The sequence below is a fragment of the Pedobacter sp. GW821-FHT01D05 genome (assembly GCF_059422505.1).
Genome location: NZ_JBWKXA010000009.1, coordinates 17,926 through 133,268 on the forward strand (window position 1 = coordinate 17,926; position 115,343 = coordinate 133,268).

The window sequence follows — 115,343 nt, forward strand, 5'->3', positions numbered from 1 at the left end:
GGATTGAGTTATGGAAAAGAATCTTTGACTCATTTCTGGTTCATAACTAAAAGTTGAATCTGGAAACTCAACATGATCTGATAGTCCGTAGTGACGCTGCGCTCAACACTACGGATAGGAGGGGATAGATCTAGCCGGTTTGCAGTTACCAATGAACGAATGGCAAATGAACCATTGAACTCATAAATAAAAAAAGCTTGCCCCACCCTGTGGAACAAGCTTTTTGGCTCATGTAAAGATTTTCTACTTTGCGCTGCTGTAAGCTAAAATCTTGTTGATGGTTTCATCTTGAGGATTTTTAGCCAGTCTATCTAACTTACCTTTTATTTGATCATAAAATAAGTCGATTTCTGCGTCAGATTCAATATCAGTTCTAGGCTGAAACATGTTGGGTGTAGGTAAATTTACATTTGTTTTTGATGTAGAGGTTTTTGTCATAAGCAAAAAATGTGATAAGTTTTATAAACTTAACGATAGTTCAGATGCTTTATTTCAACCCCTAAAAAAATTTATGTAACATTTTTACTACCCTTTGTAGGTCATCTCCTTTGTTTTAAGCATTTTACGCAAATTACTCAATGCATAACGCATACGGCCTAGCGCTGTATTGATGCTTACATCGGTTAAATCTGCGATCTCTTTAAAACTTAAATCAGCGTAATGGCGCATGAGGAGTACTTCTTTCTGCTCATCAGGCAATAAATGGATCATTGCTTTCAAATCTTTATGGGTCTGGTCGCGAAGCATTTTATCTTCTGCACTTTCGTCATAAAAGTGTAGCATATTGAATACATCCATTCCATCAGCACTGGTGATGATTGGTGTTCTCTTTTCTTTTCTGAAATAATCGATAACCAAGTTATGGGCAATACGCATTACCCAAGGCAAAAACTTGCCTTCTTCGTTATATCTTCCCGATCGCAGGGTGTTAATTACTTTTATAAAAGCATCCTGAAAAATATCCTCCGCCAGATACTGGTCTTTCACCAATAAGTAGATAGAGGTATAAATTTTACTTTTATGTCTTCTTAAAAGTTCCTGCAATCCATTCTCGTTCCCGGCAATATATACCTTTACCAGGTCCTGATCATTATATGATTGTAAATTCATAGGTTTACCTACACTAAATCCCGTACTATTTGCTAAAAATTAATTTGTAGATGTTTAATTTCTATAGCTGCTCTCCTATGTTTTTTGAATGTGTTAGTTTGGTTTTGAGGTTGTTAATATTCAAAGAAAGTTATTTTTTTATCAAAAAACAAAAAATAAAATGTTAAAAAATAAATTAACCGTCTCAGTACCCTATTTTTGTATGTTCTTAAAACCCTAACAACATTCTGGGGTTATACATTATATTCGTTACTATACATGAGCAAAAAAGAGGCCGAAAAAGATCCGCATAAAAATATTATCATAAAAGGTGCCCGTGTGCACAACCTTAAAAACATCGATGTTGCTATTCCAAAAAACAAACTTGTGGTGGTAACCGGTATGTCTGGTTCGGGGAAATCTTCGCTTGCATTTGATACTTTATATGCAGAGGGGCAACGCCGATATGTAGAAAGTTTATCTTCTTATGCCCGCCAGTTTATGGGCCGGATGAATAAACCCGATGTTGATTATATTAAAGGGATTGCTCCGGCAATTGCCATCGAGCAAAAGGTTATTACTTCCAACCCACGTTCTACCGTTGGTACCTCGACCGAAATTTACGACTACCTGAAACTGCTGTTCTCGCGTATCGGGAAAACCATTTCACCTGTTTCGGGCAAAGAAGTGAAAAAGGATTCGGTAAGTACGGTGGTAGATTATGTAAATGCCATGCCCGAGGATACGACGGTTACTATTTTTTGTCCTTTGTACCCGCACAATAACCGTACGATTAAGGAAGAACTGGCTATTTTATTACAGAAAGGATTTTTACGTGTTCTGATTAACGATAAAATAGAAAAAATAGAAACGGTTTTAGACGATGCTGATTTTAAAGATGCAGAACTTACAGACGATAAAACCGTTCAGATCCTGATCGACCGTATTGTAACCAACCAGGAAGAAGAAACATTAAGCAGATTGGCTGATTCGGCACAGACTGCTTTTTTTGAAGGTAAAGGCGATTGTTATGTGGAAGCCCAGGGTACAACTAAACATTTTAGCGACCGGTTTGAACTGGATGGAATAAAATTTGAAGAACCTACGCCGAACTTTTTCTCTTTCAATAACCCTTATGGTGCGTGTAAACGTTGCGAAGGTTATGGAAACGTAATCGGCATTGATGAAGATCTGGTTATTCCTGATAAGAGCAAAAGTATTTACGATAACGCCATTGCCCCTTGGCGTGGCGAGAAAATGAATGTATGGTTACAGAATTTTATTAAAGCTGCACCAAAATTCGAATTCCCGATTCACCGGCCTTATAGTGCCTTAACAGAAACGGAACAACGCTTGCTTTGGACAGGAAATAAATATTTTGCTGGCCTGGATGCTTTTTTCAAAGAACTGGAAGAGCAGACCTACAAAATCCAGTACCGCGTAATGTTATCCCGTTACCGGGGCAAAACCACTTGTCCTGATTGCAAAGGCTCGCGTTTGCGTAAGGATGCATCTTATGTAAAGATTGCTGAAAAATCGATCATCGATGTGGTGCTGATGCCATTGGCAAAAGCGCTGGTTTTCTTTAACGAGCTGAAGTTAAATGCCAACGATACCAAAATTGCCAAACGTTTATTGGCAGAGATTGATAACCGTTTCCTTTATTTAAACAATGTAGGTTTAGGCTACCTTACCCTAAACCGTTTATCGAATACACTTTCGGGTGGAGAATCGCAAAGGATTAACCTGGCCACTTCATTGGGAAGTAGTTTGGTGGGTTCTATTTATGTTTTGGACGAACCGAGCATCGGTCTGCACCCACGTGATACCAATAAGCTGATTGAAGTGTTGATTTCGCTCCGTAATGTGGGCAATACCGTTTTGGTGGTAGAGCATGAAGAAGAAATGATGCGTGCTGCCGATTACATTATCGATATCGGCCCTGAGGCTGGTACCCATGGCGGTAATTTGGTTTTCAGTGGTAATTACGAGGAGATTTTAAAAGATAAAAATAGCTTAACAGGCCGTTACCTATCGGGAATAGAAAAAATTGCCATTCCGGATAAACGCCGTAAGTGGAAAGATCACATCCTGATTAAAGGCGCAAGGGAAAACAATCTGCAGAATATTGATGTGAAGTTTCCGCTAGGCGTTTTTACTGCAGTAAGTGGTGTTTCCGGATCGGGTAAAACCAGTTTGGTTAAAAAAATCTTATACCCTGCACTGCAAAAGGCAATTGGAAACTACGCTGGTGAGCAAACAGGCGCTTATGATGGCATTTTTGGCAATTACGATCTGGTAAGCGCTGTAGAAATGGTCGATCAGAACCCGATTGGCCGTTCGAGCCGCTCTAATCCGGTTACTTATGTAAAAGCATGGGATGATATCCGTGCCCTGTTTTCGGGACTGGCATCGGCAAAGGCTGCGGGTTTAAAACCAGCTGCTTTCTCTTTCAACGTAGAAGGTGGCCGCTGCGATGTTTGCCAGGGTGAGGGAGAGGTGAAGATCGAAATGCAGTTTATGGCCGATATTTACCTGCCTTGCGAAGCCTGTAACGGTAAACGTTTTAAACAGCAGGTTTTAGATGTAACCTATAAAGAGAAAAATGTATCCGAAATTTTGGATATGACTATAGAAGAGGCGGTAGAATTTTTTAAGGATGAACAAAAGATCCTCAATAAATTAAATCCATTGGTTGATGTAGGCCTTGGCTACGTACATTTAGGTCAGTCTTCTAATACCTTATCAGGTGGTGAGGCGCAACGTATCAAACTCGCTTCATTTCTGATTAAAGGTAACAATGCCAATAAAACGCTGTTTATCTTTGATGAGCCGACAACCGGTCTGCATTTCCATGATATTAAAAAACTACTAAAGGCGCTGAATACCCTGATTGAACAAGGGAACACAATTTTGGTGATCGAACATAATATGGACATGATCAAATGTGCCGATTGGGTAATCGATATCGGCCCTGAAGGGGGTGATGGCGGTGGTCAGGTGGTATTTGAAGGTATACCCGAAGATTTAGCTAAGGTAGAAAAATCGTACACAGGAAAATATTTAGCATCGCATTTAAATTTAAATCCATAATTTCGGCAATGCTTTTTCTAACGTTTTTCATCGGCATCATTCTCAATGCCATGGGCTATATTCCTCCTGGCAACATTAATCTCACCGTTGCACAGCTCGCTATTAACAAGGGCATGCGGCAGGTATGGTACTTTATTCTTTCCTTCTCTTGTGTAGAAGTGTTTTTTACCTTTGGGATGATGCGTTTTGCCCGCTGGGCCATGAGCGATATCAATCCGAACGAAGCGGTAAGCGAAGTGCGCTTAAGTACTTTGGTCGATTGTTTTATGATCGTGATGTTTTTGGTGATGGGGACCATTACCTGGAAAAATCGGAAAAAAGTGCCTAAAACCAGCAACAAAAAAGAAGATAAGCGCAGTGGAAGTGTTTTGTATGGATTAATTTTAGGCGTATTAAACCCTGTTCAGATTCCATTCTGGCTATTTTTTGGTAACTATGTGATCTTGCACCAGTGGATCGAAACCGATTATCTTTCACTGGTAATCTTTAGTTTGGGCTCCGGTGTGGGTTCTACACTCGCACTTTACCTATATGCACATTTTGCAACTTATATTCAGGAAAAGTTTGCGCTGAGCAGTTTAATTATTAATAAATCGATTGCGATATTTTTGTTCGCATTGGCAGCTTACCTGGTGGTAAAACAGGCGATTGTTATCTTTTAATAAATATTCTAATCCACGGTCTGTGTTTCCCACAGATCTTTTGTTTTTTTGAAGTTTCCTGAATTGGTAGTTTGTTTTTTTGCCACGGAAACACAGAAAGCACAGAACATGTGTACTTAGTTTATTATTCTGGATAATGTTGTCAGTCTGAGCTCGTCGAAGATCTAACAACACGTTTTCTTTCCAAGGTCTGTGTCGTCACAGAGCTTCAAGTTGGTTTTTATCAAGCACTCATTATAAAGAAATTATTTGCTTTTCGTTCTGTGAGGACACAGACCGAGGAATGGGAACTTGTTAAATGATCTATTAAAGGTCCTTCGACAGGCTCAGGATGACATATGCTTTTGTATTTTACAAAAAATAAATCCTTTTTCAACTATCAGTCTGAGCTTGTCGAAGTCTCATGATACTGTAGTTAAATGATCTTAACATAGCAATCGTTGAATCTTTCTGTTATAAAATTGATACACAGATACGCTTCGGTTAACCTAATCATAACATTAAATTTATGTTTAAGAAGCCTAACCAAGCTAATATTGGGCTTTGATACAAAACATATCTTATCCTTATGTCTAACAGACGATTTTTTCTGAAAAATAGTTTGGCTGCTGCTGTAGTGGCCAGTATTTCGCCGGTTCTTTCTTCATTTGCTGAAGAACATAACGCTCCCGCCAGACCGGGCAAAGCACCTAAATTACGTTTCGCCATTGCATCCGATGGACATTATGGTCAGCCTGGAACGGAGTACAAACTGCACCATGAGAATATTGTAAAGTGGTTAAATGAATCGCATGATAAAAATCCACTCAATTTTGTGATCATTAACGGAGATCTTGTACACGATCGCCCAGAACTATTGTCAGAAGTAAAAAAAGAATATTACGATAAACTTAAAGTTCCTTTTTATGCCATTCCGGGTAATCACGATCATGCCGATGCAAAGATCTGGAAATCGGTTTTTGGTTATGAGGATAACTTTTCTTTCGAAAAAAATGGAGTAGGTTTTGTTTTGGCCAATACTTCGGATACCAAAGGTGCTTATTTATGCCCTAACAACGATTTTTTAAAGCAGGAGCTCGATAAGTTTAAAAACCTGAAAACTGTTTTCGTAGTGTTGCATATCCCCCCTCATTTCTGGGTGCCCGAAAGTCCTTTTATAGAATGTCCGGATACGATTAAACTGTTGCACAGTTATGCCAATGTAAAGGCTGTATTTCATGGCCACGACCATAGTCTCGATGCCGTGTTTTATACCGATAAACTGCCGCACTTTTTCGATGCACATATCGGTGGAAACTGGGGCACAGCCTATAAAGGCTACCGGATTGTAGAGGTTGATGAAAATGATAAGATTCAGACTTATCAGGTAAATGCAAGTCAATCGCCATTATTAAATGAAACCAAATTTTAATTGATAGATCATCGCAATGAAAAAGACATTTTTGATGCTCATTTTTGCTGGTGCTGTTTTAAACTGTGCCGCACAGAAAATAGGCGAAACCACGCCTGAAATCAAAACAGGGACTGATGCCGCGCAACCTTTTCTGTTTTCGCTGAATACCTTAACCGCAGAAAATCCCCGTTGGAATATCCACTACTCTGGAAGTTATGGCGAAAAAACCAACGGACAGTTTGGTTATGATGGCTTAGGGCAACAGTTCGGTGTTAAAGGATATTTAGGTAGCAGGTTTACCTTGTATGCCACTGCAGCAATCGGTTTTGCCAATGCGGGAGGTGTAACCTCTGCGCAACAGGCTGAAGTAATTAGAGATTTAGTGGGGGGTAAAGGCATAGCTGGTTTTAGGTTAGGTGCTGGTTTAGGTTTAAGCAGAGATTGGTCGAGCATTGGTTCGGCGATTAGCCGCATTACCGCTTCGTTCGATCAGACAAACTGGCGAATGGCGGGTAACCTTCGTTTCGAAAAAGCTTTTGATAAAACCAGGGATAAGCTCGATTTTATAAGCAGTTTTGGGTATCAGCATCGTGTTTCTAACGTTTTATATCTTGGATTTGAAGCCTTAGGTCAAGATTTAGAAGGCTTTTGGGAAAAGGATGAAGCAGAAGGTGGCGCAAAGGTAATGATCGGGCCCTCAATCAATCTGGAACCAAACCATTCGAAACTTTCGTTCTCTCTTTCTGGCGGACCTGTTTTTTACGCCACCCGTAGTCAGGTAATCCCATCAGAAGCCATCCGCGAAATCGGTTCCGTAGCCTCAGGAAATGGCTATACCATCAGAGCGCTGGTTAATTTCAATCTTCATCGCTAAGGTGTTGCTAAATCAATTTAAGAAAATGAAAAAATCATACCTATTTATATTATTGGGTTTCCTGTTCATCCAAAAAGGATTTGCACAATGGCCTGGCAAAAACGAAAGTACCCGGCAGATTTTATTACCGAATGGGTGGAAACTGAGTCCGGCAGGACATTCGCTGCAATTGGGCGATCTGCCTTTAAATATGCAGTTGAGCGCTTCGGGTAAATACCTCGCCGTTACCAATAACGGGCAAAGCACCCAGTCGCTGCAATTGCTTGATGCGAAAACAGAAAAGATTATTGATGAAAAAGTGCTCAGTAAATCCTGGTACGGCATTGCTTTTAGTAAAGACGAAAAGCATCTGTATGCCTCGGGCGGTAACGACAACTGGATTTTAGATTTTAATATTCAGAACAATAAATTGGGCAAAAGCGATACCATCAAATTAGGCCCCATTTGGCCAAAAGGAAAAATCAGTCCGGCGGGGATTGTGGTTAACAAAAACAACAGTAAGTTATACACCGTAACCAAAGAAGACAGCAGTTTATATATTATCAACCCGGCTGAAAAGCAGATCCTGAAAAAAATACAGCTACCTGCAATTGCCTACAGTTGTGTTTTATCTGCAGATGAAAGTAAGCTATACGTTTCACTCTGGGGTGGAAAATCTGTTGCGGTTATCGATTTAGTTTCAGAAAGTATCTCACAGCGCATTCCTGTTGGCGATCATCCAAACGAACTATTGCTTAATAAAAAAGGAAATATTTTATTCGTAGCCAATGCGAACGATAATACCGTTTCGGTAATTAATACTTTAAATAATAAGGTAATCGAAACCATTGCTACTACCCTTTATGCCACACAGTTAACAGGTTCTACCACTAATGGTTTGGCTTTGAGTGCCAACGAAAAAACTTTGTATATCGCCAATGCAGATAACAACTGTTTGGCCGTTTTTGACGTGAGCAAACCCGGACTAAGCTTAAGCCAGGGCTTTATTCCGGTAGGCTGGTACCCAACAAGTGTTAAGGTTTTGGGCTCGAAAATTTTGGTTACAAACGGTAAAGGAAATACACCTATGGCCAACCCTCAGGGGCCACAACCGATTTCTAAAGTCGACAATAGTGGTTACCATATGGGCAGTACGGCCAATAGCCGGTTGCAATATATAGCGGGTTTATTTAAAGGAACCTTATCTTTTATTGATGCACCAAAACCTGAGCAGTTAAAAGCCTATACCAAACAGGTATATGCCAATACGCCCTTTACCGATAAGCGGACGATTACTGCCGATGGTGAAGCCGGAAATCCTATTCCACGTAAACAGGGTGAAAAATCGCCCATTAAACATGTATTTTATATTATTAAAGAAAACAGAACCTACGATCAGGTGCTTGGCGATATGCCAAAAGGAAATGGCGATTCTACTTTAACACTTTTCGGTAGAAAAATTACACCTAACCAGCATGCTTTTGCCGAGAACTATGTACTGCTTGATAATTTCTATGTTGACGCTGAGGTAAGTGCCGATGGACACAACTGGAGCATGGCCGCTTACGCCACAGATGTAGTTGAGAAAACATGGCCAACAAGTTATGGCGCACGCGGCGGAAGTACCACCTTCGAAGGTGGCAGACCAGTTACTTACCCTAAAGGTGGTTTTATTTGGGACTACTGTCAAAGGGCAGGGGTAAGCTACCGCAGTTATGGTGAGTTTGGCGATTATGGCAAAGCGAATATTAAATCGCTGCAAGGCCATATGTGCACCGCTTCGCCGGGTTTTGATATGGATATTAAAGACCAGGTTCGGGTTGATGCCTGGCAGCATGATTTCGATTCGTTACTGGTTGCAGGCGTTGTACCACAGTTTAATACTTTAAGAATATCTAACGACCACACCAGCGGGCAAAAGAAAGGTAAATACTCGCCACAGGCCGCAGTTGCCGACAACGATTTAGCCGTAGGCCGTATTTTGGAGCATTTATCACATAGCTCGATCTGGAAAGAATCGGTTGTTTTTATATTGGAAGACGACGCGCAGAACGGACCCGACCATGTTGATGCACACCGTTCGCCAGCTTATGTGGTTGGACCATACGTAAAAAGGAATACGCCTGTTCATACCATGTATTCTACTTCCGGATTTTTAAGGACAATGGAGCTTATTTTAGGTTTACCCCCAATGAGCCAGTATGATGCTGCTGCCATGCCGCTGTACGAATGTTTTACCGCTACGCCTGATTTTACACCTTATAATGTGATTCAGCCACTTATTGATTTAGATACACGGAATGTAGCGGTGAATGAGAGCAGCAGGCGTTCTGAACTGTTCAATTTCGCCAAAGAAGATTCGGCACCAGATTTAGATCTGAATGAGGTGGTGTGGAAATCGGTTAAAGGGGAACAATCAGTAATGCCAGCACCAAAACGGAGTGCTTTTGTGATTTTGGAGAAGAAGAAGAAAGATGATGATGATTAGTGATCTGTTATGATTTTGTTTTAAACAAAAAGGCAATTTTCGATTAAGAAAATTGCCTTTTATATAATTTGTTTCCATGGTCTGTGTCCTCACAGACCATTTTGTTTTTATACGTTACATCAAGGATTTCTCCACAATGGAAATGGATCTATATCGTCATTTCCTGAAGTGCAACGAAATGGATAAATCTTTTCTATGGACCTAGGTGGTCTGTGGGGACACAGACCACGGGGATTAGTCGAAATGACGATCTTATCTATAATTTCCAGTCTGGCCTTTCGAAATGGCAGGTATAACCGTAAGGGTTTTTCTGTAAATAATCCTGGTGTTCTTCTTCAGCATTCCAGAAATCTGTTTCCGGTACTACCTCGGTTACAATTTTGCCGGGCCATTTGCCAGACGCATCTAACTCGGTAATTAATGCATTTGCAGTGTTTTTCTGTGCTTCACTATTATAGAAAATAGCTGAGCGGTACGAGGTGCCCACATCATTGCCCTGTCTGTTGCGCGTGCTTGGATCGTGGATCTGAAAGAAATATTCCAATAATTTACGGTAGGTTAAAACAGCTGGATCAAAGGTAACTTCAATGGCTTCGGCATGTGTGCCATGGTTCCGGTAGGTGGCATTTGGAACATCACCACCGGTATAACCTACCACGGTAGAGGTAACACCCGGGTAATGACGGAGCAGTTCTTCTACTCCCCAAAAGCAGCCGCCTGCAAGAATGGCTTTTTCAGTATTCATATATCTTCCTTTTTTTGATTAATAAAGATACAACGAAGATGTGTAAAGGGAAAGTAAAGAAGGGTAGTTGTATGGTTTAGTTGGTGAGATGACAAATGATAGGATAAGCCGCTTTTGTCATCCTGAGCGTAGTCGAAGGATCATTCTACTTCATTCGTTCAGACTGACAAATTGGGGCGGCTGCAAGCTTATGTTTTGGAGCGCAAGGCTTCTGTAAGACACTAAATTTCTTCCCGTTTTACGCTTATACGCTTCGCTTCCTCGTACCTCGTCGCTGCAGGGTAACGCTTCAACCGGGGCTAATGAGATACAACAGTTTTTCATTTGTGAGGTTGCAGGGGCACCAACCTTTGTTTATAAACCCGACAGCAGCGGCAGCCTCCGATCCTTCTATCGGAGCTACAGCGAATGGCGGGACGGGGCACCGCCAAGAACCACAGGTCATTCCTTTCCTAATTTTGAATGTACAATTTCGGTCGGTGAGACACCAACCGATAGGATAAGCCGCTTTTGTCATCCTGAGCGTAGTCGAAGGATCATTCTACTTCATTCGTTCAGACTGACAAATTGGGGCGGCTGCAAGCTTATGCTTTGGAGCGCAAGGCTTCTGCAATACACTTAATTTCTTCCCGTCTTCCGCTTTTACGCTTCGCTTCCTCGTACCTCGTCGCTGCAGGGTAACGCTTCAACCGGGGCTAATGAGGTACTGCAGCTTTTCATTTGTGGGTTTGCAGGAGCACCAACCTTTGTTTATAAACCCGATTGTAATGGAAAGCACGTAGCGAGGAACGAGCACGGACTTGTAATGAAAAGCGGGGCTACCAGCGGCCAAGAACCACAAGCCCTCCATTTCCTAATTCTGAATATACAATTTCGGTCGGTGAGAAATCGTCATTCTCGCGCAGGCGGGAACCACGCAGTGCTCAGCGGAGCTAATCTTGAAGCCTAATGCATTAAGATTCCCAATCAAGTTGGGAATGACGACGCGATTAATGAATATCTTATGGAGAACTATTGCTTGCTCCAGCTAAAATCCATAAAATTTACATTGTTTTTGCGCGAAGAACTTACGGCAATCCCTTTATCGGCCTGACCTGTAAAGGTAAAACCTTCCAGTTCATCCGGTTTATCGGTGTCTATTACTTTGATGACAGCTTCCTGACCGTTAGCGAGCGATTTTTCCAGATCAAGAAAGGTCAGTCTCCATTTACGTCCTTCAATCTGGTTCTGGATTAAAACTAAAATACCTTTATCTGCAATCCAGTGTAGATTTTGTACCCATGGTGAGCAGGCAAATTTTTTAAAGAGAATTCCCTTTTCACTTGTTTTATCGGCTTTCGCTAAGGCTTCGGGATTGTATAAACGTACTTCATTGGCTTTATTGCCATAATCGGCCGTTGCAACGAACCATTGGCCTTTGTAATTTACATACTCAGGCCGTGTACCCTGGATACAGGCATCATCTTCAATGCTTTTAATCAGGTTTCCATCTAATTTTCTGGTTTTTAAAAAACCTTCCCAGTTGATGCAGTTAATTACCGCTTTCCAAATGGTGCCTTCTGCATTTTGCTTTACCGAATTACCCACAAAAGTTGGTAAGCCTTTGTGGTAAGCAATGCCTGTAGGGTGTTTAATGATATTTTCCCCTTTAACGGTAAACTTGTATTCCTTATGCTGATAAATCAATGAGTCTTTCTGGAGCTGATATTCGCGCATGATGCCCACTTCTCTATCGCCGTAAAGGAAATACCTTCCGTTTTGGTAAGAAATACCCTGACAGGCACCCAATGAATCAATTGTGGTTGTTTTTGTAATCTCTCCATCGGTTTTATTGTATCTGGCCACAAAAAACATCACGATCAGTACTAAAATTGGGTTTAATGTTTTCATCAACTAAGGATCTAAAGGTTCATCGAAATCAATCTGTAAAGAAGCTGTATTTAAGTAAAATTCTGATTCGGTATCACTTAAACGTTTTCCGTTTTTATAAGGATAATAGCCGAGTTCTTTTTTGCAACGCTCAGGGAGCAGATTGGTGATATTATAGCTCTGCGATTTTACGGTACAGGCTAATCCTGGTTTATCTGCGGGCATTCCGTACCTAAACATCAGCCTTGCGCAGTTACGCAGGTTGGTGGTGGTATGGCGGGCATGCGGCTCCATGATAATGGCACTTTCGGGTATCTGAAGGGTTTCCATTAAAAACTTCTTCATTTCGTAGGCTTCGCTGAATTTGGTTTTGTAGGGGTGTACACGTCCACCAGAAACCACGATAAATGGTGCCATGCCCTTCTGATATTGCAAAGCCGCTAACCTGCAACGGATCATTCCGCCCGCACTTAGGGCTACTTCTTTTTCCTCGGGGCCAGCACCTGGAACCAGGATTACGCTGTAAGGATATTTTTTCCAATCTGTTTTTTTGATCTGGTTAATCGCGGCAAGGTTTACGCCCTTGGCCATCGGCTCGTAATCGGCGGCCTCATTGCGTTCGTTAAGTTCTAAAGCCTCCAGGGCAAATAACATAGCAGGTTCGAAAAAGAGCTTATTATTGCCCTGCAAGGCTAATAAGGCACTTGCCGAGGTAAGTTCTGCAAACGTTTTATCCTTTAAGTTAAAACTGATCGAATCTATTTTGGGGTAGTTGGGCTTGTTTCCTTCTACGTATACACCAATTGCATAATTTATGGCACTGGCATCTTGTTCCCATGCTTTTACTAAAAGGGTTTTGCGTTGTTCTTTGGCAAACATGGCATAACAACCTGATGGGATAAGATGATTTTTTACCAAATTTCCCAATGGATTATTTTCTGCATAAAGCAATGCTAAACGGTTTCCAATACTGGCTATTTCCTCATTGTTGAATTTTAAAGCTTTTGCGTAACAGCTAATATCTGTTTTACGGGTTTTAACGGCTTCATTTACCTGTGTGGTTTTTGATTTATAGATGTTGCTGAATGCCGTATCTGTACTCAGCATTTTGCGCAGTTCGGGCAATTGCTCAAAAAGTGTAAGCAGGTAATAATTTTTGTATTGTACTTCGTTCCTGGTCTTAATTAACTGATAAGACTGGCTTGTTAAATCTTGTGCAGATAAGCCCTGCCAAAAAAGGCAGAACACAAAGAAGGTATAAAGGGATTTCATCAAAGTTTTGGAAGCAAATTTAAAGATTGGCCATTAAAGAAACATTAACAAGATGTTATGCTTTGATGGTTATTAAAACGATTTATTATATATCTAATGTTGCTTAATATTAATTTAAAGTGCCAGTTCTAATTGGTGTATAGAGTTAACATAATAGATACATCGTGTTAAAAGTACACCGTTACTTTTGCCGCTGTAGAACGCTCAAAAATTACTTGTTAACCTTAAAGGATAAGCCTATGTAAATGTGAAATCTACACTTCTACTAAAAAAACAAATCCCAATTATATTTCAAAACCATTACTAAGAACAAAAAGATGACATCATTTTTTTTAACCGCAAGTATAAAAAGTGCTTGCCGGAAATTGCTTTTGCCGTTAGGCTTACTGGCCATCTGTAATTCCAGTGCAACAGCGATTAATCATGAAGTAACTGCTTCGGGCTTTAATTATAGCGCATTTGCCACGGTAAGCGGAACAGTTACCGATCAAAATAACCAACCCTTACCAGGAGTAAGTGTTTTCGAAAAGAAAACAAAAAAAACAACTGTTACCGATTCCAATGGTAAATATTCAATTAATGTAGAAGAAGGTGCAATTTTAGTATTTTCTTATATCGGTTATGATAATCAAGAAGTTACGGTTAGTGGCCGCCAGAATATTAATGTTACTTTAAAAGAAAGCAGCAATACCCTAAATGAGGTTGTGGCTATTGGTTACCAGAAAATCAGAAAATCGGATGTAACTGGTGCCATCAGCAGTGTTAAAGCCAGCGAAATGAATTTAACTTCTCCTACTGTTGGCCACGCATTGGTTGGTAAGGTTGCCGGTGTGCAGGTATCGCAAACCAGTGGTGCGCCATATTCGGGCACCAAAATCAGGGTGAGGGGCATCGGGTCCATTAACGCCAGTTCAGATCCCTTATATGTAATTGATGGTTATCCGGCAGGAAACAACGTATCCATCAATCCGGAGGATATCGAAACCATCGACATTTTAAAAGATGCGGCTTCTGCCGCCATTTATGGCTCAAGGGCATCGGGTGGGGTTGTGTTGATTACCACCAAAAGAGGTACCGATGGAAAAGGAAAGTTTGAATATGATGTTCAGGGCGGCATTTCTCAGTTGGCTAAAAAAGTAAAATTATTGGATGCCAACCAGTTTATACAGCTTTTAATCGACGGACGTAACAATGCCTATAAAGATTTATGGGTAAACTCAGGGAAAACCTGGAACGATGCCATGTTCGGTGATAACAATACTACCCGTATCGCCAACGTGGGTAATGGCAGTAGTGTAAGTATTCCGGCCGATCTCTATAATTTCAGCACACAACAGGCTATCCCTGCAGCTTATAATACTGATTGGCAGGATGAACTCTATCGCAATGCAGCTTTTCAACGCCATAATCTTTCATTTTCTGGCGGTACCAAAGATGTAAAATACTTTTTAAGCGGTGGTTACCAGAACAACGATGGTATTGTAACCAACACCAACCAAAAAGTAACCAACTTTAGGGGGAATATTGATGGCAAGGTGAGCGAGCGGTTACGTGTAGGCGCAAACATTGCTTACACAAAAAACGATAACAGAGAGGTACAGGAGGGCCGGTATAACTTGAGTCCGATGATGTCGGCTCTGATTTATCTACCTTATCTGCCAGCAAGAGATGTAAACGGGAACCCTATCCAATTTGGAATGGGTGCACTGTCTTCTCAATACGGTATCCAGAACCCCGAAAATCCTTTGGCTACGGTTGAGCAGTTAAAGATTACCAGAAAGAGCAATAGAAGTAGTTATAATGCCAATGCTACTTACAAAATTTTAGAGGGGCTTAATTTTAAGGCTAACTTAGGAACACAAACCTACAACGAGAAATACGATTATTATTTGCCTACGAGCTTAAGTAGTGGCAATACCCCACCTTACTCTCCCGAATCGATCAGGGCTGCAAATGCCATAGCACAAACCCTGAGCCAGGTAGATCAGCTGGCAGAGTTTACATTAAACTACAATAAAACCTTTGGCAAACATAGTTTAGATGTTTTAGGCGGTTATTCTGCACAGAAAACATCAAGCGATCAGATCAGGGTAGCGGCAAGCGGATTTCAAAATGATTACATTGGTGAAATTACAGATAAAGGAGCTGATGCCGGTTTTTTTACACTAGACCGTAACAGAACAGGTAAAACAGTTACTACTTTACTTTCTTACTTTGGCCGTTTTAGTTATAATTATGCGGGCAAATACTTTTTAACCGGTTCCTTCCGTCGCGATGGTTCTTCGAGGTTTGGTCCGTTAAACAAGTATGGTATCTTCCCTTCAATAGCTGCAGGCTGGAATTTATCTGACGAAAGTTTTTACAATAACTTTTTGGGCGAACAATCGAGGGTTAAACTAAGGGCCAGCTGGGGTTTGAGCGGAAACAACAATATCCCGGATTACCGTACACAGCAAGAGTTAAACGCACCAGGTGGCGCAGTTTTCGGAAGTGCGATTTCTACCGCCATTTGGCCAAGCAGTATTCAGGATGGAAGATTAGGATGGGAATCTACTTCTCAGTTCAACTTTGGTACCGATATCAGTCTGTTCAAAAACCGTGTATCGATCATGGCGAATTATTATTTAAGTTACTCTTTCAACTTATTGTTTAACAAACCGCTTTCGGCAATTGCCAGCAGTTCAACAATTTTAACCAATCTTACCGATAGTAAGGTGCGTAATAAGGGTTTCGATCTGCAGATTGATGGCAAAATTATCCAAAATGAAGACTTTACTTTGGGTTTAAGCGGAAACATCGCAGCAAACCGGAACAAGGTTTTAGACCTGGGTGGTAACAGTACAATATTTACTGCCGGTGCAGAGCGTTCGTACATTACACATGTTACACAAGAGGGGCAGCCAATTGGTATGTTTTATGGATTTAAGGTTTTGGGTAGAATTACGGCCGATAATTTAGGCAAGGTAGCGCCATCAGCTGCTTCTACCAACCCGGCAAAAATCGGCGATTTATATTTTCAGGATACCGATGGTAACGGTATTGTAAACGATGCAGATAAAACCGTAATTGGCACACCATATGCAAAATTCACCTATGGTTTCGCCTTAAACACTTCTTACAAAACGTTCGATTTAAGGGCATCATTTAATGGATCGTACGGAAACCAGGTTTTGGATGGACAGGATTATTACCTGTATAACTTTGAAGGTTCTGGAAACCAGTATGTTGATGTTGCCGATCGTTACAGAAATGAGGCCAATCCAGGCAGTGGTTTAAATTACCGCGCATCGCGTGCGGGCACGCAAAGTAACAGCACCCGTTTATCGTCTTTCTATATTCAGGATGGATCTTACTTCAGGTGTACCAATATTACTTTAGGTTACAGTTTTCCAAAACAACTGGCCAATACGCTTAAGGTGAGCAATATCCGTGTTTACGCCAGTGTAGATAATGCTTTTACCATTACCGATTATAAAGGTTATAACCCTGAGGTAGATTATAGTGCGGGCAATAATCTTGCTCCTGGTGTAGATTATGGAAACTATCCATTGGCAAGAACCTATAACCTTGGTATCAAATTGACTTTTTAGAACTAAAGAAATGAAAAAACATATTTATAAAGTATTGGCCCTAAGTTCAATTTTAAGTTTGGGTGCCTGTAAAAAAGATTTTCTAAATCAAAGTAATCCCAATGCCATTGCTGTAGAAAACTATTTTAAAACAGAAAATGATGTATTGCTGGCTGTTAATGGTGTTTATCAATCGCTTAGAAGCAGCAATACCCTGGGCGAGAACAGCGGTCTGTTTACCGATGAGCGCTCGGACGATGCGGGTAGGAATGATAACCAGAGTAATGCCGGCGAGCCTTTCCAGTTCAATGATTTTTCGCTCCTGCCAAGCAATTCTTATTTAAGGAGCCATTGGCTGGCACTTTATGAGGCCATTGGCAGAACCAATGTTGTGCTGACAAACATTGATAAAGTATCTTTTGCTAATGCGGCCACCAAAGAAAATTATAAGGCAGAAGCCAAGTTTATCAGAGCGATTATGTATTTCGAACTGGTGAGAAAATGGGGACCGGTACCAGTAGTAACCAAACAGCTTAGCACAGCCGATGAAGTAAAAGAGAACACTTTTCGTGTGCCGGAAGCGGATGTATACAACCAGATTGTAACCGATTTAAAAGATGCCCTTAACAGCACATTGCCGAATTTCCAAACAGGAGCAAACATCGGTAGAACTTCGAAAGCTGCAATTAATGCTTATTTGGGCAAGGTTTACTTAACTATGGCAGCAACGTTACCGGCAAATAAAGCCGAAAACCTAACTAATGCCAATACTTACCTATTGGCAGCTTACAACATGAAAACTTTCGGAAATCTTTCAGAGATTCCATATACAGATGTTTTTGACGTGGCGAAAAAAGCAACCTGTAAAGAACTGATCTTCCAGATTTCAAATAAGCAGGGCGATATTAGTTTTAGTTCGAGCATTGCGGCAAACAACCAGGCCAAAGGCGAAACCATCAACTCGCTTAAACCTTCTACCGGTATTGGCGGCAATGTAAAACTTGATCTGATTAATGAATACGAAACAAGCGATTTAAGAAAAGATTTCTCCGTTAAATTTGCCAATGATCCGATTGTAAAAGACTGGTTTATCACTAAATTCCGCGATGCGAGCCAATTGGCAACCAATGCGGGTTATGGAGGCAATGACTGGATTTTGATGCGTTACGCTGATGTAATATTAATGCTTGCAGAAGTAAATATGCTGCAGGGCAACGATGCGGTGGCTATTCAATATTTAGATATGGTTAGGGCAAGGGCTGGAATGCCATTATACGCTGTAGCTAAAACGGACGCCAATTATGCGGCTAAATTTCCGACTTTAAAGCTTGCCATTTTACATGAGCGTAGGGTAGAGTTTGCTTTCGAACACCAAAGATGGTTCGATTTAATCAGGAATTTTACTGCTGCGGAGTTAGTTACTTATTTAAAGGCTAAACCACAGTCATCGTATGGGATTGCTAAGCTGGCTAACGTAACCTTAAAAGACAGGTATTATCCTATTCCTTTTGATGAGGTGAAACTAGATCCGGTTAAAATGTACCAGAATCCGGGTTACTAAACGGTTGGAAATATATAAGCAAAGCGGGCTGATCATCGATCGGCCCGCTTTTTTAGTTTGGAGTTTTAGGCGTGCGGATGATAGTTTTATGCGTGTGGGTGATGATTTTGATCATGCGGTCGTCATGAGTCGTCATTGCGAGGAGGAACGACGAAGCAATCTTTCATATTAGTGATCCTTGCTAGAAAGATTGCTTCGTCGGCTGAAAAAGCCTTCTCGCAATGACGGTTCATCGCAATAAATTAACCTTCAAAGTGGTACTTTTTAACACAAACTCCAATATAGCTTTTTTAAAATCTGCGAAAATCTGCTGATCTGCGGGCTCCCGTTTTTTAACTCCCGCTGATTAAAGATGATGACGCAGATTCAGTTGGCAATTTGCAATTTTCAGTTAGCTATAAACTGTTAACCGCCAACTGCGAACTGAAAACTGTTCAGCTAAATAATATTTCTTGTAATTTTTCCTTTGATAATATAAAGTGCCTGGATGTTTTTCTTGCGGATTACGGTATCGCCTTTAAAATTTGGGTTTGAAGAACGGAGGATTAGTTTGGTATTATCGGCGTGCTGAAAAATTAGTTTTATGGTACGTAAACTGTTACTATCTTCATCCGTCATCACCACATAAGCTTCGCCCCACTGTAGAACTTCGTAATTGGTAATTTCTTTTATGGCAATAATTTCGCCTGCGGCATATTTGGGGTACATGCTATCGCCATAAACGGGTAAATAGGCCGTACAATCGTTAAAAGGGAGGTAATTTACCAGGTATTCTGCCCGTTGTTCTTCTACCAGGAGATCTTTAGCATCCGATAGGCTCATATCGAAATAGGGAACGCCCTCTTTGCTTTCGTTAACGCCTGGCTTCTTTTTAAAAAAGGGTTCGCCCGTTCCGTTTTCAAGCCATGTTAAATTTACGTCGAATTTAAGTTCGAGTTTATCTTTAATCGCATTTGATACTTTGATCCTTTCTCTTAAAATATCCGAAAGAGAGCCTTGTTGGATATTCAACGCCATAGCAAAATCTTTTTGGGTCTTAAATTTCAACAAATCCATTAGGTTTCTTAAGCGTTGGTTTTCATTCATAGCGTAAATATGTTGGTAAGTTTTATGTATTATTTATAGTTTAACTTATTTCATTTTGCTAAATTCGTTAGCTAATATAATCATTTAAAACTATACGCTATGGAAGGGAACGCAAATTTTAAAAAAGAAACTATGGCATTTATTGATGCAATTGAAAGCTTTTTTTTATCAGATGGTGTAGGTCATCATTTAAATTTTTTAAAAAACTGGTTAAACCCACCTCAAAACGAATTCGATTATTCGCCGCAAAAGCACCCGGCAGAATTGTTGGGTTTTTATGAAAAGCTGGTGCCGCTGTTCGATTATTCAGATTTAATTTTTAACCGGATCGAAGCTGATACGGCCTTTGTAAAAGCGATTGAGCTTGATGAATGTAATCTGGAACGCGAATCGGTTGTGCTTGATTATTGTCCGAGGTTGTTGAGCAAAGGCGAAATGAAAAATCCGAAATTTACTTTTTTAGATATTTTTATCTTCTTTGAATCGGATAGCTATAAGATAGTTTACAGGGAATGGTTACTGGCCGGATTGGAAAATAAACTCGATCTGGATTGGGATCAGTATGTTGCTGCGTTTTACGAGAATACCATGAAAATGCTGGAGGCCTGTTGGCTCATCCACGAAAGGCTCATCACTAAAAATAGTTTTAAAAGCATCGATCGCTATTACCATATGGCCATGTTTGAAAGCACATCGCCTCTGGCTTTCGATCAGGAATTATTTGATGATCCATTTAAGGCAATTGAATTTTTCTTTAGTTTGGATAACCTTGCAGGGCATAAAACATACCTGAAAAATTGGTATAAAATCGCCTTATCAGAAACGCACCGTTTAAGTGATGTTGCCGATTATTTTTTCCTTTATAACCAGTTTACGAAATTGCTTAATGCCGGTTATTTAATTGCAACCAAAAAACTGATTTATCAGGAAGCCTTGCCTGAAGGCTTAATTACAACAGATCGCTTTATTACAAATGATGTGTATAACAAAGGCCTTTGTGAAGTAAATACGCTGGTGCCCGAACACATAGAAAATCCTTATCGCTTTGTAACGTCTTTTTTCATTCCTGAAAAAATTAAACAGTTGCGCCTGGGCCTTTTGGAGTGGCTGTATGCCGCATTTAGTACTGGGAGCAGCATTAAACTGATGGATAAAGAATTTTTATTTGAGCAGTACGAAGCCATGCTGATGATTATGGAAGCCTTCTTTCTGATGATCGGTAATCCTTCATTAAGTGATGATATGAAAGATGAAAGGCGGCATTATGCGGAATAAATGCTTAAACCTTAGCCATAGGGCTATAAAAGAAGAAACCGTAATACGCTTATTGAAGCGCATTACAGCTGCGGTACCCATTCAATATATTTATCTCCATAATAATTTTTTTGCCGGTAAAGCGGTGCAAGAAATGCTGATTATGGTTTCGTTTAAACATGTGCGTATTTTAAACGAATTAACGCCGGTATTAAATATCGTATTTAATGGGCAAACGGAATTCAGTTATCGGGTTTTCCATGTGCACGAAGTTGAGCGGGCCTTGCTAGCCGGCAGTTTGTTTTTTTACTATGCCACGGCAGCTCAAAATTGCTTATTTAGTAAATCTGGAAGTTTTCTTGCATGCGGGGCACCTGAGTTCGTTGCAGATCGGATTAGCAGCACGTATCGACGTGAAACTACTAAGGCCAAAAAATTTTTATCGGGCGCAAAGTTCTATTTTAAACAGCGGAATTTAGAGCATTGTACTTTTATGCTGCACCAGGTTTTCGATTTAATGTACCGGGCCATTGAAATTTTGGTAATGGGAAAGGATAAAAAAACGCACCGGATCAATGCCCATCAATTGTATATTAAGCCTTATGTAAAACAGCTTTCTGAGCTGTTTAATGATAATGAAGAAGAACTTTGCCTGTTGCATTTGCTAGATGAGGCCTACCTGGCCGTTCGCTATGAAAACGATTATACGATCAGTAAGCCGGATGTGATATGCTTGTTTGAAAAAATAGGTTTATTGTACCATTTTGCAGAACAGGTTTATCAGGATGTGATGAATAATCATTTCGACCAGCAGGTTACCGAAATGTTTTTAAACCCGAAGCCGGTCTCTCCATAACCAGCCATCTGTAGTTCAAAGCGCTTTCCTCCGAAGGAGTTCCTTTGGAACACTCTGCGGTACTTCGGTTGAGATGACGATACTTTTTATTGGAGCCTATCAATTGTAGAGATCATTTTTTAGCCAAAAACAAAGGAGTTGGATGACAGGTTTTGGCGGTTCGTCATTGGGAATCGTAATGCAAGCGCTTTAAGATTAGCTTCGTGGTTCCCGCCTGCGCCTATCGTGTGGACACAATTAATTATAATATTTTTTGCCGCTCTATGCCGTGGGGGCATGGTAGTTTTTCGCAGATCATGTTATTCTTATTTGTGCTCAAGAATGCTGGTGCATTTTGGAGCGCCAATTACCCAAAGCGCTTCGTCAATCCAGCAATGAGCCTTTTGCACCATCCCTTGCGCATCAAAAAACAGTGGCACTTCGTTTAATCAGTTTTGTTTGTGTTTTCTTTGGTCTGATTGAGCCCTTCGGGGTTTGTGTTCAATAATTTTTTCAAATTAAATCATCTTTTGAACACAAAACCACTGCGTTTCAGGTTTGTTAGTACCAATTTACCTGAGCTGCAACTGTTTTTTGATTTCCCTGGCTCTTGGGGTTGACGGCGTCCTTGGTTAAAATCCGTGCTTTATTAAAGTTGGTTAGCAAAATGCCTAAACTATTCTCAAAAAAGATTTGTCCACATGATAGGCCTGCACGGGAAAGACGACTACTCTATTGGAGTCTGTCATTGATAGAGATTAATTTCTGATGAATCAATATAATAACGTTTTTTAATGTTTTGCAAAGCGTTTACAGGTTAATCATTACTGATGAACTCACTTGGGGTTTTGCCGAAATGTTTTTTAAACTCTGAACTAAAATATTTCCGATCATTAAAACCAACTGAATAAGCAATTTCGGCAATATTACCTGAACCTTGCTTGAGTAATTGGGCTGCTCTTTTTATCCGCAACGATTTAATAAAATCGTTCACCGAAAGGTCGGTCAGTGCCCTTATTTTTTTGTAGAGTACAGGTTGGCTCATGCCAATTTCTGAAGATAGGCTAGGTACATCAAAATCGGGATCGGCAATCCGGTCTTCGATAATCTGGATAATTTTATTCAAGAAGTTTTGCTCGGTAGTGTTAATTACCATGTTTTTAGGCTCGAGTACAATTACCTGTGCAAACTTTTGTTTAATGGTTTCCCTGGCATTTAACAGGTTCTGAATGTTCAGCTCCAATATTTTTAGGTTAAATGGCTTCATGATGTAGGCATCGGCACCGTTTTCGAAACCATTTACCTGGTGCACGTAAGCCGATCTTGCCGTTAATAAAACGACAGGGATATGGCTGGTTCGTTCATCGGTTTTAAGTTTTCGGCATAACTCCAGGCCATCCATTACAGGCATCATTACGTCACTGATAATTAAATCAGGAATCAGCTCTAAAGCACAATCTAACCCGGTAGCTCCATTTTCGCGTTCATAAATCTGGTATGAAGGGTTTAAAGCCTGTTTTATAAAGGTTCTTACATCTTCATTATCTTCTACGAGTAAAATGCTATTTTTTCTCTTTTTCTCTAGCCCATCCGGCATTAGCTCCTCTCCCTTAAACGCTTCGGTTACCTGCGTTGTACTAAGGTTATAATTTAAAGCGTCGTCGTAATAAACATAATCAGGGATAAAATCGGATGGATTAAAATGTGCTATCCCTGTTTTTAAACTTACGGTGAAAGCCGTATTGCCAAAAGCATTGTCGTTTTTAGGTGTGCTTTCGAAACTGATCTGGCCATGATGCAGTTCTACAATGCTTTTAGAGAACGATAAGCCCAAACCTGTACCAATGGTTGTATTGGCATTGGCCTGATAGAAATTAGTGAATAAACTGGCCTGATTCTCTAAAGGGATGCCCTTGCCGTTATCACAGATCTTTATGTTAACCAATTGTTTTTCTGTTTCTATTTTCAGGCTAATTTTTCCGTTTACAGGTGTAAATTTAAAGGCATTAGAAAGCAGGTTGAACAGTACTTTTTCCATTTGAACTTTATCAAAATAAAGCTCAATTTCTGCCTGTGCGGTTTCAAACTGATAATCGATGTTTTTAGAAATGGCCATGTTCTGAAAAGCAAGAAATATTTCCCTGCAGAATTTTACCACATCGCCAGGACTTACATGTAATGCCATTTTTCCGCTTTCTGCCTTTCTAAAGTCGAGCAGTTCGGTAACCAGGTTCATTAAACGATCGGCATTATTTTTTATAGGTTGCAGATCCCGGTTAAGGGCAGGGTCGTCCTTGGCGTTTTCAATCAATTTATCTAAGGGGCCCAGAATGAGGGTTAATGGTGTACGTATTTCGTGAGAAATATTGGTAAAGAACTCGAGCTTATGCTCGTTAATCTCTTTTTCTTTTTTTAGTACAGCTTTTATTAATAAATAGCGGATAAATACAATGGAAATGGCTGCAAAAGCGCAAAAGTAAAACAGGTAGGCCCACCAGGTTCTATAAAATGGCGGATTTACAGTAATATCAATTTTACGGATATTTGCACTCGGAATGCCATCATTATTAACCCCTCTAACCATAAAAGTGTAATCGCCCGGAGGAAGATTGGTATAAGCAGCTGTTGGAACATCTACATCGTTCCAGTTTTTCTCGAAACCGTCTAATTTATAGGAATAGCGGTTTTTTTCAGGTTTAATAAAGTTCAGTAAGGCAAAACTTAAACTAAATGTATTTTGATGGTTAGAAAAAACGAGCTTATCCTTTAAGCCGATATTTTGATCCAGCAGGCCGTCATCAGCATTAATTTTTACTGATTTGTTATCAACTTTTAAACCGGTTATTACCATGACTGCAGCCTTATTATTGGTTTGTATGCGGTTAGGGAAAAAGCTGATAAAGCCGTTATAACCACCAAAAAACATTTCGCCATTGCTGCTTTTAAAAAAGGCATTGGTATTAAATTCGTTTCCCGGCAAGCCATCGGCAACGGTATAGTTTTTAAAGGTTTTGTGCGCTCTGTTAAACATGCATAAGCCGTTGGCAGTACTTATCCATAGATTTCCATTGTCATCTTCTAAAAGGCCCAGCACATTATCGTTCGGTAAACCATTTTTTACCGTGTAGTAAATTACTTTGTTCTTTTTTTGATCGTACTGCACTAATCCTCTGTTGTTGGTGCAGATATAAATCTCTTTATTTTTTGTTTCTGCAATGCCGTTTACATAATAATCTAAAGGTTTTTTGGTTTTTACATCGCATAAGGTGTAAAACTCTTTTTTATCAATGTTGTAAATGCTAAATCCGCTTGTGGTGCCGAAGTAAACGCGATCGGTTACCGTTAAAGCTTTAACGATCGGTAAATTCGAAAAAACTGAAGGTAGCTGAAAGTTGTAAAATCTGGTTTTTTCAGGATTGGAAATTTTGACGCCGTTACGCTGAGTGGCTACATATAGGTGTGCATTTTTATCTTCGGCCACTGCAGTAATTTCATCGGGTACATCTTCCTGTTTCGCACTAAAGTCGAAACGCTTAAAAGTATGGTTCTTGCTGTCGTAAAGATTAAGTCCGCCGGAGTGCGTACCTATCCAGAGTCTACCTGTTTTATCGAGTATTATTTTTTTGATGAGGTTGGATTTAATCGAATTGCTGCGGCCATCATTTTTAAAAGCGGTGAATGTTTTTGTTAGCCTGTTGAAATAATTTAATCCGCCGCCTTCGGTTCCGATCCAGAGATTTTTATGTTCATCTTCTGCAAAGGCACTTACCACATTATTGTTAATGCTTGAGGTATTTTTATTTGTGCTGTAAATGTTAAATGCTGTGGTATACGGATAGTTGATGTTAACGCCGCCAAAATAAGTGCCCACCCAGATAGAGCCGTTCTGATCTTTATACAACCGATGTACCGAATTCTGCGACAAGCTTTTTTTGTTGTCGGGATCGTACTGTAAGTTAGTGCAGTTGAAATTTTGAGTGTCCATTACGCTAATCCCATCCAATGTACCTATCCACAATTTGCCTGCATCGTCTAAAACCATGGTGCGGATGGTATTGTTTACAAGCGAATGCTGTTGACTATCTGAATGTTTAAAATTTTTAAAGGTATTGGTGGAAGGGTTATACAGGTTTAAACCATTATCCTGCGTGCTGAGCCATAGTTTGTGCTGGCTATCTTCAATTATACCGGTGATATAATTTTCACTGATATCGCCTGCTCTACCCTCATTTTTAAAAACAACCGTTTCGTAAGCGCCATTTTTGACAGTCATTTTTAATAAGCCACTGGATGTTCCAACCCAGATATTTCCTTCATGATCCTGCTTTACGGTTCTGATGTTATGGTATATTTTATCCTTAAAAAAAACCTTAATCTTTTTAAGGTTCCCGTTTACAATTAAGTTTAATCCGTTAAGTGTACCAAGCCATACATTTCCATTTTTATCTTCGGTAATGCAGTTAACCATATTGTTGCTGATGCCTTTGGGACTGGCGGTAATGCGCTCAAAATTATCCGTTTTTTCATTATACTTATTTAAACCTGCATCGGTACCTACCCATAAATTTTGATGCGAATCTGATAAAAGACTTACGACATAATTATGCGATATGGAAAGGGAGTCGGCTGCTGAAAACTGGTACACTTTAATATTATACCCATCGTAACGGTTTAGGCCATTTCGGGTACCGAACCACATAAATCCTTTTTTATCCTGGCAGATGGCCAGTACCGAAGTTTGTGATAAGCCCTTCTCTATACCAAGGTGGTCGAACAGAATTGGTTGTTGACATTTTCCCGATGTTACAAATCCTAAAAACAGGGCTGCACAGCACAAAAATTTCAGGAAAGCTTTAGGCATGAGATAATTGGTTATAGTTGTTATTGGCAATCTAAATTATGGTTTAAAAGCATTTTTGCCAAATATTTAGAATATTACCCCTAAATGTTTAGAAAATTATACCCCTTCGAAATGGGCTATGCTATAAGTTTGTTCTGCGGGGAATGCTTTTTAAAGCTAAACCTAACAAACAGACCTAATAACCAATTTAACCAACAATTATGAGTAAACTCTACATTCCGGGGAGAACAGGCATGCCATTGCATGCATATCTTTTCCCTAAGCTTTTATTATTACTCACTTTCTTACTACTTAGCAATGTTATTGTTTTTGCCCAAAGTAAAACCATTATTGGTGTAGTTACGGATGAAAGTAAAGAAACAGTGCCCGGCGTATCGGTTAGCGTAAAGGGGAGTAAAACCACTACACAAACAGATGCTGATGGCCGGTTTAAAATTCAGGCGTTGGCAACAGATCAACTGGTGTTTAACTATGTGGGTTATGCTTCGCAAACCGTAACTGTAGGTACGCGTAGCACGGTTAACGTGGTGTTAAAATCTTCTATTACGGGTTTGAGCGATGTGGTGGTTGTGGGCTATGGCACTACCAAAAGGGCCGACCTTACGGGTGCTGTAGGTTCGGTGAATATGAAAGATCTGGAACAGGCTCCTGTCAAATCATTCGATCAGGCGCTGGCCGGCCGTGTGGCAGGGGTACAGGTCTCAACCAGTGATGGCCAGCCAGGTGCAACAGCAAACATTGTGATCCGCGGGGCTGGATCCATCTCACAAGACAACTCGCCATTGTACGTTATCGATGGCTTCCCTTCTGAAGATGCCAATGCAAACTCCATCAACCCATCTGATATTGAAAGCATAGATGTATTAAAAGATGCTTCGGCAACTGCCATTTATGGTGCGCGTGGATCTAACGGGGTAGTGCTCATTACCACCAAAAGGGGCAAGGCGGGCAAACCACAACTTAGTTATAATGCTTATTACGGTACGCAAAAATCGCCAGAAAAAATTCCGGTGATGAATGCCTTTGAGTTTGTGAAATATGTAAAAGAACTGAATCCTGTTTTTGCTGATTCTGTGTATTTAAAGAATGGCGTTACCGTAAATGATTACCAGAATGTATCGAGCCTGGATATGCAGGATTATATTTTTCAGAACGGGCAGAACCAAAACCATGATATTGCCTTAAGGGGCGGAAACGATAAAACAACCTACTCTATTTCCGGTAACTACAATAACCAGAAAGGAATTGTGAAATACAGTGGTTTTAAGCGTTACCAGGGGCGTTTTGTACTCGACCAAACCGTTACCGATAAATTAAAAGCAGGTGTAAACGTAAATTATGCCTATAGTGAAACTTTCGGGACACCAATTTCTGCCACCAATTTTTATGCCTCTTCGGTACTGTTGTATTCTGTTTGGGGCTATCGTCCTGCTGCGGCAATTTCTGGCAGAGACCAGAATACCGACCTGCTTGATTCGTTTTACGACCCTACAAATGAGCTGGCCAATAACCAGGATTATCGTGTAAACCCGTTAATCAGTTTAGAAAACCAGAAAACCATGTATAAAGCCACTACCATGGTGGCCAATGGTTATGCTGAATATGCTTTTACACCAAAACTAAGATTAAGGGTGGCTGCAGGGATTACCAAAGCCAATACGGAAACTAATATTTTTAATAACTCCCTAACACAATCGGGCAGTAAATGGAACTCATCAGGTCCGAACGGAACTTATGCCACCAGTCCGGCTTTTAACTGGTTAAATGATAATACCCTAACTTATAAAAACACTTTCAATAAAGACCATAACTTAACTGTTTTGGCGGGTTATTCTGCACAGCGGAGCAAAAGTTCTTACCGCTCGATTTATGCCTCGCAAATTACCAATGAAAGTTTAGGTATTGATGCATTAGATTTGGTGCCGGCAGCCAATACGGTTGTAAACTCAAGAAGCTCGGTTTGGACACTACAATCTTTCCTGGGTAGGTTAAACTATGATTTTAAAGGCAAATATTTATTAACGGCCAGTTTCAGGGCAGATGGGTCGTCGAAATTTGCTCCGGGCAAGCGTTGGGGTTATTTTCCTTCGGCATCGGCCGGATGGCGCTTTAGTCAGGAATCTTTCTTAAAGGGTGCCACCTGGTTATCTGATGGTAAACTGCGTATCGGTTATGGCGAATCGGGAAACAACCGTGTTGGCGATTTTGCTTACCTGCCACAACTAAACTTAGGCAATACACAATACTGGTATTCATTTAATGGTAAACCCGTAGCCATTGGCTCGGTAATCACCGCATCAGGCAATTATGATCTGCAGTGGGAAACGAATACCCAAACCAATATCGGTTTGGACTTGAGCTTTTTTAAAAACCGCCTTGGGTTAACTGCCGATGTGTATAAAAGGGTGACCAACGATTTATTGCTGAATGCCCAATTGCCCTATGCAAGTGGCGTACAAAGCGGAACAGGCTTTAAAAATATAGGAAGTTTAGAAAACCGCGGTTTAGAGATTACCTTGAACAGCACCAATATCCAGACTAAAAATTTCCGTTGGACAAGTAATTTCAACATCAGCTTTAATAAGAATAAAATTCTGGAATTAACTGAAGGACAAAACTCTTTACTTGCCGGTTCCGGAACTTTTTTTAATACCACATACACCAGTTTATCGCCATACATATCTGTTAAAGGCCGTTCGGTCGGTGAAATGTACGGATTGATTTTCGATGGTGTTTACCAATACAGTGATTTTGATAAAATGCCAAATGGTTCATTTTTGCTTAAGCCAAATGTAACCACCAACGGTTCTACCAGAACATCTATACAGCCGGGTGATATTAAATACAAAGATTTAAATGGCGATTTGGTGGTAAACAATAACGATTATACCATCATCGGCAGGGGGTTGCCTATTCACACGGGCGGTTTTAGCAATAACTTTAGTTACAAAAACTGGGATTTAGGGGTTTTCTTACAATGGTCGTACGGTAATAATATCATCAATGCCAACCGTTATGTTTTTGAAGGGGGTATCGTAACCAACCCGAACCTTAACCAGTATGCTTCGTTCCAAAACCGCTGGACACCAACCAACCAGAACAATGATCTGTTTAGGGCGGGCGGAATGGCAGCAGCAAATTATTCTTCCAGAGTGGTAGAAGATGGATCATACCTGCGTTTGAAAACCGTTCAGCTGGGTTATAATTTCTCTGGTAAAATTCTTAAAAGCATCGGCATGTCGAAACTGCGCTTAAATGCGTCGGCTCAAAACCTGTTAACCCTTACCGGTTATTCGGGACTGGATCCTGAAGCTTCATCAAGGCCAAGCAATCTTACCCCCGGGTTTGATTACGGAACCTACCCGCAATCTTTCACGGTAACCTTTGGTTTAAACGCAACATTTTAATCACCATTAAAAGATAAGACAATGAAAAATAAATATATTCTGGCTTTTTTATTTGTGATGGGATTATCATCATCATGCAAAAAATTCTTAGATACTGAGCCAACAGATTTCTATAGCCCATCTAATTATTACCAAACGGCAGATCAATTGCAGGTAGCGCTTAACGGCATATACAGCAATATGATGTACGAGCGGATGTACGGACAGGTATTGAACTTTAATTTTGTGAGCGCAACAGACGAAATGTTGCCAAACAGACCTGTAAACGGCGAGGCACGTGGTCTTTATTATTCTTATGATGCCGGGCATGCTTATGTGGCCGATGTTTGGCGCTGGCCGTATTTGGGTATTAATAATGCCAATGTGCTGATTGATAACATTAATAAACCAACAATGGATGAAAAACAACGTGGTTATATTAAAGGCCAGGCCTTGTTTTTAAGGGCTTACAATTATTTTATCCTCACCACTAATTTTGGTGCGGTGCCGATTATTCTGCATAGTCCTGGTATTGCCGAAACCAATATTCCGGCATCACCTCAGGGAGCGGTTTATGCGCAGATTGTGGCCGATTTAAAAGAAGCTGAAACTTTATTGCAAGGTAGAACAGCCACAAGCCTTGGTTATAACGATCAGGTAACCATAACGGCTGTACAAGCCATGTTGGCGCGTGTTTACCTGTATTGGGCAGGTTATCCAACCAATGATGCCACTAAATATGCCGATGCAGTTGCGTATGCTGATAAAGTAATCAATTCTGGCTTACATGGCTTAAATCCGGATTATAAGCAGGTTTTTATCAATTTATGTCAGGATAAGTATGATGTAAAGGAAGATATTTTAGAATGGGGATCGGCAGGTGCAGCCGCTGGCGTAACCAATAAAACCGGTAACGATATCGGAAACTTTGTGGGTATCCAATCGGCTATCCTTACTGTGAATGGTTCTTTCGACCCTGCCTCTTATTCTGCAGTTGGCTGGGTACAAACCACTAAAAAGTTATTTGATAGTTATGAAGTGGAGCCCACAAGCACGTTGGTAAACAAAGCATCGTTAGATACCAGAAGAGATTGGAATTGTGCTGATTTTATCTGGACGGTAAATACAACCAGTGGCATAAGGAGTAAAACAGAAAAGCCAAATCCATGGCAAATGATGTGTGGGAAATTCCGCCGTGAATATTGCCCGGAAGCCTCGAGGAATTTGGGTACTTATAACATCAACTGGCCTGTAATCCGTTATTCGGATGTGTTATTGATGAAAGCAGAAGCCGAAAATCAGCTTAATGGTCCAACGGCAGCGGCCTACGATGCCATTAACCAGGTAAGAAAAAGAGCTTACGGAACGATGTACGGCAATATTGTGAAAAATATTACAGTGGTTAACGGAGGTTCGGGTTATAGTGCTGCTAACCCACCGGCGGTAACCATTAGCGGTGGTGGTGGCTCGGGTGCAACGGCTGTTGCTGTGGTATCTACCAGTGGCGCAGTAACCGGGATTAAGTTAACCAGCAGAGGAAACCTAACAGCTGCAGGGCCCTATTTTACTACTGCACCAACGGTAAGCATTGCTGCGCCAACCAGTGGTGTAACCGCAACCGCAACCGCAAGCATTACCAGTGGAAGTGAATACCTGTTAACACCAGGGCTAAACAAAGCTGATTTTCAACTCGCTATCAGGGATGAGCGCATGCGCGAATTGTGCTTCGAAGCTTACCGTAAAGCCGATCTTATCCGTTGGGGTAACTTTGTGGGTGATATGCAAACCTTTGCCAACTATGCAGTAGCTAACGGAGTTTCGGCAACAACTGGAAACGCCGTTGGTTATAGCGGAATTACCGGAATTACCCAAAGACATGTATTGCTTCCAAAACCAACTTACGAGTTAAACTTAAACAAGGCTTTAACTCAAAATCCAGGATATTAATTAACCTCAAAATGGAAAAGAAGATGAAATATCTATTCAATATAGGTGCGCTTGTAGTTTTGTTTTTTACAGCATGCAAGAAAGACCTCACAACTGATGCCCCAACTGCAGGCATTAATCTGATCAATGCGCGTGCTACAATTGGCGATACCCTGGTTTTTAAACTGGGCGATACCTGTAAGTTTGCGCTCGATGGTTACGCCGATAACATTGTTTTTTGGGGCGGTACTACAGGCAATAAATACGAATATCGCGATAGGGCAATGGCACAGGGCATACCTACATTATCTTTTACAAGCACTGCCCAGTTTGGCACACAAACCAATACTTTACAGGTTTTGGCTACCAATAAGCTGCCTTCCAGAGATTCGGCAACGGTTGTAAATGCAGCCTGGACAAACATTACTGCCCGGACACCTCTGGCTACCAGCGCTACCGCAGTAAATACAGGTAATGTTGATTTGGCTGATCTGGTAAATGGTGTAAACGATTCGCTTTTTATTGCTTTTAAATATTCGGGCGTAACAGGCTCAACGCAACGCACCTGGACCATTACCAACTATACTGTAAACAATGTATTGGGCGATTACAGCTATAATTTGGGTTCATTAGCAAATGATAATGCTTACTGGACACGTTATGGTAACGTTTGGACACCGGCAAGTGCGCGATGGGTAGCCACTACCACTGCACTTACCATTGTTGGTGGTGCGGCAACGCTTCCAACAAATACCAGTTGGATAGTGAGTAAGGCTCTGTATGTTGGGCGGGTATCGCCTGATATTGCAACGGCTACAGTAAAAAATATTACAGCATCTGCCACCACATCATATGCTTATAAATATGTTGCCGTGGGTAAATACAGGGCAACTTTTGTGGCTTATAATGTTAACCCCAACGAGCGTAAAGCGACTACAAAGGAATTTAATATTAAGGTTATCCTTTAACAACAAACACAGCTGCCTAACTCATTTTAACGCAGGTCGTGTTTACATTATATCTTTTTATGAATAAACAACTATTAATCTCGCTGTTTTGTATGGTTGCCCTTAACTGTTTTGCGCAAAGCGATGGCATAAAACGAAAATTGATCTGGAGTGATGAATTTGATTATACAGGTTTGCCTGATACTAAAAAATGGAATTACGAACAAGGGTTTGTACGGAATGAAGAACCACAGTTTTATACGAAGAACAGATTGGAAAATGCCAGGGTAGAAAATGGAAACCTGGTGATAGAAGCAAAAAAGGAAGAATTTGAAGGTGCACATTTTACCTCGGCTAGTGTAATAACCTTAGGGAAGCAGCATTTTAAATACGGCCGGATAGAGGTCAGGGCGAAAGTATGTAAGGGTGTTGGTGCGTGGCCGGCAATTTGGATGCTGGGTACCAACCGTGGGCCGGTAAAATGGCCCAATTGCGGCGAAATTGATATTCTGGAATTTGTGGGCAAAGATTCTACACAGGTTTACGGAACGGTACATTATACAGATTCTACCAATAATTATAAATACCAGGGTGAAAAACCAGTGGTTGGCAAGCCTTGGCAAGACTTCCATGTATATGCCATTAACTGGGATCAGGATAAAATTGAGTTCTATTATGATGATTTAAAATATATGGTATTTGATATTAAGAAAGCAGACAACGCAGTGAGTAATCCTTTTAGGAAAGAATTTTATCTGCTGCTTAACCTGGCACTTGGCAGGCAGGGAACTTTGGGCGGGCCTTTAAAGGAAGAGATTTTACCATTGAAATATGAGGTTGATTATGTTAGGATTTATAAATCTCCTTTAAAAAGTAAAAAATGAAGGCTAGCATGAAAAGTAGCGGATCGAAAATATGGTTATCAGTAGTTTTTGTTTGTTTAAGCTGCCTTTTTGCAAGGGCACAACAAAAAACCTATGCCATTATTATGGAGCGCATCAATCAGGATTTGCAAGTAGGGATAAATGATGGTGTGTTAACAAAAAGGATAACTAAAAACTTACCTGCACTTAAGTCAGATGGAAGCTGGACCGATATTAACTATGCAGATGCACAATACGATCCGCTAAACAGGATAAAAGATATGGCAAGTGCTTATATCCGTCCATCAAATAAGCTGTATCAAAATGTTGAGTTATATGGCGCGATTGTTAAATCTTTGCAGCATTGGCTGGATAAAAATCCGAAGAACAAAAACTGGTGGTATAATGATATTTTTTATCCCCAGGCCATTGGCCAAACGTTGATTTTGATGCGGAATGCGAAAACGCAACTTCCTGTGGAGTTGGAAAAGGCATTGATCAATAGAATGATCAGAAAGTTAAAAACCGGCGATGGTGCCAATACCTCTGATGAGGCTTTGCACTATCTGTACCGTGCCTGTTTAACACAAAACAAGGCAACTTTAGATTCTGCCGCTAAATATTTATTCGAACCTATTGCTATTGCAGATGGAAAAGAAGGCATTCAGGTGGATGGTAGTTATTACCAGCATGGAAAACAACAGGCGATTGCCAGTTATGGGCGGGTGTTTGCCGGTAATTCGGTTAATGCAGCATTCTATTTAAGAGAAACGGAATATGCCTTGCCAAAAGCTCAGTTGACCATTTTAGTCAATTACCTTAAAAACACATTTCTGAGGACGGTAAGAGGATCGTTTTACGATTTTAATGTACGTGGACGAGGAATTAGCCGTAAAGATTCTTTAAGTAGCGGGATGGGCGGAATGGTAGGAAAGATTAAACTGTTTGATCCCGAAAATGCCGCCTATTGGGATGCATCAGCATTAAGAACAGCAAGGAAAAAACCTGTTGATTATGGGATAACAGCGTCACATAGCCAATATTGGAAAAGTGGTTACACGCTGCATCTTCGTAAGGCGTATACTTTCAGCATACAAATGGCTTCAACCCGAACTTTACGGACAGAACGCGGCAACAACGAAAACATATTGGGGAAATTTCTCCCCGATGGGGCGACCAATATCCAGCGCAGTGGATCGGAATATGCCAACCTGATGCCCGTTTGGGAGTGGGATAAAATCCCGGGAACCACCAGCAGAGATTATCCTGATGATAATGGGGCAACAGTATTAAAGGAATGGGGAATTCCGGGTACAACCAAATTTGTTGGAGGAGTTAGCGATGGCATTTATGGCGTTTCATGTTATGATTTAAATTACGACAGCGTTCAGGCAAAAAAAGCATGGTTCTTTTTTGATCGGGAAGTGGTGTGCCTGGGTGCTGGAATTAAGAGTAGTACAAAAGAAAATATTACCACAACAATTAATCAGGCCTGGTTAAGGGGCGATGTGGCTTCTTCAAATGGGGCACAGGCCAATGGTAAAGGTGAGATTTGGACAATTCATGATAGCATTGGGTATATTTTTCCCCAAGGTGGGAATTTAGAAATCAGCAGCAAAGCACAAACCGGAAACTGGTACCGCATCAATCATTTTCAAAGCAAGAACGAACTGAAACATAACGTATTTAAAATCTGGTTAAATCATGGGAAAAATCCTCAGAATGCCAGCTATCAATACCTAGTTGTGCCAGGGGTTGATGCTGCAGCTTTAAAAAAATATAACCGATCGATGATCCGGATATTGAAAAACACTGACGAACTGCAGGCTGTAAAACATACCGGACTGGACATGTTGCAGGCCGTTTTTTATAAAGCGGGAACACTGGCTGCCAATGGCCTTTCGCTTCAGGTAGATCAGCCGTGTACGGTTTACATTAAAGATTTAAACGGTAAAAACCCTATGCTATATATCGCAGATCCCGCACAGGAAAATGCAAGCATCAAGGTGTTGCTAAAGCTGCCAGGATTATCGAAATCAAAAAGTATAGATTGTAATTTGCCAACCGGTGCCTTTGCGGGTGCAACGGCGAATTTTAAAATTAAAGAATAATACACAGACTATTAAATTATGAAAAAAATCAATTTCGCTGTCGCATTGCTGATGCTTGGCAGTTCAGTTTCATTTGCCCAGACCGAGAAAAAGCCGATGGCCCAGTTAATTAACGATGAGTTTAAATTCGCAGCTGACCAATATAAAGTGCTGGGTAAAAATATTCCTGAAGGGAAAACGCCTCAGACTTTCGAAAATGGAAAACCCGTAAATTACGATATTAAATGGTGGTGCAGTGGCTTTTATTCTGGCAGTTTGTGGTATATATACGAACAGACCAAAAATGCAGATATTAAACAAGAGGCTGAGAAAGCCTTAAAAGTAATAGAACCAAACCAGACCTATACGGGAAACCACGATTTGGGTTTTATGATGTTCTGTAGCTTTGGTAATGCTTACCGTTTAACGGGTAAACCAGAATACAAGGCTGTGATTCAGCGTTCTGCAGAATCTTTGGCAACGCGGTACCGCCCGGTGGTAAAATCGATCCAATCATGGAATAAAAGCAAACTGTGGGAGTGTCCGGTAATTATTGATAATATGATGAACCTGGAAATGATGAACTGGGTAAGCGATAATGGTGGCGATAAAAAGTATAAAGAAATATCGGTTATCCACGCCAACACGGCTTTAAAAAACCATTTCCGTCCCGATTTCAGTTCTTTTCACGTAGTTGATTATAATCCGGAAACCGGAGCAGTAATCAGGAAAGCCACATGGCAGGGTGCCGCAAACTGTTCTGCATGGTCGCGTGGGCAGGGCTGGGCTTTGTATGGCTATACTATGATGTACCGTTTTACCAAAAATCCTATCTATTTAAAACAGGCAAAAGGTATTGCACACTTTATATTAAATCATCCCAATTTACCTGCCGATAAAATACCCTTCTGGGATTTCGATGCGCAGGGTATTCCTTTTGCCAAACGCGATGCTTCTGCAGGTGCGCTTATGGCTTCGGCATTGTTAGAGCTTGGTCAGTACACGTCAGGAAGCGAGAAAACTGAATTTAAATCTGCGGCCGAAACCATGATCTATTCGCTTTCGAGCAGTGCTTATCATGCTAAATTAGGTGAAAACGGAGGCTTTTTGTTAATGCACAGCACCGGAGCTTATCCATTAAACAGCGAAATAGATGTGCCTTTGGTTTATGCCGATTACTACTACTTAGAGGCTTTGGCGAGATATAAAAAATGGTATTTGTAAAGATTGATAAATGAGAGGATTTCAATAAAAAAGAGTCGTCATTGCGAGGCACGAAGCAATCTTAAAGCGCACGCTAATAGCGATCGTTGTAAGATTGCTTCGTCGGCTGAAAAAGCCTTCTCGCAATGACGACTCCCCCTCAGCTTGTCATCGTCACTTCATTGTATATCAATGGAATTTAAGCTATTTACAAAATTGATTAAAACAATTATAATGAAATACAAACTGATTTTTTCTGCCCTGCTGATTTTTTCTCAGTTGGCAAATGCACAAAAGAAACCTACAACAGGTGCTGAAGACCGTGCTTTTTGGGTTAAAACCTTAAACCGCATCGCTTACCCGGTAATCCATAACCTGGCTAATGAAACTTTAAAAAAGAATATGCCATTAGAAAAAGCCCCGGGCTATGGCTTAAATGCGGCTAAAGTGACATATCTTGAGGCACTGGGACGTACCATTGCAGGAGTTGCACCATGGCTGGCTTTGCCTGATGATGACACAGCAGAAGGTAAACTTAGAAAAACCATGCGTACCGAACTTTTGAAAGCTTTGGCCAATTCGGTAAATCCCGAGAGTCCTGATTATATCAGTTATCGCTCAGAAAGTCAGCCCATTGTTGATGCGGCTTATGTTGCACACGCTTTCTTGCGCGCACCAAAGGCACTTTGGGAACCACTTGATGAGCTGACCAAAAAAAGATTTATAGAAGAGTTTAAATCGCTACGTACCCGCAGCGGTGCTTATAATAACTGGCTTTTGTTTTCGGGCTTAACCGAAGGTTTTCTATTGAGCATCGGCGAGCAGTATGATCCTGCCCGCGTTCAGTTTTCGATCAATAAAATGAAAGAATGGTACGTTGGTGATAGCTGGTACAGTGACGGCGAAAAATTTAGCATGGATTATTATAACTCTTACGTGATTCACCCCATGCTGGTTGATCTTTTAAAGGTATTGGTGGATAAAAAAAGGGCATCTCAAGCCGATTATGATATAGCCTTGAAAAGAATGGTGCGTTATTCTGAATATTTGGAAAGGATTATCTCACCAGAAGGTACTTATCCAGCCTATGGCCGCTCGATCACTTATCGTACAGCTGCCTTTCAGGCATTGGCCCAAACGGCCTTAATGGAAAAACTGCCCGAATATGTAAAACCATCACAAGTTCGTGGCGGCTTAACCGCTGTAATGCATAAATTATACGATGGAAAGCAAAATTTTGATGCTAACGGATGGTTGGTGCTTGGTTTTAACGGTCATCAACCAGAAGTGGCTGATACCTATACTTCTACCGGAAGTTTATACATGGCCACCTTAGGCTTTTTAACCTTGGGTTTACCTGCCGATAATAAATTTTGGACAGATGCACCCGCACCCTGGACCAGTTTAAAAGCCTGGAGTGGAGAAACGATAAAAAAGGATTATAAAGTTGAGTATTAATACAAATAATAAGTATCGTATAAATATATTTGCGGATAGGATCTGATATCGGTTCAGGTCCCATCGCAAAACTCAATTTTTAACCAATGAACAAATTCGAAAGCCGTTACGCGCAAAGCCCTAAAGAAGTTAAACAAATGGATACCGCAGCTTTGCGGGATAATTTCTTGATCGAAAACGTATTTGAGGCCAACCAGGTAAACCTAACTTTATCTCATTTTGACAGATATATTGTTGGTGGTGCAATGCCTGTTGATCAGAAAATAGCACTTCCAAATCCTGATGATTTAAAAGCGACCTACTTTTTAGAGCGTAGGGAACTGGGTATTATCAATGTAGGTGGAAAAGCAATCGTTACCGCTGACGGCGAAAAATACGAACTGGATTATAAAGAGGCTTTGTACATTGGTAAGGGTACAAAAGAAGTGTTTTTTGAATCTGCCATACCAGGTGAGGCGGCTAAGTTATACATTAATTCTGCCCCTGCACACCACACTTATCCTAACAAAAAAGTAAGCAAAGCGGAAGCAGAGATTGTAGAATTGGGCACGCCTGAAACTGCAAACCATAGGATAATAAATAAATTGTTAGTGAACAGTGTTTTGCCAACCTGCCAATTGCAAATGGGTATGACCGAGTTAAAGTCGGGCAGTGTTTGGAATACCATGCCTGCACATACACATGATAGGAGGATGGAAGCTTATTTCTATTTCGAAGTTCCGAAAGGACAGAGTGTTTGCCATTTTATGGGCCAGCCACAAGAAACCCGCCACATCTGGATGCAAAGTGATCAGGCGGTTATTTCGCCAAATTGGTCAATCCACTCAGGCGCAGGCACAAGCAACTATACCTTTATTTGGGGTATGGCCGGCGAAAATTTAGATTATGGCGATATGGATCACTGTGCCATCACCGAACTGAAATAAATTTACACTCACCATCTCGACTGGAGCACAGTCCCGAACTTTCGGGAGAGAGAGCTTTTTAAATGCATCATAGAATAAAGAACATGTCTAACATATTTAATTTAGCAGGTAAAACTGCATTAGTTACCGGTTGTAAAAGAGGAATAGGAAAAGCAATGGCTTTAGCTTTGGCCGAAGCAGGTGCCGATATTATCGGTGTTTCTGCCAGTCTTGAATTAGAAGGTAGCGCTATAGAAAAAGAAGTTTTAGCACTGGGTAGAAAGTTTTATGCTTACCAGTGCGATTTTGGTAAACGCGAAAATACACTGGCTTTCGCCGCTCAGGTAAAGGCCAATCATCCGGTTATCGATATTTTGGTCAATAATGCCGGAACGATTTTACGTCAGCCAATTGCTGAGCATTCGGATGAGTATTGGGATGAAGTAATTGCGGTAAACCAAACTGCACCATTTATTTTAACCCGCGAAATCGGAAGGGAAATGATTGCAAGAGGAAGCGGAAAAGTAATTTTCACGGCATCCTTACTGTCGTTCCAGGGTGGAATTACTGTTCCCGGTTATGCAGCAAGTAAAGGTGCAATCGCATCTTTAACCAAAGCTTTTGCAAACGAATGGGCATCAAAAGGCGTAAATGTAAATGCAATTGCACCCGGTTATATTGCAACAGATAATACTTCTGCTTTACGCGAAGATCAGGATAGAAGCACTTCTATCTTATCGCGTATTCCTGCCGGAAGATGGGGAACACCAGAAGATTTTAAAGGACCAACATTATTCCTGGCCTCATCTGCCAGCGATTATGTTCACGGAACAATTTTAACCGTTGATGGCGGTTGGATGGGACGTTAGTCAGTCTTGAGTCGGAAGTCCTCAGTCTTGAGTCAGAAGTTCAGCGTAGTAATCCGAAGATAATAAAACCCCGTAAGTTTTAAACTTGCGGGGATTTTTATGTCGTTAGGACTTAAGACTTCGGACTTATGACTATGGACTAATAGAGGTTATAAATCTCCTTAATATCTTTCAGAATCTTTTCGAAATCGATCTTCAGGTCAATTAAACGACCAGTGTGGATATCAAATACCCAACCGTGAACGGTTAATCCCCGTTCGGCAATGGCCTCCTGTACTGCTGCGGTTTTTAACAGGTTAACGCATTGCTCCTGAACGTTGAGTTCTACCAATCTGTTATAACGAAGACTTTCGTCTTCAATGGCATTCAGTTCGTCTTTATGGATGCGATATACATCACGGATATTTCTTAACCAAGGGTTTAATATGCCTAAATCTGCAGGCTGCATGGCTGCTTTAACGCCTCCACAATTGTAATGGCCGCAAACCACAATATGGTTAACTTTTAAATGGCGTACCGCGTAATTTAAAACCGTCATCACGTTTAAATCTACGTTGTTTACCAGGTTGGCTACATTTCGGTGTACAAAAGCCTGGCCTGGTTGTATACCCATTAAATCTTCTGCTGTAACCCGACTATCTGAACAGCCGATGTACAAAAACTCAGGGCTCTGACCTTTAGATAATTCAGTAAAATAATCAGGATTAATGGTCAGTTTCTCGGCAATCCATTTTTCGTTGTTCTTAAAAACTTCTTCTACATTCATGCTTTTGCTTTAAATAGAATTTTGGGATATATAAATTATGATAAGTGTTAAATAAAAGGTACCTAAACTGATATAAAACTAAAAAAAGATTTCCTGATTTCGGCAAGTTCTTCATTGGTAATTGTTAGGTCCGAATTGAAATAAACATGACCCTTAAAATCCATCGCCAAATAATTAGCTGTCATAATAAAAGGTGTTGTAAATCCATTCCTGGGTGAGTTTGTTTATAAACTGTTGTGTATTTCCGTTTAACCTGGCACTTCCATTTATAGTTAAAATATCAGACATATTTTCTTCTTATTAGTTTACACTAACAAGTTTTACGCTTAAATGTTTCATGGTTTAACGGGAGTGGAGAAGAAATCTAATATGGAGATTAAAAAAAGGGAGTGATGTAGATATCGTCACTTATCCTGTAGCTTTAAGGATAAGGGCTTATCTCCTTTAGGGAAGAATATTGATTCAGAAATTGAACTAAGGCCATTAAGAATAATCACCATAAAAAAAGCCAATATCAACAATCCTAATTGCTTAACAGGTATTGATATTGGCTTAATTGGTTTTTAGCTCGCAACTGCTACTGCATTCTTGTTGATGTGGTTTGGCAGTTCTTCAAGTGTGTATAAGTTAACCAACGATTCTCTTAATACGTTTTTAGCATCATACCAGATGTTTTCTTGGGTAAAATGACAAACGCCATTAGTTAGCTCGGTAATAATTGCACCGATTAAGGTTGCAAAGTGATTTTCGAAAACATCGCCCGAATGATATTTTAAAGAAAATACTTTATTATAATTTTGAAGCTGAGCTTCAACCTCTGCGCTCAGTTTTACAGGTTTTGCAGCCTTTCTTTTTTTCTTTTTAAATAACCCCAGTATCTTTTGTACAAAACTCTGTTTGATGATTTTGTCTTTAAAAAGCTTTTTCTTGTACTCCTTAAGGTCGAATGATTTAAGGGATACGCTAAAATTTAGTTTTAGGTTATTTTCGTTAAATATTTCCAAACTGGGTTTGTCCCATTTAAAAACGATTGGCAAGTTTCCATTCGGGTTTCTAAATGAAAAAGAGGAGTTAATATCCAGAACATTTTCATGTTCATTTAAACGTTTTAAAATTGTTGGGATAAGATCGTCTGTTAATGAATTGGTGTAAATGTTTATATAAGCACTCATGTTTTGTTAAGATTAGCTGAAATCAATTATCGCGAATGGGCAATTGCCATAGGCTTTATTAAATGATAATTAAGGATATCATTACATTGCAGAGCGATCCATTCTAAATAGATACCACTCCTCAATATCGATTAACTTGGAAATCTTAAGGTGAATTGGTAGTTGCAGTTTTTCATTTGTATATATGGTTATTTGTGTGTCGTCATATGCGCAAAAACAGCGCTTAATTTTTTACTATATAAACGGGTCGGATTACCGAAACGTTACAGCTAGTTTTAAAATTATCTTCTGAGCAATAATTATACCATAAATACGTTGATTATTTTAATCTTTCGAGCAGCTTTTTCATGTTGCTTAGCTGTAGGATGTTTTTAAATTCGGGCGTATCAAAACCACCTTTATCTATCACCTGCTTTAAGCTTCTGTTAAAGCTTCTTACGGAGATGCCCAGGTAGGCAGCCATGTCTTCTTTAGAGATGGAGATATGCTCATCCGCCTGTAGTTTAAGCAATTTTAAAAGTGCATATTCTAAGGTATATAGCTGTTGGAAGGATGCCCGTGTACTGGTTTGTATAATTCTGGTAGACAATTCCTGGAGTAAGATTGTAGTAAATTCGCTACTTTTATTAATCAGGGAAAGGAATAGGTGATTAGGGATAACGTAGGCTGTAACATCACTTATTGCTGCTACGTTACACAAACAATCCATCTTTTTTAAAGCTTCTAATTCGCCAACCACCTCGCCCTTACCTAAAAATTCGATAATAAAATCCTTGCCGTTTTCCTCAGAAATAAAACATTTGCTAATCCCATCCTTAATGATGTAAATGTTGTTTATTTTTTCTCCCTGTTCAATAAATCTATAACCCGCTTTAAAGTTTTTAAGTGTAATGGTTCTCTCTTCACTTTCGGTACAAAAACGTTCGATAAAGGATAAGAAAGTAAGATTGGTTCGTAGCATATTTTTCAGTCAAGACAAATGTCCTTTTTTAGCAGTCTTAGTTGCGTTACTTTTGTCGCATTAAAAGTAAGCATAACAATGAAAAATCAAATTACAGTAATTGCTTTTGATGCTGATGATACCCTTTGGGTAAACGAACCTTATTTCCGCGAAACGGAAGAACAGTTTGCAGGTCTTTTAGAAGATTTTATGCCCCATCATAGCGTCCTTACCGAACTTTACAAAACGGAGATTGCCAATTTACCACTTTACGGCTACGGGATCAAGGGTTTTGTTTTGAGCATGATCGAAACAGTTTTGAGGATAACTGATGGAAAAATAGATCCTATAGTGATTAGTAAAGCGATAGCACTTGGACAGGAAATGCTCAATAAACCAGTCGAACTGCTTGATGGGGTAGAAGATGTACTTAAAGCCCTGCACGGAAAATACAGATTAGTGGTTGCCACGAAAGGCGACCTGCTCGATCAACAGCGTAAGCTCACCAAATCAGGACTTGATCACTATTTTCACCATATCGAAATCATGAGCGATAAACAGGAAAAAGATTATCAAAAACTGATCAAACACCTGGATTGTAAACCTGAAGCATTTTTAATGCTGGGCAACTCCTTAAAATCGGATGTTTTACCGGTGCTAAATATTGGCGGACATGCAGTTCACATCCCATTCCATACCACATGGGTGCATGAGCATATCGATCACACCATTGAACATGAAAATTTTTATCAGATGGAAAGCCTATCTGAGATTTTACCAAAATTAATTGAATGAAAGAAAAAATAGATATAAACACCTGGATCAGAAAAGATCATTTTAAATTTTTTAGCGCCTTTGATGAACCTTTCTTTGGCGTAACCGTAGAGGTAGACTGTACTGCTACCTACGAAGAAGCAAAAGAAAATAACGTTTCTTTTTTTCTGCTTTATCTGCACAAATCGCTGGTTGCTGCAAATCGGATAGAACCTTTTTGTTACCGCATTATTGATGGCGAAGTTTGGAAATACAATAGTGTAAATGCCGCGGCTACCATCAACAGACCAAATGGTACATTTGGATTTGGCTACATGGATTTCTACAAGGATTTTGAAGATTTTAGAACAGCAGCCAACAAAGAGATCGAAAAGGTACAGACCGGCACAGGTTTAATCCCTTCCTCATCAGGCGAAAATGTAATTCACTATTCGGCTTTGCCCTGGTTAAATTTTACTTCCTTATCGCATGCCCGCAATTTTGCTTATCAGGATAGCTGTCCTAAAATATCCTTTGGTAAGGTTAGGGATGAAAACGGAAGAAAAATAATGTCGGTTTCTATACATGTAAACCATGCCTTGATGGATGGTTATAACGTTGCACAGTTTGTAGATGCCTATCAGGAATTATTAAACAAAAAAGAGGTTAACGAATATATTTAATTCAAAACTTTAAGGAATTAAACCTAAAGGATAATTAATGTTCGGTTAATATTAGGAATTTATTTTCGGTGATGTTTATAGCTGCCGTTATTATTCCTTTTTATCTTTTGGCTATTATAGCCATGTGTTATATGGATACTGTTTTTAAGGCGATTATGTTTTTTGTGCTGTTACTTATTGCCACATTTGTACTTTTTCTGTTCATCAATTATCCTATGCAATCGGTTTTTGCTGTAATCTGTTTAATGGCCATGTTGGCTTTTAAACCTAAAGATTACTAAAAAAATGAATTATGATTTGCATTCGAGAAAGTATTTGCTATTTTTGCTGCTCAGGCAGGAAGCTTGTTTCAATTACCGAATGATTATTTAATTTTTGGTTATTGAATATTTAAAATTGGGGGATTAGCTCATTTGGCTAGAGCGCTTCGCTGGCAGTGAAGAGGTGATCGGTTCGAATCCGATATTCTCCACCACATTAAAGGCTACCTGTAAGGTGGCCTTTTTGTCGTTTAAAGGGGTTTTGTTTTCTAGCATAATGATATAAATATACAGAAAAGTCCGTGAAAAGTCCGTAAGTTAATGCATTAAAAAAGCACCTGATTAGCTGTCAGGTGCTTTTTTTTGTTAAAGTTGATCCGAATAACTACTTATGCTTAGTACGTCTAGCGGAAGATAGAATAATCTCAGCTTTCTTGCTTTCGATTGCTGTTATGTTTCCGTTTATTGAAGAAGTGGCCCTATTGTTAAACAAAACCCTATGAATCTCCATTACATTCCGATTTGTATTAGCTAGCAAAGTTAACATCTCATCGTATTTTAAACTATCCATAATATCTGTAAGGTTGAACTAGCTTTAATATTATCTTTGACAGTTTAAATAAAAAGTTGGTGTATAGCCAATTGGGAATGGTTTTTTTGTCTTTACATCATCCCAATCAGATAATGTTACTTCTGCCATAAATAACATAAGAAAATCCCTAGCACAACTTTTATCGATGTTAGTTAGATAGGGTGGAAAGTTTAAAGATTTACGGAGGTCTCCAATAAAGCGGTTTATCGACGCCGTTTTGTAGAGCGTATCGATTTGAACGAAGTTAATTATAGATGAGTAATATTCATTATCATGACCATTACTTGCAATAAAGCTTATTTTGCTCTTGACAGAATTAAAAGTGTTTATTCCGTAACTTGTGATCTTACCAAGGGCATGAAAACAATCGTCATCTGAGTAAAACTGTGAAAGAATATTAAACCTATCCCTACCAGTTGCATCAAGGCATCTATAATCTTCCCTTTCGTCATATGGAACTGAAAGATTACCTACAGGTTGACCTAATTTGGGAACTAAATTGTTAGCTACAACCGTTTCTTCGACACCATTTGTGCCATTCTCAAAATTTTGCATAGTTATGCCTTCTAAATGCGTTCGAAAACGCAGGTTTAAATTAGCGAAACCTGAAATGGATAGAACAGGGATTACACGTTAATAACTTACCGTAGCGAAGGTCCATTTTGAAATTTGAATCTACGAGTAAGGATCTAATATTGTTTTGGGAGCCAGCAATATTATTATTTAACCGATGCGTTAAAAGCTTTTAATATTAATAACCACATCAGTTTCGCACCTGTCTTTCATGGAGAAACAATTGATGATAATTTCACATTAGGCCATATATTTACTTTAGCTGATGATTTACTAGCCACAGCTATTTTAGATCAGTGGCTCATATTCTTTTTCGAGGAGAGTAACTGGACTGCTGGAAAAGCAGGTACTAATGAGAGTTTTACCGATGGAATGGGAAGAATGTTAGTCCAACGACAATATTTTACTGAAACCGATGCAGCTACTACTTACTATGTATATGATAGTGTTGACCCAGATAAGTTGCTTTATGTACTTGCACCAGGTTTTTCGGCTAGCCAGATTGCAGTTGGTGATACCACTTTTAATCGGTACGTATATGCATATAAGTATGATGAAAGGAATAGACAAGTTGCAAAGAAAATCCCTGGTACCGGATGGATCCATACTGTTTATAATATTTTAGATCAACCAGTGCTTTCACAAGACTCGATGCAGCGTAACGGTCATGAATGGAATTATACAAAATATGATGTAAATGGGCGCATTGTGCTAAGTGGGAAATATATAAGCAATGCTTCCGCAAATGAATTGCAAACACAGCTTAACAATAGCACTATCAATTGGGAAACCAAGAACTTAAATGGTGCTTATGGTTATACCAATGCCGCTTTTCCAGTGGGTAATGGAAGCGAAGTGTATGGCGTAAACTATTATGATGATTATGATCTACCATCTTCTTGTCCTTTTTTAACTCTGCCAGCGGGTAGCACTGCTATAGTTACAGGATTACCCACAGGTTTTATGATCCGACTATTGGGCGCTGGAGTGCGACAGATCCCATGGCAGAGAAGTTTTATGATTTATCGCCCTATAATTACGTGTTTAATAACCCTTTGACCTTTACCGATCCAACAGGGATGGATCCTGAAGATGATAAATATCGTGGTGGGGAATGGTATAGAGTAGTTCGGTCTGGCGATTCGTACCTTCGGATACGCATCCATTATAACGATGAACGCATGTGGCAAGCCATGTCAGATGCAAATACGGCGCAACGTGCAGCCGATAGGAATGGAAGACATCAACAGACGCTTGATGCAATGTCTTTAACATTTGGATGGAGTACGGTAAGACCTGAAACTCCAGCCGAACGTGAGGCAAGATTTAAAAAAGAACTAGCTATTGTAAATGCTACCATAGCGAGAGAAAAGGGTACAGCAGCAATTCAGGGAAAAGGGTATGGGAAGAGCTGGTGGGATTCGTCTGCTTCTGGATATTGGCAAGGTGTGGGGGCTTCGGCTAAATTCGGTACAAGAGGGGATTCAGGAGATTTTAAAAATTTACCGAAAACAAAAGGAGAAGTGTTGCTTGCCTATTTAAATTATGTGGTAACAGTCATGGTTTCTTCCAGATCAGGTATGCCTGGAATGCCATCATCAAGTGGATGGGCTGCCAAGAGAGGAATACAAGTTACAGAAGCCAGTATTGTTAAGGCTTTGCAAGGTTCAACGATGAAAACACTACAAGGTGAAGTTTCATTACCAATAGTTCAAAGATATGTCAAAATGTTAGAGGCTGGTTCAATCTCTCCTGCTATTAAAGTAGCCAGTGGAGTAATAGTAGAAGGAAATCACAGATATGTTGCAGGCAGGCTGTTTGGAGTAGAACGAGCGATAGTCCCTGGAGCAATATCACCAAGTCAAGCATCTAGAGTTGTTCCGATTCAACAAACAAAAGTCAGCCCAGGGGATTGGGATAGGCATTAAATTATAGAGATGAAAATATTTTGTGAAACAGATCAGCACATTGAAGTACCCTATAGTAGTTTAAAAGGCGTTTTACTTGAAAACTTGAACTTACACCGTGCTCAACTAGAAAATTTTGATTTGTCAGATACAGTTTTTAAAAATTGTAATCTTCGAGGTGCTTTTTTATTTAAAGCAAAGATGAGAGGATGTACTTTTGAATCTACGAATCTAATTGTTGCGGATTTAAGAGAGGTAGACTTATCAAACACGAATTTTGTCAAATGCTCAGTTATTTCAACGTTATTTGAAAACGCGAATCTTCTCAACACAAATCTTGAAGGCTCAGACATTGAAGGTGCAAATTTTAAGAATGCAAACCTTCGTGGTGCAAATCTAAATTGTATTGGGATTGAAAAAGCAATATTTGAAAAAGCAACATTTGATAATCGTACAATTTGGCCAAAAAACTTTAATGCGGAAGAGTATGGTGCTGAAATGAAGTAGTCAGGGCTAAGCGAGAGTCTTATACAGTAAATCAGTTTGAAGCTCAAATAAACTACTGTTGAACTTTGGCTCCAATGATATACAAGATTTTGATTGCCAACTGGTAAGCTTATTAACATTTTTCATCATGTGTGGTGCGTGTGAGGAAAGGATATAAAAGAATATTTTGATTTAAATGGGTTCTATATTAATTATTACTATAATGAGGTAACTAGTATTACACCTTATTACAAACAACCAGATTACATGCGAGGAAAGGCGGTTAGATAATTTTAATGAGCTACACTCATCTTTTAAGACAATCAATTTACATACTGTTATATATTTTACAAAGTCGAGCGGAAATGCTCGGCTTTTTTTGTGGGGGGCATGGCAATCTACTATAGGGTGCAAAAAAACTTTCTTGCCATAACCACGCAATAGTGCAGATGCTTTTAGTTTAAATCAGCCCTATGCCGAACTATTGTTTAAAACAGTTCTTTAGAAAGAGCATTCATTGAGAATTTAGGTATGCAATGCACGGATTATCGTTGATATGGTGTGAAAACATTTTTGTTTTGCTATACGATGCCTTCAAGACAAGGTGGCAAAAAGTCTAGTGTACAGTTTGGAGTAAAATTCTTTCAGCCGATCTTCATAAACCACGAAAACCCTTTTGAAAAAAGGCTTTAGGAAATGCGCACGCTTCCAAGAAATTGGATTGCCAATATCCAATGTGTCTTTTGCAAAGTCAAAACGAGCGCGTAGTTTGGAATAATTGGTGCTCATAGATTCTTAATATGCTTTTTCCTGTGAATTTTATGCTGTAATTTCAGTTCAAAACGATTCTCTGCAAAATTTCGTCACTCTAAAACGCGCGCTCATGTTAAAAAAAGTACTGTTCGTCAAAAAGATTTCATAAAAAAAAACTCGGTTTGTACCTATGTATAAAAGGTAAATCAGTTATCGGGATAAAGATGCTAGAAAACGTTTACTTTCCATGCTGATTGGGGTCGGGGTTAGTCCAGGCCTTTCAATGTTTTTTATGCCGTTTATTGGAGGTGGTACTGCAGGTCGGTTCGATTTCTGCCGGGCAGGTCACGAACATGTAAGTATGCCGATTACGTTCGGTTAGTTTTTATTTCGAAATAACTGAGTTTTACCTTATATATAATTTCCATTATGAAAAAAACACTGTTTACACTTGTAGTTACATTACTAAGCTGCTATTCTTATGCAGCTAATTTCAAAACAAAAACTTATAATAGATTTGCTGATGTATCAGTAAACTTTACACCAACAGGCATAGGTTGGTACAGGATAACCACGTTTGGTGGCCTGCAGGGGGGAACTATACAAATAGCGGGAAGTTATGATAATAGGGTTACTGATGTAGAATTTCAATATAGTATTGGAGGATGGGGAGTTAGCGGTTCGATACAGCAAACACGCTATTCTAGCTATAATAATGGATGCGTGGACCAGGTAAGAATCAGTAGTGACGGCCTTGCAAACTCTTATCTTGATATTCATGTTAGTTCAGCGACCGTGCCTGGGGCAATATATATATTTGGACAAGGAATGAATATGCCAAATTTTGTTGCAAGTCCGACCATAAATGCGGAGGCAGGTTCAACAGATGTAAATGTTTTAACTTTAACTCATGGATTCAATTCCACCAAAGGGGCTATATTCGCGGTAACTAGTGGTAATGTTGGTATTGGCACAAGTCTGCCAGATGCTAAATTAACTGTCAAGGGCTTAATCCATACACAGGAAGTGAAGGTAGATTTACAAGTACCTGGTCCGGATTATGTGTTCAATGACGATTATAAGTTGATTACCTTAGCAGAAATTAAAGATTATATTGCCAAAAACCACCACCTGCCAGAAATCCCGTCTGCTGTACAGATGGAAAAAGAAGGGCTTAACCTTGGTGATTTGAATATTAAGCTACTAAAGAAAGTGGAGGAACTGACTTTATATTTAATAGAAAAAGATAGCCAATTGATGGAACAGAAAAAAGTAAACCGATCTTTACAGCAACAGATTGACAAACTTGCGGAGAAGATAAACAATTAGCGCCTAACCCAAAAATAATTATTATGGGTTAAAATGAGATTTCTTTCAGCGGTTATTTTTTTTCTTTTTCGTTAGTTCGTCGAAATATACATCAAATCCTTTTTGATAGGAGTTACCGACCGTGGCATGTAGGTCTTTTTCCATAAGGATTTTATAACGGTTGATGTTCTTGATAAATCGGGTGTTGATAATAAAGGATCTGCTTATGCGCCTGAAATCTGCAAAGGATTTTAGCTCCTCTTCCATCGCATTCAAAGTTCCATATGGAATATATGTTTTTTCCAGGGTGTGGACCTTGAGGTAATTGGAAGCACTCTCTATGGCAATGATTTCTTTGAGATAAAGCTTCAGCGCGTTGTTCTTTCCGCCTAATCTGATCATGATAAAATCATCCTGGACCTTGAGTCTTTTCATCAGGTTCCCCATGATTTTTTCGAATTTTTTGTAGTCAAAAGGTTTACTTAGGAACTGTTGGGCATTCACATTGTAACCTTCCAGTGCATATTGAAGATGGCTGCTGACCAGAACGAGGCAATTTACTTTCTGATTGATTGTTTCTGCAAGTTCAAGGCCTGAGAGGCCTGGCATTTCTACATCTGTGAAAAGGATATCGATGGGTTTCCCAAACTGTGCAATCTCACGCTGAGCAATAATTGGATCGGTATAAGACTTGATCAAGGTTAAATGAGGGGATAATTGGATACATTCCGCAAGAAGTTCTACTGCTTGGGGGTCATCATCAATTATTATACAGGAAAAGACTTTCAAATATCAAAATAGTGGTTATTAGGGGGAGGGTTAAAAACACAGGAATTATATCCAGCCAAAGATAGCGATTCGGATCTATGATAATTTGGAGTGTTTGGCCATTCGCATAAAAATTAGGGAGGTTCGTATAAAAATCAAAAATATGGTTTTAGAATTTTTAATCTTTGTTCTGCCTACAGATAGGTGATAAACCAAACACTTTATAACTACTTATTTACGCTCTCATGTTAAAAACAAGCAATCGCCGCCAATGTCTTTTTGAATATTTGAAAAGAGATATTTCCCTTTTTTCTTTTTAGTCGTCTAATATCTTTTTTTCAATTAAATCCATTATGATTAACTGTTACATAATAGGTGAACTGGCTACTGTTGAGTCGCTTTGTAACCATATTAGTAGTCATCCCCTGACTGAGCTTAAGGGGTATTCCCTGCAAATACCGGAGAACTTTGATTTTACCTATCCGATCAGCCCGGATATCATATTTATCGATGCTTCGATGATTGCAGCGGCTGGGAGATTGATGGATAGGGCAAAGCAGTTTTCTTCGGTCATTCTGGTCTCTGGCGATACGCTTCAGGCGTTCGAAGCATTTGAGCATCTTGCTTTTGATTACCTGATCACCCCAGTCTCCTTTAATCGGTTTGTAAAGAGTATAAATAAATTTGATCACCTTACGCAGCTGGCCTATTCTATCCATGCTCCAAAAAAACAGCATGTGCTTGATTCTTTTTATATCAAGACTGATTCGAAGGGTTTCAAGGAAGTGTTGATCAGGTGTGACCAATTGATCTATATACAGGCGCTGCAGAACTATGTTGTATTACATATGGAAAATGACAAGCGTTTTGCATGTCATAATTCGATGAAGGAAATGGAAGACAGTCTTTCCGGTTCCAGTTTCAGCAGAATCCATAAATCTTTTATTATCAACGATACCAAGATTACCTCGATTGAGGGTAACATGGTCATACTCAATCATTCTGAAAGCCATAAGCTATTGATCGGAAATACGTACCGCAAAGCATTTTTCGACAAAAAGAATCAGAAAATGATCAGAAAGCAGAAACAGATGCCGCAGCTGCCTACCTATTCTTTATTGGGGTCGGTGGTGTTTTACCTTGCATTATGGGTTGAAGAGTCCATAGAGGGGCTTCAGCTTATCTCCAACATTTTCTTATAAGTTCGAACCTGTGATGAAGTGTATAAAATTATTTTTTGGGTTGTTAGTGCTGTTATTATATGGTTGCAGTGAATTTATAGAACCGTCACTTGCCGACCGTAAATTGGATCTCCTTGCGCCTTCGCAAGGGCTGGAAACCAGCAGCTATCAACAGACTTTTTGGTGGGAGGGCATGCCTGATGCTATTTTCTATCGTTTGGAGGTAGTAACCCCAAAGTTTGACAGCATATCAAAATTGGTACTTGATACATTAATCACCGGTAACAAATTTGTGTATACCCTTGATCCGGGTAAATACGAATGGCGGGTAAGGGCCGAGAACGGCAGTAGTGTAAGTGCCTTTGTTACCAGAACATTTACCATATATCCGTCAAGTCTTACTGACCAGATTTTGCAGGTCAGCAAACCAACTAATGGATTATATTCTAACCATCCCGAAGTGCAGTATGAATGGCTTAAACTTTTTGGTGCAACACAATACCGGCTTCAGGTGGACAAAAATAATTTCTTGGACGAGACCAAACTTTTGCTGAATGTAACAACAGACAACCTTAGTTTTCTTCAGTCACTGGTGACTGAGGGTACATTCCAATACCGCATCAGGGCTGAAAACGCAACCCAGAACTCAAAATGGAGTTCGGTCAGGAATTTTATTTACGATACTACAGGCCCGGAAAAAGTAACGCTGAGTGCTCCTGTCAATAAGCAGGTTGTTTCCAGTCCGGTCAAACTGATTTGGAATGGGCCGGCAGATGCGGAACGTTACCAGATCTATGTTTATAAAAGTGATTCGTTAACGGTTTATAATACGGCTTATCCACAGCTTCTCACCGGCACAGAGCTCAGCTTTAATGCGGGGGAGAGCGGTGAATCACTGGTCTGGCGGGTAAGGGCGATTGATAAGGCTGGTAATTTTGGCGGATATAGCGCTTACTATTCTTTTACTTTGCGGTAGAGCGTGATGAAGAACAAGAAATTGACATATCTGTTGGTGTGTTGTGCTGTGGCTGTATGGGGAATTATATTTTACAGAATCTTTATGGGAACGGAAGACGAAGATCAGGTTTTACCTGTAAATCACCGTATCAATGCAGTTTATTTCAATATGATCGACCATCAGCATGATCCAGTAGCTATTGATCTGGACTATGATGATCCGTTTTCTGGTGTTTTTACCCCTGAGAACGAACCAAAAGTGCCAGTGACGGGCAACCCGGTAATATCACCTATAATACAGCCATTAGCTAAACCTCAGGTGAACTGGTCTGCAGTAAGTTACAAGGGGCTGGCTTTTAATCCAAAAACAAAAAAAAACGTGGCTATTATCAGTGTCAATGGAAATGAAACCATGCTTGAAGAAGGGGGCACTGCAAATGGGGTCAGATTCATTAAACGTACAGGAGATTCGGTTAAAATCGAATATCAGCACACAATCAGGTATTTATCCATTAAGTAATATGAAATTTTTATCCGTTATTGCCATTCTGTTTTTGCTTAATAACAATCTTTGTTCTGCACAGCATCAATATTATAATCTAGGCGAATATAGCCATACCATTAATTTTCCAGACCACAAAGTTTCTTTCCATGTACTGATTTCGGAGAGATCGATGTCCGGTTTTGATGCAGACAAAAAATATAGTTGGTACAGTGGCAACCAGATTAATATAACCCAGGGAGGTTTTGCCGGGAAACTGCTACATGGTACTTACACTGATCATTACACTAGCAAAAATCTCAAAGAACTGGGGGAATTTGATAGCGGATTAAAAATTGGTTTGTGGAGGGCCTGGCAGGAAAATGGTATACTGATCAGCAGCTTGCGTTACCGTAAAGGAACGCTTAACGGCCCGTTTCAAAAATATGATAAAGCCGGAGCACTGTCTGAAGAGGGAAGATATGTAAATGGCTTATTGAACGGGAATCTGAAAAAATATTCCGGAACAGATGCGGTGCAGGTAGTCAGATACAGGCATGGAAAGATTGTGGCCGATAAGCCGGGAAAAATCGCTCGCTGGGTTAGGGCATTTTTTTCCAAAAAAGCCAAAGACAGAAATCAAAAATAAGGTATGACTTAGCATTTATGGTTATTATACTTTGTTTGTTCCTGGGCAATAGTATCATGACATAGGGCAGCTTTCCTGCTTTTGGGATGTTTGCCTCGGAAGTGCTGCTCCAATTGCTTGGCGCGATTGAACGGTATAACAGTGCGTACGATGTAGTGCTGTACCCTGGCCTGCACCGGGGTACGGGTGATGGTTCGGACGGAATGGTATCTGAAGGGCATGCCCACGTAGTGTTGGGGATCCGAAGATGTAAAGAACTCAGGCGTTACATTATTGGATTAAGAAAGAACTTGGAATTTTCCAAAGCAAAATCAAATAAAATCTGCAATCTGTTTTCGTATTAAATCTTCAATGCCCAATTCAATAGCGAAAAATGATCTGTCATCTGTTTCCAGTCCGGTGCTGAATTGCCATCATTTTTATGCAGAACTCCGATAGTATAATCAATTGGTAAAATCGGTTTTTACATTATCACTTTGAAACCCACGTTTGTCACTTCATTTTGATCGTTTGTCAAAAAACTACGGCAGGGTTAGTTCTTTTATTTAGTTTGGGACGAGGTTCTAAGTTTTTAACAAATCCAAAGTAAAATAAGTTATGAAATTAAAAAACATCTTTATTATCCTCTTTTTATTTGTTGGCAAAATGCTGTTTGCCCAAAATACTTTTCCAACTTCAGGAAATGTTGGTATCGGAACATTGAATCCAACTTCTTGGTTCGGTGGAACGGTACAGCAGATCGAAGGCCGCAGGTCAGTACTTAGACTTGCACCAAGTTTGAGTGGTGATATCGGTACCATTTTATTTAAAGGTGCATATTCTGAAAGCGTTAATGGATCAGATGACGAATTTCACCTCAATTATGTAAGCGACCCCGCGGGTCCATATATCATGCTAGGAGCATATAAAAACGGTCCTAAAACTGTTCTGACCCTGATGGGGACTGGTAACGTTGGAATAGGCGCTGCCAACCCACAAGATAAACTTACCGTAGCTGGAAACATTGGCGCCCGGGAGATTAAGGTTTCTACAACTGCAGGTGCGGATTTTGTATTTGAACCCACCTATAAGCTTTCTGGTTTAACCGAACTGGAAAAATTTGTAAAAACCAATAAACATTTGCCCGAAATCCCAACGGCTAAGGAAATGATAGCAAATGGCGTAAACTTAGGGGAGCTTAATATTAAACTTTTGCAAAAAGTAGAGGAGCTAACCCTACATCTGATCGAGAAAGACAAACAGCTTAGCGCTCAAGGCGAACAAGTAACGAAGCTCGAGGCAAAGCTGGTTCAGCAAGATAAAATCCTTCAAAACATTTTAAAGAAATTGAAATAATGAAAAATACCATCAAATTATTTGTACTCCTATTATTTTATATTTTTCTGCTAACGACTATAGTTCAGGCCCAAACCAGGGATAATGCCGGTCTTCAGGGGGATGCAGGAGCAGTATCAGGCTTTTTTGAAACTGTTAGTCCTGTTAATTACCCTGCTGGTGCCAATGGTTGGTGGCATTTGCTCGATGTCCGCCATAGTAATCCGGGAAATAACTATGCGATGCAGTTTGCAGGGGGCTTCTACGATCAGCACCTCTATTTTAGAAAAACCAATAACAATCCCAGCCAACCCTGGCTGAAGATTGTCACGGAAAGTGAGGGGAAAGTAGTATTAAATCATCTGACTACAACTGGCGATGGCAATGTACTCAGCCAAGGAAATGAAAGTGATTTTGCAGGGAACCTGCTTATCCGGGCAAATACCGGGGGAAGGTTTGAGGATAAAGGGGCACAGATTGAGTTTGTGATTCCAGGTAATACAGATGGAAGTAATCCTTGGGGGCAGGGAAGGATTATCACTGTAGCTGGTAATGGCAATAATAGCAATGCCACAGGAAAAATGATCTTGGGGACCCGTAGAATGTTCAATAAGTATGGAAGTGGTATGCAATGGTTCTATGGCGATGATATTGTAATTGATGGTATCGGCAACATTGGGATGGGTACCCTTACGCCCCGTGAAAAGTTATCTGTAAACGGCAACATCCGGGCAATAGAGATTAAGGTAGAAGCACAGAACTGGCCTGATTATGTTTTTGAGGATGGCTATGATATCGGTACGTTAAAAGGATTGGAAAGCTACATTAAAACAAATAAACACCTGCCTGAAATGCCTTCTGCCAAAGAAGTTGAAACGAATGGAATAGAACTGGGAGTGATGAACAAGCTTTTGCTCAAAAAAATAGAAGAACTCACGTTGCACCTCATCGAACACGAGCGTAAAATGAACGAACAAGCAGAAATGTTAGTCATACAGAAAAAGGAAATATCGGAACTTAAGGAAAAAATCAAATGAAACACTTGTACATTTTAATTATTACTCTTTTTAGTGCTATAATGAGCTTATCTGCGCAGCAGTTCAGCCTACCTGCCGACGGGAAATGGTATCTGGTGGCTAAGGTCGGTGGCTTGCACAGTGAGTTTGAGTATACCTACAAACATACTACTGCACATACGCCTTCGTTGGTTTCCGGTAAGTTTCAGTTTATCAATTCACAGAATTTTTCTATTCAGGAACACCATAGTATGGGTTATAGTGTATGGTTGCAACCACAGTTTGCATTGTTAAATCTTGGAGGAGAAAGCCAGATATGGGTTAAGGCTACAGTAGGTGCTGATTTGGGTATTTTTAAAGTAAGCAATTTTTTAGCAGGTTCGTTAGAACTCGGCTCTGTTAGTGATGACAATTTAAATGACAATGGTGGCATAGTAACCGTCTATGATAAGATAAGAGACAATGCTCATACCTACGTCGGTAACCTTAATGTAATTAATGGTAATGTAGGTATAGGTACTGATCTCCCTAAAGAAAAACTTTCAGTCAATGGCAATATTAGAGCACATGAAATCAAAGTAGAAACTGCCTACTGGCCCGATTATGTTTTTGAAGAAGGTTATAAAGTTGGAACGTTGAAAGGGTTGGAAAGTTATATCAAAGCCAATAAACACTTACCTGATATGCCTACTGCGAAAGAGATTGAGGCCAGCGGCCTGGAACTGGGCGAAATGGTGAAAATGCAGCAGAAAAAGATAGAGGAGCTCACCTTGCATTTGATCAGTCTGGATAAAAAGCTAAGCGCATTGGAACTTGATAATCGCAAACTCAAAGTAAAACACAAGAAACGTTAGGCTTTGATTCGAAACAATTAACCTGATAAGCTAAAACCAATCACTTGTAGAATAAAAACCTTCAGGGATGATTCAATATTAAAAACTGTAACAATGAAATTCAAATTATTTTCCATCTGTTTACTCTGTAGCGGTATAGCCTTGGCTCAAACTCAGGTTGTAACTACTGGTAACAATGTTATCGATCCAGCGAATCCTTATGGTGCGGACGTTGTAATCGGTAGTGATGCTGCAGGTGGGGTTAGGCATAATAGTAGTATGATGTGGTGGTCCAATAGCAGTGCTTCCCGCATAGCTAGCCTTGGCAATGATTTTCGTTTTTCAGTTTGGAGTAGTGAAGATCCCAACATATCACTTGCCGCCGCGGTGGGGGGATCAAGTTTTTTTCGTGGAAATGTAGGCATTGGAACTACAACACCGGGATCTACATTAACCTTAAGATCTGGTAATGGTACGGGAATAAGCATTCATCCTGGTTCAAATCCCTATTTCGGCACATTGGCGTTTAATCGGGAATCGGCAACTGGGGAAATTTTCGATCCGGCAGGAAAGGCCTTTCAGATCAATAATGGTGGTGGCGATCAAAATCTTCATATCCAGGTTTATAATGGTGATGGCACTCTTGTGACCAATAATTCGCTGGTTATTTCAGGTACCAATGGAAATGTTGGGATTGGAACAGCAAGTCTAAGCGAGAAGTTTAGTGTAGAAGGAAAAATCAGGGCACGCGAAATTAAGGTAGAATCCGCATTCTGGCCTGATTATGTTTTTGAAGAAGGTTATAATCTTGAAACGTTGAAAGGGTTGGAAAGTTATATCAAAGCCAATAAACACTTACCTGATATGCCTACTGCGCAAGAGATTGAGGCCAGCGGCCTGGAACTGGGCGAAATGGTGAAAATGCAGCAAAAAAAAATAGAGGAGCTCACCTTGCATTTAATCGAGAAAGATAAACAGATCGATCTACTTCTTAAAAGAATGGATGCTTTGGAAAGTAAGAATAAAAAATAAATACAATATGAAACAATTATTTATAAGCTTAATCCTTGTGGCGATTTTTAGTAACTGTTTTTCACAGGGCTCGATATCAACCATTTTTCAGGATGAAAGCAATGGTTTGAACGTTATTCAAGGAACCGTGATGGTTAATGATACTAAAGCCAATGGGGGTACATGTATGTTCAGGCCGGCTACAGCAGATGGCGGTACTATTTGGGCAGGGCCTTATATCACTGTTTCTGCTGGTAATTATCTATTGCAGGCAAGAATAAAAGTAGCATCCAATAGCGCTTCTTCTGGTCTTTTTTTACTCGATATCGTTAGTCAGTATGGTTTGGTAATGCACGGTGGTTTATGGATTGCGCCGAATATGTTTAAAACCAATAATGAGTGGCAGCTGATTACCATTCCTGTAACCATTCCACACGGAATCACCAACTTGGAAATGAGGGGAATGAATTTCCAACCAGGAATAACAGATGTTTACCTGGATTATGTTCAACTTATACCATCAGGTTTCTCTAGTTTTTATTCAGAAGAATTAACAATTTCTGGAAAAGGCGATGTTGGTATAGGCACTACCACGCCCCGCGAAAAACTTTCCGTTAACGGAAAAATCAGGGCACATGAAATCAAAGTAGAAACTGCCAACTGGCCAGATTATGTTTTTGAGGAAGGTTATGATGTTGGAACATTGGAAGGGTTGGAAAGTTATATCAAAGCCAATAAACACTTACCTGATATGCCTACAGCAAAAGATATTGAAGCCAACGGCTTGGAACTGGGCGAAATGGTAAAAATGCAACAAAAAAAGATTGAGGAACTCACCTTGCATCTGATAAAAAAGGACAAACAGCTTTCAATAGAAAAGGAAATGAACAAAAGGCAACAGGGGCAGATTGATAGCGTGATAAGAGAACTGGCAAACATGAAGAAAATCGCAAATAAATAAAAAATGAAGAAACTACTTGCACTTTCACTATTCTGTATATGTCATGGCGCAGTTTCCGCACAGAATAATAATGTTTTTCCTGCCACGGGTAACGTCGGCATTGGTACTACAAATCCAGCAGCCAAAATTAGTTTTAATGAAGTGAACGATTCTGATAACCCGAGCGGGTTAACCTGGTTTAGTGGTGGGCCTTTAAATTACGGTATTTACCGGACGCCCGGCTCATGGGCAGCTCCGGCATATCAACAGTTAAAACTTAGCTGGGATACGGGGATAATATTGGAACCAGGGAGTCAGTACCAAAATAGTTATGTTGATATTAAGGGCGGAGGGTTGCGTGTAACTTCTGGTAATTTGGGTATTGGAGTTGTTAATCCAAGCTCTCCGCTTCAAGTAGAAGGAGCTCCAACGCAAAGCTGGTTGGTTAATTTGGGTAATACCGCGACCGGTGGGCATAAAATGTATTTCGGATATGGTAATTTGACCGGTACAAATTATGGCTTATTTATTACCGGAGGCAGAAACGTAGCAGGACAATTAGATTTTGCAGTTGAGAATAAATTCTATGTCATGGGGAATGGGAATGTCTTAATTGGAAAAACGAGTCAGGCTAATCTGGCATACATGCTTGATGTAAACGGTAAAGCCCGTGCAAACGAAATTGTGGTAAATACTACTGGGGCAGATTTTGTTTTTGAACCCGGCTACAAACTTACCGGCCTGACTGAATTGGAGAAATTTGTAAAAACCAACAAACACCTACCGGAAATTCCGAATGCGGAAACCATGCAGGCAAATGGAGTAGGAGTAAGCGAAATGCAGACCAAATTATTACAAAAGGTGGAAGAACTTACACTTTACCTGATTGAGCAGAATAAACGTATAGCAGACTATGAACGTAACCAGGGTAAACAACAAATGGAATTAGAAAAACTTAAAAGGGTCTTAAATAAAAAATAAGGAAAAAAATACGCTTATCCTTTTTGCCATTTCTACCGTATTTGCCGCTTTCGCTCAAGACGCTAATGTTTTGACGGGATTAGGAGAGCCGGCCTATGTCGATTCACATTGCACCTGATCGAAAAGGATAAAGGTATCACAGCGTTAGAACGAAAATACTCAGTTCATAGAAAATCAAAAGAGTTTTGTGCTAACACTTGAACACCTTCAAAAATAATAGAATTATTAGAGAAACAAAATCAGAAATAATGAAAAAAATATATTTGGGCTTTTTTTTAATCTTATTGGCATCTATAAATACCTATGCCCAGTTGGGAACAACTAAAGGAGATGCGCTGGAGATATCCTCATCAAATGGTGCAACCGGGAACAATATGATGCACAAAATATGGCTTTTACGCAACAGTAATGGAGATAATTGGCTTACTGCATCATTACACGATGGCATTGCAGTTGATGTTTCTTTTTTACAACCACAGGTAAATACCAGAACGTGGTGGGAGCGAAATCCGGCTACCGGAGAACAATTGTGGGGAGATATGGGCCAAACTTTTATGGTGTTATCGGGAGGGAACTTAGGTTTGGGCACCCTTACTCCGACTTCGAAGCTTGAAGTACAAACCTCGGGTAGTGGTTGGCCATTAAGTTTACGGGCCAATGCTTTCAGTCCTGGCGATATTAACGGGATAAAGTTTTATTCAGGATACTTAGGAGAAGATAAATGGGCAGGTATTGCGAGTGTAGCAGAGGATTTGCACAGCAATAAAACTGCTTTATCTTTTTATTCTGGTCAAACAGAAAAAATGAGATTGGCCTGGAATGGAAATGTAGGTATCGGTACGGCTACACCTAATGAGAAACTTTCAGTGAACGGCAACATCCGGGCCCGCGAAATCAAAGTGGAAGCCACCAACTGGCCCGATTATGTTTTTGAAGAAGGTTACAATGCTGGAACGTTGGAAGGATTGGAAAGTTACATCAAAGCCAATAAACATCTGCCCGAAATACCATCTGCAAAAGAAGCACAGACAAATGGAGTAGCGCTCGGAGAGATGAACAAACTGTTACTCAAAAAAATAGAAGAGTTAACACTTTATGTTATTGAGCTTAAAAAAGAAAGTATAGCACAGCAAAAACAACTCGATCAACTTAAAAAAAGGTAACAATTAGCTAAATTATTTTTATGAAAAAAATCTATTTAACCCTCGCTTTAATGATCGCTGTAATTGTGGTGAAGGCGCAAAGTCAGACCATCAATGGTGATTTATCTATTGGTGCCGAAGGGACAGCGGTTGTTGGAGCTGGAAACAGGGCATATTTCAATGGAGCAAGTTCTAATGGAGATGAGCTGTCTATTTACCGATTTAACAGAGGTGTGGACATTAGCGATCTAAGGGTAAATATTGGTGATAATTATAGTAACGGTGATGATCGTTTTGTTGTGGGATCTCATAACTGGCAAGATGGTAAATATTACATTCACATGGTTGTGGCCGCAGATGGTAAAGTGGGTATCGGTACAGAAGCTTTCGGTGCAGAGCGTTTGGCCGTAAATGGCAATATCAGGGCAAAAGAAATTAAAGTGGAGGCAACAGGCTGGCCTGATTATGTTTTTCAAAAAGATTATAAGATTTCCTCTCTGGCAGATTTAGACCGGTATATCAAAGCAAATAAACACCTTCCGGGGATACCCACTGCACAAGAAGTTAAACAAAACGGAATCGAACTAGGAGAAATGAACAAACTTTTGCTTCAAAAGATCGAAGAACTTACGCTGCACCTGATCGGGAAGGATAAAGCTATTGAAGGCATGCTCAAGAGAATGGATGATATCGAGAAAAAATTAAACAAGTAAAATTTATAAATATGAAATTGCAATTATTTCTTTCTGCTTGCATTCTTTGTCTAAGCGCTATCTGTATGGCCCAGAATACTTTTCCTGAAATTGGAAATGTAGGTATTGGTACCCTCAACCCTATAGGAAATCTTGACATTTTTACATCAGAAAATACCACAACTACGCCACTGATCTCTTTACGCTCAAATTTTCACTTTGCAGGTAATTATGGGATGATCAGGTTTGGTGATTATACCCAAACGGTACAGTACCAAAAAGGTGCCATTATTTACGAAAGCGTTTCAGGGTCGGCACGTGGAAAGTTCCATATTGCGATGGAAAATACGGATAGCCCGGGAAGCGTAACATTGGCAGATGCAAGACTTACAGTTCTGTCTGATGGAAATGTAGGCATAGGCATAACCAATCCGACCGAAAAACTTTCGGTAAATGGAAAGATTAAAGCTAGGGAGGTAAAGGTAGAAACAACGGGTTGGCCTGATTATGTTTTTGCTACAGATTACCGTCCACTCACTCCGGATGAACTAGAAAGATACATCTCGGTTAATAAACACCTGCCTGGCCTTCCATCAACAAAAGAAGCCGAAGAGAATGGCGTTGAACTAGGGAAAATGAATAAAAAACTGCTTGAAAAGATAGAAGAACTCACGCTCTACATGATCAGCCAGCAGAAAGAAATTAAAGCATTAAAGGAACAGATCAATAAAAAATGATGCTAAAAGCCGGCGCTTTATATTTCTCCATTGTAGTTGCTTTCATCATTGCGATGATCTGTGCCTCATTAATCATGTTGGCCGCACATTATCGTGGAAGCTACCTGAAAGAAATGCGGATGGCGAGGCTAAGCAGGAATATGGACTCGGGCATTGCCTATGTACTTGCCGAAAATGAAAATGCAAGCGATAGTGTAGAAGGCCTGGATCTTTTCGGTGATCAAACAGACAGTGTGCTCATCGCAAAAAAAAAATGGGGGATCTTCACGCTTGTTACAGTAAAAAGTTTCGTGCTGAGTGATACGCTAAAGCGCGGTTTTTTGACAGGGCTCGAAACCACCAATGATGCTTTAGCGGTATACCTGAGTGATGAAGACCGGCCTTTGTCGGTTAGTGGCGATACGCGGATTACGGGTGATGTGGAGGTGCCCAAAGCAGGTATGAGAAAATCTTACGTGGAAAGCAGGCCATACTCTGGCGATCAACTGGTTTATGGAAAGATACAGGATAGCAAAAGAACGCTCGGAGGTCTGGAAAAGAAATGGATCACTGAAATAGAGGAGAAACTGGATTTTGATCCGTCAGCACTTTCGGCATTAACAGCAGGCGATGAGCATGTTTCTTTTTTCGCTGCGGCAAAAGAATTCGATGTGTCGCGTTTGACAAAGATAAGCAATAACCTATCTGGTCAGATCATGCTCTATTCGGACACTACGGTACGGATTTCTGCCGGTGCAAAACTCGATAACACCGTAATCTATGCAAAAAGCATTGTCATTGCCGATGGTTTTAAAGGAAACTGTCAGCTTTTTGCGCGTGATTCGATCATAGTAGGGAATGATGTAATGCTCAGTTACCCATCAGTACTGGCCCTGATCAGCAAGGAGAAAACGGTTGATCAGGCGAAGATTACTTTGGGTACTAACGTTGTTTTTGAAGGCATCATACTCAGCTATGAACCCAAAAGATCGGCACTACAGACCTTGGTTGGTTTAGGTGAAAAAACAGTAGTCAAGGGCGAGATCTATGCGACAGGATTGATCAAACTCGAAAAAAGAATAAAGGTAGAAGGAAAGGTTTCCTGCAACCGTTTTATCATGCAGACGCCAACAACACTGTATGAAAATTTTCTGGTAGATGTGACCTTAAATAGAAAGGCAAGAAACCGTGTTTACCTCACCTCAGCCATATTTACCGGGGTTTTGGGCAACAGAAAAATACTCAGATGGGAAAATTGAAAGGAAAGAAATTAGCGGGATCAACACTGATCGAAGTGTTAATCGCGATGGTGATCATCATGGTGGTTTTTTCTATTGCGATGGGGCTTTTTTCCAATGTGCTCCGCGGTGGGGTTTCCTATCAAAAAATACAGGCAATGAATCAAATGGAACTGTTGAAAAATGAGGTCGTACAAAACAAAAGATTTGAGCGTGATCATGTGATGATTGACAGTGTAGATTATGAATTCACCAGCAAAAGTTCAGCTGTTTCAGGGATAGCGATTTTGGAAATTAAAGCCAGACAGCGTGGAAAATTACTGGGCAATATACGTTGCTTTTACCCGATAGAAGACAATGAGGGGTTTTAAAGTTAATGCCTACACGCTTATGGAGGTAACATTGGCCTTGTTGCTCTCTGCCATCTCGATTACGATATCTTATACTGCGTATGGATTGATTGGAAATTACTATAAAACTTTTGGCCGTCGAAGTGAATCAGCTGATGTGGTGCTGTCCCTGAGGCATGTGCTGGAAAAGGATTTTTTAAACGGAAAATATGTTCTTCATGGAGAAGAGGGCATTGAGATCGTATCAGACAGTTCCAAAATAGATTACAAATTCACGGATGGATGTATTACGCGCGAAATCAACATGTTGCATGTTGATACTTTTAAGGTAGCACCGTCACATTTTGTGTCTTTTTTTGAGGGCCGGGAGGCAGTACAAGCAGATACCTTGGACGAAATACGTTTCGTTATTCAACTGGACAGCACAGTGAGCGTGCCACTTGGGTTCCATAAAAAATACAGTGCTTACGATTTATTTAGATAAAATGGCTTCGATAAACATTTCTGCTTATCAGACTAAAAAGAAAACGGTTAAAAAAATCAAAGGCAGTAATCCCTTTGATTTTATGAACAAGGATATTTCCTTTGGTGACGGGCAGCTTCCTGATAAGAAAAAAGAAAGTTTTTACAATGAACTTGGAACTTTGATACGCTCGGGCATCGATATCAGGACTGCATTGGAACTTACTTCGAGCTCATATCGTGCTGATAAAGATAAAGTGCTTTTTTCTGCTATCCAGCAAAGTGTAATCAAAGGGCAGTCACTCTCGCAGACACTCGAATCTCAGCATAAGTTCAGCCGGTATGAATATTTTAGTATCCGTATCGGAGAGGAAACGGGTCGGCTGGGGGAGGTGTTGGGAGAACTGGCCAAGTATTATAAATCCAGGATCTCCCAACGCAGGAAGATTATCGGTGCAATTACCTATCCCCTGCTGGTTTTAAGTACTTCATTTGCGGCCATATTCTTTATGATCAAATTTGTGGTTCCAATGTTTGCCGATGTATTTAAACGTTTCGGGGGCAAGTTGCCTTATATTACTGCACTTATACTTCGTTTTTCTCAATGGTTTGATGAGTATATTTTTCTGTTAGTGATTATTTTAGCAGGGTTGCTCTGTTTTTACTTTTTCAACCGGAAAAAGTTATGGTTCAGAAAATTCAGTACGCTTGCCTTATTAAAAATCCCGATTGTGGGGGATATTGCAGCGAAGATATATCTGGCCCGTTTTGCCAATACCATGCGCTTACTTACCGGAACTTCTACACCGCTTTTGCAGGCACTGGAGATGGTACGCCAGATGATTGCCTTTTATCCCATAGAGCAGTCGCTCATGACGGCTGAAAAGGAGATTTTGGTAGGGAGCAGTCTTTCTGAAGCGCTTGGTAAACATACATTTTATCCAGCCAAATTTATTCAGATGATCCGGATTGCAGAAGAGGTAAACCGCCTGGAATATTTCTTTGAGCAGCTTTCTCAACAGTATACCGAAGAGGTGGAATATAAGACAAATGCCATTAGTGGATTACTGGAACCTTTGATTATTATTTTCCTTGGATTGGCCGTAGGGGTTATCCTCATTGCCATGTATCTGCCGATGTTCCAGATGAGCAATACTTTTTAGCGGTCTGATTATTCTAAATGATTTACCACAAGTCTTGATGTGGGAAGGGACGGCTTTTGAATTGCGGCATTTTGTAAAATAACGGAATTCTTATCTGTCCCAAGAAATTTCGTCACTTCAAAACACACGTTCATGTTAAAGAAAACATCGTTCGTCAAATGATTTACTTGAGATTCGAATAAGAAATTATTTTTACCTGGCTAAGAAATATTTCTTAATGCTTGAAAACTGCACCATTGCAATAAAAGATAAAATAATTTAAAAATGTCAAAATTCCCTAATTGGTCCAAATCCTTTCAGCAAGTATTTAATCTAGTGGTTCTTGTTTCGGTACTTGTGTTATGCGGCTATGTGCTTTTTTTTAAAAAGGATGAAATTGCATACGTCGACTCCAGTAAAATCCTTTCAGAGTTTAAGGGTGCAGAAGAGGCGAAAACAGCTTTTTCTAAAAAAACAAAAACATGGCAGCTCAACATTGACTCACTGACTACAGAAATCCAAGATGCGATAAAAAAATACGAAAAAGATCTGGCAACTATGCCTGTTAAAGAACAAGAGCTCTCTAAACAGCTGCTCGGATCTAAACAAAAGCAGTTATCAGATTATCAAAATGCCATTAGGCAAAATGCGCAGCATGAAGATAGCAAACTTAGCCAGGCAGTAGTAGCCCAAGTTAATACCTATCTCGTTAAGTATGGAAAAAGTCACAAATATAAATTGATACTTATTGCGAATCAATCGGGTACTATAGCGTATGCCCGTGAAGGCTTGGATATTACGAAAGATGTGATAGAAGGATTAAATAAGGACTATGTTGCAGCAAGATAAAGGTTTAATTGCTAAATATAGTAGGCTGCTGTTATTCGGTTTATGTATGCTCATTTTCTGTGGGTGCAACAGAACCTTAAAAACTAAACCTGAAATTCTTTCATATATAAATGATAAAAAAAATGGCTTAGTAAAATTTAGCCAAAGTAACGAAGTGGACTGTAAAGTCACTTTTCTGCCTTGGCAGACACAGGCCTATAACAATGATCTGCTGAAATTGGCTGTTGATCAAAAAACTAAATCTGCTCTTAAAACTAAGTATTATTTTCTGATCAGTTTATCAAAGGACAATAAGGAAATTTTAAGACAATTGAAATCAAGTGAATATAGTGAGATGGTTCAGGTTTTGGCTTTTAGGATGACTGATTTTGTGAAAGTGAAACTTGGCAATGGTAAAACGCTAGAACCTTTAAATTGTCTATTTCAACAAACTTACGGGTTATCCAAAGCTAATGAGCTGCTTGTAATCTTTCAAGAAAGCGAGTTTGAAAAAGCAGAAACCTTTAAAATTTACATTAGTGAGTTCGGTCTGGGGACCGGAAACCTGTCGTTTCTATTTAACAGAGACCAAATACAAAAATTGCAACATCTTTTACAACTTTAACAACCATGATAAAACGCTTGAAAAAACCACTCGCTGTATTAACGCTGCTGATTATTTTAACGCAGATTTTTATGCCAACTATATCTTTTGCCTTAACTGCAGGGCCAACTTCGCCAGAAGCAACTAGCTTCGAACCTATCGATACTACCGATATGGTTAATCCGTTAACAGGGGATTTTACTTATAATATGCCCTTGATGGAAGTTCCAGGCCCAGAAGGAGGGTATCCGCTTTCACTTTCTTATCATGCAGGGATTCAGCCAAATGAAGAAGCTTCTTGGGTAGGCCTTGGATGGACCTTAAATCCCGGGGCTATAAACAGGAGTGTCAATGGATACCCTGACGATTTTAGCGGCGCGAACCAGTCGGTCAGGTCTTACTGGAGCGGAGGTTCCACTAAAACAGTTGGCGTTGATGTAGGGATCGGTTTGGGGCCGGCTTCAGTAAATTTTGGCTTAGAGTTTTCACAGGACACCTATAAAGGTTTTGGGGTTGGGACTTCTATGGGGGTTGGTATTGCAGTTGGGAAATCTCCGTTTAGTATCGGCGTTTCTGTCGGAGTTTCTCCATATGGAGAAACCTATGCGGGTTTGAATGTAGGGCTTTCTGGGGGAAAAGCTGGCGAAGAGGGGCTTAAGCTTGGAGTGGGTATTGGTGTAAATACAAATTTTGAATCTTTAAATGCAGGTGCAAGCGCGGGCGTAAGTTATTCGAATGGCAGTAATTATAGTGCATCACTTTTAGGCGCGTCAATTAGCTCCAGTGGGGGCGCTGGTGCGTTATCCGTTGGCGGTATACAAGCCTCTGTGAATAATGCAAATGCAGGAAAGATACAAACAGAATCTTCCGGATGGTCCTTTACAATTCCTTTGCCTATCGTAAGTGTAGGGATAAGTTCTAGATACACGCGATATTGGTCTGACGAAAAAGCAAGTGTGCTAACAAATGGTTCACTGTATGCTCCTCTTTCGCCTGCAGATCTAAATAATAACGCGTATGATACTTACCGTTTACTCAATCCCAATCGCGCTAATATTGTAGATAGCCCTGATCCGGACAGATTAATAGGCGGAACTTATCCTGACTTTGACAATTATAGCGTTAGTGGGCAAGGGATAAGCGGTAATATCAGGCCTTATGCTTATCAGGCTAGATTATATAAACAAAACGTGATAAACAATTCGGATAATAGCAATAATGTTTATGCCAGGATACTTCCTTCTAATAAGGAAAACGCGAATTCCTATTCCTTTAGGTTTATTAATGATTTTTCAAATAGTTATCGTCAGGGGCATAGTAATTCAGGCATGGATGCGTTAAATTTCGATAACCCCTCATATGGAAACAATGATGGTACTTTTGGATATGATCAAACTGAGAATAAATTAGCAGGCTCTAAAGATGTTCAGTATTTTACGTTTGAACAGTGCAATTCTGGTTATGCAAAATCAAAGGGCTTTGTTGGAACAAGATATGAATCAGGACCTTGGTCAAATGATAAACAAATTGCTGGTTTTATGATTACCAATGCCAGTGGAGTCAAATATCACTACTCTCGTCCTGTTTATTCTGAAGATGAAGAAGTATATACAGAAAATTTAAATCGAAGTGGGGGATTGAAATACAATAAAATTAATCGACGCATGCCTTATGCTACAGCCTGGCTATTAACCGCTATTACTGGTCCGGACTTTGTTGACAGAAGTGAAGAAAATATGCCAGCTAGGGATAATTGGGGATATTTTGTGTATTTTTCTTATGGACAATGGTCTAACTGTTACAGCTGGAGAAATCCTTCTGAAGGATTTCATAGGGATATCGATGGCGCATTTCAAAGTCGTTCCAGTGGTCAAAAAGAGGTATATTATTTAAATACGATTAGAACACGATCACATATTGCTATTTTTCAGAAGAGCGAAAGAGCGGATGGGAAAAGCATCAAGGATTATGGAGGTAGTCCTGTTGCTAATGATTACACCGTATCTCCAATGAAACTCGATAAAATCTATCTGATGAAAATTGAGGATTACAAGAGATTGACTACTACTCCTCCTAGTGGTGGTAATCCTAATGCTGACCATGTTATTACCCAATGGATAGTCAGAGAACCGAAACGTTCAACAGCAGATTTTTATTCAATACTTGCGAATTATAACAATGTAATTGATGACGAAGATATAAATCGGAAATACAATGAAGTTAAGGCCGCATCAATCCGATCGATAAAATTTAATTATGACAATTCGTTATGTGATGGAACATACAATAGTTATTTTTTTAACTGGGCGAACAATAACATGTCACAGAAAAAAATAGGAAAACTTACATTGCTTTCAGTAGAAAATCTTGGAAAAAATGATTCGAAAATAGCTCCGCCAACCGAATTTGAATATGATTTAGATCCTACAATAGCTGAAAATCATGATTTTGTCCAGCTTAATGATTCGGGAAGCCAGAGACAGATATTGGTAAACCAGGCAAATACCTTTGAGAGTGGAGATATTCTCAAGTTCCCGATGGGAAGCCAAACATACTTTTGTGTAGTGCTCAACAAAAGCGGCAATGTCCTGAGGGTACAGTATATCAATTCTTCACCACCGGCAAATACATCAACTTTTGTTAATGCGGTGAAAACAAAAAACCCTCCCTACAATAAAGATGCAGTCGACATATGGGGTATGTTCAAATCTGATTATACTGGTAATATAGGTAATGAGAACCTTAACAGGACAACAACAGCGGTATCTAATAAGTCGACTGATGCCTGGTGCCTGAGGAAAATCAAAACAGCCCTTGGTGCAGATATAGCTATCAGATACGATGGTGATGAATACAGCAACGTCGTGTTGAACAGGAATAAATCTTACGTCATCAGGAATTTTGAAAACGCTGGTTCCCCGAACCTGTTCCGTTTTACGCTCCTCAATAACGACACAGATCTGAACGAGATTCTCAGTGTCGAGAAAAAAGCGAATTTCCTTTTAATGAAGACAAAAATCAAGGTTCCACCTTTTGGGGGAATTGAATATGACCACGAAGTAATCAATACGGCAAATTATCCCGCTCCGATTGTTCAATCGATTATCGGTAACCAGGTTACAATAAAAGTGGCAGATGAATTGAAAAATGCAATCACCTCACTAGGAGGTTACCTGCAGACTTATATTGCAACTGGAAATCTGACCACTAGAAATATAGATCGTTTTTATGGAGGGGGAATCAGGGTGAGAGATATTTCTATAAATGGTCTTGATGGATATACGAGAAAAACTAAATATGGCTACAATTTCCCATCGGTAACGGGATCAAATAATATATCGTCTGGAACGACGGCTTACGAGCCAACGATTTTCGATATTGATGAAGTAGTACAGGCCATAACTCCAACAAATGTAACCGGATACGTTGGTTATTCCAATGGGAACACATTAGAAACCTACATCCGGAACTACAGGAGAGAACTGTATAAGGATATGAATTATCTTTTAAGTATTTCTCGCGAATTGCCATCTCCAGGGGTCATGTACGAGTATGTCGATGTCCAGGATGAAGATATTGCGCCAGATGGGACTGTAGCAACTGAGGATGGTAAAACAATGTATCAATATGAAGTATTTACCTCTGGAATGATTGGCAAAAAGGAATATAATTATGCCGAAAGTTCAAATACCCGTTTAATTAATATGTCTATAAAGGACTATACGAGCAGAATTGGCAATTTAAAGAGGATGGTTACTTATGATGACCACGGAAATAAGCTTACCGAGGTGATCAATCACTATTTACATGATCCAATATCGAATAAGTCTTTCGACCAACAGGTGTCCAGCTATGATAATTTGCTAGCGGGTTATAATTATCAAGGAGTGATACAAGAGCGTTACGGTGATGCGAGGACCATTATGGAAAATGGCACTGCGATGTATAAAACCATAATGTCAGGTCGTGATTTTTATCCTGCTATCCAGACTGGAACTACACAGATTGACTACAAAAATGGAACAAAGGTACAACAGGAAAATCTATCCTATGATTTTTATAATGGTTTGGTGTCTAAAGTGTTAACGACTGATGGCTATGGTAATCGGTTTGTAAATGAAACTGTTCCGGCTTATCGGATATACCCGGAGATGGGTTTGAGGGTTAATGAAGCAGCAAATGGTAAAAGAAAAAACATGCTTACACAGCAAGCGGTAAATAAAATTTATAAGGTAGATTTTAATAACCAGCCTGTAGGGCTCTTATCTGGAACAGTACAGACATGGGGCATCGATGTTCCGGTAATCGACCCATTTGGTGACAATACGACTATAGGCCAGGCCGATATATGGAGGAAAAAGGCAAATTACAGCTGGATTCCAGAAGGAAGCTCAACGAATAATATTACCGCAATAGGGTCCTTTCAGGATTATTTTGCCGGTGGCGCTAATAATCCTAGCTGGAAACAGACCTCGGAAATTAAGCTTTATGATGTTTATTCTCATGCATTAGAAGCTACCGACATAAATAAAAAATATGCTGCTACTAAAATGGGGCATAACAGCTCAAAGGTTATTTTAAGTGGCGGTATGGCAAGATATGCAGAAATCGCTTATTCGGGGGCTGAGGATGGATTTATTAAAAACGGGGAGACGGTTTTTGGAGGAAATGTAAAAACAGGTAATGGTACAGTCGTATCTACCACTGCACACACAGGAATACAAAGCCTTTCTCTTCCGGGCAGCGGAAAAGGATTTACTTACGCTGTCTCATCGGCTGAACTTGATCCGAACAGAAGAAGTTATTCCGTTTCTGCCTGGGTAAAGCCCGAGGCAGGAGATATTTCTGGCGCACGGTTATTTTATCAGGTTGATAATGGTACTGAAACATATAATAATCCAACATTTCAAAAACAGGCTGCCGGATGGTATCTTTTAGAAATGACCATTCCGGCTAGCGCAGTGAATAATGGAACACTCAATGTTGGCGTTAAAAATCTTGGCACCTCTAACGTTTATGTTGATGATTTTAGATTTCACCCTGTTGATGCAGTAACTACTGCTTATGTTTACAATCAATTTGGTGAGCTAAGCCACATATTAGACAATAATAACTTATTCTTAAAATTCGAATATGATAACGCAGGAAAATTAGCTAAAACTTATAAAGAAGTACTCGGGAAACCAAATACTCCATTGATAAAAGAGTACGCCTATAACTTTGGTAAAATGACCCGTGCATCCTGGCTCAATACCGGTAATACAAGATGCGAGCAACTGAATGGAACTTATACCGGTTATGAGGAAATAGAACAAAAAGACAGTAATCCTACCAGCCAGACTTATAATCAAATTAAATGGATTAAAGGTAATCTGGTTAATAACTGCCTGCCCACTCTTTATGCGCGCTTAGAACCAAATTATACCTACTACTCTTCTTATGCTGAAGGAGCGTTTACAGTACGTTTTTTCGCCAATGCCGCTTGTACAATTCCAGCAAGTACGGGCACCACACTTACCGTTAATTATCAGTTAAATGAAGATATTTCAAGTGGTACAGGTTCCCAGCATCGGGAATATAATTATTCCAGTAATGCCAGCGCTGGAGTAAGTGAGTTTCTCCTATGCAATTATATTACCTATCAATGTGGAAATATAGCTATTGATAACGTAGCAACATCGCAAAAGTCTACCGTGAAGTCAGCTTCTGTGCAACGCGTAGAAATGGTCCCACCTGGCGATGATTCCAGTTGTACTAACCGATCAGTTTTATTATTGCCTGGAAACGGATATACCATTGTTAATTAGATCTATATGAAAAGATTTTTATTAGTGCTCCTTGCTGTTAGTGCATTTGCAAACCAGGGCAACGTAGTGGCTCAGGATATTCATCAACCATCAACGCTGGTGCTGCCTGTAAGTCCGGCAACTTCTTATATTATTGAACCCGGGCAAAATGTTAAAATTTCAAGTTCAACCGCTGTTGTACTAACGGATGGTGTTCATTTTAAACAAGGTTCTACAGTTAGGGTATTTATAGGAAATACGCCTATTGTTGTCCCTGCTCCCAATAACCCGGCATTAAACCTGGATATGAATTGGACTTCGACTAAAAGCTACGATGAAAACGGAAATATTATTGGAGAAAATAAGAGTTTTTTTGATGATAGGGGAGTTCCGCTCCAAAGCCAGGTTAAAAGCATAAGCACGGGTCATGTATTAGCTAGTCAGTCCCTTTATGATATTCATGGAAAGCCGGTAATTTCTACTTTAGCGGCACCAATCAATAATTCAGGGTTTAGCTATAAACCTGATTTTGTGACCAACCCTGCCGGAGGTAAATATAGCTATACAAATTTTGACGGAATTAAAGCAAATTCACCCGATCCCTTAGGTCAAAGTGCTATCGGCTCTTTAGGCTGGTACTATAGTAATAATAATTCCTTTGAAGCCTATGTTCCGGCAACGTCGTATCCTTATTCACGAACGGCCTATTACAACGATGGAACAAACTCCATAAAGAATGATGCGTCCATTGGAGACGAACTTCGGATGGGAAAAGGTCACGAAACATGGGGAGGTAGCTTTCCAGTATTAAACGAACTTGATGTCTATTCAGCGATTAGGGCAAAATACTTTGCTGAGGAAGTAATTGGTGACGGAAATTCACTGAAGTCTAAATCTACCCAGAGTTTTGCGGTCGATGAGAATGGGAATATTGGTGTTCGACTCTCAGATCTGTCCGGGAAAGTATTGATGTCTGCAAGGGCCGATGATAATGGGATACTCAGCATTAACAATTCGACAAAAATAAATGCCGTTGTCAGCGAGTATAATTTCTCGGTAACTACTGCAGGTTTGATTATGGGGGGGAGTGATCCAAATGCAGGTGGTTATGGTGGCGGACCCAGTACTTTTGGCATTGGGTCAAAATATAACGTAAAAGTGTACCGCAATGGTTCATTAGTTTATGATGGGATTGGAAACGATTTTGTTTATAGCCAATTGTCATTAAATAGTGTACAATATGTCATTAAATCTTCCAACCCTTTTACTGTGTCGCATTCTGATGGTTGTAGTGATTGCCGTGCTAAAATCGCAGAGAGTGAATTAAGCAGTATCCATTATTTCCAGCTCTTTCAGGCCAGTAATGTTGCCATCACCGGTAACTATGAGCTTTATGATATGAAAACGGAAAGTCAAATATCTGTGGGTTTATTACAAAAGGGTTATTATAAGGTGAGGGCTTTAGAAGGCGATGTTAATATTTCTTACACCAATAAGGTTTCTGATATAAGCTTTGTGTTTTACAATCAGGTAGGGCAAGCTATCGGAAATATTGCGCCAGAAGGTGTAAAGCTATTGTTAGCCAATGGTTTGGATGCCTATCCTGCTTGGGTTAATGTGCCCTTTGCGGAAACAAATGAGTATGATATTAAAGGCAATTTGATTTCTAAAACAACAGTAGATGCGGGGAAAACTGAGTTTATTCACAGAGAGGATGGAAGAATTCGTTTTAGTCAGAATACAGAGCAACGTAAAGTTGGAAAATTTTCATATACTAATTATGATACATTCGCAAGAATCTTCGAATCTGGTGAGTATCTTCCAGGAGGTGTCTCATTTTTAGCTGCTAAAAATAATAAACAACTATTGGAAAGCACAGCCTTAGACGGTGGATTAGTAGGTGGCGCTAGGCAAAACCAAGTATTTATACATTATGATTTCCCTAATCAGAATCATGGTTTGGTAAATTATATTCAAGATGAATTTTTTCTTCGATCAAGAATTAGTTGGTCTGAAAATAATAATTCAAAAACCTGGTACAATTATGACGAAAAAGGGAGGGTAAAATGGCTTGTGAAGGATGTAAAAGGAATTGGTGTAAAGACGATTGATTATTCCTATTCAGGGTCTGGTAATGTAGAGGCGGTTGATTATCAAAGGGGGAGTCAGTCTGAGAGGTTTGTACACCATTGTGTCTATGATGCGGATTCAAGATTGAGTGCGCTATATACCAGTCGTGATGGCGTGAACAAAATACAGCAAGCTCAGTATTATTACTATATCCATGGGCCGCTAAAGAGGATGGAACTTGCCGATAATTTACAGGGGATAGACTACACTTACACTGCACAGGGAATGTTAAAGTCAATTAATCATCCAGATGGAGCCATTGATCCGGGTAGAGATGGAACCCAAAACAGTTTTGCTCCAGATGTATTCGCCATGACTCTCGAATATTTTAATGATGACTATCAACGTGATGGTACGGGAATAAATAGTATCAATCCTAATCTTGGGAAAACTTGGTATAATGGAAATATTACAGCCCAATCATGGAAAACAACCAAACCAAGTGCCATAGTTAACACATACGGAGCAGTTATCAATAGTCCAAAAATGTTTACTTATAATTATGATGATCGTAATCAATTTAATAGCAATAAGTTTGGTAAACCAGATTTCACAAATAGGTCGTTCAGTGAGGAAGTCAATATCAATAGGGAGCATGGTATAACGTATGATGCAAATGGCAATATTAAGCATTTAACAAGAACTGATGCTGCTGGTGGCCAACTTAACTTAGACTATCACTATGCAAACAACAACAAGCTTCAAAGTGTAGATAACTATGCTAGTTATGTTTATGATGATTTGGGACAGATGATTTCTCAGCATAGAGCTAATGGCCAAAATTACTATTTACTGTATAATGTTGGGGGGAAGGTAGAAGCGATCTATAGTGATGCTAATAGAACTCAATTACGGGTAAGTTATCTTTACGATGAACAAGGAAAAAGAGTGAAAAAAATTGATCACTTACAAAATATTGAGACTTATTATGTCTATGATGCTTTGGGTAATGTTTTAGCTGTATATGATAATAATGGAACAGGCGTATTGCCTAAAGAAATGCCAATTTATGCAGCTGGTAGAATTGGAACTTTTAATATGGCAGATAATAATTATCAATACGAATTAACAGATAATCTTGGCAATGTTCGAGCAATTGTAAATGGGAATAAGATAAGCAGCGGGCAAGCTGATGTCGTTTATTATTCGGATTATTATCCATTTGGTTCCGCTTTAACTTTAGCTAATAATACATACCGATATGGTTATCAAGGAAAGTTTGCAGAGGTAGACAAGGAAACTGGGTGGAATAATTTTGATTTTAGGATGTATGATTCCCAAATTGCGAGATGGATGTCGACGGATCCTTACCGTGAACATTGGTCACCATATCTAGCAATGGGGAATAATCCTGTCATGACTGTAGATCCAGATGGTGGATGTACAAAATGTCCCAAAAAAGCGAAAATAGGAGATGTATATAAAGTTGGCGACGCAACATATACAAATATGAAAGATGGAGGATGGACTCGAACAGGATTAGATCTAGGAGAGGTTAATGTAAATGCTTCTCCAGTAGGGTTTTATAAAAGTTTTTTTAAAATGGGAACATATGGGAATGATTCATATCAAAGAAATACCGCCTTTGCGTATCTAATGAATTCTGGTTATAATTATCAAGATGAGAACTGGGATCTGAAAGCAAATTGGTCAGTGGGGCATTTGACCGCAACTAATTACACGGGTTCTGGCAAACATAATTTAGCTTTGCATGCAGAAGCTAAAGGTTCCGTTCTGCAGGCTAGTATATCTGCGAAGCAAGGGGATGAAAAATTTGGCTCAATCAGTGAGCTATCAGGAAAGGTGTTATCTGCCGAAGCCGAAGAAACTTTTGGGATTTTGACCGGAGAAGGAAGTAAGTATGGAGTAATGGCAGGTGTAAAAGCAGGGGCTTCAGTCGCTTCATACGAGTATACTGGCGGAATCAAAATATTTGGTGTAACAGTATCCTTTCAAAAGGGTAATTCTTACATGTCTGCTGAAGTATCAGCTGGTGGTGGAGTATATTATGATAGCGGTAACGGAGTTACAACGATCAAAGGTTTTGCTGGTTTGGGCTGGGGGTTTGGTGCTAGATATGGTTTAACTGTTGCCTATTAAGGCCTGATATGAATAAGGTTATTTATTTATTGTTGTTGTTTATGACCGATATCAGTTTGTTTCTATTTGTTAACAAACTGATATCAACAAGTAGAGCATTTTTGGTAATCGGGTTAATGTTATTTTGCATAACTGCTTGCTACTTTATTAATTCTTACACAACGGAATTGCTATTACCAAAACACTTTCTCTCAGCATTTTTGTTCAGTTTTATTCCACTGGTATGGGTTTTATTAAGACCATTAATGAAGAAAGATCAAGTAAGGCTATTAGCATTTGATAAAGTACTTAGGCCTTCTTTTTTTAAGTTGTTTGATTTTTTTTTTTATAAGTTTGTCTTCTACCTTATCTTAATTTATCAGGTTAGTGTATTGTATTTTCGTGTTTTTTAATTTTTCTTCATTATGACTATAGAACAAAAGAACAACTTTTTAGGAAATTTGGCGCCTATATATAAATCAAATCCTACAATGGCAAAATTAGGGCTGGCATTTACACTTCTTCCAATTCTGATTTTGATTCCGGGACTAATTATTATTTCATCTATTAATACAGAATATTATCAAAAATATGATTTAGATAAGATTGATAAAGAAGGTAAATTAGTTGCTGGTAAAATCACTGAAATTCAAGTTGATAGGATGTTTACAGTAAATGACGAACACCCAAGAATCATCAGTTATACTTTCAATATTAATAATAATAAATTTGATGATAAAATGAAAGTTCTAGATCCAGATGTTACCTTTAATATGAAAGTTGGAGATGCTGTGGATGTTAAAAGTTTGGGGAAAGAGTCTAAGTTGGTCAATATAAAAGCTTTTGTTTTTCCTTTTTCTGTTTTTTTTATACTGCCTTTAATTTTTCTAATCTTGGGGGTGATATTCCTAACAGTATTAGTTATTAAATATAAAAATACTAAGCGGATTCAGGTAACCTAAAATACTCTAACTGGTCTTAGCGTCTCGCTAAGACCAAATTTATAACAGATTACTTTTCTTTTATAAAAAAAGGAGTCACCTTTCGACTCATTCCCACCATTGTGGGTAAGCACGTATAGTTCTGCGATTGCCCATTTTTATTTTCGTGTAAAAGTCGAAAAAAAGAGTTGAAGGCAAATTAATATTTAAGAAATTATATTTTTCGTTCATCACTTGAAAACCATAGAATATCAATTCAAAATGATCATTGTCAAAAGATATCAGAACCGCATTGGTACTTACTTCGGGTTACTGTCGTTCAGATAAAGATAAAGTATTTTTTTCTGTTATCCAGTAAAGTGTGATCAGAGGACAGTGACTCTCACAGACGCTCGAATCTCAGCATAAGTTCAGCCGGTATGAATATTTTAGTATCCGTATCGGAGAGGAAACGGGGCGGCTGGAAGAGTTGTTGGGAGAACTAGCCAGGTATTATAAATCCAGGATCTCACAACGAAGGAAGATTCTTGGTGCAGTTACCTATCCCCTGCTGGTTTTAAGTACTTCATTTGCGGCGATATTCTTTATGATCAAATTTGTGGTTCCAATGTTTGCCGATGTATTTAAACGTTTCGGGGGCAAGTAGCCTTATATTACCACACTTATACTTCGTTTTTCTCAATGGTTTGATGAGTATATTTTTCTATTAGTGATTATTTTAGTTGGGTTGGTCTGTTTTTACTTTTTCAACCGGAAAAAGTTATGGTTGAGAAAATTCAGTACGCTTGCCTTATTAAAAATCCCTATTGTGGGGGATATTGCAGCGAAGATATATCTGGCCTGTTTCGCCAATACCATGCGCTTACTTACCGGAACTTCTACACCGCTTTTGCAGGCACTGGAGATGGTGCGCCAGATGATTGCCTTTTATCCCATAGAGCAGTCGCTCATGACTGCTGAAAAAGAGATTTTGGTGGGGAGCAGTCTTTCTGAGGCGCTTAGTAAACATGCATTTTATCCGGCCAAATTTATTCAGATGATCCGGATTGCAGAAGAGGTAAACCGCCTGGAGTATTTCTTTGAGCAGCTTTCTCAACAGTATACCGAAGAGGTAGAATATAAGACAAATGCCATTAGTGGATTACTGGAGCCTTTAATCATTATCTTCCTGGGATTGGCCGTAGGGGTTATCCTAATTGCGATGTATTTGCCAATGTTTCAGATGAGCAATACCTTTTAAAAAAAGCAGTTGCCAAAAAAGTCATCACTTCAAAAACATCAGTCGTCACTCTATATTGCACGTTCGTCAAACAGATTTTATAATAAATATTAATAAGCTGAGATTTATATCAGTATTTAACTGTTTGATTTATCGCACCAAAATTTTCGCTATGCTAAAAAGCGAAAATTCCAGAAGCACTCAAATACCCTAGTTATCTAGTTTAATATGCTATCTCTTTTAAAAAACTATTTTACAAATTTTTATTGTATGAAATTTTTTAACGCAGCACTAACCGGCTGCTTGTTTTTAGGATCGGCCTTCGGCCAGACGCCTTTAACACTCAATCCAAGTTTTAACAATGTGATTCCTCCATCTCCAAATGCGGCTTCAATCGGAAAATTTGGAAGTGTTCCCGTTGGTTTATCAACAGGTATTCCTTCCGTTGAAGTACCCATCTACGAATGGGAAGGTAAAAATTTTGGCAGATCAGTGAATATCTCACTTTCCTATCATGCTGGTGGTATCCAGGTCGATGAGCAGGCATCAAATGTAGGCTTGGGCTGGGCGCTAAATGCTGGAGGAGTAATATCAAGGACCATGCGCGGTATCTATGACGAATATCCAACCGAAGGCTTCTTATATAAGACCGTACCTGATGAATATACTGGAAATGGACCGACTGGTTCTTCGGGTCCGGACAGAATCCTGAATCAAATGTATGCAGGAAAAGCGGACTCGCAGAACGATATTTTTAACTTTAATTTCAACGGAAGAAGTGGCCGTTTTGTGCTGGGCAAGAACAATGATATTTTATTGCTCGACCGTTCCAAGCTCAAAATTGAAAAGATAATTACCGATCCTGTTTCTTATAGTGCCAGGATAACTAAGTTTATCATAACTGATGAAATGGGGTATAAATATGAGTTTGCAGATTATGAAGTAACAACTACTTCAACCGCTGGATTACCTCCGCCACATAGCTCGTCGTGGTACCTGAGTAAAATCGTTAATCCATCAGGAAACGATCAGATTGTTTTCCAATACGAAGATTATTATCTCGCTGTTGTTCAAACTGGATTAAGTCAGGATGAAGCTATCCCAATTACGGTCGATATGGTATGCTTACCGGCAACCTTAGGCGGCAATAGTGCTCAGAGTGTTTCTGGAAAAAGGATCAAGAAAATCATCTTTAACGATAACCGGGCTGTAACTTTCCATTACAAACAAGCTAACCGCTCGGACCTTACCCCTTTAAGCACGGATAAAGCCCTCGAAAAAATAATTATTGATAACGGTAGCCAGAGTTTTGGCTATCTGGTCAATACCGATTACTCACTAGCTGGCCGTTTAACGTTGCGTTCGGTTCAACAATATGGTAGCTCAGAACAAGAAACTTTAAACCCGTATTTATTCACCTATTCTACCACACCGCTACCCCCTAGGTTTAGCGCTAAAAAAGATCATTGGGGCTTTACCAATGGAAATCCATCTAGTAGTTTGGTTCAGCGTGAATTCTTACTTGTTGGTGCCAATAATGGGCCTTATTCGCCCTACCGGGAATTTTTAGGAGGGAACAGGGACACAGATCCTAATCTTGTATTGGCAGGAAGCCTTACCCGCATCACCTATCCAACAGGAGGCTATACCGAATTTGAAATGGAAGCAAACAAAGCTGTAGATACCTGGTTAAATCGGGCGATAGTTACGCAGATACCCAATCCATATTCCGAATTTCAGGATGGGATATCTTTCAATAGTTCTTCGGCTGGCAGTGATAATCCTGCATTTACCTATGGTGGTGCAAGCAATACCAACGTACAGTTTACCTTGTCATCCTCACCTATAGCTATGGATTGCGCAAACTGTTCACTAAAAATTGAGCTCTATAAAACGGGAACTTCGCAGTTGTATACGTCACAAACAATGAGCTTAAATACATCAAGTTCGACAGATATTACCCAAAATTTTACAATCCCCAACCTGCAGCATGGCGATAGTTTTTTTGTGAGAGCTTTTTTGATCGGTTATACCGGAAGCGATACCTATTACGGTTATGCTTCATTATCCAGAAGAGAGCAAAACCCTGAGGGAGCCTCTACTCCGGTTACGTTAGGCACTAACCAGATTTATGTAGGTGGCTTGAGGGCAAAAAAAGTAACAGACTATATTGCTAGCGGCGTAGTAGCCAGTTCGAGAGCGTATGAATATGTTCTTGCTGATGGAATAACCTCATCCGGATCGCTGGGTTATCACCCTGTTTATTCAAAGTTTGTAAAATACGATTTTAGAACGATACATAATGGCAACGATGGTGGCGCCGCTTATGCTTTTAACCCACATGCTGATTATGTGATCCGCTCTTCATCTTCAGTAAATGAAATTCCATTGATCAGTGGAAACCCGGTAACCTATAAGCGAGTGATAGAGAAAAATGGGCAAAACGGCATTTTTAACGGTAAAATTGTTCGAACTTTTACTTCTTTTGCTGATAATCCGCCTTTTATTTCGGATGAGTTTCCGACAATACCAGCTCAATTTTCACCGTGGAATTATGGGCAGTTACTTACAGAAGAAATATACAATACAAACGGTACGATATTAAAGAAAACAGAAAACCAATATTTTAACTTTTCTGATGGATATTCAATTGATCAGTCAAGAGTTGAAAACTTTAAATCGATCAGTTTTTCTCCCTTTTCATTTTTAACGGAGTTATACGCCCCGGTCAAAATTGATCCATCGGCCTATCCTGGTTGGTTTAAGGTAAAAAGCTTTACTCCGGTTGCAGGTAGGGCAGACCTTAGTCAATCGACGGTTATAGATTATGTTGCGGGCCAGCCCGCCTCAACACGCACCACTAAATATAATTATGACCCCAATAATTTTTATGCTATTGATGAACGTGTAGATGACAGTGAAGGAAAAGAACTGAAAACTGTTTTTTACCGCCCTAAAGAAATGGTCGATGCGAATGAGGATCTGACACTACATACTGAAATGCTAAACCTAAATATGGTTAATCCGATAATTAAACAGATTCATTTTAGGAGTAATGTCCAGGTTTTTATGACCAAAACAGCGTATAAAAACTGGTCAGGTACCTTGTATGCGCCTGAAATGGAAATTACGAAGACTTACAACAATGATCCTGACCTAAGGTTACGTTATCTTGCTTATGATGTTCATGGTGCTCCTGTTTCGGTACAAAAGGAAAACGGACCGAAAACAACTTATATCTGGGGATATGGTGGAGATAAACTCATTGCAACATTGGCAGATTCGCCCGATTATGCCGTGGTATCTGCACAGCTGGGCGATGTGGAAGCATTCCGTAACATTAAAGATCCATCAGCTGCTCAGATTGATAACTTTTTAGCGCCGCTAAGTAGTGGTCATTTGACCAGATTCAAGTACAATACACTTGCAGGACCTATAAGTATGACTGATGCCAAGGGCATGACGACGTATTACGAGTACGACGCCTTCCAGCGATTGAAGAATGTGAAGGACCAGAACGGCAACATCTTAAAGCAAACAGACTACCACTATAAATACTAACGCCTCCATGAAACAACAGTTGAAATATTTTTGTGCGGCAGCATTGCTGTTGCTGTGCAGCCGCTCTTACGCCCAGAAAGTTGTGTCGGTTTACAATGGCGAAAGTGAGATCAGCGCACCATCGAGCGTAACCCTCACCGATGGTTTTTATGTACCTGCGGGTAGTACTTTGCGGATTTTTACTACGGGACTGAGTTACCTGAACTGCCAGCCACTTTCTTCAACACCAAGTACCAACCAGAACTTTATCCTTACCCGTACCTTTAAGGTGAAGGTAACCGACGCCACCTTGGGCCAGAGCCGGAATGTATGTCAGGAAAACCAGGCCATCCAGTATTTCGATGGGCTTGGAAGGCCTTTGCAGACGGTGCAGGTTCAGGGAAGCCCGGGTTTTAAGGATATTGTACAGCCGATTGCCTATGATGCCTTTGGACGGGAAAAATTTAAATATCAGCCTTATGCGGCGCAGACCGGGACTACGGGAAGTTTCCGTGATGCAGCAATCGGTGCTCAGTTTGACTTTTTCCATTTACCACAGGCAGCAGGTATAAAGGCAACAGATTATGCCTTTGCTGAAACACAGTTTGAAGCTTCGCCTTTGAACCGGGTACAGCAGCAGGGTGCTCCGGGCGAATCCTGGCAGATCAGCGGGGGGCATACCCTAAAAACCGAATATGGAACAAATGCGCTGGATGAAGTTAAGCTTTGGACCATTAACAGTGCCGGCAACGGTGCATCTGCCGGTGTTTACTTTCCCGGTAAACTGTACAAAACCACCAGTAAAGATGAGAACTGGAAAGAAACGGATCAAAAAGCCGGCATTACAGAGGAGTTCAAGGATTTTGAAGGACGTGTGGTACTCAAACGGGTATGGGAGAGCAATGGCAAAAACCTGTCTACCTATTATGTGTATGATGACCTTGGTAACCTGCGTTATGTGCTTCCACCTGCGGTAAACGAGCATACGGACAAGCTGTCTGTGGCGATCAACAGTTTTGATGAAACGCAGGCTGTTTTCGACCAGTTTATCTACGGTTACCGTTATGATGGTCGTAAAAGGCTGGTGGAGAAAAAGATCCCGGGCAAGGGCTGGGAATTTATGGTATACAATAAGCTGGACCAGGTGGTGATGAGCCAGGATGCCGTCCAGCGTGGTAAAAGCCCGCAGGAATGGGGATATAGTAAATACGATGCGCTTGGCAGGATTGTGGTTACGGGGATTTACGTACAGGCTGGCACTTCGGCCGACAACGGAGCGGTTCCCCAGCGTGGAGCGAAGGATGCCCTTCAGACCGGACTGGACAACCAGGCACAGCAGATTGCCAACGGCGATGTTTCCATCTCCCTGTGGGAGACCCGCAGCGGTGCAGATTATGATTCAAAGTCCTTTCCGCAGAGCGGCGGTGATGTGCTGACGGTAAATTATTATGATGACTACGACTTCATGGACGATAGCTTTAATAGCTTTGGCCCGCCTACGGGTGAACAGGCACCCGCAGCACGCACAAAAAGCCTGCTAACAGGAACGAAGGTGAAGAACCTGGGTAGCGGAACGATGCTGGTTACGGTAAATTATTACGACCTTGAAGGGCGTGTGGTGCAGAGCAAAAGTACCAATCACCTGAACGGTACCGATGTGGTAGATAACAACTGGAATTTCGATGGCAGTCTGGAAAAAAGCAAACGTACCCACACGGTAGGCGGCGTAGAAACCATCATTGCCAACCGTTACGAGTACGATCATATGGGCCGCAAACTGGCTACTTTCGAGAAGATCAACAATCAGGAAGAGGTAGCCCTGAACCATCTGGAATATAACGAGATCGGTCAGTTACATAAGAAGAGCCTGCATAACGATACCCAGTCGACTACTTTTGCCTATAATGAGCGTGGCTGGATGAAGAACAGTACATCGAATCAGTTCAGTATGAAACTTGATTATGAAGATGGTATTGGACAGGGCTATAATGGCAATATCACCAAGCAGTACTGGGACTGGACAAATACAGCCAGCCCGACGGCAAATATCTTCAACTATGGTTATGACAAACTGAACAGGCTGGGATCGGCTGCTACAACAGTGGGGATAGCGATGAGTGAAGTATTGAGCTATGATGTAATGGGGAACATTGCGAGCCTTAACCGGGATGGTAATGGAGCCAAAGTCTATAATTATGAAAATTCGGGGAGCAGCAACAGGCTGCAGAGCGTAAGTGGGCTGACCGTACAGGACTATGAGTACGATGCCAACGGCAATGCTAAAAAGGATGGACTGAGCAGGATCAGTTTGACCTATAATTATCTTAACCTTCCTGTTACGGCAATAAGGACAACAGATATGCCTGTCAACCTATCTTATACTTATGATGCAACAGGAAATAAGCTGGTAAAGAACAGCAATGGGTCCGTGAGGAACTATGTTGATGGTATAGAATATAAGCCGGACGGTACTACTATCGATATTATCCATACTGAAGAAGGGATTGCGCGGAACAGTAATGGGACTTACAGTTATGAATACAACCTGGGCGATCACTTGGGTAATGTGAGGGCCACTTTCTATAAAAACCCTAACACAAATCTATTGGAGGTTCTACAGCGTGACGACTACTATGCGTTTGGATTAAGAAAAGTTGCAAGTGGTGGAACAAATAAATATCTTTACAATGGTAAGGAGTTGCAGGAGGAGCTGGGGCAGTATGATTACGGGGCAAGGTTCTATGACCCGGTAATTGGTAGATGGAATGCAATTGATCCGCTGGCAGAAGTTTATAGAAAATGGTCGCCATATAATTATGCGATGAATAGTCCAATCAATTTTATAGATCCTGACGGGATGTCTACAGAAGATTGGATGAAAGAACATGGTGTTACATCGGACGATGTGACAACCATCTATCAGGCGCCTGCTACGGCGCAAACACAGTCAGGAAATGAAGTTTCGTGCTGTGAAATCAAACCAGCTCCTGTAGTTAAGAGCAACACTTTTGTAAATAAAAATGGCGAATTAGTTAAGGCGGGGGGTAAGCTTGCAGCAGGGATGTTAGAAGTGCTTGGTTATATTACTATAAAGCTTTTTTCTTCTAATGATAATCCGGGAGAAAGCCTTCAGCTCGCTTACAACAGTGCCGCTAAGTATAACTTTAGGAACGCTGAAGCAAATCAAGGTTTGTTTAACGAGCTTATGAGGAATGGGTACAGAGCACCAGGCGCTGATGAAGAAGAAGATGATAAATATATATATCGTGGCGGCGCACCGACAAACTCAAATCTTACTCCTCGGCTTATAGATTTGGATGGATTATCAACCTTTACAACCGCGGCTCAGGCGAAAGCGAAATTAGGTGTTAAGATTGTAACTAAAATTAGTGTCAATTCTTTAAGAAGTCTAGGTTTACAGGTAGATTATAAGGGTAATCATGCCTCAATAAGACCTGCCACCGCTAAAGAATTAGCGGAATGGTCTGCTACAAAAGCGGGTTTAGCAGAAGGGGGAAATACTCACATAAATACAAAAAAAGTACAAGCATCAGTAAGAGGTATTGAATAGATATGAAAAATAAGGATTTTATTCCAACTAGCATTTATGATATTGCGGCAGTTGAACGCCTAAAACGTTTGCCATTTGAGTCAGTTAAGGAAGATGTTCCAGCATTATTAGAGTGGTTGCAAGATACGCACTGGGATGTGGCTGAAGGTATTGCCAAATATTTGGTGCCTCATGTTAATGAGATCAAACAAGAATTATTGTTTATACTTAACTCCAATGATGGTATGTGGAAGTATTTTGTTATGTATATATTGATTGGACGTTCGCAGGATAAACTTGACCCGGCATTAATTGAAGTTTTAAGAAGAATTGCTGAACATCCATCAGATATTGATGCAGAGGATGCCGTTGATGAAGCGGCAAAGGATATACTCATGAATGAATTTTTATGTGGTTAGAAATAAAGTGTAATGCCATTTTCGCGAAATAGTTACCCTACTATGCCGCAATTATGTTCTAATGAAGAATATTTGGAAGCATGTGGTGATGGAGCAGATTTTTGTTGATAATCCTTGAGAGTAACTTACCAGGAGAAATTAGCGGATAAAAAAATATGTGTTAATGTGATGGTGATTTTTATAGTATGGATCTTAAAAAAAAATCCCCATCTAGTCTTAGCGTCTCGCTAAGGCCAAAATGTAACCTGCATAACCAAGCCTAGCAGTATGAAAATTGTTGGGCTTTGTTATTTCTGTAGGAGTTCGAGTTTAAGGAGTCTAGCTTTAATGGCTCCATAGGTGCGGGAGTGCAGTTTGGCGAGTTGGGTAATCTTGGTGCCTTCGCTGAAACGTTGTGTGAGCAGGTTATCTTCTTCTTCACTCCATGGCATTCCTTGGTTATCTTGATGTCTGGAAATAATAAATATCTTTACAACGGCAAGGAGTTGCAAGAAGAACTGGGACAATACGATTACGGCACAAGGCCCTATGATCCGGTAATTGGGAGATGGAATGTAATTGATCCATTGGCAGCAGATTATGAAGCGAGTTCTCCCTATGCGTACGGTAGTGGTAATCCAATTACATTTATTGATCCAGATGGAAGACCAACAGAAGACTGGATGAATGAACATGGACTCTCAGGTAATGATGTGAAGAATATTTATAAAGCCAATGATGAGGATGAAGACGGGCAGGATTCAGAAAAGCAAAGAAATTCAAAGTGGCCGTATAATTTCCAATACTCCAGGACAAGGACTGAGAAGGAATGGAGATGGTTCATTTGATAGTTATTCCACACCAAATAATCACAAATGTGGCGGATTTTGTAATTTGGACCATAAAGGGGGAGAACAATTCGTTGATAATGTAATGGATGTTGCTACATTGTTTTTTCCCATAAAGATAAAAGGATTTAAGTCTAGTAAATATGGATTTTCTTTATTTAAGTTTGGTATTGCGGGTAAATATGGTTTTAAAAGTTATAAAGTTTTAAAGGCTTTAACGAAGGGATTGAGTGTCGAAGTTCATCATCCTATTGAAAAACGGTTCGCAGGAATATTAGGCGAAAAGGCTGCTGAGATGACTTCTATAGTGTTAACTAAAACTGAGCATCAAGCTTTGACCAACGCTTGGAGAAAAGAGATCGGATATATTACAGATAAAACAGTTCTGAGAACGGATAATGTTACAAAGGTTCAGATAGAAAACGCCGCAAGAAAAATTTATGCAAATTATCCAGAGATTTACAAAGATTAGGCTTATAAGTTATGAAGATTATTAGAAGAATATCGGGAAAAATTGAAGGTTCATCCATGAAGAAGAGTCTTGAAATGCTTTTAAATGAAGATATTCGGGCAGCTTATTTTTCGAAAGATATGGAAGAAGACTCATACGAATATGAAATGATTGCGAAATTTGTAAATAGTTACAATTTACACGATAGCGTTATTGGCACAAAATTTTCTTCCCAGGAAATATTGGATTCAGAAGTATTAAGTTTTACAGGAGGAAGAGCTTTTGCTTATCCACAGCCGGAATCACCCGATTATCTGCCCAATACCTATAGCGATAGTTGTCTTTATTGTGGCGTATTTGGCGAACAAAAGAGTGATTTTGTTATCAAGAAAGAACCAGATCTAAAAAAACAAAAAGTCATGACATTGAATTGGGTTTTTGGGGAATTATTCGCAGAAATAAACGCTTATAACCTGTATTTTAAACCAATGGGATTGGATAATAGAACACTCAGTTTAGTGAAAAGTGGTACGACAGCAGAACACATAGTCCAAGTAATTATTCCGTCTTTAGAAAAAAAAATAAATATGGGCGGGTTGGAATTTTCAAAATGCCCCGTTTGTAGCCGAACTAAATATGTTCCAAGTACCATTGGTTTTTTTCCGAAACCTGAGATCGTAGACTTTAATATCATTAAAACCGTAGAGTTTTTTGGAACGGGCCACTCAGCCAATCACAAAATTCTTGTAAATCATAATGTAATGAGATCCATGATCGAACAAAAAATGGCAAAATTACACCAATTTGTTCCCTGTAGATGATTTTACTAATTCACTCAAGTGATACGTCTGATTTCATAGCTGAAGATATACAAATTCTAAAAAAAAAAACATTAATTTGTGATGAAGCAATTTAAAATAAAATTTCCCGGTGGCTACGAGGTAGATGATGTTTCCAATGATAATATTGATTTACATGTAATTCTACAAGACAATAGAGTTTTTTTTGGAACTGCATTCACAGTTATGAATATTAGATATCTTATAGAAAGAGAACAAGAAATTTATTTTTGGGCAACAGATATGTTTATTCTTAAAAATTTAGAAAAAATAACTATTAGAAAATCAATAGAAAAAATTTTGGAAGATGGTTTTTTTGAATTAATTTTTTCCAACATCGGGACTTTAAAATCAGTTTATCCGAGCGGTTTAACGTATAATGAAATAAACGATGATATCGATTCTGAATAGTTCTCTTGTTTGAAACAGCTTGTTGGTCGGGATTGTAAATCCCGACCATTTTTTTTAAAAGTTTCCTTACTAGTGCAAATCTGTTGTTTTTTAGCGTGTGAGCATTTGACTTATGTATAAGGATTTTTATTCTTTAACCCGGCCTCAGTGCCGGTAGGGGTTCACAAATAAGTTTTAAGTTTGTTTTATGTTTGGATTGTTTAAAAGAACTAAAGTTCAATCTTGGGAGATTGAACTTTTAAAAAATGTTTTGGAAAAATTGCCTGTAGAATTTAAAATTTATATTGAACAAATAAATTTAGGGCTTTTTAAAGGTGTTTCTATTGGTAATCCAGCAATTCCAGGTTATGTGGGATTTACTAATGACCCTGACATTTATAATGAAGTTCATGATGAAAAAGGTAGAAATTTTGAGGTATATGACATCAAAGTTTACGATACTATTTCTTATTCATATTTGGAGTATTCAATCTTTTTTTCATTTGGTACAATTGATGGTTATGCAATTGTTGGGCCAAACAAATTCAAAATTGATGTTCAAAAATGCAATGTTTCAGACATGAAATTAAGATTTAGGGATAATACTGATTTTGATAACATGAAGAAATTATTAGACACAAATGAATTGAAGCTAATTAACCCTAGTGATGTATACATTGTTACTCTAGAAGATAAAGAATATTTTCATTTAATAGATATTGAAGATGGAGATTTTTATGCAATGGATAAGGAGAAAGATTTTTATAAAATTACTCATGATCCTTATCATATTGAGAAGATGGACATCAGTTTATCAGATTTATTGAATGTGAATTAACTGATGGTTTAATCTTTAGCCTTATTACTAACGCAACTCCTTAGTATGAGTGGTAACTTATGTATAACCAATTTCATATTTTAGCCTGGCCTCAAAGCCGGGCTTTTTATTTTGACGGGATGAGCAGGATGGGCAGTACGATTACCTGGGAAGGTTCTATGATCCGAATATAGACAAAATCGAATTTGGCGGATCGGTTGGGGGAACAGATGAGGAGATACTGACCTTATAATTATTGCTTTAGTCATCCGATAAGGCTTGTCGATCCTGATAGGATGATACCTGAACTCAATACTGTTGACAAATAATAGATTCCTCTTCGGATTAAATATAACTAGTAATCTACTAGAGTCCTCTAACTGGTCTTAGCGTCTCGCCAAGACCGAATTTATAATAGATACTTTTCTTTTATAAAAAAAGAAGTCACCTCCCGACTTATCTCCACCATTGTGGGTAAGCACGTATAGTCCTACGATTGCCCATTTTTATTTTCGTGTAAAAGTCGAAAAAAAGAATTGAAGGCAAAACAAATTGACATTTTAAGAAATTATATTTTTTCGTTCATCACTCCAAAACCATAGAATATCACTCCAAAATGATGTTTCGTCAAAAAGATGCGGATATCTTTTCTTTTCTCTGCAAATTGATGAGCTAAATGGTAAAAATTCCGTTATTCTTTCTCTTAAGTATAAATAGCGGAGATGCCAAAAGAAAAATAAAGGACATCGTGAAAATGAATCTAAACCGCAAACTGAACGCGTATACACTTACAGAGATACTGATTGTATTGGTGATTATCGGAATATTGGTGCTCTTAGCTTTGCCAAACCTGATGCCGCTGATTACCAAGGCGAAGACTACTGAGGCTAAGCTCCAGTTGGAACATGTGGCCAAACTGGAGCAGAGCTATTTTTATGAGCATTCTAAATATTCAAATGATCTGGTAGAAATCGGCTTTATCCAGGAGAAGCTGACCAGTGATGGGAAGGATGGTAAGGCGAACTATAAGCTTGAGGTAACCGGGGCCAGCAATAATACCTTTACGGCAAAAGCCACAGCGGTGGCTGATTTTGATGGTGATGGAACTTTTAATGTCTGGCAGATCGATCAGGATAAAAATTTAAAAGAGGTAACTGCAGACTGATGTACCTTTTACTGGGAGCGATTTTTATGGTGCTGGCTTTTATGGCATATCAGGATTTTAAATTCAGGGGGATATATTGGTGGCTTTTTCCGCTTTTGTTCTTTGGCCTGCTGGCCTATTGCAGTATGCTGACGGGCTGGCATTTGGTGTACAGCGCTGCCGCTATTAATGCGGTTTTCCTGCTTGTTCAGGTTGTTTTTCTAACCCTGTATATTTCGGTTAAGAAAGGCCGGCTGACCAATATCTTTAATGGCTTTTTTGGTCTTGGTGACCTGCTTTTCCTGTGTTGTGCAACATGCTGTTTTTCGGTATCGAATTATATTTTTTTTTATATCCTTAGCCTGTTTTTAACGATAGCTTTTACACTTGCTTTTAAGCTTTTTAGGAGTCAGGCGAAAGATAAGATCCCGCTGGCAGGTTATCAGGCAATTTTGCTGATTGTGGTCATGTTGGCCGACCGTGCTCAGGGCGGTTGGCATATGTTTTCGGATGTGATGTTGCTGGATTTTACCGGACTGTGAAAATGGAGCTGAAAGTAGATAATATCAACCTGGTCGCCAAGGATATTGCCATGCAGTACCGTATTTTTCCTATTTCAGGTGATCATGATCAGCTAAGCCTGTATTGCGGCGCTGCTGTAGACAAAGATCTGCTCCGGGAAGAACTGGAGGTCATTACCGGTAAAGCTGTTGAACTGGTCGGGATCGGTGAAGAAGAGATCAGCAGGCTTTTGTCCAAACATTATCTGGGGGATGTTTCCAGGGAAGGGGCGGGAAATGAAAAGACCCTGTCGGCAATCTCGGCGAGCGATGATTTTTTGAATGTGCTGATCGAGGAGGCCAAAAGACTTAAGAGCAGTGATATTCATATTGAAACCTTCGAGAAAAAATCCAGGGTACGGGTTAGGATCGATGGGATGATGGTAGAGCGGTACCAGATTACCAAAGAAGATTATCCTTCACTGGTTAATAAGGTGAAGATTATGGCCAATCTCGATATTGCGGAAAAACGGCTTCCCCAGGATGGCAGGATACAGTTCCGCTCGGTCAAACAGAGTGCATTCGATATCAGGGTATCGGTACTCCCGACGCTGTATGGGGAAAAGATTGTACTCCGCCTGTTAAACAACAGCAGTACGGATATAGATTTAAGTACGCTGGGACTCTCAGAAGATGATATGTCCAACTATATGCAGGGGGTACAGCGGCCCAATGGGATTATACTGATCAGTGGCCCCACGGGTTCTGGTAAGACAACTACGTTGTACGCTACCCTGAAACTTCTTAATAAAAGTACCCGGAATATCCTTACCATAGAGGACCCCATTGAATATACGCTGGAAGGGGTAAACCAGGTTCAGCTTAAAGAAAGTATCGGACTGGGTTTTGCCTCTACCTTAAGAACTTTTTTAAGGCAGGATCCCGATGTGATCATGGTGGGCGAGATCCGTGATCCGGAAACGGCCAATATGGCCATAAGGGCGGCTTTGACCGGTCACTTGGTACTTTCAACAATCCATACCAACTCTGCATGGGGCACGGTGTCAAGATTGATGGATATGGGGATACCAGGATTTTTGGTCGCAAATACCCTCAATACCACAGTCGCCCAACGGTTGATCCGGCTGTTGTGCCCGCACTGTAAAAAGAAGGAGAACCTTGAAGCAAAACAATACCCAAGGCAATTTAAGCCACCGCTTGTATTGGAGGGGCATTTTCTCGCCAATGGCTGTGAACAGTGTTTTTACACAGGGTATAAAGGCAGGAAGGCTGTTTATGAGGTCATTCCGGTTGATGCCGACCTTGCCCAGGAAATCCGTCAGGGAAATATGGCAATCGAAGGATTGCTTAAAGAAAAAAATATCAATACCCTTTCAGCCAATGCCTTTTCGCTATTTGCGCAGGGGCTTACTTCTCTGGAAGAAATTTATCCATTACTGCTAGCGATTTAAATGAAAAACAAAAATATAACCCTTCTATTGATCATCATGGTGCTGCTGCTTATGGTCGGCAAAACAGGCTTTTCCCAGAACCTCGTTCAAGGCGATCGGTTAAAGGTAATAGATGAGCGGCTGCGCAATCTTTCGGTTACGGTACCGGGTTTGAACCAGCAGGTACAGCTGTCTATGTCAGGGGCATCTGCGCAGGAATTCCTTAGGGCACTGGCGCAGTCAAATAACCTGAACATCAATATCGACCCACAGTTGAATTTTAAGGTCTATACCAATTTCAGGAACGAAACAGCGTTAAATGTGCTGCTTTTTATTGCAAAGGAATATGATCTGGACATCAACCTGATCGGATCGATCATGTCGATTTCCAAAGTACCTGCGGCTAAAACTGTTGTTTTGCCCAGGGACATCCGAGTGACCTATACCGCTTCAAATGACTATCTGGGCTTTGAACTCAATAACGATTCTTTGGGCCTGGTGGCCAAGAAAATCAGCCAGCTTTCGCAGAAAAATGTAATCGTACCGGTCAATCTGTTGACTAAAAAAGTAACAGGCTTTATTGCTGCCGCCCCATTTGAGGTGGCATTGGAGAAAATGGCCTATGCAAATGAGCTGAAAATGAACCGTACCAATGATGGGGTGTTTGTTTTTCAGCCGCTTGGTGAGGGTGAGGAACTGTACGTGAACGGCGATAATGCTACTGCGGTCAAAAGAAATATGAAAGCAGGGGCAGCTTCGGGGGGCGGGAGCGGGAATTTCAATCTTTCCGGTAAAAAAGATGCTTCGGGTAACCGGATGTTGAACGTTGATGCATTGAATACGCCGATCCTTGACCTGATAAAATCTGCTTCTACAGAAGTTGGGGCCAATTATTTCATTTATTCGGATGTTAAGGGCAATGTAAGTGCCAGATTGAACAATATTGATTATGATACTTTTCTTAGCGCTTTATTTCAGGGTACTGAATATACTTATAGAAAAGATAATGGCGTATATCTAATCGGTGACCGAAAATTGGAAGGGCTGCGGGCTAACAAGATTGTACAGTTGCAGCACCGCTCTTTGGATACTGTTCAGATGATGATCCCCAACGATTGGAAGAAAGGAGTTGAAATCAAGGAATTCCGAGAACAGAACAGCATCCTGCTTTCGGGTTCTGCACCGCAGGTAACGGAGATTGAAAACTTTATCAAACAGATCGACAGGGTGGTCCCTATGGTGCTGATCGAGGTCACGCTTGTCGATGTCAGAAAGGGAAAGTCAGTGAAGACCGGTATTTCGGCAGGCGTGTCGGACAGTGTGAAAACAGGAGGGACAATACTCCCGGGGGTCGATTACACCTTTGGGGCAAATTCGATCAATAATTTCCTCTCCAGACTGGGTCGGAATGGTTCGGTAAACCTGGGGCGGGTCACGCCAAATTTTTATGTCAAGCTTAGTGCCCTGGAAAATAACAGTAATGTGGACATCCGATCTGTTCCCAAGCTCTCCACACTCAATGGCCATTCTGCGAATCTGAGTATTGGGAGTTCAAGGTACTATAGTCAGAAAACACAGAATGTAATCCCTTCTCTTAATGCACAGACCGTAGTGACCGAGCAGTTTACAGAGGTGAATGCAAACCTGGAAATCGATATCAGGCCGGTAGTGTCGGGTGATGATCAGGTTACCCTGAATATTAAGGTAAATATCTCCGATTTCATCGGTAGTCCCCCGTTGAATGCCCCTCCTCCGAAATCAACAAGTAAGTTCAGCTCTATTATCAGGGCTAAAAACGAAGATATGATCGTTTTAGGAGGACTTGAACGCACAGAAAGCAATGAGTCTGGCTCAGGTGTGCCCGTCCTATCGCGGATTCCGGTCTTAAAATGGTTGTTCAGCAGCAGGGAAAAATCGAATAATAAGGTGGTTACCCTGGTTTTTATTAAACCCACAATTTTGTATTAAACTATGCTGCTTGATTTTTTTGACCTTGTGCTTGGAGTAGAACTGCAGATCATTGGTGATAACCATTATAACTGCTGCTATACGCTGGTTAAAAAGAACAAAGGCAAGCTTGATGCTATTGATCATAAAAATTTTCAGGGGACCTTGGTCCAGGTACTGGAAAAGCTTCCAAGAAATCACTTGGTTTCGCTATCCCTGAGCGGGAAAGGGATATTGCACCGGAATATAGAGAAACCTGGCGATCAGCAGCTAAACCAGTTCTTTGTCAAGGTATTTCCTGCAGTTGAGGAAAAAGATTTTTATATCCAGGAATTTGTTTCCGAAAAAGCTGCACTGGTCAGTATCGTTCGAAAACCGGCCATAGATGATCTTTTGGAAAAGATGGAGCGGGCGGGGATAAAAGTGTATGCACTTTCTCTGGGGGGGATGGTCAGTTTCCATCTCTGGCATCATTTTAAGGCAAAAGGAAATACAATTGCATTTGGTAACCACCAATTTAAAGTCGACGAAGATGGAATATTCCTGGATTACCGTTATGCATCAATTGAAAGTCAAGCGGATGACAATAGAATAGGAAATATTCCCGGAAATCAGATGGTAGCATATGCCTCAGCTGTACAGTTTTTTCTTTATGACGGGGTTGATCAGGTTTTGACCAGGGTTCCAAAAGTTGAAGAATCGGTTTTCAATTATTTTGAACAGCTGAAACTGAAGAAAAGTGGGATGTTTTTTCTGCTGGTACTTTTTTTTATGCTGTTAATCAGTTTTTTGACGTACATGCACTATAATTCAGAAAACGCTTCACTTGCCCGGCAGGTTGGCCACCTTTCGGCCACAGCAGATCAGGTTGAACTGATGCAAAGAAATATCGCACAGAGCGAACAGGAACTGGTCCGGCTAAACTGGAATGGGGGATACAATTATGGTTTTTTAACCAATGAGATCGGAAAAAGCAGACCGCGGCAGGTGAGGCTTTCATCGATTGCCTATAATGTTTATACTATGGAGCAGGAAAAACAGAAACACCTTCCACAGATCAATATTTCGGGAGAAACGGATAATTTGATTGCAGTAAACAATTGGATATTCCTGTTAAAGGAAAAAAAATGGGTCAAAACTGTTAAACTGTTGCGTTACCAGGATAATCCCGAACAGGAAAATTACACATTCAGTATTTTAATCAGTTATTAATATGCTCAAAAAGATCGGTTACAGACAAAAACGACTGGGTTTGGGCCTCCTGATGGTATCCGTGCTTTATCTCTCCTATATTTTTTCATTTAAACAGACCATAGAGGCCATTATAACCAATAATGAACTTAGAAAAGCAGGGAAGGATGAAGGCTTTTCGGACAGTGCGCTGCCTCAGATCCGGCGGAAGAACAGTTTTTACCAGGATGTACTAAAAGGGTACCGCATCAGGAAGCAGGACAGTGAGAACCATATCTGGCAGTCTGTTTCGGGTATGGCTGTTGCTGAACATGTGCTGATCAGTTTTGATCCTGAGGATAAGGGCCTGCCGGTAGATACCGGTAAAGTCACAAAAGACCTGGTCAGGAAGCAATTTTCGTTGAAGGGAAATTATTTTAACATTATCCGTTTCCTTGATACCCTGAGCCGGGCCGAAGGCGTGGGACGTTTATCGGAGCTGAATCTGTCAATGAAGAAAAATGGGTTCCAGGAAGATGAACATAAGAAGCTTAATCTTGCAATTACTTTGGTGGGCCGGTCGTTTTAGGCTCTTTTTTTGCTAAAAATAAGATAAAGTCGGTTTAAGGATTTAGTGTGTATGTTCGATGACATATTAGCGAAAATCGCTGTTTTCTTGCCGGAACTGTGCACAGCTATAACCGTAATGGGCCGAACCTAAATGTTTCTCCTAACTGTCATGCTGGCGGCGTTAAAGTTGAAGAAGTTTCTTCAGATGCCGGCATTTTCCGGAATAGTTACGGGGAGGGTGATATTAAACCGTTGTATTAAATCTTGAATGCTCAGCTCAATAGCGAAAAATGATCTGTTAGCTGTTTCCCGCCCAGCGTTCAATGGCCATCATTTTTCTGCAGTACATCAATAGTATAATCAATTGGTAAAATCGGTTTTTACATTATCACTTCAAAACCCATGTTTGTCACTTCATTTTGATCGTTTGTCAAAAAACTAAGGCGGGGTTAGTTCTTTTATTTAGTTTGGATGAGGTCGTAAGTTTTTAACCTACAATGACAATATGAAAAAATATATACTACTGGTTTTTAATGTAATGCTATTATATGCCCAGACACCTTCTTTTACCTTTAATGGTGCGGCAGATGTTAATCTTGTTTCTCCGTCCAGGGGTGCTGGGGGCAGGGCCATTGTTCATGGTCAAGGAAACGCACTGGTACTGAACTTTGATAATGATTTTATGGGAGGCACTTATCTGGGAAGATATTTCAGCCTTTATCATGAGGGATCATTGAGGGTAGTCCCAAATGGGAGTCAGGAAGCGTTCAATCTGATGGGTAATGGTTATTTAGGGTTAGGGACCAGCCAGCCGGGGAGCAAGCTGCATATCACAAGTGATGAATTAATAATAGCTTGAAAATCAGCTAAGCAATAAATCATTTAATATTAATATTCATATACACTCAAATGAAAACCAACATCAAAAACCTAGTGAATATATTGGTAATTACACTAGTATTTTATTCTGCTGCAGCAAATGGTCAAACTCCGGCTAATTTAAATCAGTTTGGGTTAGCTTATAGTTCTGGCGATGCATTCAGCTTTATGGGAAATACTGTTTCTCATTATGGTTTAGGATGGTATAATGAGCCCCCAACTCCAGCGCCGTTTGCCTATTTTTCGGGATATGCCGGCTTGCGATTTTTTACTGAAGGACAATCCAGAATGTTTTTAGATAAGAATGGTAACCTTGGACTTGGAACATCCAACAATCTAAGCCGGTTGCATATTACAGGTGGAGACGAGTCGATTACTTTAGGGGATTATAATAGCCCAAATATTACCAAAGGGATATACTTCCCCGGATTTAGGGATGTTATCCCTAATTATTTTGGTGCTTCAATCGAATCAACACCGGATTGGATCTGTTGTGGTGGATTCCCAGCAGCAACGGGTTATCCAGGGATACGGAATATGGGACTCAACTTCAATGTACATGGGAATGTTGATGTAGCAGACAGTAAATTAACTGCGATGGCGATCAATTCTAATGGTAATATCGGTATTGGAACGGTTAGCCCTAGAGAAAAACTTTCGGTAAATGGAAATATCCGTTCTCGGGAGATCAAGGTGGAAATGGAGAACTGGCCGGATTATGTTTTTGAGGAAGGCTATGATGTTGGGACGTTGGAAGGATTGGAAAGTTACATTAAAACAAATAAACACCTGCCCGAAATGCCTTCTGCAAAAGAAATTGAAGCAAATGGACTGGGGGTCGGTGAAATGATCAAGTTGCAACAGAAAAAGATCGAAGAACTTACGCTACATCTGATCGAGAAAGACAAACAGCTCAACGCTCAGGGCGGACAGGTAACAAAGCTCGAAGAAAAGCTAGCTAAACAAGATAAAATCCTTCAGGAAATTTTAAAGAAATTGAAATAATGAAAAATACCATCAAATTATCTGCACTCCTAGTATTTTATATTTTCCCGCTGATGACTAAAGTTCAGGCCCAAACCAGGGACAACGCTGGCCTTCAGGGAAATGCCGGGGCAGTATCAGGCTTTTTTGAAACAATTAATCCTGTTAATTACCCTGCTGGTGCCAATGGTTGGTGGCATCTGCTCGATGTTAGACATAGCAATATTGAAAATAATTATGCCATGCAGTTTGCAGGTAGTTTTTTTGATCAGGAACTCTATTTCAGAAAGACCAATAGCAATGCTAGTCAGCCTTGGCAAAAGGTCGTAATGGAAAACGATGGAAAGGTAGGAATAGGAAGGATTCCGCACTATAATTTTGATGTAGCGGGAACTAGTAGAGTAGATGGTCAGGCATGGTTCAGTTATGGGAATTCAAGTATCGGTGGATATTCCTGGACCAATGCTGCCCTGACAACAAACAGTATAGAAATTGTGAACAATCAGGGAACGGTTACCAACTCATCCCCAACACTAGTCTTTCATAGGTATGGTAGTGGAGGACCACAGTTTAGGCTGGCGGCTGATGGCTCCAATGTACTGTATTTAGAAAGTGCAGGGGTGAACTCTTCCCGGAGTCCTCTGGCCTATGGAGGCGGACCCAACTCCTATTTTTCGAAGTTACATATCGATGCTGATCTTACCGCTACGGGCAATGTGGGTATTGGTACCAATGCACCTAGTGCAAAATTGGATGTTCAGGGCACTGCAAAATTTGGTGGTCAGGCTGCGAACCTTGATATTTCCGGAAATCCTGCGGCATATCAAAATTTAGTAGGTACAGGAAAAATGCTGATCGGGTGGAATAGGGCTGCTGGACATGGAGAGACAGATTTTGTGGCCAATGAAGGAGCAGGATCTCAGGGTGGATTCGCTTTTTATAGTTATAATAATGCCAGTCAAGAAAAACAACTGTTAAGGGTAATGGGCAATGGGAACGTGGGAATAGGTACAACTAACCCGCTCGAAAAGCTCACCGTAGCGGGAAACATCGGTGCCCGTGAAATTAAGGTCTCTACTACGGCAGGTGCCGATTTTGTGTTTGAGCCTGCCTATAAACTCCCAGCGTTAGCAGAACTCGAGAAATTTGTAAAAACCAACAGACACCTGCCCGAGATCCCGACCGCTAAGCAAATGGTAGAAAGCGGTGTAAACCTCGGTGAACTGAACATCAAACTGTTGCAGAAAGTTGAAGAACTCACCTTGCATCTCATTGAGTTAAATAAGAAAGTCGAAGCTCAGGATGCGTACATCAAATCCCTAAATAAAAAGATGAAATAATTTAGCAGTATCTGTTAGAAGCCTGGAAATCAATACCCTTTTAAATTTTAACCTAAAACCAATCAGATCATATGAAAATTTTAATGTTCTCAATCTTGCTTTGTTCAGCCAGTATTGCTTCTGCGCAAACTAAAGTACTAACTACGGGAAACAATCTTATTGATGCAGCCAATCCTTATGCTGCTGATGTAGTAATCGGAAGCGACGGGGATGGGGGTACCAGGCATGACAGTAGTATGATGTGGTGGTCTGGCTATAGTGCTACCCGTATCAGTGGTAGCGGTACCTCCCTTAATTTTTCGGTTTGGGACAGTCCACAAACGCCTAATGTTTCTCTTGCGGCAAATTTCGGCGGAGCCAGCTTTTTGATGGGCAATGTGGGGATTGGTACAGCTGCCTCAAATGATAGGCTTTTGGTAAATGGAAATATTAGGGCTATTCTGGATCAGGCTAATTTCCCCAATAAAAATGTGGCAGGCATCGTTTCGTTAGGTTTTTCAGGAATTACAGGGGCACAAAACTGGGCGCTAAGGGGTGTATATCAGCATGGTTTTGGCGTGGGTAACAATGCCGATGGTGGTGATCTGGATGTGATTAAATCACTAAATGGAAATACGGTACTGGCGACTAAAACTGATGGATCTGCCCTGGGTAATGTGGGCATTGGCACCACTACCCCACAGGATAAACTTACCGTGGCGGGAACGATTGGTGCCCGTGAAATTAAAGTCTCTACCACGGCAGGTGCCGATTTTGTGTTTGAGCCGGCTTATAAACTTCCGGAGTTAGCGGAACTCGAAAAATTTGTAAAAACCAACAGACACCTGCCTGAAATCCCGACTGCTAAAGAAATGGTAGACAATGGTGTGAATCTGGGTGAACTGAATATTAAACTGTTGCAAAAAGTCGAGGAACTCACCTTGCACCTGATAGAAAAGGATAAACAACTTAAAAACGAAAAAGAGGTAAACAGAAAGCAGCAAGTAAATATAGATGGTTTGGAAAAAGGCTACGTCGAATTAAAAGAACAGTTGCAACGATTAATGAAACATTAATTTTTTTAGAAGAAAGTAAATACTCTTTAATATGATAAGAAAAACCATCTTAAAATTAATCATGATATGCTCTGCTTTTCAAGCAATGGGGCAATCATCGCAAAACATAAATATGCCGGATCTTGAGGTAAAGCCCACATCTCCCAATGCAGCTTCTTTAGGAAGATATGGGCAAATTCCGGTGGGGCTTTTTACAGGTGTACCTGAAATTAATATTCCTTTGTACAGTATTAAGCTAAAAAGTTTAACGATACCTCTTGCTGTAAGTTATCATGCAGCAGGGAACAAAGTAAATGATATTGCCAGTAATGTAGGTTTGGGTTGGAGCTTAACGGCTGGTGGTGCCATAACATGTTCAGTAAATGGATTGCCCGATATCCAGGAAGGTGGATGGTTACAAACTGCAAGTCAGAGTGAGGGATATAGTAATACTACCGCTGACTTTGGAAATGCAGCTTTTCCTACGTATGTAAATTATCCTGAATTTATACTCCTAAATTCATCGGTAAATCTTCGTACAGTGGATACCCAGCCTGATATGTTTTTTCTAAGTCTTCCAGGGAAATCTATAAAATTTTTTTTTGATAGATCAGCGAAGATCGTAACGGTTCCCTATGACCCTATTAAGATTGAATTTCTTGGGAGTACATTAGGTTTTAAGGTAACTGATGAAAACGATAACATTTATGAATTTAAAGCGCTAGACGTATCGAATACTAATAATCAGACAAATACCAGTTTTTTGCTTTCAAGAATTATTACTGTTAATAATGAACAAGTTGATTTTAATTACGACAGTTCTTCAGTCACCACGTTTTGGAACCAACCTTCTGAAACCCGGTATTTTACAACTCAGGGATTTTGTGAGAAACAGGATGTTGTAAGCCAAAGCTATACTTATTCTCATGATACTAGGCTGACTTCTATTAGTTGCTCGAATGGTGAAATTGTTGACTTAGGTTACAATTTTGATCGGCTTGATTTACAGGGAGCTAAAGCACTAACCAGCCTTAAAGTTTTTGAGGCATCATCAACCTCTCCGCTGATTAGCTATTTATTTTCATATACCCATACCACCTCTGATGGGGCAGCACAACCACAAGATAATTTCCGATTAAGGTTACTTTCTATTCAAGAGGAAGGTAAACCGGCCTATCAATTCTCTTACGATGTACAATCCTTGCCGAACAGATTGTCTAATAACCAAGATCATTGGGGCTATTATAATGCAGCAAGTAATACCACTTTGCTTCCAGCAGATGCATTTAATAACTTTCCTGTTGGTGCTAATAGAGAGCCGGTTGAATTTGCAACTCAAGCTGGGATTTTAAAAAAGATAGTTTATCCAACTGGGGGAAGTACAGTATTTAATTATGAAAGTAACCGGGCAATAAAATCTGGAATTGTAAATAAAATAGGATATGTTACAGCCTTATCACAAGACAATACAGTTATTACCAAACCATTTACTGTTGTTGATGGATTGACAGCTTTTAAAGCTTATTTTAAGCTTACATCAGGCCAACAAACAGATCCTGAGACTGGTTTGGCAATAAACTGCAGGGCTAGGATACTTGATGGACAAGGGAATGTAGTTACTTATTTTACGGGAACGAGCAGCCTTGATGGCGATCCTTATACTACGCTTCAACCAGGCCAGTATAGTGTAGAACTCGAGACTATTGGCAGTTACCCAGGGAACTTTAAATTGGAATGGTCTTACCAGGAATATGAATCAAGCGAGGTACTAGCGGGAGGGTTACGTATTGCTTCCATTTTAGACTTTACTGGCAATGAGCTGGGATTGGCAAATACAAGGCGTTTTGAATATAAAAAGAAAAATGGGGAGTCATCTGGTGTTAATAAATTTGAGATTTATTACAGTTATGATATTTCCAATATTATTCAAGTAGCCGCAAATTACCCTGAATGTCATTTTAAGGCTCAGTCATCTAGCGTGCCACTGGTTTCTATTAAGGGGAGTCCCGTTTATTACACTGATGTAATTGAGTATAATGAGACGAAATCGGCAAAAGGATATACATTGCATCGTTTTTCAGAATCAACGAGCAATTCATCTAAAGCAAATTTTCCTTTTGCTCCGTTATACGCGCACGATTGGATTGCAGGATTGCCCATAGAGACTATAGATTATAAGTTTGATATTTTTACTAATAATTATATCCCTGTAAAAAAAGTTACAAATGATTATAATACGGTATTAGGACATAATAATCCTGCATTAAACGAGCGTTATGTTGTAGGATTTAACTCTGTTCAGAGCCAGCAACAAGTAGGTTTTGTAGCTCCTGTATTTAAGTCAGAATTTTTTTCAATGGTTTCTTCCTGGCCATTTTTAAAGCAAAGTGTAGAAACGGTTTACGATCCAGCTGATACGACAAAATATGTAAAAGTAGAAAATAAGTATTTTTACGATAATCCAAATCATGGTAAGCTTACCCGTCAAGAAATTAATACGAGTAATGGAGAAAAGTATAGCATCCTTTTCCGCTATCCAAAAGATTATGACCAAAACTATGCCTATGTTTCTAGTCCAGTTGTTGAAAAAAGGGTTATGCTTAATAATGGAATTGTAGACCGGCTTGTAGATGCCGAAATTACTTCTTACAAAGCTGGTGGGGGGATGTTTCCAAGTGCTTATTATAATCTAAAAAACAATGTTGCCTTAGCGCCATCTTCAGTGCCTATGTATTCAGGAGCAGCGATAGATCTTAATAGGTATGAAAAGAGGGCAGATTTTAGCTATGATGGAAATAATAATTTGATAAAATTAACAAAAGAAGAACAAATTAATACAAGCTATCTTTATAGCTATTATGGTCGGTTTGTAATTGCTAAAATACAAAATGCAGAATACTCTACTATTGAAACATTGCTGGGTGGCACAAATAATATAAACGCATTTCGTAATTCTAATCCTTCAGCTGCAGAGGTAGCTAATTTTCTTGCGTCTTTAAGAAGTGGATTACCAAACGCCCAGATTACCAGTTACAGCTACAAACCCTTAGTTGGCATGACGGGTATGACTGATGAAAAGGGAATGACTACTACTTATGAGTACGATGGCTTCCAACGCTTAAAAAACATTAAAGACCAGAACGGCAATATTTTAAAACAGATCGACTACCACTATAAAAACTAACGCCTCCATGAAACAACATCTAAAATATTTTTGTGCGGCAGCATTGCTATTGCTGTGCAGCCGCTCTTACGCCCAAAAGGTTGTATCGGTCTATAACGGAGAAAACGAGATCAGCGCACCAATGAGTGTGACATTGACCGATGGTTTTTACGTACCTGCGGGTAGTACGCTACGGATTTTCACCACAGGGATAAGTTACCTGAACTGTCAGCCGCTTTCCTCAACACCCAGTACCAACCAGAACTATATACTTACCCGTAGTTTTAGACGACCTGTAACCGATGCGGCCCTAAACAACAGCCGCAATGTATGTGAGGAAAATCAGACGATCCAGTATTTTGACGGATTAGGAAGACCGCTGCAGACCGTTCAGGTTCAGGGCAGTCCTGGTTTTAAGGATATTGTGCAGCCGGTTACCTACGATGCCTTTGGCCGTGAAGCGTTTAAATACCAGCCTTATGCCGCGCAGACGGGCACAACAGGAAACTTCCGATCAGCTGCCCTAGCCGATCAGCTGGCCTTTTATGGCAGTCCAACCGCTGGTGTAAAGGCTACTGCCTATCCATTTGCTGAAACAGTATTTGAAGCCTCGCCTTTGAACCGGGTACAGCAGCAGGGGGCACCGGGCGAAGCCTGGCAGATCAGCGGGGGGCATACCCAAAAAATTGAATACGGAACAAATGCGCTTGGTGAAGTTAAGCTTTGGACCGTTAACAGTGCCGGCAATGGTGCATCTGCCGGTGTTTACCTTCCCGGTAAACTGTACAAGACCACCAACCGGGACGAAAACTGGAAAGAAACCGATCAAAAAGCGGGTATTGCTGAGGAGTTTAAGGATTTTGAAGGGCACGTGGTACTCAAACGGGTATGGGAGAACAATACTAAAAGTCTATCTACCTATTATGTGTATGACGACCTGGGCAACCTGCGTTACGTACTCCCACCTGCAGTAAATGAAAATGGCCAGGCAGTACTGAACAGTTTTGATGAAACGCTACCTGTTTTCGATCAGCTTATTTACGGTTACCGTTATGATGGTCGTAAAAGGTTGGTGGAGAAAAAGATCCCGGGCAAGGGCTGGGAATTTATGGTATACAATAAGTTAGATCAGGTGGTGCTGAGCCAGGATGCCGTCCAGCGTGGTAAAAGCCCACAGGAATGGCTTTACAGTAAATATGATGCATTTGGCAGGATTGTAGCTACGGGGATTTACGTACAGGCTGGCACTTCGGCCAACAACGGAGCTGTTCCCCAGCGTGGAGCGAAGGATGCCCTTCAGACCGGACTGGACAACCAGGCACAGCAGATTGCAAATGGTGATGTTTCCATCTCGCTATGGGAGACCCGCAACGGTACAGATTATGACTCAAAGTCCTTTCCACAGAGTGGTGGCGATGTGCTGACGGTAAATTATTACGATGACTACGACTTCATGGACAATAGCTTTAATAGCTTTGGCCCGCCTTCGGGTGAACAGGCTCCTGCCGCACGCACGAAAGGCCTGCTGACAGGCACGAAGGTGAAGAACCTGGGTAGCGGAACGATGCTGCTGACGGTAAATTATTACGACCTTGAAGGGCGTGTGGTGCAGAGCAAAAGTACCAACCACCTGAACGGTACCGATGTGGTAGATAACAACTGGAATTTCGATGGTAGTCTGGAAAAGAGCAAACGTACCCACACGGTAGGCGCTGTGGAAACCACAATTGCCAACCGTTACCAGTACGACCATATGGGCCGCAAACTGGCTACTTTCGAAGAAATTAACAACCAGGGAGAGGTGGTATTGAGCCATCTGGAGTACAACGAGATCGGCCAGTTACATAAGAAAAACCTGCATAACGATACCCAGTCGACTACCTTTGCCTATAACGAACGTGGCTGGATGAAGAACAGTATATCCGATCAGTTCAGTATGAAGCTCGATTATGAAGATGGTATTGGACAGGGCTATAACGGTAACATTACCAAACAGTACTGGGACTGGACGAATACGGCTAGCCCGACGGCAAACATCTTCAACTATGGTTATGATAAACTGAACAGGCTGGGAACAGCTGCTACAGTGGCTGGGGTATCGATGAGTGAAGTATTGAGCTATGATGTAATGGGGAACATTGCGGGCCTTAACCGGGATGGTAATGGAGCCAAAATATATAATTATGAAAATTCGGGGAACAGCAACAGGCTGCAGAGCGTAAGTGGTTTAACGGTACAGGACTATGAGTACGATGCCAACGGCAATGCTACAAAGGATGGACTGAGTAAAATTAGTTTGACCTACAATTACCTTAACCTTCCTGTTACGGCAATAAGGACAACAGATATGCCTGTCAACCTGTCCTATACTTATGATGCAACAGGAAATAAGCTGGTAAAGAACAGCAATGGGTCCGTGAGGAACTATATCGATGGTATAGAATACAAGCCGGACGGTAATACTATCGATATTATCCATACTGAAGAAGGGATTGTGAGGAACAGTAATGGAACTTACAGTTATGAATACAATCTGGGCGATCATCTGGGCAATGTGCGGGCTACTTTCTATAAAAATCCTAATACAAACCTATTGGAAGTGCTGCAGCGTGACGACTACTATGCGTTTGGGCTGAGAAAAGTTGCGAGTGGCGGAACAAATAAATATCTTTACAACGGTAAGGAGCTGCAGGAGGAGTTAGGACAGTATGATTACGGTGCTAGGTTCTATGACCCGGTGATTGGTAGGTGGAATATGGTGGATCCGTTGGCGGAGAAGATGAGGCGGTATTCTCCTTACACTTTTGTATTCAATAACCCGATTAGGTTTGTGGATCCCGATGGAATGGAAGGTACAGATTGGGTGATGGGTAAGAATAAAAAGCCGTACTGGGACGAAAAAGCCACTTCACAGTCAACCACGAAAACAGGTGAAACCTATCTTGGTAAATCAGTTCAGTACGAAACAAAAGGAGGTTATGACATAACCCTAAACCCTGATAAAAGCTGGAATTATACAGGCTCTGATATGAGCGATAAAACACCTGCAGGTTCAAAATGGAGTGCTTTTCAAGGTGCGTTAGGAGGAATGCTGCCGGCTCTTAAAGCAACAGAAGTTACATCGGAAATAGTTGCTGGACTTGCTGCCGGCGGTATTGCGGGGGGAGAAATTGGAGCCGCTTATCTTGCAGGACAAGCTGGAAGAAATGCTGGTTTTTTAGCAGGCTTGGCAGAGTCAGGAGGAGGCTTCAGTACAATTTTTAGGGCTGTTTCAGCTGCTGAAGCAGATGATGTCGCTAATTTTGGTTTCAGAGTTTTAGAAGGTGGATATGAGTCTAAACTTTTTGCTCCTACACTGAAAGAAGCAGTTCAATTTGGGAAATATAATTTCGGTCTTGATGGTATTCCGAATACAATAATGAAAGTAAGAGTTCCAAATAGTGTACTAAATGGTGCGTACAAATTTACTGCTGATGGAATGAATGCTATAGATATAGCAGCAAAGAATTTAAGTTTACTAAGAGGAACTGCTTTAAACTATAGTCCTATTTTTTAATAACAATGATAAAGATATTAGCCAAAATCAAATTGTATAAAACTGAGCGTAAAACTCCATTTAAAAGTGGTTATAGACCCTTATTTAATTTTATACCAGATATGAAAACATCCGGCCAAATTACTTTGAAGGAAAATACAGATTTTTGCCCTGGTGAAGAGGGAATTGTAGAAATAGCTTTTCTGCATCGAGAGTTTTTGGGAGAAAAATTTGATGTTGGCTCTAAATTTACCTTTGGAGAAGGAGCCTTACCTTTTGGTGAAGGTGAGGTAAGGGAAATAATATTTAACGAGCCATCATAACCACTTCGCTAGCGCACGTCTGAGGTGTGTGAAAATGGATTATAATAAAGCCCGGCAGAAATGTTGGGCTTTATTATTTCTTGAGTAGTCCAAGTTTGAGAAGTCTAGCTTTAATGGCTCCGTAGGTGCGAGAATGTAGTTTGGCAAGTTCTGTAATCTTGGATCCATTATCAAAGCGTTTGGCCAGCAATTCATCTTCTTCCTCACTCCATGCTAAGCCCTGGTTACCTTTTTGGGCGAGGGCTTCTAGCTCATTAAGAGCAAAGAAAAGCGCTCTGATGATTTCGGGCTGGTTGTATGGGCTGTCGGCAGGGAATACTTCCCCTGTTATGGGGTCGGTGCCGGTGGCTAGCGCCTGGAGAATCTCCAGGTGTCTGTTGTTATCCTGCATAGGCTTTTTTGGCCTTGAAGTCCCTGATTAGTGCGTCAATTACCAAGAATACCTGTTTTTTGTCTTCCTCTGGTAGTTTTGATACTTCCTGTATCCGGTTAAGGGTGGAGTTGTCAAGTTCCATATCGGTTTTACCAACGAGATAATCGAGTGAAACTTCAAGCGCATCAGCCATTCGTATCACGACCTCGATAGATGGCTTTACCTCATCCCTTTCGTAGCGGCCAATGATGTCGCCCGATGTTTCTACAGTCTTACCGAGTTCGGCTTGGGAAAGCTTCTTTTTCTTGCGTAATGTGGTGATGTGCTGTCCTAAAGTCATACCTAAAAGTAGTTAAACTGCTATGTAATTGAGCGGTTAGTCAAAAATAACTGATATAAATAGCATATCAAAATCAAATAGGTCTTGCTTATATCTGATATATCTTTTAGATTTGTGACAAATAGGTAGTGAAAACTTTTTTTCAACAATGGCAAAACTGATAACCGACAATCCCGAGCTGTTAATCTACATTGACAACAAAATCCATATCACGGTGCTTGGCGGAATAAAATTAACTGGACTGGACAGGTTGAAAGTAACACTAAAATTGAGCCTAACAGGGAAACCGGCCAATGCCTACCGCCACAACCTGGACTTGTATAACGGCATCCAGACCGAGCAATTGATTGAGAAAGCTTCGGAAACGTTGGACGTCAGCACGAGCGAAACCAGCCAAGTCATCAGTCGATTGATAACCGAACTGGAAAACTACCGGGCAACGAGGCTGGAAGAAATGAAGCCCAAACAGCCAGAAAAACGGGAACTATCAGAAACGGAGCGCAAACAGGCCATCAACTTTCTAAAATCAGCAAATCTTTTACAGCGTACAAAGGAAGCGATAAAATTGAGCGGACTAATTGGCGAAGAAACCAACAGTATAATTGCCTACCTGACCTATACGAGCAGGAAGCGCCACGTACCGTTGCACCTGATGTGCCTTGGCGCAAGCGGGAGCGGTAAGACCTGGCTACAGGAAAAAGTGAGCGAACTAATGCCCGAAGAAGATAAACTGGAAATTACCACACTGTCCACCAATGCCTTCTACTACTTCGGGCGTGAGGAACTGAAACATAAACTTTTATTGATAGAAGACCTTGACGGAGCAGAAAGCGTGCTTTATCCATTACGGGAACTGCAGAGCAAACGGAAAATCAGTAAAACAGTAACGCTAAAGGACAACAAGGGCAACCTGAAAACGATAACGCTCAATGTTGAGGGGCCAGTTTGTGTAAGTGGTTGCACCACAAGAGAACAGCTTTACGAAGATAACGCCAACCGCTGCATATTGCTCTATATGGACAGCAGTACCGAGCAGGACAAAAATATTATGGATTACCAGCGCAAGCTGAGTGCCGGGCAGATAGACCAGGCGGAGGAACAACAAATCCGCAACCAAATCAAGAACGTACAGCGGCTGCTGAAACCGATAACCGTTAAAAACCCCTATGCCACCTATCTGCAACTGCCGGAGGCTGTTTTCAAGCCGAGGAGAACGATGTTGCTACTCTTGTTATTCACAGAAACGATAACCTATTACCACCAGTACCAGCGAACGCTGAAAACCGATACGGACACAGGCGAACAGTATATTGAAAGTACGATAGAGGATGTAGAAAATGCCTTTGCGCTACTGGAAAACACTATCCTAAAGAAAAGCGACGAGCTGAACGATGCCTGTCGGGGTTTCTTTGAACGGTTAAAAGGGTATTTGAAAGAAAAAGATACCGACAGCTTTTACAGCAAGGAAATCCGTTCGGCTATGCGCACCAGTCCGAGCAGTATTGGGCGCTACCTGTTTGAACTGGAACGGATGGGCTACATCAAGATTGTAAGGGGCAACCGTTATAAAGGTTTCGAATATAAAATACAAAGTTGGAACGACCTGGAGGCATTACAAACTGACACCAAAAAGCTGATTGAAAGCATATTGTCCAGCATCAAAGCCCAATCTTCAGTAACCCGTAGCCCACAAGTAACCCAAAGCCCTGTTGGGTTACATAAAGTGCAGAAAACCAATAAGAAAGAAGCTGTAACCCAAGAAAAGTAAAAAATGCAAGGCAGGATAAAAAAAGGTAGAAGGCTTTAAGGTAAAAGGCGGAAGGTTGACTAACAATAAAAACCAATGAACAACAATTACAAGCGTTTACAGGCTGGTTTCAGCGAATGGTTAAGGATATTGAACTTTGAAAAAAGCAGTCAGCGTGATATGCCAAAGATGCTGAACGAGTTCCTGAGCTTTCTGATAGAAAATAACTGTACCTGCATTGGTCAAATAGAAGAAAGCCACATCCAGAATTACCTAAACCATTTATCAGAACGACCGAGCAGAACCAGACCAGGAGCATTAAGTCAGAACTACATCCGTAAACATCTGCAGGTGGTCAAAAAGTTTGCGAGATACCTTGCCGAAAGCAACCAGGAAAGCTTCGAGATAAACATCAAATTAAAGGGCAAAACGAGCAACATCAAGAGCATACTGACGCAAAAAGAAATTACCAAACTTTACGATGCGACTAGGGAAGATAAGCTGGGATTACGTGACAGGGCAATGCTGGCGCTCTATTATGGTTGTGGGCTAAGAAAAAATGAGGGCTTGGCAATGAACGTTGAAGATATACTGCTGGAAAAAGAACTGGTCTATGTACGAAAAGGTAAAGGCTACAAAGAACGAATGGTACCATTAACAGGTAAAAACAAAGAAAATATTGAAAATTACCTGACCTACAGCCGTCCATATCTTTTGAACAATAAAAAAGAAACTGCATTACTGCTAAATGTTAATGGAAAGCGGTTAAGAACGGTATTTGAACGGATACAGAAACTAAAAATAGAAGCAAGAATAAACAAGCCCATTGGTTCACATACGCTACGCCACAGCATCGCTACGCATCTTTTAGCTTCTGGAATGAAACTGGAGCATATCCAAAGGTTCCTGGGGCATAGTAGCCTTGAAAGCACACAAATCTACACCCATATAAGCAATGAAGTTTGAAGAATATCTACAGGAACAGGGATTGAAGCCCGATACCGTTGGGCAGCATCAGCGGTATATTCGTTACTTTATCTGTTGGCTGAGTGATGAAATCCTGCACCTGGACGAGGTTGGCCATAGCGAAATCTTAAGCTTTGCAGCCCAGTTAAAACAGGAGGGGCGTAGCATCGGGCAAATCAACCGGGTGCTTTTGGCGCTACGTTATTACTTTTCTTACCTGTATAAAGAAGGCGTAACTGCGCACAATCCGGCAACAGGCATTACCTTGAAAGGAACCGTACGGAATATTCCTCACGACTTACTGGAAAAAGCAGAACTGGAGGAACTGTACGAAAAGTATGGAATCAGGGACGAGCGAACCCATCGGAACAAGGTTATATTGGGTTTGCTGGTTTACCAGGCATTGACCAGGAGCGAACTGGAAATGTTACGTCCGGAGCATTTGAAGTTAAGGGAAGGCAAAATCCATATCCCACAGACCAATAAGAACAACAGTAGAAATCTAAGTTTACAGCCACACCAAATCTTAGACCTGCAGGAATATCTATTGATTGTCCGTCCAAAAATGCAACAGCAAAGCGGGCGTTTGTTCACAGGCAGAAACGATATAGAAACGTTAAAAAACAGTTTACTTCACTTAAACCACGCCCTAAGAAAAATCAATCCCAAGCTAAAGAATGCGATACAAATAAGGCAAAGTGTAATCACCGAATGGCTGAAAGAAAAGGACTTAAGGACGGTTCAGTATATGGCTGGGCATCGTTATGTGAGCAGTACCGAACGTTACCAAACAAACAATCTCGAAGACTTGAAAGAAGCCCTGAACAAACACCATCCATTGAAATAGCACACAGACCCCGGGCAAAAAATCCAGCCAGCTCGTGCCTCGCTTTCCCCTGTCTTTTTTGCCCTTAGCCTGGCCGACCCTTCTGGCGGTTTTTCGTCACACTTTTTGTACCCCAGCATGGCAGCACATATGCCTTACAGTACGAGTTCCCCTACCTTACAGGCACATAAGCTGCCGCCCCCTCCAACAAAAAGTCCGCCTAAAAACCGCCCCAAAGCAAAATAACATAACACACATTATAAAACAGCCCCACGATGCCAAAACACGACCAAAGCCGTCGTTATAATGGGTGTTATGTTAAATAGCCGCTCTTCCCGACGCCTGGCCACCGCACCGCCGTCTCCCTCCGGTCAGTCAGCGGCGAAGCCTGCGGCAGCAAGGCAAAGATTGATAAATGGTAAAATGGTTCAGTGGTAGCCTGGTCGGGGGAACAACGGTAGCACTTCGTAGCAGTGACATTGCACCCGCCCAACCTCTCAGGGATAGAAAGAGCCGCACCGGCCACCACACAAAACCAAAGCTCTTTCCATCCCTTTGAGGGAAGAGATGTCGTCCGGGATGTTGAAAAAAAGAACTGACGGAAAAAATAAAAGCCATTATCTTTATGTTGCTGGCGAAAGCGGAAACAGGCTCTGCTGAGGAGCAACCTGCGAGGAAATACACCAGCGTACGACGAAGTATAACTTTGGAAAGAAAGCCGGGCATAACGTCCTGGCTTTTCTTTTTTGGTTCATACTTCCGAGTACCCAATGCCTAAAAAAACCTAAAAGTCCCGAAGGGAACAAAAAAAATGCACCGACAATAGGCTTGTAAAGCCCAAACAAAAAACTAACTTTACGCATAAGGAACGTTCTTTATAACAGCTGAAAAATGCGGTAGGAAAACTGGAAAACGGCCAAAAAGTCGTGGTAGGCAGTATGATTACGGTGCTAGGTTCTATGACCCGGTGATTGGTAGGTGGAATATGGTGGATCCGTTGGCGGAGAAGATGAGGCGGTATTCTCCTTACACTTTTGTATTCAATAACCCGATTAGGTTTGTGGATCCCGATGGAATGGAAGGTACAGATTGGGTGATGGGTAAGAATAAAAAGCCGTACTGGGACGAAAAAGCCACTTCACAGTCAACCACGAAAACAGGTGAAACCTATCTTGGTAAATCAGTTCAGTACGAAACAAAAGGAGGTTATGACATAACCCTAAACCCTGATAAAAGCTGGAATTATACAGGCTCTGATATGAGCGATAAAACACCTGCAGGTTCAAAATGGAGTGCTTTTCAAGGTGCGTTAGGAGGAATGCTGCCGGCTCTTAAAGCAACAGAAGTTACATCGGAAATAGTTGCTGGACTTGCTGCCGGCGGTATTGCGGGGGGAGAAATTGGAGCCGCTTATCTTGCAGGACAAGCTGGAAGAAATGCTGGTTTTTTAGCAGGCTTGGCAGAGTCAGGAGGAGGCTTCAGTACAATTTTTAGGGCTGTTTCAGCTGCTGAAGCAGATGATGTCGCTAATTTTGGTTTCAGAGTTTTAGAAGGTGGATATGAGTCTAAACTTTTTGCTCCTACACTGAAAGAAGCAGTTCAATTTGGGAAATATAATTTCGGTCTTGATGGTATTCCGAATACAATAATGAAAGTAAGAGTTCCAAATAGTGTACTAAATGGTGCGTACAAATTTACTGCTGATGGAATGAATGCTATAGATATAGCAGCAAAGAATTTAAGTTTACTAAGAGGAACTGCTTTAAACTATAGTCCTATTTTTTAATAACAATGATAAAGATATTAGCCAAAATCAAATTGTATAAAACTGAGCGTAAAACTCCATTTAAAAGTGGTTATAGACCCTTATTTAATTTTATACCAGATATGAAAACATCCGGCCAAATTACTTTGAAGGAAAATACAGATTTTTGCCCTGGTGAAGAGGGAATTGTAGAAATAGCTTTTCTGCATCGAGAGTTTTTGGGAGAAAAATTTGATGTTGGCTCTAAATTTACCTTTGGAGAAGGAGCCTTACCTTTTGGTGAAGGTGAGGTAAGGGAAATAATATTTAACGAGCCATCATAACCACTTCGCTAGCGCACGTCTGAGGTGTGTGAAAATGGATTATAATAAAGCCCGGCAGAAATGTTGGGCTTTATTATTTCTTGAGTAGTCCAAGTTTGAGAAGTCTAGCTTTAATGGCTCCGTAGGTGCGAGAATGTAGTTTGGCAAGTTCTGTAATCTTGGATCCATTATCAAAGCGTTTGGCCAGCAATTCATCTTCT

The 115,343-nt window shown here is 40.3% G+C and carries 90 protein-coding genes, 1 tRNA gene and 1 pseudogene (1 of these 92 running past the window's edge); 76 read left to right on the forward strand and 16 right to left on the reverse strand.

Going from position 1 to position 115,343, the window contains the following annotated elements:
• Positions 1 to 243 precede the first annotated feature (243 nt).
• Together AC07VK_RS23460 and AC07VK_RS23465 are read right to left on the reverse strand one after the other, a co-directional pair.
• The gene (locus AC07VK_RS23460) at positions 244 to 438 is read right to left on the reverse strand and encodes a hypothetical protein (protein ID WP_029279590.1); all 195 of its coding nucleotides are present in this window, start codon (positions 436 to 438) and stop codon (positions 244 to 246) included.
• A gap of 87 nt (positions 439 to 525) precedes the next feature.
• A complete protein-coding gene (locus AC07VK_RS23465; RefSeq protein WP_029279592.1) occupies positions 526 to 1,110 on the reverse strand; it encodes an RNA polymerase sigma factor in 585 nt (194 codons plus the stop codon).
• A 258-nt stretch (positions 1,111 to 1,368) separates the two neighbouring features.
• On the opposite strand from AC07VK_RS23465, the gene uvrA reads away from it, so the two are divergent.
• From uvrA to AC07VK_RS23490, 5 genes are all read left to right on the forward strand, one after another.
• On the forward strand, positions 1,369 to 4,182 hold the full coding sequence (gene uvrA / locus AC07VK_RS23470) for an excinuclease ABC subunit UvrA (RefSeq protein ID WP_492963488.1): 2,814 nt from the start codon (positions 1,369 to 1,371) through the stop codon (positions 4,180 to 4,182).
• Between the two features lie 8 nt (positions 4,183 to 4,190).
• The gene (locus AC07VK_RS23475) at positions 4,191 to 4,844 is read left to right on the forward strand and encodes a LysE family transporter (protein WP_492963490.1); all 654 of its coding nucleotides are present in this window, start codon (positions 4,191 to 4,193) and stop codon (positions 4,842 to 4,844) included.
• A 568-nt stretch (positions 4,845 to 5,412) separates the two neighbouring features.
• Entirely contained in the window at positions 5,413 to 6,255 is an 843-nt protein-coding gene (locus AC07VK_RS23480) for a metallophosphoesterase family protein (RefSeq protein ID WP_492963492.1), read from the forward strand.
• Between the two features lie 16 nt (positions 6,256 to 6,271).
• Complete coding sequence (locus AC07VK_RS23485) at positions 6,272 to 7,111, forward strand: hypothetical protein (RefSeq protein WP_492963494.1); 840 nt, start codon at positions 6,272 to 6,274, stop codon at positions 7,109 to 7,111.
• A gap of 25 nt (positions 7,112 to 7,136) precedes the next feature.
• Positions 7,137 to 9,578 (forward strand): bifunctional YncE family protein/alkaline phosphatase family protein, encoded by a 2,442-nt coding sequence (locus AC07VK_RS23490; protein ID WP_492963496.1) that lies wholly within the window; start codon positions 7,137 to 7,139, stop codon positions 9,576 to 9,578.
• Between the two features lie 256 nt (positions 9,579 to 9,834).
• Here AC07VK_RS23490 and msrA read toward each other — a convergent pair whose 3' ends face one another.
• From msrA to AC07VK_RS23505, 3 genes are all read right to left on the reverse strand, one after another.
• Complete coding sequence (gene msrA / locus AC07VK_RS23495) at positions 9,835 to 10,323, reverse strand: peptide-methionine (S)-S-oxide reductase MsrA (RefSeq protein WP_492954382.1); 489 nt, start codon at positions 10,321 to 10,323, stop codon at positions 9,835 to 9,837.
• Positions 10,324 to 11,334: 1,011 nt separating this feature from the next.
• Complete coding sequence (locus tag AC07VK_RS23500) at positions 11,335 to 12,213, reverse strand: hypothetical protein (protein WP_492963498.1); 879 nt, start codon at positions 12,211 to 12,213, stop codon at positions 11,335 to 11,337.
• Between the two features lie 3 nt (positions 12,214 to 12,216).
• A complete protein-coding gene (locus AC07VK_RS23505; protein WP_492963650.1) occupies positions 12,217 to 13,464 on the reverse strand; it encodes a YdcF family protein in 1,248 nt (415 codons plus the stop codon).
• Positions 13,465 to 13,781: 317 nt separating this feature from the next.
• Between AC07VK_RS23505 and AC07VK_RS23510 the strand changes: the two genes are divergently transcribed.
• A complete protein-coding gene (locus AC07VK_RS23510) occupies positions 13,782 to 17,054 on the forward strand; it encodes a SusC/RagA family TonB-linked outer membrane protein (protein ID WP_492963500.1) in 3,273 nt (1,090 codons plus the stop codon).
• A 10-nt stretch (positions 17,055 to 17,064) separates the two neighbouring features.
• Positions 17,065 to 18,594 carry a RagB/SusD family nutrient uptake outer membrane protein gene (locus AC07VK_RS23515; RefSeq protein ID WP_492963502.1) on the forward strand — a complete coding sequence of 510 codons (1,530 nt, stop codon included), beginning with the start codon at positions 17,065 to 17,067 and terminating at the stop codon, positions 18,592 to 18,594.
• Between the two features lie 438 nt (positions 18,595 to 19,032).
• On the opposite strand, the gene AC07VK_RS23520 is transcribed toward AC07VK_RS23515, so the two are convergent.
• Complete coding sequence (locus AC07VK_RS23520; protein WP_492963504.1) at positions 19,033 to 19,680, reverse strand: LexA family transcriptional regulator; 648 nt, start codon at positions 19,678 to 19,680, stop codon at positions 19,033 to 19,035.
• A 99-nt stretch (positions 19,681 to 19,779) separates the two neighbouring features.
• On the opposite strand from AC07VK_RS23520, the gene AC07VK_RS23525 reads away from it, so the two are divergent.
• Positions 19,780 to 20,955, forward strand: a complete 1,176-nt coding sequence (locus AC07VK_RS23525) for a hypothetical protein (RefSeq protein WP_492963506.1) — start codon at positions 19,780 to 19,782, stop codon at positions 20,953 to 20,955.
• Positions 20,930 to 21,790 (forward strand): HEPN domain-containing protein, encoded by an 861-nt coding sequence (locus tag AC07VK_RS23530; RefSeq protein ID WP_493053063.1) that lies wholly within the window; start codon positions 20,930 to 20,932, stop codon positions 21,788 to 21,790. The genes AC07VK_RS23525 and AC07VK_RS23530 overlap by 26 nt, the downstream gene beginning before the upstream one ends.
• Positions 21,791 to 22,586: 796 nt before the next feature.
• Here the strand turns inward: AC07VK_RS23530 and AC07VK_RS23535 are convergent.
• Positions 22,587 to 26,630, reverse strand: a complete 4,044-nt coding sequence (locus AC07VK_RS23535; protein ID WP_492963510.1) for a hybrid sensor histidine kinase/response regulator transcription factor — start codon at positions 26,628 to 26,630, stop codon at positions 22,587 to 22,589.
• 200 nt (positions 26,631 to 26,830) lie between these two features.
• Between AC07VK_RS23535 and AC07VK_RS23540 the strand changes: the two genes are divergently transcribed.
• The 9 genes from AC07VK_RS23540 (at position 26,831) to AC07VK_RS23580 (ending at position 40,277) form a co-directional block, all read left to right on the forward strand.
• The gene (locus tag AC07VK_RS23540; RefSeq protein ID WP_492963512.1) at positions 26,831 to 30,037 is read left to right on the forward strand and encodes a SusC/RagA family TonB-linked outer membrane protein; all 3,207 of its coding nucleotides are present in this window, start codon (positions 26,831 to 26,833) and stop codon (positions 30,035 to 30,037) included.
• Between the two features lie 21 nt (positions 30,038 to 30,058).
• The gene (locus tag AC07VK_RS23545) at positions 30,059 to 31,963 is read left to right on the forward strand and encodes a RagB/SusD family nutrient uptake outer membrane protein (RefSeq protein ID WP_492963514.1); all 1,905 of its coding nucleotides are present in this window, start codon (positions 30,059 to 30,061) and stop codon (positions 31,961 to 31,963) included.
• A gap of 23 nt (positions 31,964 to 31,986) precedes the next feature.
• Positions 31,987 to 32,910: a DUF5017 domain-containing protein gene (locus AC07VK_RS23550; RefSeq protein ID WP_492963516.1), complete on the forward strand. Its 924-nt coding sequence runs from the start codon at positions 31,987 to 31,989 to the stop codon at positions 32,908 to 32,910.
• A 59-nt stretch (positions 32,911 to 32,969) separates the two neighbouring features.
• Positions 32,970 to 33,773, forward strand: coding sequence for a glycoside hydrolase family 16 protein (locus AC07VK_RS23555; RefSeq protein WP_492963518.1), 804 nt, complete (start codon positions 32,970 to 32,972; stop codon positions 33,771 to 33,773).
• 8 nt (positions 33,774 to 33,781) lie between these two features.
• The gene (locus tag AC07VK_RS23560) at positions 33,782 to 35,863 is read left to right on the forward strand and encodes a polysaccharide lyase 8 family protein (protein ID WP_492963520.1); all 2,082 of its coding nucleotides are present in this window, start codon (positions 33,782 to 33,784) and stop codon (positions 35,861 to 35,863) included.
• Between the two features lie 18 nt (positions 35,864 to 35,881).
• Complete coding sequence (locus AC07VK_RS23565; RefSeq protein WP_492963522.1) at positions 35,882 to 37,066, forward strand: glycoside hydrolase family 88 protein; 1,185 nt, start codon at positions 35,882 to 35,884, stop codon at positions 37,064 to 37,066.
• A gap of 213 nt (positions 37,067 to 37,279) precedes the next feature.
• Complete coding sequence (locus tag AC07VK_RS23570) at positions 37,280 to 38,503, forward strand: DUF2264 domain-containing protein (protein WP_492963524.1); 1,224 nt, start codon at positions 37,280 to 37,282, stop codon at positions 38,501 to 38,503.
• Positions 38,504 to 38,589: 86 nt separating this feature from the next.
• Positions 38,590 to 39,429: a 5-dehydro-4-deoxy-D-glucuronate isomerase gene (gene kduI, locus AC07VK_RS23575; protein WP_492954398.1), complete on the forward strand. Its 840-nt coding sequence runs from the start codon at positions 38,590 to 38,592 to the stop codon at positions 39,427 to 39,429.
• Positions 39,430 to 39,512: 83 nt separating this feature from the next.
• The gene (locus AC07VK_RS23580) at positions 39,513 to 40,277 is read left to right on the forward strand and encodes an SDR family NAD(P)-dependent oxidoreductase (RefSeq protein ID WP_492963526.1); all 765 of its coding nucleotides are present in this window, start codon (positions 39,513 to 39,515) and stop codon (positions 40,275 to 40,277) included.
• Positions 40,278 to 40,416: 139 nt separating this feature from the next.
• Here the strand turns inward: AC07VK_RS23580 and AC07VK_RS23585 are convergent, their stop codons facing one another.
• The 3 genes from AC07VK_RS23585 to AC07VK_RS23595 all read right to left on the reverse strand — a co-directional run bounded on the left by AC07VK_RS23585 (position 40,417) and on the right by AC07VK_RS23595 (position 43,176).
• Positions 40,417 to 41,043, reverse strand: coding sequence for a carbonic anhydrase (locus tag AC07VK_RS23585; RefSeq protein WP_492963528.1), 627 nt, complete (start codon positions 41,041 to 41,043; stop codon positions 40,417 to 40,419).
• A 563-nt stretch (positions 41,044 to 41,606) separates the two neighbouring features.
• Positions 41,607 to 42,215: a hypothetical protein gene (locus AC07VK_RS23590; RefSeq protein WP_492963530.1), complete on the reverse strand. Its 609-nt coding sequence runs from the start codon at positions 42,213 to 42,215 to the stop codon at positions 41,607 to 41,609.
• 319 nt (positions 42,216 to 42,534) lie between these two features.
• Positions 42,535 to 43,176, reverse strand: coding sequence for a Crp/Fnr family transcriptional regulator (locus tag AC07VK_RS23595; protein WP_492963532.1), 642 nt, complete (start codon positions 43,174 to 43,176; stop codon positions 42,535 to 42,537).
• A gap of 78 nt (positions 43,177 to 43,254) precedes the next feature.
• On the opposite strand from AC07VK_RS23595, the gene AC07VK_RS23600 reads away from it, so the two are divergent.
• From AC07VK_RS23600 to AC07VK_RS23615, 4 genes are all read left to right on the forward strand, one after another.
• Positions 43,255 to 43,950 carry an HAD family hydrolase gene (locus AC07VK_RS23600; protein WP_492963534.1) on the forward strand — a complete coding sequence of 232 codons (696 nt, stop codon included), beginning with the start codon at positions 43,255 to 43,257 and terminating at the stop codon, positions 43,948 to 43,950.
• Positions 43,947 to 44,591 (forward strand): CatA-like O-acetyltransferase, encoded by a 645-nt coding sequence (locus AC07VK_RS23605; protein WP_492963535.1) that lies wholly within the window; start codon positions 43,947 to 43,949, stop codon positions 44,589 to 44,591. The genes AC07VK_RS23600 and AC07VK_RS23605 overlap by 4 nt, the downstream gene beginning before the upstream one ends.
• A gap of 71 nt (positions 44,592 to 44,662) precedes the next feature.
• Positions 44,663 to 44,872 carry a hypothetical protein gene (locus AC07VK_RS23610; RefSeq protein ID WP_492963537.1) on the forward strand — a complete coding sequence of 70 codons (210 nt, stop codon included), beginning with the start codon at positions 44,663 to 44,665 and terminating at the stop codon, positions 44,870 to 44,872.
• Positions 44,873 to 44,989: 117 nt separating this feature from the next.
• Positions 44,990 to 45,066 (forward strand) — tRNA-Ala (locus AC07VK_RS23615).
• Between the two features lie 386 nt (positions 45,067 to 45,452).
• Here AC07VK_RS23615 and AC07VK_RS23620 read toward each other — a convergent pair.
• Complete coding sequence (locus AC07VK_RS23620; RefSeq protein WP_492963538.1) at positions 45,453 to 45,998, reverse strand: hypothetical protein; 546 nt, start codon at positions 45,996 to 45,998, stop codon at positions 45,453 to 45,455.
• 390 nt (positions 45,999 to 46,388) lie between these two features.
• On the opposite strand from AC07VK_RS23620, the gene AC07VK_RS23625 reads away from it, so the two are divergent.
• The 4 genes from AC07VK_RS23625 to AC07VK_RS23640 all read left to right on the forward strand — a co-directional run bounded on the left by AC07VK_RS23625 (position 46,389) and on the right by AC07VK_RS23640 (position 50,491).
• The gene (locus AC07VK_RS23625) at positions 46,389 to 47,075 is read left to right on the forward strand and encodes a hypothetical protein (protein WP_492963540.1); all 687 of its coding nucleotides are present in this window, start codon (positions 46,389 to 46,391) and stop codon (positions 47,073 to 47,075) included.
• The gene (locus tag AC07VK_RS23630) at positions 47,018 to 47,944 is read left to right on the forward strand and encodes a hypothetical protein (RefSeq protein WP_492963542.1); all 927 of its coding nucleotides are present in this window, start codon (positions 47,018 to 47,020) and stop codon (positions 47,942 to 47,944) included. The genes AC07VK_RS23625 and AC07VK_RS23630 overlap by 58 nt, the downstream gene beginning before the upstream one ends.
• A gap of 9 nt (positions 47,945 to 47,953) precedes the next feature.
• Positions 47,954 to 48,430 carry a pentapeptide repeat-containing protein gene (locus AC07VK_RS23635; RefSeq protein WP_492963544.1) on the forward strand — a complete coding sequence of 159 codons (477 nt, stop codon included), beginning with the start codon at positions 47,954 to 47,956 and terminating at the stop codon, positions 48,428 to 48,430.
• A gap of 1,161 nt (positions 48,431 to 49,591) precedes the next feature.
• On the forward strand, positions 49,592 to 50,491 hold the full coding sequence (locus tag AC07VK_RS23640; RefSeq protein WP_492963546.1) for a hypothetical protein: 900 nt from the start codon (positions 49,592 to 49,594) through the stop codon (positions 50,489 to 50,491).
• Between the two features lie 45 nt (positions 50,492 to 50,536).
• Here the strand turns inward: AC07VK_RS23640 and AC07VK_RS23645 are convergent, their stop codons facing one another.
• On the reverse strand, positions 50,537 to 51,259 hold the full coding sequence (locus tag AC07VK_RS23645) for a LytR/AlgR family response regulator transcription factor (protein WP_492963547.1): 723 nt from the start codon (positions 51,257 to 51,259) through the stop codon (positions 50,537 to 50,539).
• Between the two features lie 332 nt (positions 51,260 to 51,591).
• Between AC07VK_RS23645 and AC07VK_RS23650 the strand changes: the two genes are divergently transcribed.
• The 27 genes and pseudogenes from AC07VK_RS23650 (at position 51,592) to AC07VK_RS23780 (ending at position 87,439) form a co-directional block, all read left to right on the forward strand.
• Complete coding sequence (locus AC07VK_RS23650; protein ID WP_492963549.1) at positions 51,592 to 52,440, forward strand: LytR/AlgR family response regulator transcription factor; 849 nt, start codon at positions 51,592 to 51,594, stop codon at positions 52,438 to 52,440.
• 13 nt (positions 52,441 to 52,453) lie between these two features.
• Positions 52,454 to 53,395 (forward strand): fibronectin type III domain-containing protein, encoded by a 942-nt coding sequence (locus AC07VK_RS23655; protein ID WP_492963551.1) that lies wholly within the window; start codon positions 52,454 to 52,456, stop codon positions 53,393 to 53,395.
• Between the two features lie 84 nt (positions 53,396 to 53,479).
• Positions 53,480 to 53,896, forward strand: a complete 417-nt coding sequence (locus AC07VK_RS23660) for a hypothetical protein (RefSeq protein WP_492963553.1) — start codon at positions 53,480 to 53,482, stop codon at positions 53,894 to 53,896.
• Position 53,897: 1 nt separating this feature from the next.
• Positions 53,898 to 54,506 (forward strand): toxin-antitoxin system YwqK family antitoxin, encoded by a 609-nt coding sequence (locus AC07VK_RS23665; protein WP_492963555.1) that lies wholly within the window; start codon positions 53,898 to 53,900, stop codon positions 54,504 to 54,506.
• Between the two features lie 597 nt (positions 54,507 to 55,103).
• A complete protein-coding gene (locus tag AC07VK_RS23670) occupies positions 55,104 to 55,841 on the forward strand; it encodes a hypothetical protein (protein ID WP_492963557.1) in 738 nt (245 codons plus the stop codon).
• On the forward strand, positions 55,841 to 56,857 hold the full coding sequence (locus tag AC07VK_RS23675) for a hypothetical protein (protein ID WP_492963559.1): 1,017 nt from the start codon (positions 55,841 to 55,843) through the stop codon (positions 56,855 to 56,857). The genes AC07VK_RS23670 and AC07VK_RS23675 overlap by 1 nt, the downstream gene beginning before the upstream one ends.
• On the forward strand, positions 56,854 to 57,690 hold the full coding sequence (locus AC07VK_RS23680; RefSeq protein WP_492963561.1) for a hypothetical protein: 837 nt from the start codon (positions 56,854 to 56,856) through the stop codon (positions 57,688 to 57,690). Before AC07VK_RS23675 ends, AC07VK_RS23680 begins: the two co-directional genes overlap by 4 nt.
• Positions 57,691 to 57,783: 93 nt before the next feature.
• Positions 57,784 to 58,701: a hypothetical protein gene (locus tag AC07VK_RS23685; protein ID WP_492963563.1), complete on the forward strand. Its 918-nt coding sequence runs from the start codon at positions 57,784 to 57,786 to the stop codon at positions 58,699 to 58,701.
• 7 nt (positions 58,702 to 58,708) lie between these two features.
• Complete coding sequence (locus tag AC07VK_RS23690; RefSeq protein WP_492963564.1) at positions 58,709 to 59,641, forward strand: hypothetical protein; 933 nt, start codon at positions 58,709 to 58,711, stop codon at positions 59,639 to 59,641.
• 3 nt (positions 59,642 to 59,644) lie between these two features.
• Complete coding sequence (locus tag AC07VK_RS23695; protein WP_492963566.1) at positions 59,645 to 60,601, forward strand: hypothetical protein; 957 nt, start codon at positions 59,645 to 59,647, stop codon at positions 60,599 to 60,601.
• A gap of 248 nt (positions 60,602 to 60,849) precedes the next feature.
• A complete protein-coding gene (locus AC07VK_RS23700; RefSeq protein ID WP_492963568.1) occupies positions 60,850 to 61,764 on the forward strand; it encodes a hypothetical protein in 915 nt (304 codons plus the stop codon).
• Between the two features lie 20 nt (positions 61,765 to 61,784).
• Positions 61,785 to 62,456 (forward strand): hypothetical protein, encoded by a 672-nt coding sequence (locus AC07VK_RS23705; RefSeq protein ID WP_492963570.1) that lies wholly within the window; start codon positions 61,785 to 61,787, stop codon positions 62,454 to 62,456.
• A gap of 11 nt (positions 62,457 to 62,467) precedes the next feature.
• Entirely contained in the window at positions 62,468 to 63,172 is a 705-nt protein-coding gene (locus AC07VK_RS23710; RefSeq protein ID WP_492963571.1) for a hypothetical protein, read from the forward strand.
• Complete coding sequence (locus AC07VK_RS23715; RefSeq protein ID WP_492963573.1) at positions 63,169 to 64,410, forward strand: hypothetical protein; 1,242 nt, start codon at positions 63,169 to 63,171, stop codon at positions 64,408 to 64,410. The genes AC07VK_RS23710 and AC07VK_RS23715 overlap by 4 nt, the downstream gene beginning before the upstream one ends.
• Positions 64,398 to 64,760 (forward strand): type IV pilus modification PilV family protein, encoded by a 363-nt coding sequence (locus tag AC07VK_RS23720; RefSeq protein ID WP_492963575.1) that lies wholly within the window; start codon positions 64,398 to 64,400, stop codon positions 64,758 to 64,760. The genes AC07VK_RS23715 and AC07VK_RS23720 overlap by 13 nt, the downstream gene beginning before the upstream one ends.
• A complete protein-coding gene (locus tag AC07VK_RS23725; RefSeq protein ID WP_492963577.1) occupies positions 64,747 to 65,223 on the forward strand; it encodes a hypothetical protein in 477 nt (158 codons plus the stop codon). Before AC07VK_RS23720 ends, AC07VK_RS23725 begins: the two co-directional genes overlap by 14 nt.
• Before the next feature lies 1 nt (position 65,224).
• Positions 65,225 to 66,364 carry a type II secretion system F family protein gene (locus AC07VK_RS23730; protein ID WP_492963579.1) on the forward strand — a complete coding sequence of 380 codons (1,140 nt, stop codon included), beginning with the start codon at positions 65,225 to 65,227 and terminating at the stop codon, positions 66,362 to 66,364.
• Positions 66,365 to 66,628: 264 nt separating this feature from the next.
• Positions 66,629 to 67,192 carry an OmpH/Skp family outer membrane protein gene (locus AC07VK_RS23735; protein WP_492963581.1) on the forward strand — a complete coding sequence of 188 codons (564 nt, stop codon included), beginning with the start codon at positions 66,629 to 66,631 and terminating at the stop codon, positions 67,190 to 67,192.
• A complete protein-coding gene (locus AC07VK_RS23740) occupies positions 67,176 to 67,796 on the forward strand; it encodes a hypothetical protein (protein WP_492963583.1) in 621 nt (206 codons plus the stop codon). The genes AC07VK_RS23735 and AC07VK_RS23740 overlap by 17 nt, the downstream gene beginning before the upstream one ends.
• Before the next feature lie 17 nt (positions 67,797 to 67,813).
• A complete protein-coding gene (locus tag AC07VK_RS23745; RefSeq protein ID WP_493053061.1) occupies positions 67,814 to 73,582 on the forward strand; it encodes a hypothetical protein in 5,769 nt (1,922 codons plus the stop codon).
• 6 nt (positions 73,583 to 73,588) lie between these two features.
• A complete protein-coding gene (locus tag AC07VK_RS23750) occupies positions 73,589 to 77,791 on the forward strand; it encodes an RHS repeat domain-containing protein (RefSeq protein ID WP_492963587.1) in 4,203 nt (1,400 codons plus the stop codon).
• Between the two features lie 404 nt (positions 77,792 to 78,195).
• Positions 78,196 to 78,732, forward strand: a complete 537-nt coding sequence (locus tag AC07VK_RS23755; RefSeq protein WP_492963589.1) for a hypothetical protein — start codon at positions 78,196 to 78,198, stop codon at positions 78,730 to 78,732.
• A gap of 373 nt (positions 78,733 to 79,105) precedes the next feature.
• Positions 79,106 to 79,357, forward strand: a pseudogene (locus AC07VK_RS23760) (type II secretion system F family protein); the annotation flags it as partial.
• Between the two features lie 120 nt (positions 79,358 to 79,477).
• The gene (locus AC07VK_RS23765; RefSeq protein WP_492963591.1) at positions 79,478 to 79,951 is read left to right on the forward strand and encodes a type II secretion system F family protein; all 474 of its coding nucleotides are present in this window, start codon (positions 79,478 to 79,480) and stop codon (positions 79,949 to 79,951) included.
• A 249-nt stretch (positions 79,952 to 80,200) separates the two neighbouring features.
• The gene (locus AC07VK_RS23770) at positions 80,201 to 83,491 is read left to right on the forward strand and encodes an RHS repeat domain-containing protein (RefSeq protein ID WP_492963593.1); all 3,291 of its coding nucleotides are present in this window, start codon (positions 80,201 to 80,203) and stop codon (positions 83,489 to 83,491) included.
• 7 nt (positions 83,492 to 83,498) lie between these two features.
• On the forward strand, positions 83,499 to 87,041 hold the full coding sequence (locus AC07VK_RS23775) for a DUF6443 domain-containing protein (RefSeq protein ID WP_492963595.1): 3,543 nt from the start codon (positions 83,499 to 83,501) through the stop codon (positions 87,039 to 87,041).
• A 2-nt stretch (positions 87,042 to 87,043) separates the two neighbouring features.
• Entirely contained in the window at positions 87,044 to 87,439 is a 396-nt protein-coding gene (locus AC07VK_RS23780; protein WP_492963597.1) for a DUF5071 domain-containing protein, read from the forward strand.
• A gap of 287 nt (positions 87,440 to 87,726) precedes the next feature.
• Here the strand turns inward: AC07VK_RS23780 and AC07VK_RS23785 are convergent, their stop codons facing one another.
• A complete protein-coding gene (locus AC07VK_RS23785; RefSeq protein WP_492963599.1) occupies positions 87,727 to 87,870 on the reverse strand; it encodes a hypothetical protein in 144 nt (47 codons plus the stop codon).
• Positions 87,871 to 87,885: 15 nt separating this feature from the next.
• On the opposite strand from AC07VK_RS23785, the gene AC07VK_RS23790 reads away from it, so the two are divergent.
• From AC07VK_RS23790 to AC07VK_RS23875, 18 genes are all read left to right on the forward strand, one after another.
• On the forward strand, positions 87,886 to 88,266 hold the full coding sequence (locus tag AC07VK_RS23790) for an RHS repeat-associated core domain-containing protein (protein ID WP_492963652.1): 381 nt from the start codon (positions 87,886 to 87,888) through the stop codon (positions 88,264 to 88,266).
• The gene (locus AC07VK_RS23795; RefSeq protein ID WP_493053060.1) at positions 88,163 to 88,738 is read left to right on the forward strand and encodes a hypothetical protein; all 576 of its coding nucleotides are present in this window, start codon (positions 88,163 to 88,165) and stop codon (positions 88,736 to 88,738) included. The genes AC07VK_RS23790 and AC07VK_RS23795 overlap by 104 nt, the downstream gene beginning before the upstream one ends.
• Positions 88,739 to 88,749: 11 nt before the next feature.
• The gene (locus AC07VK_RS23800; protein ID WP_492963603.1) at positions 88,750 to 89,538 is read left to right on the forward strand and encodes a hypothetical protein; all 789 of its coding nucleotides are present in this window, start codon (positions 88,750 to 88,752) and stop codon (positions 89,536 to 89,538) included.
• Positions 89,539 to 89,619: 81 nt separating this feature from the next.
• Positions 89,620 to 89,967: a hypothetical protein gene (locus tag AC07VK_RS23805; RefSeq protein ID WP_492963605.1), complete on the forward strand. Its 348-nt coding sequence runs from the start codon at positions 89,620 to 89,622 to the stop codon at positions 89,965 to 89,967.
• A gap of 187 nt (positions 89,968 to 90,154) precedes the next feature.
• A complete protein-coding gene (locus AC07VK_RS23810) occupies positions 90,155 to 90,784 on the forward strand; it encodes a hypothetical protein (RefSeq protein WP_492963607.1) in 630 nt (209 codons plus the stop codon).
• Positions 90,785 to 91,439: 655 nt separating this feature from the next.
• Entirely contained in the window at positions 91,440 to 91,928 is a 489-nt protein-coding gene (locus AC07VK_RS23815; protein ID WP_494939839.1) for a type IV pilin protein, read from the forward strand.
• The gene (locus AC07VK_RS23820) at positions 91,928 to 92,449 is read left to right on the forward strand and encodes a hypothetical protein (protein WP_492963611.1); all 522 of its coding nucleotides are present in this window, start codon (positions 91,928 to 91,930) and stop codon (positions 92,447 to 92,449) included. Before AC07VK_RS23815 ends, AC07VK_RS23820 begins: the two co-directional genes overlap by 1 nt.
• Before the next feature lie 2 nt (positions 92,450 to 92,451).
• Positions 92,452 to 93,879 carry a GspE/PulE family protein gene (locus tag AC07VK_RS23825; RefSeq protein ID WP_492963613.1) on the forward strand — a complete coding sequence of 476 codons (1,428 nt, stop codon included), beginning with the start codon at positions 92,452 to 92,454 and terminating at the stop codon, positions 93,877 to 93,879.
• The gene (locus AC07VK_RS23830) at positions 93,880 to 95,826 is read left to right on the forward strand and encodes a type II secretion system protein GspD (RefSeq protein WP_492963615.1); all 1,947 of its coding nucleotides are present in this window, start codon (positions 93,880 to 93,882) and stop codon (positions 95,824 to 95,826) included. It abuts the gene before it with no gap.
• Between the two features lie 3 nt (positions 95,827 to 95,829).
• A complete protein-coding gene (locus tag AC07VK_RS23835) occupies positions 95,830 to 97,017 on the forward strand; it encodes a hypothetical protein (RefSeq protein WP_492963617.1) in 1,188 nt (395 codons plus the stop codon).
• 1 nt (position 97,018) lies between these two features.
• Positions 97,019 to 97,564 carry a hypothetical protein gene (locus tag AC07VK_RS23840; protein WP_492963619.1) on the forward strand — a complete coding sequence of 182 codons (546 nt, stop codon included), beginning with the start codon at positions 97,019 to 97,021 and terminating at the stop codon, positions 97,562 to 97,564.
• A 486-nt stretch (positions 97,565 to 98,050) separates the two neighbouring features.
• A complete protein-coding gene (locus tag AC07VK_RS23845; RefSeq protein ID WP_492963621.1) occupies positions 98,051 to 98,404 on the forward strand; it encodes a hypothetical protein in 354 nt (117 codons plus the stop codon).
• Positions 98,405 to 98,454: 50 nt separating this feature from the next.
• A complete protein-coding gene (locus AC07VK_RS23850) occupies positions 98,455 to 99,429 on the forward strand; it encodes a hypothetical protein (protein WP_492963623.1) in 975 nt (324 codons plus the stop codon).
• Positions 99,429 to 100,748 (forward strand): hypothetical protein, encoded by a 1,320-nt coding sequence (locus AC07VK_RS23855; RefSeq protein WP_492963625.1) that lies wholly within the window; start codon positions 99,429 to 99,431, stop codon positions 100,746 to 100,748. The genes AC07VK_RS23850 and AC07VK_RS23855 overlap by 1 nt, the downstream gene beginning before the upstream one ends.
• A 71-nt stretch (positions 100,749 to 100,819) precedes the next feature.
• A complete protein-coding gene (locus AC07VK_RS23860; RefSeq protein ID WP_492963627.1) occupies positions 100,820 to 101,803 on the forward strand; it encodes a hypothetical protein in 984 nt (327 codons plus the stop codon).
• A 112-nt stretch (positions 101,804 to 101,915) separates the two neighbouring features.
• Positions 101,916 to 104,966 carry a hypothetical protein gene (locus AC07VK_RS23865; protein WP_493053058.1) on the forward strand — a complete coding sequence of 1,017 codons (3,051 nt, stop codon included), beginning with the start codon at positions 101,916 to 101,918 and terminating at the stop codon, positions 104,964 to 104,966.
• Positions 104,967 to 104,973: 7 nt separating this feature from the next.
• On the forward strand, positions 104,974 to 108,501 hold the full coding sequence (locus tag AC07VK_RS23870; protein ID WP_494939840.1) for a DUF6443 domain-containing protein: 3,528 nt from the start codon (positions 104,974 to 104,976) through the stop codon (positions 108,499 to 108,501).
• 5 nt (positions 108,502 to 108,506) lie between these two features.
• A complete protein-coding gene (locus AC07VK_RS23875; RefSeq protein WP_492963632.1) occupies positions 108,507 to 108,803 on the forward strand; it encodes a hypothetical protein in 297 nt (98 codons plus the stop codon).
• A 73-nt stretch (positions 108,804 to 108,876) separates the two neighbouring features.
• Here AC07VK_RS23875 and AC07VK_RS23880 read toward each other — a convergent pair whose 3' ends face one another.
• Together AC07VK_RS23880 and AC07VK_RS23885 are read right to left on the reverse strand one after the other, a co-directional pair.
• Complete coding sequence (locus AC07VK_RS23880; protein ID WP_492963634.1) at positions 108,877 to 109,194, reverse strand: hypothetical protein; 318 nt, start codon at positions 109,192 to 109,194, stop codon at positions 108,877 to 108,879.
• Positions 109,184 to 109,516, reverse strand: coding sequence for a helix-turn-helix domain-containing protein (locus AC07VK_RS23885; RefSeq protein ID WP_492963636.1), 333 nt, complete (start codon positions 109,514 to 109,516; stop codon positions 109,184 to 109,186). The genes AC07VK_RS23880 and AC07VK_RS23885 overlap by 11 nt, the downstream gene beginning before the upstream one ends.
• 148 nt (positions 109,517 to 109,664) lie before the next feature.
• On the opposite strand from AC07VK_RS23885, the gene AC07VK_RS23890 reads away from it, so the two are divergent.
• From AC07VK_RS23890 to AC07VK_RS23910, 5 genes are all read left to right on the forward strand, one after another.
• On the forward strand, positions 109,665 to 111,284 hold the full coding sequence (locus AC07VK_RS23890; protein ID WP_492963638.1) for an MTBMA_p00010-related P-loop-containing protein: 1,620 nt from the start codon (positions 109,665 to 109,667) through the stop codon (positions 111,282 to 111,284).
• A 75-nt stretch (positions 111,285 to 111,359) separates the two neighbouring features.
• A complete protein-coding gene (locus AC07VK_RS23895) occupies positions 111,360 to 112,229 on the forward strand; it encodes a tyrosine-type recombinase/integrase (RefSeq protein WP_492963640.1) in 870 nt (289 codons plus the stop codon).
• On the forward strand, positions 112,219 to 113,076 hold the full coding sequence (locus AC07VK_RS23900; RefSeq protein WP_492963642.1) for a tyrosine-type recombinase/integrase: 858 nt from the start codon (positions 112,219 to 112,221) through the stop codon (positions 113,074 to 113,076). Before AC07VK_RS23895 ends, AC07VK_RS23900 begins: the two co-directional genes overlap by 11 nt.
• An 856-nt stretch (positions 113,077 to 113,932) precedes the next feature.
• A complete protein-coding gene (locus AC07VK_RS23905) occupies positions 113,933 to 114,841 on the forward strand; it encodes an RHS repeat-associated core domain-containing protein (RefSeq protein WP_494939841.1) in 909 nt (302 codons plus the stop codon).
• Between the two features lie 5 nt (positions 114,842 to 114,846).
• Positions 114,847 to 115,143 (forward strand): hypothetical protein, encoded by a 297-nt coding sequence (locus tag AC07VK_RS23910; protein WP_492963632.1) that lies wholly within the window; start codon positions 114,847 to 114,849, stop codon positions 115,141 to 115,143.
• Positions 115,144 to 115,216: 73 nt separating this feature from the next.
• On the opposite strand, the gene AC07VK_RS23915 is transcribed toward AC07VK_RS23910, so the two are convergent.
• Positions 115,217 to 115,343: the end of a hypothetical protein gene (locus AC07VK_RS23915; protein ID WP_492963634.1), read on the reverse strand. The gene runs 191 nt beyond the window's last position; the window shows 127 of its 318 coding nt (coding positions 192–318); its start codon lies off the right edge, out of view — the gene reads right to left on this strand; its stop codon occupies positions 115,217 to 115,219.

What these genes read in the sequence shown, in the direction of transcription:
- msrA (WP_492954382.1), bottom strand. Translation starts at nt 10,323, where the DNA reads ATGAATACTGAAAAAGCCATTCTTGCAGGCGGCTGCTTTTGGGGAGTA.
- AC07VK_RS23480 (WP_492963492.1), top strand. Translation starts at nt 5,413, where the DNA reads ATGTCTAACAGACGATTTTTTCTGAAAAATAGTTTGGCTGCTGCTGTA.
- AC07VK_RS23630 (WP_492963542.1), top strand. Translation starts at nt 47,018, where the DNA reads ATGGCAGAGAAGTTTTATGATTTATCGCCCTATAATTACGTGTTTAAT.
- AC07VK_RS23620 (WP_492963538.1), bottom strand. Translation starts at nt 45,998, where the DNA reads ATGCAAAATTTTGAGAATGGCACAAATGGTGTCGAAGAAACGGTTGTA.
- AC07VK_RS23650 (WP_492963549.1), top strand. Translation starts at nt 51,592, where the DNA reads ATGATTAACTGTTACATAATAGGTGAACTGGCTACTGTTGAGTCGCTT.
- AC07VK_RS23910 (WP_492963632.1), top strand. Translation starts at nt 114,847, where the DNA reads ATGATAAAGATATTAGCCAAAATCAAATTGTATAAAACTGAGCGTAAA.
- AC07VK_RS23870 (WP_494939840.1), top strand. Translation starts at nt 104,974, where the DNA reads ATGAAACAACATCTAAAATATTTTTGTGCGGCAGCATTGCTATTGCTG.
- AC07VK_RS23520 (WP_492963504.1), bottom strand. Translation starts at nt 19,680, where the DNA reads ATGAATGAAAACCAACGCTTAAGAAACCTAATGGATTTGTTGAAATTT.
- AC07VK_RS23660 (WP_492963553.1), top strand. Translation starts at nt 53,480, where the DNA reads ATGGGAACGGAAGACGAAGATCAGGTTTTACCTGTAAATCACCGTATC.
- AC07VK_RS23830 (WP_492963615.1), top strand. Translation starts at nt 93,880, where the DNA reads ATGAAAAACAAAAATATAACCCTTCTATTGATCATCATGGTGCTGCTG.
- AC07VK_RS23505 (WP_492963650.1), bottom strand. Translation starts at nt 13,464, where the DNA reads ATGAAATCCCTTTATACCTTCTTTGTGTTCTGCCTTTTTTGGCAGGGC.
- AC07VK_RS23865 (WP_493053058.1), top strand. Translation starts at nt 101,916, where the DNA reads ATGCCGGATCTTGAGGTAAAGCCCACATCTCCCAATGCAGCTTCTTTA.
- AC07VK_RS23665 (WP_492963555.1), top strand. Translation starts at nt 53,898, where the DNA reads ATGAAATTTTTATCCGTTATTGCCATTCTGTTTTTGCTTAATAACAAT.
- AC07VK_RS23635 (WP_492963544.1), top strand. Translation starts at nt 47,954, where the DNA reads ATGAAAATATTTTGTGAAACAGATCAGCACATTGAAGTACCCTATAGT.
- AC07VK_RS23850 (WP_492963623.1), top strand. Translation starts at nt 98,455, where the DNA reads ATGAAAACCAACATCAAAAACCTAGTGAATATATTGGTAATTACACTA.
- AC07VK_RS23720 (WP_492963575.1), top strand. Translation starts at nt 64,398, where the DNA reads ATGGGAAAATTGAAAGGAAAGAAATTAGCGGGATCAACACTGATCGAA.
- AC07VK_RS23475 (WP_492963490.1), top strand. Translation starts at nt 4,191, where the DNA reads ATGCTTTTTCTAACGTTTTTCATCGGCATCATTCTCAATGCCATGGGC.
- AC07VK_RS23580 (WP_492963526.1), top strand. Translation starts at nt 39,513, where the DNA reads ATGTCTAACATATTTAATTTAGCAGGTAAAACTGCATTAGTTACCGGT.
- AC07VK_RS23750 (WP_492963587.1), top strand. Translation starts at nt 73,589, where the DNA reads ATGAAAAGATTTTTATTAGTGCTCCTTGCTGTTAGTGCATTTGCAAAC.
- AC07VK_RS23510 (WP_492963500.1), top strand. Translation starts at nt 13,782, where the DNA reads ATGACATCATTTTTTTTAACCGCAAGTATAAAAAGTGCTTGCCGGAAA.
- AC07VK_RS23605 (WP_492963535.1), top strand. Translation starts at nt 43,947, where the DNA reads ATGAAAGAAAAAATAGATATAAACACCTGGATCAGAAAAGATCATTTT.
- AC07VK_RS23590 (WP_492963530.1), bottom strand. Translation starts at nt 42,215, where the DNA reads ATGAGTGCTTATATAAACATTTACACCAATTCATTAACAGACGATCTT.
- AC07VK_RS23585 (WP_492963528.1), bottom strand. Translation starts at nt 41,043, where the DNA reads ATGAATGTAGAAGAAGTTTTTAAGAACAACGAAAAATGGATTGCCGAG.
- AC07VK_RS23625 (WP_492963540.1), top strand. Translation starts at nt 46,389, where the DNA reads ATGGGAAGAATGTTAGTCCAACGACAATATTTTACTGAAACCGATGCA.
- AC07VK_RS23490 (WP_492963496.1), top strand. Translation starts at nt 7,137, where the DNA reads ATGAAAAAATCATACCTATTTATATTATTGGGTTTCCTGTTCATCCAA.
- AC07VK_RS23710 (WP_492963571.1), top strand. Translation starts at nt 62,468, where the DNA reads ATGAAATTGCAATTATTTCTTTCTGCTTGCATTCTTTGTCTAAGCGCT.
- AC07VK_RS23770 (WP_492963593.1), top strand. Translation starts at nt 80,201, where the DNA reads ATGAAATTTTTTAACGCAGCACTAACCGGCTGCTTGTTTTTAGGATCG.
- AC07VK_RS23740 (WP_492963583.1), top strand. Translation starts at nt 67,176, where the DNA reads ATGTTGCAGCAAGATAAAGGTTTAATTGCTAAATATAGTAGGCTGCTG.
- AC07VK_RS23545 (WP_492963514.1), top strand. Translation starts at nt 30,059, where the DNA reads ATGAAAAATAAATATATTCTGGCTTTTTTATTTGTGATGGGATTATCA.
- AC07VK_RS23835 (WP_492963617.1), top strand. Translation starts at nt 95,830, where the DNA reads ATGCTGCTTGATTTTTTTGACCTTGTGCTTGGAGTAGAACTGCAGATC.
- AC07VK_RS23670 (WP_492963557.1), top strand. Translation starts at nt 55,104, where the DNA reads ATGAAATTAAAAAACATCTTTATTATCCTCTTTTTATTTGTTGGCAAA.
- AC07VK_RS23485 (WP_492963494.1), top strand. Translation starts at nt 6,272, where the DNA reads ATGAAAAAGACATTTTTGATGCTCATTTTTGCTGGTGCTGTTTTAAAC.
- uvrA (WP_492963488.1), top strand. Translation starts at nt 1,369, where the DNA reads ATGAGCAAAAAAGAGGCCGAAAAAGATCCGCATAAAAATATTATCATA.
- AC07VK_RS23570 (WP_492963524.1), top strand. Translation starts at nt 37,280, where the DNA reads ATGAAATACAAACTGATTTTTTCTGCCCTGCTGATTTTTTCTCAGTTG.
- AC07VK_RS23610 (WP_492963537.1), top strand. Translation starts at nt 44,663, where the DNA reads ATGTTTATAGCTGCCGTTATTATTCCTTTTTATCTTTTGGCTATTATA.
- AC07VK_RS23535 (WP_492963510.1), bottom strand. Translation starts at nt 26,630, where the DNA reads ATGCCTAAAGCTTTCCTGAAATTTTTGTGCTGTGCAGCCCTGTTTTTA.
- AC07VK_RS23790 (WP_492963652.1), top strand. Translation starts at nt 87,886, where the DNA reads ATGTCTGGAAATAATAAATATCTTTACAACGGCAAGGAGTTGCAAGAA.
- AC07VK_RS23555 (WP_492963518.1), top strand. Translation starts at nt 32,970, where the DNA reads ATGAATAAACAACTATTAATCTCGCTGTTTTGTATGGTTGCCCTTAAC.
- AC07VK_RS23890 (WP_492963638.1), top strand. Translation starts at nt 109,665, where the DNA reads ATGGCAAAACTGATAACCGACAATCCCGAGCTGTTAATCTACATTGAC.
- AC07VK_RS23640 (WP_492963546.1), top strand. Translation starts at nt 49,592, where the DNA reads ATGAAAAAAACACTGTTTACACTTGTAGTTACATTACTAAGCTGCTAT.
- AC07VK_RS23595 (WP_492963532.1), bottom strand. Translation starts at nt 43,176, where the DNA reads ATGCTACGAACCAATCTTACTTTCTTATCCTTTATCGAACGTTTTTGT.
- AC07VK_RS23755 (WP_492963589.1), top strand. Translation starts at nt 78,196, where the DNA reads ATGACTATAGAACAAAAGAACAACTTTTTAGGAAATTTGGCGCCTATA.
- AC07VK_RS23515 (WP_492963502.1), top strand. Translation starts at nt 17,065, where the DNA reads ATGAAAAAACATATTTATAAAGTATTGGCCCTAAGTTCAATTTTAAGT.
- AC07VK_RS23875 (WP_492963632.1), top strand. Translation starts at nt 108,507, where the DNA reads ATGATAAAGATATTAGCCAAAATCAAATTGTATAAAACTGAGCGTAAA.
- AC07VK_RS23460 (WP_029279590.1), bottom strand. Translation starts at nt 438, where the DNA reads ATGACAAAAACCTCTACATCAAAAACAAATGTAAATTTACCTACACCC.
- AC07VK_RS23685 (WP_492963563.1), top strand. Translation starts at nt 57,784, where the DNA reads ATGAAATTCAAATTATTTTCCATCTGTTTACTCTGTAGCGGTATAGCC.
- AC07VK_RS23825 (WP_492963613.1), top strand. Translation starts at nt 92,452, where the DNA reads ATGGAGCTGAAAGTAGATAATATCAACCTGGTCGCCAAGGATATTGCC.
- AC07VK_RS23815 (WP_494939839.1), top strand. Translation starts at nt 91,440, where the DNA reads ATGGTAAAAATTCCGTTATTCTTTCTCTTAAGTATAAATAGCGGAGAT.
- AC07VK_RS23805 (WP_492963605.1), top strand. Translation starts at nt 89,620, where the DNA reads ATGAAGCAATTTAAAATAAAATTTCCCGGTGGCTACGAGGTAGATGAT.
- kduI (WP_492954398.1), top strand. Translation starts at nt 38,590, where the DNA reads ATGAACAAATTCGAAAGCCGTTACGCGCAAAGCCCTAAAGAAGTTAAA.
- AC07VK_RS23705 (WP_492963570.1), top strand. Translation starts at nt 61,785, where the DNA reads ATGAAAAAAATCTATTTAACCCTCGCTTTAATGATCGCTGTAATTGTG.
- AC07VK_RS23775 (WP_492963595.1), top strand. Translation starts at nt 83,499, where the DNA reads ATGAAACAACAGTTGAAATATTTTTGTGCGGCAGCATTGCTGTTGCTG.
- AC07VK_RS23840 (WP_492963619.1), top strand. Translation starts at nt 97,019, where the DNA reads ATGCTCAAAAAGATCGGTTACAGACAAAAACGACTGGGTTTGGGCCTC.
- AC07VK_RS23680 (WP_492963561.1), top strand. Translation starts at nt 56,854, where the DNA reads ATGAAACACTTGTACATTTTAATTATTACTCTTTTTAGTGCTATAATG.
- AC07VK_RS23700 (WP_492963568.1), top strand. Translation starts at nt 60,850, where the DNA reads ATGAAAAAAATATATTTGGGCTTTTTTTTAATCTTATTGGCATCTATA.
- AC07VK_RS23885 (WP_492963636.1), bottom strand. Translation starts at nt 109,516, where the DNA reads ATGACTTTAGGACAGCACATCACCACATTACGCAAGAAAAAGAAGCTT.
- AC07VK_RS23730 (WP_492963579.1), top strand. Translation starts at nt 65,225, where the DNA reads ATGGCTTCGATAAACATTTCTGCTTATCAGACTAAAAAGAAAACGGTT.
- AC07VK_RS23820 (WP_492963611.1), top strand. Translation starts at nt 91,928, where the DNA reads ATGTACCTTTTACTGGGAGCGATTTTTATGGTGCTGGCTTTTATGGCA.
- AC07VK_RS23715 (WP_492963573.1), top strand. Translation starts at nt 63,169, where the DNA reads ATGATGCTAAAAGCCGGCGCTTTATATTTCTCCATTGTAGTTGCTTTC.
- AC07VK_RS23780 (WP_492963597.1), top strand. Translation starts at nt 87,044, where the DNA reads ATGAAAAATAAGGATTTTATTCCAACTAGCATTTATGATATTGCGGCA.
- AC07VK_RS23465 (WP_029279592.1), bottom strand. Translation starts at nt 1,110, where the DNA reads ATGAATTTACAATCATATAATGATCAGGACCTGGTAAAGGTATATATT.
- AC07VK_RS23900 (WP_492963642.1), top strand. Translation starts at nt 112,219, where the DNA reads ATGAAGTTTGAAGAATATCTACAGGAACAGGGATTGAAGCCCGATACC.
- AC07VK_RS23565 (WP_492963522.1), top strand. Translation starts at nt 35,882, where the DNA reads ATGAAAAAAATCAATTTCGCTGTCGCATTGCTGATGCTTGGCAGTTCA.
- AC07VK_RS23860 (WP_492963627.1), top strand. Translation starts at nt 100,820, where the DNA reads ATGAAAATTTTAATGTTCTCAATCTTGCTTTGTTCAGCCAGTATTGCT.
- AC07VK_RS23880 (WP_492963634.1), bottom strand. Translation starts at nt 109,194, where the DNA reads ATGCAGGATAACAACAGACACCTGGAGATTCTCCAGGCGCTAGCCACC.
- AC07VK_RS23690 (WP_492963564.1), top strand. Translation starts at nt 58,709, where the DNA reads ATGAAACAATTATTTATAAGCTTAATCCTTGTGGCGATTTTTAGTAAC.
- AC07VK_RS23845 (WP_492963621.1), top strand. Translation starts at nt 98,051, where the DNA reads ATGAAAAAATATATACTACTGGTTTTTAATGTAATGCTATTATATGCC.
- AC07VK_RS23655 (WP_492963551.1), top strand. Translation starts at nt 52,454, where the DNA reads ATGAAGTGTATAAAATTATTTTTTGGGTTGTTAGTGCTGTTATTATAT.
- AC07VK_RS23810 (WP_492963607.1), top strand. Translation starts at nt 90,155, where the DNA reads ATGTTTGGATTGTTTAAAAGAACTAAAGTTCAATCTTGGGAGATTGAA.
- AC07VK_RS23525 (WP_492963506.1), top strand. Translation starts at nt 19,780, where the DNA reads ATGGAAGGGAACGCAAATTTTAAAAAAGAAACTATGGCATTTATTGAT.
- AC07VK_RS23725 (WP_492963577.1), top strand. Translation starts at nt 64,747, where the DNA reads ATGAGGGGTTTTAAAGTTAATGCCTACACGCTTATGGAGGTAACATTG.
- AC07VK_RS23675 (WP_492963559.1), top strand. Translation starts at nt 55,841, where the DNA reads ATGAAAAATACCATCAAATTATTTGTACTCCTATTATTTTATATTTTT.
- AC07VK_RS23735 (WP_492963581.1), top strand. Translation starts at nt 66,629, where the DNA reads ATGTCAAAATTCCCTAATTGGTCCAAATCCTTTCAGCAAGTATTTAAT.
- AC07VK_RS23550 (WP_492963516.1), top strand. Translation starts at nt 31,987, where the DNA reads ATGAAATATCTATTCAATATAGGTGCGCTTGTAGTTTTGTTTTTTACA.
- AC07VK_RS23800 (WP_492963603.1), top strand. Translation starts at nt 88,750, where the DNA reads ATGAAGATTATTAGAAGAATATCGGGAAAAATTGAAGGTTCATCCATG.
- AC07VK_RS23795 (WP_493053060.1), top strand. Translation starts at nt 88,163, where the DNA reads ATGAAGACGGGCAGGATTCAGAAAAGCAAAGAAATTCAAAGTGGCCGT.
- AC07VK_RS23600 (WP_492963534.1), top strand. Translation starts at nt 43,255, where the DNA reads ATGAAAAATCAAATTACAGTAATTGCTTTTGATGCTGATGATACCCTT.
- AC07VK_RS23500 (WP_492963498.1), bottom strand. Translation starts at nt 12,213, where the DNA reads ATGAAAACATTAAACCCAATTTTAGTACTGATCGTGATGTTTTTTGTG.
- AC07VK_RS23895 (WP_492963640.1), top strand. Translation starts at nt 111,360, where the DNA reads ATGAACAACAATTACAAGCGTTTACAGGCTGGTTTCAGCGAATGGTTA.
- AC07VK_RS23855 (WP_492963625.1), top strand. Translation starts at nt 99,429, where the DNA reads ATGAAAAATACCATCAAATTATCTGCACTCCTAGTATTTTATATTTTC.
- AC07VK_RS23560 (WP_492963520.1), top strand. Translation starts at nt 33,782, where the DNA reads ATGAAAAGTAGCGGATCGAAAATATGGTTATCAGTAGTTTTTGTTTGT.
- AC07VK_RS23785 (WP_492963599.1), bottom strand. Translation starts at nt 87,870, where the DNA reads ATGCCATGGAGTGAAGAAGAAGATAACCTGCTCACACAACGTTTCAGC.
- AC07VK_RS23695 (WP_492963566.1), top strand. Translation starts at nt 59,645, where the DNA reads ATGAAGAAACTACTTGCACTTTCACTATTCTGTATATGTCATGGCGCA.
- AC07VK_RS23540 (WP_492963512.1), top strand. Translation starts at nt 26,831, where the DNA reads ATGAGTAAACTCTACATTCCGGGGAGAACAGGCATGCCATTGCATGCA.
- AC07VK_RS23530 (WP_493053063.1), top strand. Translation starts at nt 20,930, where the DNA reads ATGAAAGGCGGCATTATGCGGAATAAATGCTTAAACCTTAGCCATAGG.